Source organism: Massilia sp. 01N417 (genome assembly GCF_056399645.1).
This window is the reverse complement of record NZ_JBFTRS010000006.1, coordinates 55,095-168,045: the sequence shown is the minus strand read 5'-3', so window position 1 is coordinate 168,045 and position 112,951 is coordinate 55,095. Positions and strand designations below refer to the sequence as shown.

The 112,951-nt window shown below is 66.8% G+C and carries 103 protein-coding genes (2 of these 103 only partly in view); 56 read left to right on the top strand and 47 right to left on the bottom strand.

The genetic code is table 11. From position 1 onward, the window contains the following. Positions 1-513, top strand: the 3' end of a protein-coding gene (locus AC1DOQ_RS09050) for an SGNH/GDSL hydrolase family protein (RefSeq protein WP_477362340.1). Its footprint begins 651 nt before the window's first position; 513 of the gene's 1,164 nt are visible here — the last part of the coding sequence; its start codon lies off the left edge, out of view; its stop codon occupies positions 511-513. A gap of 18 nt (positions 514-531) precedes the next feature. Here the strand turns inward: AC1DOQ_RS09050 and AC1DOQ_RS09045 are convergent, their stop codons facing one another. From AC1DOQ_RS09045 to imuA, 4 genes are all read right to left on the bottom strand, one after another. Further along, entirely contained in the window at positions 532-1,164 is a 633-nt protein-coding gene (locus tag AC1DOQ_RS09045) for a phasin family protein (protein ID WP_477362338.1), read from the bottom strand. 257 nt (positions 1,165-1,421) lie between these two features. Further along, positions 1,422-1,772, bottom strand: a complete 351-nt coding sequence (locus AC1DOQ_RS09040) for a hypothetical protein (protein ID WP_477362336.1) — start codon at positions 1,770-1,772, stop codon at positions 1,422-1,424. A 100-nt stretch (positions 1,773-1,872) separates the two neighbouring features. Next, on the bottom strand, positions 1,873-3,375 hold the full coding sequence (locus AC1DOQ_RS09035) for a Y-family DNA polymerase (protein ID WP_477362334.1): 1,503 nt from the start codon (positions 3,373-3,375) through the stop codon (positions 1,873-1,875). Next, on the bottom strand, positions 3,305-4,045 hold the full coding sequence (gene imuA / locus AC1DOQ_RS09030; RefSeq protein WP_477362332.1) for a translesion DNA synthesis-associated protein ImuA: 741 nt from the start codon (positions 4,043-4,045) through the stop codon (positions 3,305-3,307). The genes AC1DOQ_RS09035 and imuA overlap by 71 nt, the downstream gene beginning before the upstream one ends. A 312-nt stretch (positions 4,046-4,357) precedes the next feature. On the opposite strand from imuA, the gene AC1DOQ_RS09025 reads away from it, so the two are divergent. From AC1DOQ_RS09025 to AC1DOQ_RS09000, 6 genes are all read left to right on the top strand, one after another. Then, on the top strand, positions 4,358-6,721 hold the full coding sequence (locus AC1DOQ_RS09025; RefSeq protein ID WP_477362330.1) for a hybrid sensor histidine kinase/response regulator: 2,364 nt from the start codon (positions 4,358-4,360) through the stop codon (positions 6,719-6,721). A 155-nt stretch (positions 6,722-6,876) separates the two neighbouring features. After that, positions 6,877-8,619, top strand: a complete 1,743-nt coding sequence (locus AC1DOQ_RS09020; protein ID WP_477362328.1) for a YfgM family protein — start codon at positions 6,877-6,879, stop codon at positions 8,617-8,619. 108 nt (positions 8,620-8,727) lie between these two features. Further along, entirely contained in the window at positions 8,728-9,258 is a 531-nt protein-coding gene (locus AC1DOQ_RS09015; protein ID WP_477362326.1) for a GNAT family N-acetyltransferase, read from the top strand. Between the two features lie 138 nt (positions 9,259-9,396). Beyond that, positions 9,397-10,128 carry a class I SAM-dependent methyltransferase gene (locus tag AC1DOQ_RS09010; protein ID WP_477362324.1) on the top strand — a complete coding sequence of 244 codons (732 nt, stop codon included), beginning with the start codon at positions 9,397-9,399 and terminating at the stop codon, positions 10,126-10,128. 247 nt (positions 10,129-10,375) lie between these two features. After that, positions 10,376-11,014, top strand: a complete 639-nt coding sequence (locus tag AC1DOQ_RS09005) for a uridine kinase family protein (protein WP_477362322.1) — start codon at positions 10,376-10,378, stop codon at positions 11,012-11,014. Positions 11,015-11,413: 399 nt separating this feature from the next. Continuing rightward, on the top strand, positions 11,414-12,025 hold the full coding sequence (locus AC1DOQ_RS09000; protein WP_477362321.1) for a pyridoxamine 5'-phosphate oxidase family protein: 612 nt from the start codon (positions 11,414-11,416) through the stop codon (positions 12,023-12,025). Between the two features lie 1,016 nt (positions 12,026-13,041). Here the strand turns inward: AC1DOQ_RS09000 and AC1DOQ_RS08995 are convergent. Beyond that, entirely contained in the window at positions 13,042-13,560 is a 519-nt protein-coding gene (locus AC1DOQ_RS08995; protein WP_477362319.1) for a hypothetical protein, read from the bottom strand. Positions 13,561-13,711: 151 nt separating this feature from the next. Further along, a complete protein-coding gene (locus tag AC1DOQ_RS08990; RefSeq protein WP_477362317.1) occupies positions 13,712-16,585 on the bottom strand; it encodes a TonB-dependent receptor in 2,874 nt (957 codons plus the stop codon). Positions 16,586-17,091: 506 nt separating this feature from the next. Here AC1DOQ_RS08990 and AC1DOQ_RS08985 point away from each other — a divergent pair. The 7 genes from AC1DOQ_RS08985 to AC1DOQ_RS08955 all read left to right on the top strand — a co-directional run bounded on the left by AC1DOQ_RS08985 (position 17,092) and on the right by AC1DOQ_RS08955 (position 25,803). After that, the gene (locus AC1DOQ_RS08985) at positions 17,092-18,342 is read left to right on the top strand and encodes a putative Na+/H+ antiporter (RefSeq protein WP_477362315.1); all 1,251 of its coding nucleotides are present in this window, start codon (positions 17,092-17,094) and stop codon (positions 18,340-18,342) included. 29 nt (positions 18,343-18,371) lie between these two features. Beyond that, positions 18,372-18,833 carry a type VII toxin-antitoxin system HepT family RNase toxin gene (hepT, locus tag AC1DOQ_RS08980; RefSeq protein WP_477362313.1) on the top strand — a complete coding sequence of 154 codons (462 nt, stop codon included), beginning with the start codon at positions 18,372-18,374 and terminating at the stop codon, positions 18,831-18,833. Between the two features lie 76 nt (positions 18,834-18,909). After that, complete coding sequence (locus tag AC1DOQ_RS08975; protein ID WP_477362311.1) at positions 18,910-19,494, top strand: DUF2760 domain-containing protein; 585 nt, start codon at positions 18,910-18,912, stop codon at positions 19,492-19,494. 8 nt (positions 19,495-19,502) lie between these two features. Continuing rightward, positions 19,503-21,350, top strand: a complete 1,848-nt coding sequence (locus AC1DOQ_RS08970; protein WP_477362536.1) for an Hsp70 family protein — start codon at positions 19,503-19,505, stop codon at positions 21,348-21,350. 3 nt (positions 21,351-21,353) lie between these two features. Then, a complete protein-coding gene (locus AC1DOQ_RS08965) occupies positions 21,354-24,251 on the top strand; it encodes an Hsp70 family protein (RefSeq protein ID WP_477362309.1) in 2,898 nt (965 codons plus the stop codon). Positions 24,252-24,409: 158 nt separating this feature from the next. Continuing rightward, a complete protein-coding gene (locus tag AC1DOQ_RS08960; protein WP_477362307.1) occupies positions 24,410-25,408 on the top strand; it encodes an aldo/keto reductase in 999 nt (332 codons plus the stop codon). 50 nt (positions 25,409-25,458) lie between these two features. After that, positions 25,459-25,803: a TfoX/Sxy family protein gene (locus AC1DOQ_RS08955; protein WP_477362305.1), complete on the top strand. Its 345-nt coding sequence runs from the start codon at positions 25,459-25,461 to the stop codon at positions 25,801-25,803. Positions 25,804-25,824: 21 nt separating this feature from the next. Here AC1DOQ_RS08955 and AC1DOQ_RS08950 read toward each other — a convergent pair whose 3' ends face one another. Beyond that, on the bottom strand, positions 25,825-27,018 hold the full coding sequence (locus AC1DOQ_RS08950; RefSeq protein WP_477362304.1) for an L-dopachrome tautomerase-related protein: 1,194 nt from the start codon (positions 27,016-27,018) through the stop codon (positions 25,825-25,827). Positions 27,019-27,036: 18 nt separating this feature from the next. Then, the gene (locus AC1DOQ_RS08945; protein ID WP_477362302.1) at positions 27,037-27,831 is read right to left on the bottom strand and encodes an SDR family NAD(P)-dependent oxidoreductase; all 795 of its coding nucleotides are present in this window, start codon (positions 27,829-27,831) and stop codon (positions 27,037-27,039) included. Between the two features lie 99 nt (positions 27,832-27,930). Between AC1DOQ_RS08945 and AC1DOQ_RS08940 the strand changes: the two genes are divergently transcribed. The 14 genes from AC1DOQ_RS08940 to AC1DOQ_RS08875 all read left to right on the top strand — a co-directional run bounded on the left by AC1DOQ_RS08940 (position 27,931) and on the right by AC1DOQ_RS08875 (position 40,727). Beyond that, positions 27,931-28,848: a LysR family transcriptional regulator gene (locus AC1DOQ_RS08940; protein WP_477362534.1), complete on the top strand. Its 918-nt coding sequence runs from the start codon at positions 27,931-27,933 to the stop codon at positions 28,846-28,848. A 72-nt stretch (positions 28,849-28,920) separates the two neighbouring features. Beyond that, positions 28,921-29,775, top strand: a complete 855-nt coding sequence (gene yghU / locus AC1DOQ_RS08935; RefSeq protein ID WP_477362300.1) for a glutathione-dependent disulfide-bond oxidoreductase — start codon at positions 28,921-28,923, stop codon at positions 29,773-29,775. An 85-nt stretch (positions 29,776-29,860) separates the two neighbouring features. Continuing rightward, positions 29,861-30,883: an SDR family oxidoreductase gene (locus tag AC1DOQ_RS08930; protein WP_477362298.1), complete on the top strand. Its 1,023-nt coding sequence runs from the start codon at positions 29,861-29,863 to the stop codon at positions 30,881-30,883. A gap of 114 nt (positions 30,884-30,997) precedes the next feature. Beyond that, positions 30,998-31,687, top strand: a complete 690-nt coding sequence (locus AC1DOQ_RS08925; RefSeq protein WP_477362296.1) for a PRC-barrel domain-containing protein — start codon at positions 30,998-31,000, stop codon at positions 31,685-31,687. 78 nt (positions 31,688-31,765) lie between these two features. Continuing rightward, positions 31,766-34,663 carry a monovalent cation/H+ antiporter subunit A gene (locus AC1DOQ_RS08920; RefSeq protein ID WP_477362294.1) on the top strand — a complete coding sequence of 966 codons (2,898 nt, stop codon included), beginning with the start codon at positions 31,766-31,768 and terminating at the stop codon, positions 34,661-34,663. Beyond that, positions 34,663-35,007, top strand: a complete 345-nt coding sequence (locus AC1DOQ_RS08915; protein WP_477362292.1) for a Na+/H+ antiporter subunit C — start codon at positions 34,663-34,665, stop codon at positions 35,005-35,007. The genes AC1DOQ_RS08920 and AC1DOQ_RS08915 overlap by 1 nt, the downstream gene beginning before the upstream one ends. Continuing rightward, on the top strand, positions 35,004-36,611 hold the full coding sequence (locus AC1DOQ_RS08910) for a monovalent cation/H+ antiporter subunit D (RefSeq protein WP_477362290.1): 1,608 nt from the start codon (positions 35,004-35,006) through the stop codon (positions 36,609-36,611). The genes AC1DOQ_RS08915 and AC1DOQ_RS08910 overlap by 4 nt, the downstream gene beginning before the upstream one ends. Then, on the top strand, positions 36,608-37,135 hold the full coding sequence (locus AC1DOQ_RS08905; RefSeq protein ID WP_477362288.1) for a Na+/H+ antiporter subunit E: 528 nt from the start codon (positions 36,608-36,610) through the stop codon (positions 37,133-37,135). The genes AC1DOQ_RS08910 and AC1DOQ_RS08905 overlap by 4 nt, the downstream gene beginning before the upstream one ends. After that, positions 37,119-37,397: a K+/H+ antiporter subunit F gene (locus tag AC1DOQ_RS08900; RefSeq protein ID WP_442122460.1), complete on the top strand. Its 279-nt coding sequence runs from the start codon at positions 37,119-37,121 to the stop codon at positions 37,395-37,397. The genes AC1DOQ_RS08905 and AC1DOQ_RS08900 overlap by 17 nt, the downstream gene beginning before the upstream one ends. Further along, entirely contained in the window at positions 37,394-37,828 is a 435-nt protein-coding gene (mnhG, locus tag AC1DOQ_RS08895; RefSeq protein ID WP_477362286.1) for a monovalent cation/H(+) antiporter subunit G, read from the top strand. Before AC1DOQ_RS08900 ends, mnhG begins: the two co-directional genes overlap by 4 nt. A gap of 64 nt (positions 37,829-37,892) precedes the next feature. Beyond that, on the top strand, positions 37,893-38,261 hold the full coding sequence (locus AC1DOQ_RS08890) for a nuclear transport factor 2 family protein (protein ID WP_477362284.1): 369 nt from the start codon (positions 37,893-37,895) through the stop codon (positions 38,259-38,261). Between the two features lie 10 nt (positions 38,262-38,271). Beyond that, the gene (locus AC1DOQ_RS08885; protein WP_477362282.1) at positions 38,272-39,150 is read left to right on the top strand and encodes an alpha/beta fold hydrolase; all 879 of its coding nucleotides are present in this window, start codon (positions 38,272-38,274) and stop codon (positions 39,148-39,150) included. Between the two features lie 12 nt (positions 39,151-39,162). After that, positions 39,163-40,044 carry a helix-turn-helix domain-containing protein gene (locus AC1DOQ_RS08880; protein ID WP_477362280.1) on the top strand — a complete coding sequence of 294 codons (882 nt, stop codon included), beginning with the start codon at positions 39,163-39,165 and terminating at the stop codon, positions 40,042-40,044. Positions 40,045-40,196: 152 nt separating this feature from the next. Next, on the top strand, positions 40,197-40,727 hold the full coding sequence (locus AC1DOQ_RS08875; RefSeq protein ID WP_477362278.1) for a DUF6622 family protein: 531 nt from the start codon (positions 40,197-40,199) through the stop codon (positions 40,725-40,727). Here AC1DOQ_RS08875 and AC1DOQ_RS08870 read toward each other — a convergent pair. Beyond that, complete coding sequence (locus tag AC1DOQ_RS08870; RefSeq protein WP_477362276.1) at positions 40,679-41,506, bottom strand: alpha/beta hydrolase; 828 nt, start codon at positions 41,504-41,506, stop codon at positions 40,679-40,681. The genes AC1DOQ_RS08875 and AC1DOQ_RS08870 overlap by 49 nt on opposite strands. A 68-nt stretch (positions 41,507-41,574) precedes the next feature. Here AC1DOQ_RS08870 and AC1DOQ_RS08865 point away from each other — a divergent pair, with 68 nt between their 5' ends. Continuing rightward, positions 41,575-42,315: a CPBP family intramembrane glutamic endopeptidase gene (locus AC1DOQ_RS08865; protein ID WP_477362274.1), complete on the top strand. Its 741-nt coding sequence runs from the start codon at positions 41,575-41,577 to the stop codon at positions 42,313-42,315. A 9-nt stretch (positions 42,316-42,324) separates the two neighbouring features. Here AC1DOQ_RS08865 and hrpA read toward each other — a convergent pair whose 3' ends face one another. After that, positions 42,325-46,653, bottom strand: coding sequence for an ATP-dependent RNA helicase HrpA (gene hrpA, locus AC1DOQ_RS08860; RefSeq protein ID WP_477362272.1), 4,329 nt, complete (start codon positions 46,651-46,653; stop codon positions 42,325-42,327). A gap of 46 nt (positions 46,654-46,699) precedes the next feature. Between hrpA and argA the strand changes: the two genes are divergently transcribed. Continuing rightward, positions 46,700-48,022, top strand: a complete 1,323-nt coding sequence (argA, locus tag AC1DOQ_RS08855; protein WP_477362270.1) for an amino-acid N-acetyltransferase — start codon at positions 46,700-46,702, stop codon at positions 48,020-48,022. Between the two features lie 34 nt (positions 48,023-48,056). Further along, on the top strand, positions 48,057-48,329 hold the full coding sequence (locus AC1DOQ_RS08850; RefSeq protein WP_477362268.1) for an oxidative damage protection protein: 273 nt from the start codon (positions 48,057-48,059) through the stop codon (positions 48,327-48,329). A gap of 88 nt (positions 48,330-48,417) precedes the next feature. On the opposite strand, the gene AC1DOQ_RS08845 is transcribed toward AC1DOQ_RS08850, so the two are convergent. The 4 genes from AC1DOQ_RS08845 to AC1DOQ_RS08830 all read right to left on the bottom strand — a co-directional run bounded on the left by AC1DOQ_RS08845 (position 48,418) and on the right by AC1DOQ_RS08830 (position 51,900). Further along, complete coding sequence (locus AC1DOQ_RS08845) at positions 48,418-49,665, bottom strand: glycosyltransferase family 9 protein (protein WP_477362266.1); 1,248 nt, start codon at positions 49,663-49,665, stop codon at positions 48,418-48,420. Positions 49,666-50,053: 388 nt separating this feature from the next. Continuing rightward, positions 50,054-50,389, bottom strand: coding sequence for a hypothetical protein (locus AC1DOQ_RS08840; protein ID WP_477362264.1), 336 nt, complete (start codon positions 50,387-50,389; stop codon positions 50,054-50,056). Positions 50,390-50,402: 13 nt separating this feature from the next. Next, on the bottom strand, positions 50,403-51,080 hold the full coding sequence (gene rpiA, locus AC1DOQ_RS08835) for a ribose-5-phosphate isomerase RpiA (RefSeq protein WP_477362262.1): 678 nt from the start codon (positions 51,078-51,080) through the stop codon (positions 50,403-50,405). Positions 51,081-51,135: 55 nt separating this feature from the next. Beyond that, a complete protein-coding gene (locus AC1DOQ_RS08830; RefSeq protein ID WP_477362260.1) occupies positions 51,136-51,900 on the bottom strand; it encodes an autoinducer binding domain-containing protein in 765 nt (254 codons plus the stop codon). A 132-nt stretch (positions 51,901-52,032) separates the two neighbouring features. On the opposite strand from AC1DOQ_RS08830, the gene AC1DOQ_RS08825 reads away from it, so the two are divergent. Next, positions 52,033-52,512, top strand: coding sequence for a VOC family protein (locus AC1DOQ_RS08825; protein ID WP_477362258.1), 480 nt, complete (start codon positions 52,033-52,035; stop codon positions 52,510-52,512). Positions 52,513-52,534: 22 nt separating this feature from the next. Continuing rightward, a complete protein-coding gene (locus AC1DOQ_RS08820) occupies positions 52,535-52,657 on the top strand; it encodes a hypothetical protein (protein WP_477362256.1) in 123 nt (40 codons plus the stop codon). On the opposite strand, the gene AC1DOQ_RS08815 is transcribed toward AC1DOQ_RS08820, so the two are convergent. The 4 genes from AC1DOQ_RS08815 to edd all read right to left on the bottom strand — a co-directional run bounded on the left by AC1DOQ_RS08815 (position 52,658) and on the right by edd (position 56,377). Beyond that, on the bottom strand, positions 52,658-53,143 hold the full coding sequence (locus tag AC1DOQ_RS08815; RefSeq protein ID WP_477362254.1) for a hypothetical protein: 486 nt from the start codon (positions 53,141-53,143) through the stop codon (positions 52,658-52,660). It abuts the gene before it with no gap. 104 nt (positions 53,144-53,247) lie between these two features. After that, positions 53,248-53,805, bottom strand: coding sequence for a Rhs element Vgr protein (locus AC1DOQ_RS08810; RefSeq protein ID WP_477362252.1), 558 nt, complete (start codon positions 53,803-53,805; stop codon positions 53,248-53,250). A gap of 7 nt (positions 53,806-53,812) precedes the next feature. After that, complete coding sequence (gene eda / locus AC1DOQ_RS08805; protein WP_477362532.1) at positions 53,813-54,436, bottom strand: bifunctional 4-hydroxy-2-oxoglutarate aldolase/2-dehydro-3-deoxy-phosphogluconate aldolase; 624 nt, start codon at positions 54,434-54,436, stop codon at positions 53,813-53,815. A 24-nt stretch (positions 54,437-54,460) separates the two neighbouring features. Further along, positions 54,461-56,377, bottom strand: a complete 1,917-nt coding sequence (gene edd / locus AC1DOQ_RS08800) for a phosphogluconate dehydratase (RefSeq protein WP_477362250.1) — start codon at positions 56,375-56,377, stop codon at positions 54,461-54,463. 256 nt (positions 56,378-56,633) lie between these two features. On the opposite strand from edd, the gene pgi reads away from it, so the two are divergent. The 9 genes from pgi (at position 56,634) to tal (ending at position 65,103) form a co-directional block, all read left to right on the top strand. Next, a complete protein-coding gene (gene pgi, locus AC1DOQ_RS08795) occupies positions 56,634-58,286 on the top strand; it encodes a glucose-6-phosphate isomerase (protein ID WP_477362248.1) in 1,653 nt (550 codons plus the stop codon). A 19-nt stretch (positions 58,287-58,305) separates the two neighbouring features. After that, entirely contained in the window at positions 58,306-59,202 is an 897-nt protein-coding gene (locus AC1DOQ_RS08790; RefSeq protein ID WP_477362246.1) for an SMP-30/gluconolactonase/LRE family protein, read from the top strand. Positions 59,203-59,369: 167 nt separating this feature from the next. Further along, a complete protein-coding gene (gene zwf, locus AC1DOQ_RS08785) occupies positions 59,370-60,839 on the top strand; it encodes a glucose-6-phosphate dehydrogenase (RefSeq protein ID WP_477362244.1) in 1,470 nt (489 codons plus the stop codon). A gap of 13 nt (positions 60,840-60,852) precedes the next feature. Next, positions 60,853-61,707, top strand: coding sequence for an SIS domain-containing protein (locus tag AC1DOQ_RS08780; protein ID WP_477362242.1), 855 nt, complete (start codon positions 60,853-60,855; stop codon positions 61,705-61,707). Positions 61,708-61,717: 10 nt separating this feature from the next. After that, positions 61,718-62,341, top strand: a complete 624-nt coding sequence (locus tag AC1DOQ_RS08775) for a glutathione S-transferase family protein (RefSeq protein ID WP_477362240.1) — start codon at positions 61,718-61,720, stop codon at positions 62,339-62,341. Positions 62,342-62,375: 34 nt separating this feature from the next. Beyond that, on the top strand, positions 62,376-63,077 hold the full coding sequence (locus tag AC1DOQ_RS08770) for a YjjG family noncanonical pyrimidine nucleotidase (protein ID WP_477362238.1): 702 nt from the start codon (positions 62,376-62,378) through the stop codon (positions 63,075-63,077). A gap of 132 nt (positions 63,078-63,209) precedes the next feature. Then, positions 63,210-63,707, top strand: a complete 498-nt coding sequence (locus AC1DOQ_RS08765; protein ID WP_477362236.1) for a GAF domain-containing protein — start codon at positions 63,210-63,212, stop codon at positions 63,705-63,707. Further along, on the top strand, positions 63,701-64,111 hold the full coding sequence (gene fos, locus AC1DOQ_RS08760) for a fosfomycin resistance glutathione transferase (RefSeq protein WP_477362234.1): 411 nt from the start codon (positions 63,701-63,703) through the stop codon (positions 64,109-64,111). Before AC1DOQ_RS08765 ends, fos begins: the two co-directional genes overlap by 7 nt. Positions 64,112-64,173: 62 nt before the next feature. Beyond that, positions 64,174-65,103, top strand: a complete 930-nt coding sequence (gene tal / locus AC1DOQ_RS08755) for a transaldolase (RefSeq protein ID WP_477362232.1) — start codon at positions 64,174-64,176, stop codon at positions 65,101-65,103. Positions 65,104-65,193: 90 nt separating this feature from the next. Here the strand turns inward: tal and AC1DOQ_RS08750 are convergent, their stop codons facing one another. Beyond that, entirely contained in the window at positions 65,194-66,261 is a 1,068-nt protein-coding gene (locus AC1DOQ_RS08750) for an NAD(P)H-dependent flavin oxidoreductase (protein WP_477362230.1), read from the bottom strand. Then, positions 66,258-67,469, bottom strand: a complete 1,212-nt coding sequence (locus tag AC1DOQ_RS08745) for a YbfB/YjiJ family MFS transporter (RefSeq protein WP_477362229.1) — start codon at positions 67,467-67,469, stop codon at positions 66,258-66,260. The genes AC1DOQ_RS08750 and AC1DOQ_RS08745 overlap by 4 nt, the downstream gene beginning before the upstream one ends. A gap of 64 nt (positions 67,470-67,533) precedes the next feature. On the opposite strand from AC1DOQ_RS08745, the gene AC1DOQ_RS08740 reads away from it, so the two are divergent. Next, a complete protein-coding gene (locus tag AC1DOQ_RS08740) occupies positions 67,534-68,427 on the top strand; it encodes a LysR family transcriptional regulator (RefSeq protein ID WP_477362227.1) in 894 nt (297 codons plus the stop codon). 14 nt (positions 68,428-68,441) lie between these two features. Here AC1DOQ_RS08740 and AC1DOQ_RS08735 read toward each other — a convergent pair whose 3' ends face one another. The 3 genes from AC1DOQ_RS08735 to AC1DOQ_RS08725 form a co-directional block, all read right to left on the bottom strand. Continuing rightward, a complete protein-coding gene (locus AC1DOQ_RS08735; protein ID WP_477362225.1) occupies positions 68,442-68,879 on the bottom strand; it encodes a hypothetical protein in 438 nt (145 codons plus the stop codon). Then, complete coding sequence (locus AC1DOQ_RS08730) at positions 68,876-69,004, bottom strand: hypothetical protein (protein ID WP_477362223.1); 129 nt, start codon at positions 69,002-69,004, stop codon at positions 68,876-68,878. Before AC1DOQ_RS08730 ends, AC1DOQ_RS08735 begins: the two co-directional genes overlap by 4 nt. Before the next feature lie 119 nt (positions 69,005-69,123). After that, the gene (locus AC1DOQ_RS08725) at positions 69,124-69,648 is read right to left on the bottom strand and encodes a TetR family transcriptional regulator (RefSeq protein WP_477362221.1); all 525 of its coding nucleotides are present in this window, start codon (positions 69,646-69,648) and stop codon (positions 69,124-69,126) included. A gap of 257 nt (positions 69,649-69,905) precedes the next feature. Here AC1DOQ_RS08725 and AC1DOQ_RS08720 point away from each other — a divergent pair, with 257 nt between their 5' ends. From AC1DOQ_RS08720 to AC1DOQ_RS08695, 6 genes are all read left to right on the top strand, one after another. After that, the gene (locus tag AC1DOQ_RS08720) at positions 69,906-71,171 is read left to right on the top strand and encodes an efflux RND transporter periplasmic adaptor subunit (RefSeq protein WP_477362219.1); all 1,266 of its coding nucleotides are present in this window, start codon (positions 69,906-69,908) and stop codon (positions 71,169-71,171) included. 27 nt (positions 71,172-71,198) lie between these two features. Continuing rightward, complete coding sequence (locus tag AC1DOQ_RS08715; protein ID WP_477362217.1) at positions 71,199-74,357, top strand: efflux RND transporter permease subunit; 3,159 nt, start codon at positions 71,199-71,201, stop codon at positions 74,355-74,357. An 8-nt stretch (positions 74,358-74,365) separates the two neighbouring features. Further along, on the top strand, positions 74,366-75,787 hold the full coding sequence (locus AC1DOQ_RS08710) for an efflux transporter outer membrane subunit (protein WP_477362215.1): 1,422 nt from the start codon (positions 74,366-74,368) through the stop codon (positions 75,785-75,787). Positions 75,788-75,902: 115 nt separating this feature from the next. Then, positions 75,903-76,877 carry a M28 family peptidase gene (locus tag AC1DOQ_RS08705; protein ID WP_477362213.1) on the top strand — a complete coding sequence of 325 codons (975 nt, stop codon included), beginning with the start codon at positions 75,903-75,905 and terminating at the stop codon, positions 76,875-76,877. Between the two features lie 12 nt (positions 76,878-76,889). Continuing rightward, positions 76,890-77,618, top strand: a complete 729-nt coding sequence (locus tag AC1DOQ_RS08700; protein WP_477362211.1) for a haloacid dehalogenase type II — start codon at positions 76,890-76,892, stop codon at positions 77,616-77,618. 123 nt (positions 77,619-77,741) lie between these two features. After that, positions 77,742-79,370, top strand: a complete 1,629-nt coding sequence (locus AC1DOQ_RS08695) for a methyl-accepting chemotaxis protein (RefSeq protein ID WP_477362209.1) — start codon at positions 77,742-77,744, stop codon at positions 79,368-79,370. 28 nt (positions 79,371-79,398) lie between these two features. Here AC1DOQ_RS08695 and AC1DOQ_RS08690 read toward each other — a convergent pair whose 3' ends face one another. From AC1DOQ_RS08690 to AC1DOQ_RS08675, 4 genes are all read right to left on the bottom strand, one after another. Further along, complete coding sequence (locus AC1DOQ_RS08690) at positions 79,399-81,144, bottom strand: ArnT family glycosyltransferase (RefSeq protein ID WP_477362207.1); 1,746 nt, start codon at positions 81,142-81,144, stop codon at positions 79,399-79,401. A gap of 110 nt (positions 81,145-81,254) precedes the next feature. Beyond that, the gene (locus tag AC1DOQ_RS08685) at positions 81,255-81,833 is read right to left on the bottom strand and encodes a DUF4337 domain-containing protein (RefSeq protein ID WP_477362205.1); all 579 of its coding nucleotides are present in this window, start codon (positions 81,831-81,833) and stop codon (positions 81,255-81,257) included. Positions 81,834-81,841: 8 nt separating this feature from the next. Then, positions 81,842-83,203: a sensor histidine kinase gene (locus AC1DOQ_RS08680; protein ID WP_477362203.1), complete on the bottom strand. Its 1,362-nt coding sequence runs from the start codon at positions 83,201-83,203 to the stop codon at positions 81,842-81,844. Continuing rightward, the gene (locus AC1DOQ_RS08675; protein WP_477362201.1) at positions 83,184-83,885 is read right to left on the bottom strand and encodes a winged helix-turn-helix domain-containing protein; all 702 of its coding nucleotides are present in this window, start codon (positions 83,883-83,885) and stop codon (positions 83,184-83,186) included. Before AC1DOQ_RS08675 ends, AC1DOQ_RS08680 begins: the two co-directional genes overlap by 20 nt. Here AC1DOQ_RS08675 and AC1DOQ_RS08670 point away from each other — a divergent pair. Continuing rightward, complete coding sequence (locus tag AC1DOQ_RS08670) at positions 83,884-84,063, top strand: hypothetical protein (RefSeq protein WP_477362199.1); 180 nt, start codon at positions 83,884-83,886, stop codon at positions 84,061-84,063. The genes AC1DOQ_RS08675 and AC1DOQ_RS08670 overlap by 2 nt on opposite strands. A gap of 21 nt (positions 84,064-84,084) precedes the next feature. Here AC1DOQ_RS08670 and AC1DOQ_RS08665 read toward each other — a convergent pair whose 3' ends face one another. Then, positions 84,085-85,278 (bottom strand): aminotransferase class I/II-fold pyridoxal phosphate-dependent enzyme, encoded by a 1,194-nt coding sequence (locus AC1DOQ_RS08665; protein WP_477362197.1) that lies wholly within the window; start codon positions 85,276-85,278, stop codon positions 84,085-84,087. A 198-nt stretch (positions 85,279-85,476) separates the two neighbouring features. Between AC1DOQ_RS08665 and AC1DOQ_RS08660 the strand changes: the two genes are divergently transcribed. Next, the gene (locus AC1DOQ_RS08660) at positions 85,477-86,799 is read left to right on the top strand and encodes a carbohydrate porin (protein WP_477362195.1); all 1,323 of its coding nucleotides are present in this window, start codon (positions 85,477-85,479) and stop codon (positions 86,797-86,799) included. A gap of 9 nt (positions 86,800-86,808) precedes the next feature. On the opposite strand, the gene hemW is transcribed toward AC1DOQ_RS08660, so the two are convergent. The 5 genes from hemW to AC1DOQ_RS08635 form a co-directional block, all read right to left on the bottom strand. After that, positions 86,809-88,065, bottom strand: coding sequence for a radical SAM family heme chaperone HemW (hemW, locus tag AC1DOQ_RS08655; RefSeq protein ID WP_477362193.1), 1,257 nt, complete (start codon positions 88,063-88,065; stop codon positions 86,809-86,811). Continuing rightward, entirely contained in the window at positions 88,062-88,652 is a 591-nt protein-coding gene (rdgB, locus tag AC1DOQ_RS08650) for an RdgB/HAM1 family non-canonical purine NTP pyrophosphatase (protein ID WP_477362191.1), read from the bottom strand. The genes hemW and rdgB overlap by 4 nt, the downstream gene beginning before the upstream one ends. Before the next feature lie 49 nt (positions 88,653-88,701). Beyond that, a complete protein-coding gene (locus tag AC1DOQ_RS08645; protein ID WP_477362189.1) occupies positions 88,702-90,249 on the bottom strand; it encodes a hybrid sensor histidine kinase/response regulator in 1,548 nt (515 codons plus the stop codon). 3 nt (positions 90,250-90,252) lie between these two features. Then, positions 90,253-91,002 carry an alpha/beta fold hydrolase gene (locus AC1DOQ_RS08640; RefSeq protein ID WP_477362530.1) on the bottom strand — a complete coding sequence of 250 codons (750 nt, stop codon included), beginning with the start codon at positions 91,000-91,002 and terminating at the stop codon, positions 90,253-90,255. Between the two features lie 101 nt (positions 91,003-91,103). Then, a complete protein-coding gene (locus tag AC1DOQ_RS08635) occupies positions 91,104-92,165 on the bottom strand; it encodes a glycoside hydrolase family 43 protein (protein ID WP_477362187.1) in 1,062 nt (353 codons plus the stop codon). Between the two features lie 250 nt (positions 92,166-92,415). Here AC1DOQ_RS08635 and AC1DOQ_RS08630 point away from each other — a divergent pair, with 250 nt between their 5' ends. Next, on the top strand, positions 92,416-93,624 hold the full coding sequence (locus tag AC1DOQ_RS08630) for a cation:proton antiporter (RefSeq protein ID WP_477362185.1): 1,209 nt from the start codon (positions 92,416-92,418) through the stop codon (positions 93,622-93,624). Positions 93,625-93,719: 95 nt separating this feature from the next. On the opposite strand, the gene rph is transcribed toward AC1DOQ_RS08630, so the two are convergent. From rph to AC1DOQ_RS08615, 3 genes are read right to left on the bottom strand one after another with little or no spacing between them, the layout of a single operon-like run. Next, positions 93,720-94,454, bottom strand: coding sequence for a ribonuclease PH (rph, locus tag AC1DOQ_RS08625; protein WP_477362183.1), 735 nt, complete (start codon positions 94,452-94,454; stop codon positions 93,720-93,722). Positions 94,455-94,465: 11 nt separating this feature from the next. After that, entirely contained in the window at positions 94,466-95,392 is a 927-nt protein-coding gene (locus tag AC1DOQ_RS08620; RefSeq protein WP_477362182.1) for a PP2C family protein-serine/threonine phosphatase, read from the bottom strand. A gap of 10 nt (positions 95,393-95,402) precedes the next feature. After that, the gene (locus AC1DOQ_RS08615) at positions 95,403-96,389 is read right to left on the bottom strand and encodes a serine/threonine protein kinase (RefSeq protein ID WP_477362180.1); all 987 of its coding nucleotides are present in this window, start codon (positions 96,387-96,389) and stop codon (positions 95,403-95,405) included. Between the two features lie 223 nt (positions 96,390-96,612). Between AC1DOQ_RS08615 and AC1DOQ_RS08610 the strand changes: the two genes are divergently transcribed. The 4 genes from AC1DOQ_RS08610 (at position 96,613) to AC1DOQ_RS08595 (ending at position 101,124) form a co-directional block, all read left to right on the top strand. Continuing rightward, a complete protein-coding gene (locus AC1DOQ_RS08610) occupies positions 96,613-97,500 on the top strand; it encodes a YicC/YloC family endoribonuclease (protein WP_477362178.1) in 888 nt (295 codons plus the stop codon). A gap of 224 nt (positions 97,501-97,724) precedes the next feature. Beyond that, a complete protein-coding gene (gene gmk, locus AC1DOQ_RS08605) occupies positions 97,725-98,372 on the top strand; it encodes a guanylate kinase (RefSeq protein WP_477362176.1) in 648 nt (215 codons plus the stop codon). A 62-nt stretch (positions 98,373-98,434) separates the two neighbouring features. After that, positions 98,435-98,638 (top strand): DNA-directed RNA polymerase subunit omega, encoded by a 204-nt coding sequence (rpoZ, locus tag AC1DOQ_RS08600; protein ID WP_090441431.1) that lies wholly within the window; start codon positions 98,435-98,437, stop codon positions 98,636-98,638. A gap of 248 nt (positions 98,639-98,886) precedes the next feature. Continuing rightward, a complete protein-coding gene (locus tag AC1DOQ_RS08595; RefSeq protein ID WP_477362174.1) occupies positions 98,887-101,124 on the top strand; it encodes a RelA/SpoT family protein in 2,238 nt (745 codons plus the stop codon). 98 nt (positions 101,125-101,222) lie between these two features. Here the strand turns inward: AC1DOQ_RS08595 and AC1DOQ_RS08590 are convergent, their stop codons facing one another. The 11 genes from AC1DOQ_RS08590 to AC1DOQ_RS08540 form a co-directional block, all read right to left on the bottom strand. Continuing rightward, positions 101,223-101,588: a VOC family protein gene (locus tag AC1DOQ_RS08590; RefSeq protein ID WP_477362172.1), complete on the bottom strand. Its 366-nt coding sequence runs from the start codon at positions 101,586-101,588 to the stop codon at positions 101,223-101,225. Positions 101,589-101,658: 70 nt separating this feature from the next. Then, positions 101,659-102,456, bottom strand: coding sequence for a prohibitin family protein (locus AC1DOQ_RS08585; RefSeq protein WP_477362170.1), 798 nt, complete (start codon positions 102,454-102,456; stop codon positions 101,659-101,661). A 126-nt stretch (positions 102,457-102,582) separates the two neighbouring features. Further along, entirely contained in the window at positions 102,583-105,285 is a 2,703-nt protein-coding gene (locus AC1DOQ_RS08580) for an ATP-binding protein (protein ID WP_477362168.1), read from the bottom strand. 111 nt (positions 105,286-105,396) lie between these two features. Then, complete coding sequence (locus tag AC1DOQ_RS08575) at positions 105,397-106,980, bottom strand: methyl-accepting chemotaxis protein (RefSeq protein WP_477362166.1); 1,584 nt, start codon at positions 106,978-106,980, stop codon at positions 105,397-105,399. Positions 106,981-107,082: 102 nt separating this feature from the next. Next, positions 107,083-107,385 carry a hypothetical protein gene (locus AC1DOQ_RS08570; protein ID WP_477362164.1) on the bottom strand — a complete coding sequence of 101 codons (303 nt, stop codon included), beginning with the start codon at positions 107,383-107,385 and terminating at the stop codon, positions 107,083-107,085. A gap of 9 nt (positions 107,386-107,394) precedes the next feature. Continuing rightward, positions 107,395-108,189 (bottom strand): DUF6597 domain-containing transcriptional factor, encoded by a 795-nt coding sequence (locus tag AC1DOQ_RS08565; protein ID WP_477362162.1) that lies wholly within the window; start codon positions 108,187-108,189, stop codon positions 107,395-107,397. Between the two features lie 33 nt (positions 108,190-108,222). Then, on the bottom strand, positions 108,223-108,774 hold the full coding sequence (locus AC1DOQ_RS08560; RefSeq protein WP_477362160.1) for a hypothetical protein: 552 nt from the start codon (positions 108,772-108,774) through the stop codon (positions 108,223-108,225). A gap of 204 nt (positions 108,775-108,978) precedes the next feature. Then, positions 108,979-109,344 (bottom strand): hypothetical protein, encoded by a 366-nt coding sequence (locus AC1DOQ_RS08555; RefSeq protein ID WP_477362158.1) that lies wholly within the window; start codon positions 109,342-109,344, stop codon positions 108,979-108,981. Further along, entirely contained in the window at positions 109,331-111,178 is a 1,848-nt protein-coding gene (locus AC1DOQ_RS08550) for a carbamoyltransferase family protein (RefSeq protein WP_477362156.1), read from the bottom strand. Before AC1DOQ_RS08550 ends, AC1DOQ_RS08555 begins: the two co-directional genes overlap by 14 nt. Continuing rightward, positions 111,175-112,215, bottom strand: a complete 1,041-nt coding sequence (locus tag AC1DOQ_RS08545; protein WP_477362154.1) for an SGNH/GDSL hydrolase family protein — start codon at positions 112,213-112,215, stop codon at positions 111,175-111,177. Before AC1DOQ_RS08545 ends, AC1DOQ_RS08550 begins: the two co-directional genes overlap by 4 nt. A 157-nt stretch (positions 112,216-112,372) precedes the next feature. After that, positions 112,373-112,951: the 3' portion of a biliverdin-producing heme oxygenase gene (locus AC1DOQ_RS08540; RefSeq protein WP_477362152.1), read on the bottom strand. 36 nt of this gene lie beyond the right edge of the window; the window shows 579 of its 615 coding nt (coding positions 37-615); its start codon lies off the right edge, out of view; it ends in the stop codon at positions 112,373-112,375.

Genomic DNA, 112,951 nt, shown 5'->3' with positions numbered 1-112,951 from the left:
GATCCCTTCGCCGCCCGCGCCATCCGCGAGCTGCCGGCCGATGTCATCAGCCTCAAGATCGGCATCAACCTGGTCAACAAGGACCTGATGCGCCTGCGCGCCTTCGGCCCGGCCATGCACGGCTTCCTCGACACGATCCGCGAAGGTCATCCCGACACGCCGCTGCTGGTCATTTCGCCGATCTTCTGCCCCATCCACGAAACCCTGCCCGGGCCGTCGGTGTACGACATGGATGCGCTGGCCGAAGGCCGCCTGCTGTTCAGGGCGGGCGGCAGCGCCGACGAGGTCCCGCAGGGCAAGCTGACCCTCGGCGTCATCCGCGAACAGCTGCGCGCGATCGTCGGGCAGCGGCGCGCCGGCGATCCGCATCTGCATTACGTCGATGGCCTCGAGCTGTACGGCGCGAACGACAACCTGCGGCTGCCGCTGCCGGACGAACTGCATCCGGATGCGGCCAGCCACCGGCTGATCGGCGAGCGCTTTGCCGGGCTGCTGCCGGACCTGCTGCGCTAGGCCGAAAGGGAGCAGCGATCAGCGCGGCTTGCCGGGATTCCGGTTCCCGGGTTCCCGGGCCTGGTTGCCCTGCATATTGCCCTGGGCACTGACTTTGCCAGCCGCCCCATCGGCCTCCACGCGGACTTCGGCCTCGCCTCCGCCGCTTTGCATATTGCCCTGGAACTGGGCGCCGTCCCTGTCACCGCGCTTGCCTTCGTGCTCGAACGGGTCGCGAAAGTTTTTCGCGGTCTCCTCTTGCTGGCGCATGGTCTTGTTCGTTTCTTCGACGGCTGCACGCGTCACGTCGTCCGCCAGCGCACGGGCGGTGCGCGATGTCTCCTGCACATGCCGTTCGGAGACTTGGGTCAGGTCGACCTGGGTCGCGGAAGCGATCCGGGAAAGATGCTGCTGGTAGACGCGCAGCGTTTCGGTGGCCGGCTGGGCGCGCGCTGCAGCCAACGACATCGCTTCGGTCGGACGCTCGGTCGTCAGCAAATGCTGGCCGGCGTTGGTGGCTTGCTCGAACAGGGATTGGGTCAGCTGCATGTTCAGTTGGCCGATCTGCTGGAAAGAGCGCGACATGGCCTGCGACAGCTCGTTGAAGAATGCGACCTGAGCATCGATGTGCAAGCGGAGGGCGGGATTGACGGATTGCGGGAATGGATACATGGAGTACCTTTAAGAAAAAACATACATGGAGTACGGAACATCCCGGATGGGATGGGCCGATGCGCCTGGGGGATTCATGGACAGGGCAGCACAGACTGCCTGGAAGGATCGCGATCCTTGAAGATCGCGTGCAGAAGACACACTATGCGCTCTTTTCGACGCGTGTGCCGAAAACCTGCAAGAGTATTTTTGTGTATTGGTTGCCGGAAAAAGCAGGCCCCGGCGCGCCTTACGGCGACGGCCGGGAAGCTGCGCTCCTAGCTTTCCTGCCTGCCTTCCGGCCGTACGAGTCCCGGTTCGTGCCTTGCATACTCGAGGGCGGCAGACAGCAGGTCGTAACGGTAGGGACCGTACAGGTAGTGGCCGCGCTCGTACACGATGCCGTGCGCCGCCATGTGCACCCTGTCTTCCGGCGTCGGCCCGTCCCATTGCTTCCAGCGGCGCGGCGTCTCGTCTTCGCGGAAACCGGGCCTGGCCCGGTCCAGTCTTGCATAGTCGAACGCGTCCTCGAGCCGGTCGTAGCTGTACTCCCGGTAGTGATACGTCCGTCCGTCGAAGCAGATGCCGAAGGCGGCCGCGGCAGGTGGCAGAACAGATGATGAGTCCATGATGTCCTCACGGGAAGTCGTCGCGCAGGAAGCCGGCGGAAAGATAACAATACACCCATGGTCTTGCTTCACCTAGCATTTTTGGTCCGGCGCCGCGGACTCATCCGAACAAGCCGTGCAGGAACCAGCGCGGCTCCGACTCGTCCACCCCGATGCGCTCCCGGTAGATCCAGTACAGCGCGTGGTCCTGCCCCTCGGCGATGAAGTAGTCGCGCGTTTCGGGTCCATTCCACCAGCCGGCCTCGATCCGCTCCGGGTTCGAGGCCATGCGCAGCGGCGAGCCGTAGAAGGGCCGGTGTTCGCGCATCAGCAGCGCGATCGGCTTGGCCAGCAGCCAGGTCGGACGCGGCAGGCTCATCACGTCGGGCGGCATCTGCGCATTGCGCGCGCGGTCAGTGACCTTCTGCTGTACCGGCACCCAGACATTCGCCTGCTCCGGACGGTAATCGGCCATCGGCAGCGCCTGCAGCACATTGTCCGCGCCAAGGCGCGCCACCAGCAGTTCCAGCATGCGCATGCGGTCTTCCTCGCTGCCGCCCGGTTCCGGGAACAGGGAGTCGCTCAAGGGCGCCATCGGCTGCAGCTGCTTCGCTTCCAGGCCGAGGCCGATCACCGGCGCCTCCAGCACCAGCTTGGCCAGGCGTTCCTTCAGCAGGCGCACCAAGTGCTCGTCGCGCCAGGCCGGTTCGGCCAGCGCCACCTCGACGCAGGTCGGCGGCCGCGCTTCCCTGCCCCGCTCGTGTTCGAGCCTGAGCACGATGCGCTCGACCGCCAGCTGGCGCGCGCACAGCCAGCCGGTCAGCTGCAACAGCAGGCGGCGGGCGCCCGCCAGCAGCAGTTCGGCATCGTCGATGCGGTCGAACAGTTCGATGCGTGCGGCAAAGGTTTCGGGGGCGGCGATCCACTCGTGCAGTTCCGGACTCAGGCCGTAGGCGGCGTCCAGCAGGTCGAGCAGCGGGCGTCCGCAGCGCCGCTGCAGGCCGGGACGCGGCAGGCGCCGCAACTCGCCCAGGCTGGCGCAGCCGATGCCTTCGAACCAGGCCGCGAAAGGCCGCGCCGGCGGCGCCAGCAGCAGATCCAGCAGGTCGAGGCGGCGCACCAGGGTCGGCATCTTGAGCGTGCGGCGGCTGCTCCCGTGCGCGCCGCCGGCATGCCCGCCGGCCCGCGCCAGCAGCCAGGCGCCGCGCGCGGTCGGGGCGCAGGCGAGCGAGGCCGTGAAGCCCAGCGCACGCACGTCCGCGCGCACGCGCCGGCACAGTGCGCGCACGCCGCCGAACAGGCGCAGGCTGGCGCCGACGTCCATCAGCAAGGTCCCCTCCTCGGCCTCGGCCACCTGCGGGGTGTACTGCAGCATCGCCAGCGCCACCGCATACAGGGCCTCGGCTTCGCGCGGCGGCGAACGTTCGTGGACCCTGGCCTCGGGCATCAGCATCAGCACGCCGCCGCGGCGCATGCCGGGCTGTACGCCGGCGGCGCGCGCCATGCCGGACATCGCCAGTACGCGCTCCTGCTCGAGCACGACGCTGCCGGCGTCAGTGCACCAGCTGGGACTGAAGACCTCGAGCGGTAGCCGGGGCAGTGACAGGCCGATCCACAGGCGCATGACGTTGCGGTTGAGTTTGTACCAGGTGGGAGGAAAGCGGCAGGAACAGCGGCGCATCGCGCTGCGGCCCCCGGCGCTTGACGAAGTCGATCTCGAGGCCGCCGGCCTGGGGCCGCAGCGCCAGGCGCAGCGGCGCGGGCGAGGCATCCTGCCGGGAAGCCAGCGGGCGCATCATGAAGAACAGGGTCTCGCCGCCCTGCGCCGCCAGGTGCAGGCGGCGCAGGCTGTCGCCGCGCACCTGGCTCTGCCGATCGAAGCCCGGCCAGAACAGCAGCGCACCGCAACTGCCGCTGCGCAGCACCTGTTCGGCCGCCCACAGCGCATCGGCCATGCGGCTGGTGCGCAACCAGATCAGCTGCGAAGGCGGCACGCCCAGCGCGGCCAGGGCCAGCGCCTGCGGCGGATGGGGCGGCTGCAGCAGCACGATGCGGCGCGCCGCCACCTCCGCCAGGGCCGGACGCAGCAGGCGCATCTCGCCGATGCCGGGTTGCTGCAGCAGCAGGTCGACCAGGGCGCCGGCCGGCCAGCCGCCGCCCGGCAGCTGCGCCGACAGGGCCGCGTGGCCGGTGTCCACGCAGCGGGTCGATGAACGCGCCAGCTGCGAGGCGCGCCAGAGCGACGGATGCAAGGATTCCGGCGCTGCTGAGGTGGAATCTGAGCAGTTGATCATAGGGTGATGCGAAGAAATACTGTATGTTTATACAGTACTAGTCTCTTCAGGTTTTGGCAAGGTTTATCTTTTGGAACGCGCGTCTGAATTCGAAGTATTTCAAGCACATTGGTTAATAGACATAATCAACCTTTGTCAGTAAACTGAAAAATAGGGTTACATACGCAACGCCTGGGCAAGGCGCCCGGTATGCCAGCCGAGTTTCCACACTAACCCAAGCAAGCCGCGCGAATCGCTCCTACGCCGCCGCCATATTGAGCCATGCCGATGATCGACCCTCCTGACCAAGCGCATTTGCGCGGTGGTGGCGCTATGGGCGCACTGATCCGTTGCCACGACTGGTCGACGACGCCGCTCGGCACACTGGAATCATGGCCTCTGTCCTTGAAGACGGCCGTGAGCCTGATCCTGCGCGCGCAGCAGCCCATGTTCATCAGCTGGGGTCCGAGCTACATCTCTCTCTATAACGACGGCTATATCCCGATCCTCGGCGACAAACATCCCGATGCGCTCGGCCATCCGATGGCCGACGTCTGGAGCGAGATCTGGGACGAACTACGGCCGTTGAACGAGATTGTCATGCGCGGCGAGTCGCTGTCATTCGAGAACAAGCCGTTCCAGCTGGCCGCCCGCGAGACGCAAGGTCCGCACTATTTCAGCTTCACCTACACGCCCTTGCTGGACGACGACGGGCAGGTCGCGGGCATCTTCTGCGTAGCGATCGAAACCACCTCGACGGTGAAACTCGCGGACAACGCACGCGCCGCGAGCGCGGCGCAACAGGCCCTGGCCGAGAGCGAAGAACGCCTGCGTCTGGCCACGGACGCTTCCGAGATCGCGTTCTGGGATGTGAACGTGCCCGAGGGCAGCATGATCTGGCAACCGCGGCTGCGCAGCATGTTCGGCATCACGACCGATGAGCCGCTTTCGCTCGACGACTTCTACGCGGGACTGCATCCGGACGACCGGGCGGAAGTGGCCCGCGCATTCGCAGCGGCATGCGATCCGCAGCAGCGCGCGCTTTACAACGTCGAGTATCGTGCGGTGGGCCGTGACGACGGCCAGGTGCGCTGGATCGCGGCCAAGGGACGCGGACTCTTCGACGACACCGGCCGCTGTGCGCGCGCGAACGGCACGGCCATGGACATCACCAGCCGCAAGACCACCGAGCTGGCGCTGGAGATCGCCCTGGAAGCCAGCCACACCGGCACCTTCCATTGGAACATTCAGGACAACCGGCTCACCTGGGACGACGCGCTCGACCGCCTGTTCGGCCTGCGCCCCGGGGAGGCCGTGCGTAGCCTCGACCAGTTCATCGCGCTGGTTCATCCGGACGACCGCGCCGAGGTGATCCGCCGCTGCGAGCGCTGCCGCGATCGCGGTGACGATTTCGAGATGGAGTTCCGGGTCGTGTACCCGGACGGTTCGATGCACTGGCTGTACGATCGTGGCCGGACTTTTCTCGACGCGACGGGCCGCGCGAAGACGATGACCGGTGCTTGTGTCGACATTACCGAGTACGTACGCGCGCGCGAGGCGCTCAAGCTTGCCGATCGCCAGAAGGACGACTTCCTGGCCACGCTCGCGCACGAGTTGCGCAACCCCCTCGCACCCTTGCGCACCGGGCTGCACCTGCTGCAAAACACCAAAGGCGGCCCGTCGAGCCATACGGAGCAGGTGCTGGGCATCATGCAACGCCAACTCGATCACATGGTGCACTTGATCGACGACCTGCTCGACGTCGCCCGCATCCGGCAGGGCAAGGTCCTGCTGCGGCAGGAACCGCTTTCGCTGCATTCCGTGCTCGAACAAGCGCTGGAGAGCGTGCAACCGCTGCTCCAGGCCCAGGACCATGAGGTGGTTTGGGACGGTGTCAATCCGGCGCTGCGGGTCTCGGGTGACCCGACCCGGCTGGTGCAGGTGATGGGCAACCTGCTTAACAACGCGGCGAAGTACACGCCACGCGGAGGCCGCGTGACGCTACGCGGTAGCGAGGCCACTCAGCCGGACATGCTGCTCATCGAGGTGTCCGACACGGGTATCGGCATCCCGCCGGACATGCTGGAACACGTGTTCGACCGGTTCGCGCAGGTGCACCAGGCCCATGCGCAGGGCGGACTGGGCATCGGCCTGAGCGTCGTCAAGAGCTTGGTCGAGATGCACGGCGGCCGCATCGTCGCCGAGAGCGCCGGCGCGGGCGCCGGCAGCCTGTTCCGCATTTGGTTGCCGCGTGCGGACACGCTGGAGACGGTCGAGGTCGCGGCGTCTTCGGATCCGGGCGCCATCGAGCGGCACAGGGTGCTGATCGTCGACGATAACCGCGACGCCGCCGAGACCATGGCCATGGTCTTGGACATGGGCGGCCACGAGGTACTCCTCGCGTATGACGGACAGACAGCGATAGAGATGGTGAAGCGGCATGACCCTGCGGTGGTGTTCCTCGACATCGGGATGCCGGGCATGAATGGCTACGAGACCGCGGCTGTGTTGCGGGCCTTGCCGGGCGCACAGGCCCGCCTGCTGGTGGCGCTCACCGGCTGGGGCAGCGCGGCCGATCAGGCGCGCAGCCTCGAGGCGGGTTTCGACCACCACCTTACCAAGCCGGTCGACATCGGCAAAGTCCAGCACGTGCTGTCGGCGCGGTTCAGCCACGCAGTTCACGCGTCGGCGCCGTGAGCGAACTGGCCCGGTCGCCCTGCTCCCGGCCGGAAGCAGAACGAGCTTGCTTTTGAGCCGGACTCTCTGGCCTTGCGCAAAAATCCTGAACTGACTGGCTGCGGATAGGTGTAACATAGCTTTTTGGCAACCCCGCCATTTCGGAGGCAGTCGCTATGCGCTCACCCCTCGCCCGTCGCTCCGCTCGCACCAGCGCCATCGTGCGGCGCTGCTCCACCGTGGCTCTCGCGCTGTCCGTGATCGCAGCCTGTTCGACGCTGCAGTGGCGGCCCGACAGCATGGCCACTGCGCCGGTCATCGACGGTTTCGGCGTGGACGGCATGCAGCCCTCCAAGGCCAACGAAGCCGCGCGCCGCCTGTTCACGCAGGGCATGGCCCAGGTCTACGCCTTCAACGAGGCCGAAGCCATCCGCTCCTTCAAGGCCGCGCTGGCGCAAGACCCCGATTGCGCGCTGTGCGCCTGGGGCGTGGCTTATCAGATGGGACCGAACATCAACGATACCGACCGCCACGATCTGCGCGAGGCGCTGCGTTATGTGGACTACGCCGTCAAGCACAGCGCCGGCAGCTCGGAACACGACCGGGCGCTGATCGATGCGCTCGCCGTGCGGTATGGGATGAACTCGGGCACGGACCGCGGCGCCCGCGCCGAAGCCGCGATCCAGGCGGACATCTGCGGGGCGGCCGGGTCGAAACGCGCCGATCCACTCGACATCGTCTATGCCGAGCGCATGCGCCAGCTGGTTGCGCGCTTTCCCGGCGACCCGGATATCCTGTCCATCTACGCCGAAGCCGAGCTGGTGGCCACGCGCGACGACTGGTGGGACCGGCGCACCGGCCAGCCGGCCGGCCGCGTTGGCGAGCTGGCCGGCATGCTCGAACAAGGCCTGGTGCTGCATCCCCGGCACGTCGGCCTGAACCACTACATGATCCACGCGGTCGATGCGGTGCCGGTGGCCCGGCGCGCCGAGGCGGCGGCCGACCGGCTTGGCGCGCTGGCTCCCAAGTCGCCGCACTTGCTGCACATGCCGGCCCACACTTACGCCCACCTGGGCCGCTATGCCGACGCCACCCGCGTCAACCAGGCGGCCGTCGCCGCCGATGCGGCCATGGAACTGGAATTGAAGCGCCAGAATTTTTCGGTCAGCAAGGACTGGCGCGGCCACAATCTGCACTTCCAATGGTATGCAGCGCTGATGGAGGGACGCGGCGACCTGGCGCTGTCCACCGCGCGCGCACTCGCCCTGCGCGCCAAGGGCGACAACACGTATCACGAATACCTGCGCAGCCTGCCGATGCTGACCCTGCTCCGCCTGCAGCGCTGGGACGCATTGCGCCAGGAGCCGCTGCCCTCCGGCGACAAGGGCGTCGCGACCGTGATGGGGCAAATGGCGAGTGGAATCGCCCTGGCGCACGCGGGCCAGCGCAGCGCGGCGCAGGCGGCGCAGGCGCGGCTGGACCCGGCGGCCGACAAGCTTGTCAAGGAACATCCCGGCCAGGCTTATGTGGACAAGCTGATCCGCAGCCTGGCACGCACTGCGCAAGCGCAATTGCGCGCAGAAATTGCCTGGTCCGGCCAGCATGCCGACGAGGCCATGGCTCAGCAGCAATCGGCTGTGACGGCCTCGTCTGACGCCGATGCCACCGAGCCGCCGACGCTGGCCAGCGGTCCGCGTTTGCGCCTGGGCGACATGCAATTGCAGGCGCGGCGCTACGCGGCGGCCGAACAGAGCTTCCGCGCCCACCTGGCAGAACATCCTGGCAACGGCTGGGCCTTGCAAGGCTTGCGCCAGGCGCTGGCGGCGCAGGGCAAGCAGGCCGAAGCACAAGCCACCGAGCGCGAACTGGAACGCAACTGGAAGCAGGCCGACAGCGGCTTACGCTCGGCGGCGCGATGAGTTCCGGGATTAGTCCTCATGCGCAGGCGGTGGCGCGAACCGGTGCGAATCGCACCTTGTAGCCGACAATGGACGGCTTAACTGGCACCAATACATGGAATCTGGCTCATGAATAGCGAGTTCATCACTTCTGTTCCATACCTTCACACGGAACGGCTCATTCTTCGCGAATATCGACGGGAAGACTTTGGCGCATTCGCAGCGCATTTAGCCGACCCTGTAAGCTCGGCCCACCTGGCCTCGGCCGACCCCCATGCCGCATGGCGAATCTTCTGTTCACAAGCAGGACTGTGGCTCATCCATGGCGCCGGATGGTGGGCTGTCGAGGAAAAGGAGACCGGTCGACTCGTCGGGACTGTTGGCGCGTTCTTTCGCGAGGAATCCACCGTGATGGAGCTTGGCTGGAATACCTATCGTGCCTTTTGGGGCCAGGGATTCGCGAACGAAGCGGCGGCGGCAGTCTTGAACCATGCGTTCGACATCCGGCGCGAACCAAAAGTCCGGGCTCTCATCACTTCAGCCAATGAATCATCGCTGCGCGTTGCCAGGCGCCTCGGCCTGACTTATGAAGCAGAAACCGAGATATACGGCAAAGCGGTCGGCGTTTATACGCGGGAGCGGGGAAGTTCGGTTGCATAGGCCTGTGGGATTGCACGGAAAGCTGTTTGTCCGGTCCGCAACCGGCCAGGAGCAGCCTTCGAGCCTTGATATCATGCCCGCAAAATGTTGCCAAGTGATCAGCTACAATGGGATTTTCCAGCGATCCTAGACAAGCACATGGCGACACAAGGCGAGTACGAGTATTTCAAGAATATCGGTGAGGCAGGGATGCTGCATGCAACCCACAAGCCTTGGTCCGACGCCCATTGCGGCCTGTACTTGATGGAACTGGGCGCTATGCTCGGCCTCATGCCGGAGGGAGGACGCTTGCTCGATATGGGCTGCGGCACGGGCTGGACGAGTGTCCTGTTTGCCAAACGTGGCTACGACGTGGTCGGTACCGACTTGGTGCCTGAAGCTATTGAGGCAGGGCGAGAACTCAAGGCAAAGGAAGCACTCGCCAACCTCGACTTTGTAGTTGGCGACTACGAATCACTGACTTTTCTTGAAGAGTTCGACGTAGTTGTATTCTTCGACTGCCTGCATCATGCGGTAGATGAAGCAAGCGCCTTACAGAGCGCTTGGCGCGCGCTTAAGCCAGGTGGCATCTGCATCACATCTGAACCTGGCTGGGGTCACGCTCGCCGTTCAGCCGCAGTCATGGCAGAATTCGACACGACCGAGCGCGATATGCATCCAGCTAAGATAATCCGTGCTGGCAAGAAAGCCGGATTCCGGAAATTCAGCGTGCATCCACACGCCTACTACCTCTATATTACTTTGTACCGCAAGCAGGCCAACAACGTCATAGGCAAACTGTTGCGCATTCCTGGCATGCGTACCTTAGTGGGGATGGCTACCGTGCTGTTCTCGAAGTACCAGGCCGGGATTGTAGTTCTCTCCAAGTAAGCGCAAGCCAGACAATAATCGGTTGGGTCCGGCCTGTCGCCGACCGGTGGGAATCGGGCCAGAAGCGGACATCGCCAACAGGGTAAGTGCAGCGGTAACGGCTCATAGGCAGCAGCGGCCGCAGTAACACAATCAAAGAATGAGCCAGCCTCGCCTTCGCGGCAACCATCGGCCTTTACGGCCTCAAACGTGAAGCAGAATCGGGTAGTCGCTCCAACTAGCGAAATGCGAACCAAATCGAGTGCTGATGAACATTGCTGAAAATCTAGCGCAGCGAATCTTATCGACCGGCGGAGGCAATAGTTCTCCAGCGTTTGCCGCGATATGCGGATGGGCCGATACGGGAAAGTCCACCTTGGCCGCCGAAGTATGCCGTGCGCTTCATAGGCGCAACATTGCAGCGGACTGGATCTCCACCGATGCATTCCTAAAAAACAGGGCGGACCGAAACAGGCTCGGCATTAGCGGATATAACTCGAGATCTCTCGACGCAGATGAGCTTGCTGCAGCGGTTAAGGCAATCGCAGCTGGGCAGGAATATATTTACTACCCCTATGACAACCGGACGGGCGCGAAAGCGTCCAACTCGAGGACTATCTCGCGCCAGTCAATTGTCGTAATCGAAGGCATACACGCCCTTCATGAATGTGTGCGGGATCGATGCGTTCTGCGGGCGTTTATCCATTCGGAGGATGCGACGCTCACGGAGATGCGTGCGAGAGCGAACATGAGCAAGCGCGGCATGAACCGTGTGGACGCTCGGAGCCTCATCGAAAACGAACTCACGGAGTTTCGAGATTACATCTTGCCTAACAAGGCTTATGCGAACGTCATCCTACGTGTGAGCCTGGACTATGATTACGCCCTTGAAGAATTCAATGCTTAACCACACAGGGCCGTTCTTCCTCGCTCCCTTGCTTCGCACATGAACTCTTGTCGGCATACGACGCAGCGCTTAACAATTCGTTCAAGCCGACGCCGCTTCGCTGCGTGGCTTAACTCAGCTGTTAGTTCGTAGGGTGATGTGCGCTTTGGGTCTATTGTGTTGAAAAAATCTGGCGACAACAATTTCGGCTGATTTTCGGAGGCGTCGACACTCCAGCTAAAGGACTATTGCAGCGTATGAACCGTTCTGGACAGTCGAGTTATCGATCTTTCCTTGCCGTTTGGCATGGGACCGTCAACCCGTATGCAAGACTGCACAAATCACCAATCGAATGATATTTGGATTGCTTTGACAACATACCCGTGACAACATCGTCGCTTTCTAGTTGAAGTATTGAGCATGAATTCAGACCTGACTTCCCTTGCAGCCCTACGTGAGCTATATCCGCAACCCGCCGGCCGAGCTGTTCTCAAGCAGCTGACCGAACTGGATTCACACTGCGTCAAGTTCATTTCGCTGTCGCCGTTCTTGGTGCTGGCGACGACGAGCGCGGATGGTAAAGCCGACGCCTCGCCTCGGGGCGGATCGCCAGGGTTTGTCCGTGTCAGAGATTCGTGCACGCTGCTGATCCCGGACGCACCGGGTAACAATCGCCTCGATTCACTGACGAATATTATTGGCACCGGCCGGGCTGGCCTGCTGTTCATGATCCCAGGTATCAATGAAACTCTTCGCGTCAACGGAAAGGCTGCGCTGTCAATCGATGCCGGGGACCTGGCCTTGTGTGCGGATGACCGCGGAACGCCCAAGGCCGTGATAAGGATCGTCGTGGACGAAGCCTACTTACATTGTGCCAAAGCGTTCATGCGTTCGGGATTGTGGAAGCCCGAACAGCAGGTCGCAAGAAGTGCATTGCCGAGCATGGGGCAAATGATATCGGAACAGACCGGCATCACCGGCCCTGTCGAAACGCAGGAAGAGATGGAACGTCGTTACGCTGCCGATCTATAGATCATGCGTTCAGTACCAAGGTCATCGATTTGCCAGTCGCGATAGGCGGATACCGGCCGGTTGCGGACGGCCGTGATACTGCGTGACTTTTCCATCGCCGCAACCTGCTATCCTGAGCCGAACGGCCGGGTCCGGCAAGCGCGAACTATCGACATTGCCTCATGTCTCGGTCTCTCCAAAGATCAGGAGCCGTCATGTATAAGTGCCCACATTGTGGGAATCGATCCATATCGATTGGTACAGCCGCACTCTTCAAGCCACCTTTCGATGGCAGTGCCGTATGCCCTATCTGCGGGACACATTTGCGGCTGAGGTGGACTGTATCCAGGTTTTTACTTCCACTTTATATGTTTACCCGCTCAGTACTTGGCCTGGCTTTCCATGTTCATTTTGATCTCGGATTTGTCGGAGAAATGACGATAGCGGTCATATTGGTTGTCCTCCAATTTCATTTTATGTCATACAAAGAGGTTAGCTTAGATACTAGAAAATAAGGTCCGCAATGGGTCGATTGAGTCATTCAGAAGTGGACCGTAATCGATGGATGGTCAGCCGCGCGCCGCGCACGGACAATAAAAAAAGCCGCCAATCCTTTCGAACCGACGGCCAACCCAGTTTGTGAGCAAGAGTAAATCCAGCTAGAAGATATCACTGCACGATTGCACGGAACATTACAGTACGGTTAAGTTGTCTCGGCGGTCCGCAGCCCCAGATACCGCAACGGGTCGGAAACAGACGTTACCACCAACATCAAAAGTCGCCCCGCGATTCTCTCAGCGCTTCATGGACGCGCATCATCTCGCAGACCGCCTGTGCCACCAGAGCAAGATGGACAAGATTTAATAATGCGCGTGGGTGTCATTCGATAACATGGAGATGTCAGCTAGGCCTGACAGGAACCACTCGGTTTCCTCTCCCACGTTTGCCGGCGGACTTGTCTGCCGGCTTTTTTTGTTCGGCCAGCCATGAGAAAAAGCCCGCATGGCGCGGGCTTCGCTGGAATCGGAACGGCAGCTTTACCGAGTAATCGGCGCGGCAGGCGCCGGGGTGGCAGTGGGGGCCGGAGCGGCGGCGGGAGCCGGGGTGACGGCAGGAGCCGGCGTGGCATCCTGTACCGGGGTCGCACTTGCAGCCGGAGCCGGGGTTTCAACGGAAGCGGAAGCGGGAGCCGGTGCGGCAGGGTCGGCCGATGCCGGTGTCGTGGCCGCAGTCCCCTCCTTGTCCTTCACCGTGTCGGTCTTCGCGACATGCTTGACCTTGCTCTTTGCATGCTTGGCGCTGGTCTTCGCATCCTTGGCATGCGACTTGGCCGCCTTCGCATCGTCATGCGCCGCTTTTACGTCGGCTTGCGCTGCCTGTGCTTCGACAGGCGCCGGCTTGGTGGCGGCTTTCGATGCCTTCAGGTCGGCATTGTTGACCAGTACGGCCTGCTTGGAAGCCGGGGCCGGGGCCGGGGCCGGGGCCGGGGTCGGCGTCTGGGCAAACGCTGCGGTGGCGAACAGGGCGGAGATCACAGCGGCAATGGTTTTTTTCATGATGAAGATCCTCAGCTGTTTAGTGGTCAATGTGCTCGTAAAACGCAGCCCCTGCCCCATGTGTTGACACACTTTACAAACGCTTACGCTGCTGACAGATGCTTACATGCCGTGCAACAGCGCCATCGTCCAGCCCTGTTCGCCACCCCGCTCAGAACTTGTAGTTCAGCCCGACATTCACGAAACGCCCGACCGCTCCCGCCTGGTGCAGCGCCGGGTTGTAGAAGGTCGACGGCGAACTGCCATAGGTCTGGAAGTCCAGCGGCGGCGGGCTGTTGAACAGGTTCAGCACCGAGGCGTGCAGGCTGAGCTTCTGCGACAGGCGGTACTCGCCATAGACGTCGACCGAGGTGAACGCGCGGACCCGGCAGAATTCCGTATTCGGCGTCGCGAACACGAAGGAAATCGCGTCCGCGCAGGTGGCGGCGTTGGTCGACGATGGATCGGTCACGGAGAAGCTGCTGACCCAGTTCACCGTGGTCGACACCGTCAGCGGGCCCTTGTCCCAGCCGATCTTGAGCTGGGCGCGGTCGCGCGGGTTGCCGGTGTCGCCGGAGGTGGCCGACGGGCCGTGAGTGCCGGCCAGCTGGATCGCCTCGGCGCCGGTGGTGCCCTGCTTGTACGAAATCATGTGGGTCGCCGTCAGCTGGGCGCTGAGCTTGCCTCCCGCCAGCGGCCAGTTCATGCGCGCGTCGAGGTCGATGCCGTTGGTCATCGTGTACAGCGCGTTCTCGTAGGGATAGGGCGCGAACAGCGCATTGCCGACCGGCGGCGTGACGGTCGAGAGGCTGCCGTCCGGGTTCACGAAGGGCTGGGCGATCGGCACGCCGCGCACCAGGAAAGGCGTCGCGTCGTAGGCCGGATCATTGATCGCGCTGATGATCTGGTTGTCGATCCGGATGTGGTAGTAGTCCAGCGAAACATTCATGTTGCGGACCGGTTCCAGGATCAGGCCGAAGGTATACGACTTCGATTTTTCCGACTTCAGGCCCTTGCCCGGGGTCTGGACACCAGCGATCGACACATTGCATTGCTGCGGGAAGTTGCCGGGCGTCGTGGTGGGATCGGCGCCGCCCGTGTTGGCGCACAGGACCGGATCCGGCTGGGTATTCGCGAAGAAGTAGTTGCCGGTATTGCCGATCTCGGCCGGATTCGGCGCGCGGAAGCCTTCGGTATAGGTGCCGCGCACCGTCACCTGGCTGAGCGGCGACCATTTGAAGCCCGCCTTGGGCGTGACGGCCTTGTCGATGCCCATCACCTTGTCATAGCGCACCGAGGCATCCAGTTCGAGATTCTTCAGCACCGGCGCCACGATCTCGCCATAGCCGGCAGCAATGTTCTGGGTGCCGATGGCCCAGGCGTTATTGCCGATCTGGGTGCCGTTGGCAACGGTGGGCGGCGCCTGGGCGTCGAGGGCACGGTGCGTATATTCGAGGCCCAGGTTCAGGGCCAGCGCGCCGCCCTTCAGCGGCATCAGTTCGTGGCCGGCGGACACGCGCACGAACTGCAGCTTGCTGGTGGCCTTGGCATGCTGCATCGGGGCGATGAAGTCGCGCTGGGCCTGGGTATTGCCGCTGGCGGCGTCCCCGATCAGGTAGGGATGGACCGGATCGTTGAAGGCCGCCTGCAGGTTGGTGATGTTGAAGCCGTTGTTGATGTCCTGTTTCACCTTGCTCTCGCTGGCGCCGACCGCGGCCGTCAGGTCCCAGCCGGCAAGGCTGCCGGCCAGGTCGGCGCCCAGGCGCCAGGTATCGGACCGCACGCCGGCGCGGCTGCCGCCCAGTTCCGGAAAGTTGTATTGCAGGACCTGGGGCCGTCCGGTGGTGTTGCCGGGATAGGTGGCGGGCACCGTGATCAGGACCGGCGCGCCCGGCGGCGTTGCCTCCGGAGGAATGCCCGGCCCATAGGCCAGCGCCGACAGCCCGGCGAGGCCGCCCGTGGTCGCAAAGCGGTTCACCTGCTCCGCCTCCGAGCGGAAATACGAGCCCTTCAGGTTCAATTGCCAGTCGCTGCCCAGTTTCTGGACATAGGAACCGAGCAGGTTGATGTTCTTGGTGCTCGGTTGCAGCTGCAGGCCGCGGTCGCGGTAGGCGCACTGGCCGGCATTGAACTGGGCGCTGGAGCAGCCCGGCAGGTTGGTGACGGCGCCGGTGTCCGGGTCGATCAGGTAGCCGGTGATACTGGCCGGCAGGAAGCCGTTGTTTGCCGTCGGCACGCCGCGGGTCAGGTTCTTGCCGCCGAATGCCGTCCAGTCGGTATTCGTGAACGCCCGGTTGCGGTTGCTCGCCAGGATCTCGTTCTGGTGGCGGTATTCGAGCGCGATGTACCCGCTGTGGCCGTCGCGGTCGAGGTCGCCCCAGCCGTGGATGCCCGAGGCGTGGGCGGTGACGCCGTCGCCGCGCCAGGCCTGGCCGGCCTCGGCGGTCAGCTCGCTGCCCGTGTATTGCTTCTTCAGGATCACGTTGACCACGCCGGCCACCGCATCCGAACCGTAGATCGAGGAAGCGCCGTCCTTCAGCACCTCGATGCGGTCGATCGCCTCCATCGGGATCTGGCTGATGTCGACGAAGCTGCGCTGGCCGTCGTCCGACAGCGCATAGGGCGCCATGCGCTGGCCGTCGATCAGCACCAGGGTCGCGCCGACGGTCAGGCCGCGCAGGGAGATGCCGGACGCACCAGCCGCGAAGGCGCCGCTGAAGGATTGCGACAGCGTGCCCTGGCCGTTGGCGGTGATGTTGCGCAGCACCTCGGAGACGGAGGTATAGCCCGTCTGCTTGAGTTCCTTGGCGCTGATGATCTGGACCGGGCTGGGTGTTTCGACGTCGGTGCGGCGGATGCGCGAGCCCGTCACTTCCACGCGCTGAACCTGCTGGTTGGCGGCCGGAGTCTTGGTGGTATCGGTCGTGGTCGAGGTGGTGGAATCCTGGGCGATGGCAGCCAGCGGAATGGCCGCCAGGCTGGCCAGGGCAAAACGAACCGCAAGCGTGAGCGGCTTTTGCAGAAAAGCCGAATGCGTTGTAGCCATGGGAATAGGTCTCCGTGGTAGGAATTCATCGAGTACCTGGCTAGCGGCCTTCTTCTTTTTCCCCGGCAGTCAGGCCGATCCATCAAAGCACCGGCGTATTTTGGTGTCAATTGAACGCGAATCAGTTACATCTTTGTGTGGCATTTTTGGTCACAAACCACGCCTTGTCTTTCGTTCCCCCATCGATGGGGCTGCACGGCGTCCGGCATGCTCACTAGACTTTCGCCCTCCCCCACCGCGCAAGCCGCCGGCAACGCCGCGCGGCCTCGAACCGGGCGGTGTACAAGGCCATGCTGGACGAGACCCGGAAGATCAACGAGACCTGCACGCGCGGAAGTTCGATGCCGCCACCATGGCCATCGGCGCCGGCGGGCCGGCAAAACAGGCAAAGTAGGCCGCACGGCCGCCCATTCGGCCCCGGCAGCAAAAAATGAAATAATGGCGGCATTGCCATTTCAATCAAGCTGCACAATGCCCGCTACCGCATGCTTCACCGGAGTGCCACGATGACCACGACCATGCAAACCATCGGCCTGGTCCTGTTCGTCGTGGCCCTGCTGCACACCTTCTCCACCCACATGTTCGAAGTGCTGGCGCACCGCCATCCGCGCCATGCCGGACTGTTCCACCTGCTGGGCGAAGTCGAGGTCGTGTTCGGCTTCTGGGCCTTCGTGCTGATGGCCTTCATGGCCCTGGTCGAGGGCCCTACGGCGGCGGTCGACTATGCCGAGTCGCGCCACTACACCGAGCCGCTGTTCGTGTTCGTCGTGATGGTGGTGGCCGCCTCGCGTCCGGTGCTGGAAGCAGCGCGCGCCCTGCTGCGCATCCTTGCCCGTCTGGCGCCGGTCCGCTCCGAAGTGGCCCAGGCCTGGCTGGCCCTGGCGCTGGTGCCGCTGTGCGGCTCCCTGATCACCGAGCCGGCCGCGATGACCCTGGCCGCCCTGATGCTGGCCCCGGCCGTGTTCCGCCAGGGCATGCCCGAATGGCTCAAGTACGGCGCGCTGGGCGTGCTGTTCGTGAACGTCTCGATCGGCGGCACCCTGACCTCGTACGCGGCGCCGCCGGTGCTGATGGTGGCCGGCACCTGGGGCTGGGACAGCACCTGGATGCTGACCCACATCGGCTGGCGCGCCCTGGTCGCGGTGGCGTTCAACGCCACCGTCATCACCTTCCTGCTGCGCTCCCACCTGCGCCAGCTCGATACCTCCGTCGACGGCGAAACGGCGCCGGTGCCGCCGCTGGTGTCGCTGATCCACCTGGCCTTCCTGGCCGCGGTGGTGCTGCTGGCCCACCATCCGGTGCTGTTCATGGGCCTGTTCCTGCTCTTCCTCGGTTTTACCCAAGCCTATGACCGCTACCAGTCGCCGCTGATCCTGAAGGAAGGCTTGCTGGTCGGCTTTTTCCTGGCGGGTTTGGTGGTGCTGGGCGGCATGCAGCAGTGGTGGCTGCAGCCGGTCGTCTCCAGCCTCGGCCCGACCGCCCTGTTCTTCGGCGCCCTGGGCCTGACGGCCGTCACCGACAACGCCGCCCTGACTTATCTCGGCTCGCTGATCACCGGCCTGTCCGATCACGAAAAATACATGCTGGTGGCCGGCGCGGTGGGCGGCGGCGGCCTGACGGTGATCGCCAACGCCCCGAATCCGGCCGGCGCCGCCCTGTTGCGCCACGGCTTCGCCGACGAGTCGATCGGCGCGGTCTGGCTGTTCCTGGGCGCGCTCGGTCCCACCTGTGCGGCGGCCTTGATGTTCTTGTTGTAACGTAAAGCTTCGGACAACAAGGAAAAGCGATGGACAACGATCTGCTGGTGAGCAAGACGGGCACCATCGAGCGCTGCATCAAGCGTGCCCGCGACGAGTACGAGAAGGACCCGACGACCTTTGTCGGCGACATCACGCGCCAGGACGCCGCCACGCTGAACGTGATCCGCGCCTGGGAAGCGGCGGTGGAGATGGGCGACTACGTGCTCGCCCATTACGGCCTCGGCACGGCGCGGGACGAACGCGAAGTGATCTCGCTGCTGGAACAAGCCGGCTGGATCGATCCCGCCCTGGGCGAGGACCTGAAGCGCACCGGCGAATTCTGCCGCGCCGAATGGGACTACCAGGCGGCGCCGCTGCCGGCCCTGGTCACCATCATCAAGCGCGGACTCGACGATTTCGACGCCTATGCGAGCGCCCTGCTCGGCAGGGCCGCCGGCACGCCGGAACCCGCTGCGCCGCCGCAAACCACGGGCAATCCCGCCATCTGACTCTGCCGCGCCTGGCCATCCATTTTTTGGCTAACTGGTATCATGCGCGCTTTCATGGACCGGACAACACAAGAACATGAGCCAACCGACCAACCTGCCCTCCTTCTGGAGCCGGCTTTCCCTCGCCTTCGGCGCCTTCTTCAAGACCCTGGGCGACGCCGAATTCGCCGCGCGCGTGCGCGATGACCAGATCGGCCCGATCGCCGCACCGGCGCCCGCGGCTGCACCCGCCCCTGCGCCTGCGCCCGCACCGGCACCGGCCGCCGCACCGCTGCGCGTGGCCACGCCCGACGCCGCCCTGCAACTGCTGTCCCTGCTGCAGCGCGAGGCGCGCCTGATCGACTTCGCCAACGAGAACATCACCGTCTACAGCGACGCCGACATCGGCGCCGCCGCCCGCGTCGTGCACGAAGGCTGCGCCCGCGTGCTGCGCGAGCACTTCACGATCGAACCGGTGCGCAGCGAGCTGGAAGGCGCGCGCGTCACCCTGCCGGAAGGCTTCGATGCCGCCAGCGTGCGCCTGACCGGCAACGTGGTCGGCAAGGCGCCGTTCACCGGCACCCTGAGCCACCGCGGCTGGCGCGCCGCCAAGGTGACCCTGCCGCAACTGGCCGACAAGCACGACGCGAATATCCTGGCGCCGGCGGAGGTGGAACTGTGAGTGCCAACATGGAAACCGCGCGCTATGCCATCGGCATCGACCTCGGCACCACCCACAGTGCCCTGTCCTGGGTCGACCTGCAGGCCAGCGACGGCGAAAAGGCCGACCAGGGCGTGCTGCCGATCCCGCAGCTGAGCGGCCCCGGCACCGTCGAGGCGCTGCCGCTGCTGCCCTCCTTCATGTACCTGCCGCACCCGGACGAACTGGCGCCGGGCGAGCTGGCCCTGCCCTGGACCAATGGCCAGGCCGCGCCCGTGGTCGGTGAAATGGCCCGCAGTCGCGGCGCCGGCACCCCGATCCGCCTGGTGTCCTCGGCCAAGAGCTGGCTGAGCCACCCGGGCGTGGACCGCCGCGCCGCCATCCTGCCGACCGATGCGCCGGAAGAAGTCGAGCGCGTGTCGCCGCTGACGGCATCGACCCGCTACCTGGAACACATCCGCAATGCCTGGAATGCCGCGCATCCGGAAGCGCCCTTCGACCAGCAGGCCGTCACCGTGACGATCCCGGCTTCCTTCGACCCGGGCGCACGCGAGCTGACCGCGGAAGCCGCACGCCATGCCGGCTACGGCAGCCCGACCCTGCTGGAAGAGCCGCAGGCGGCCCTGTACAGCTGGATCGAAGGCAGCGGCGGCCGCTGGCGCAAGCAGGTGAAAGCCGGCGACATCGTGCTGGTGGTTGACGTCGGCGGCGGCACCAGCGACTTCTCGCTGATCGCCATCCTCGAGCGCGACGGCAACCTGGAACCGCACCGCGTCGCGGTCGGCGACCACATCCTGCTGGGCGGCGACAATATGGACCTGGCACTGGCGCACCTGGTCGCCCGTAAATTGCAGGCCAACGGCACCCAGCTCGACGCCTGGCAGATGCGCGCCCTCACCTACGCCTGCCGCGGCGCCAAGGAACACCTGCTGGCCGACGCGAATGCCACCACCTGGCCGATCGTGGTGCCGAGCCGCGGCTCGAAGCTGATCGGCGGTTCGATCCGCACCGAACTCACGCGCGACGAAGTCACCACCTTCATCACCGACGGCTTCTTCCCGAAAGTCGAAGCCTCGGCCCGTCCGGCCACCCGCGCGCGCGCCGGCCTGACCCAGATCGGCCTGCCGTATGCGCAGGACGCCGCGGTGACCCGCCACCTGGCCGCCTTCCTGGCCCGCCAGGCCGGCGCCACCGCGGAGCTGGAAGGCTTCAATGGACAGGTCAACCCGGAACACAGCTTCCTGCACCCGACCGCGGTGCTGTTCAACGGCGGCGTGTTCAAATCCGAGATCCTGTCCCGGCGCGTGATGGACACCATCAACGACTGGCTGTACATGGAAGGCGCGGAACCGGCGCGCATGCTGGAAGGCGCCGACCTCGACCTCGCGGTTGCCCGCGGCGCGGCCTACTACGGCTATGCGCGGCGCGGCGGCGGCGTGCGCATCCGCGGCGGCACGGCCCGTTCCTACTATGTGGGCGTGGAATCCTCGATGCCGGCCATCCCCGGCATGGAGCCGCCGATCACGGCGCTGTGCGTGGCGCCCTTCGGCATGGAAGAAGGCAGCGAGCTGGAGCTGCCGGGCCAGGAATTCGGCCTAGTGGTGGGCGAGCCGGTGCACTTCCGCTTCTTCGGTTCGACCGTGCGCCGCCAGGACCGCATCGGCGAGGTGCTCGAGTTCTGGGGCCCGGACGAGCTGCAGGAGCTGAACGAGATCCAGGCCGAACTGCCGGCCGAAGGCCGTACGCCGGGCGACGTCGCCCAGGTCAAGCTGCACGCGCTGGCCACCGAGGCCGGCACGCTGGAGCTGATCGCGGTTTCGCGCGAAGGCCAGCGCTGGAAGGTCGAGTTCGACGTCCGCGCCACCGAGCAGCAGTAAAAGGTGAGCGTGAACGGCGCCGTGGGCACATCGGCGGCAGCGCCGGCCTGGCTGGTCGGCATCGACCTGGGGACCACCAACACGGTGCTGGCCTATGCGGCACCTGGAACGCAGCAGGTCGACACCTTTGCCATCGACCAGTTGGTGGCGCCGGGCGAAGTCGCCGCGGCGCCGCTGCTGGCATCAAGCCGCTACCACCCGGCCGCGGGCGAACTGCCGGCCGGCGCCCTGCAACTGCCCTGGCAGGCTGCCGACCCGGCCGGGGTGCCGGATGCCGTGGTCGGCCGGCTTGCCCGCCTGCTGGGTGCACACACCCCAGGTCGGTTAGTTGCATCTGCCAAGAGCTGGCTGTCCCACCCCGGCGTCGACCGCACCGCGCCCATCCTGCCCTGGGGCGCGCCGGACGAAGTGCCCAAGGTTTCCCCTCTGGCGGCCAGCGCAAGCTACCTCGCCTATCTGCGCGCGGCCTGGAATACGCGCCATCCCCGGCAGCCGCTGGAAAACCAGGACCTGGTGCTGACCGTGCCCGCCTCTTTCGACGAAGGCGCGCGCGCGCTCACGCTGGAAGCGGCGCGCCTGGCCGGCCTGCCCTCCCTGCGCCTGCTGGAAGAGCCGCAGGCCGCCCTGTACGACTGGCTGCACCGCCACCGCGACACCCTGGCCGCCGAACTGGCGGACACGCGCCTGGTGCTGGTGGCCGACGTCGGCGGCGGCACCACCGACTTCAGCCTGGTCAAGGTGGCGCTGGACGACGGCGTCCCCAGGCTGACCCGGATCGGCGTCGGCAACCACCTGATCCTGGGTGGGGACAATATGGACCTCGCCCTCGCCCACCTGATCGAATCGAGGCTGGCGGCGCAGGACGGCCAGCAAGGCCAGCCGGCGCGCCTGTCCGCCGCCCGCCTGGCCCAGCTGACCGAGCGCTGCCGCGCGGCCAAGGAACAGCTGCTGGCCCCCGATGCGCCGGACCAGGTGAGCGTGACCCTGCTGGGCGCCGGTTCGCGCCTGATCGGCGCCAGCCGCAGCGCCCCGCTCACGCGCGGAGACATCGAGCGCATCGTGCTGGACGGCTTCTTCCCGCTCAACGAGAACCGCGAAGGCGCGCAGCGCGCACGCGCCGGCATCGTCGAATTCGGCCTGCCCTATGCCAGCGACGCGGCCATCACGCGCCACCTGGCCGACTTCCTGCGCCAGCACGCCAGGGCGGCGCGCGAAGCCCTCGGCACCGGCGACGACGGCAGCCTGCCGATACCGGACACGCTGCTGCTGAACGGCGGCGTATTCCGCGGCGCCGCACTCGCACAACGGCTGGCCGACACCTTGTCCGCCTGGCGCGGCGCCAGCATCCGCGTGCTGCACAACGCCGACCCCGACGTCGCCGTGGCGCGCGGCGCGGTCGCCTATTCGCTGGCGCGCCAGGGCCTGGCCCCGGGCATTGAAAGCGGTTCGGCGCGCAGCTATTTCCTGCTGCTGGAAGACTTGCAAACCCGTGCCCAGGCCGGCGGCGCATTGAAAGCCGTCTGCCTGCTGCCGCGCGGCGAAAAGCCCGGCGTCGAAGTGCGCCTGATCGAGCGCAGCTTCGGCCTGCGCCTGGGACGGCCGGTGCGTTTCCACCTGGTGTCGGCGATCGCCGATCCGCAAGGCAGCCGGCCGCAGCCGGGCGAGCTGCTCGAACTGGATCCGCTCGACGTCGTGCGCCTGCCGGCCATCGCCACCGTGCTGCGCGCCAGGGACGCGGGCGCGAAGACGGAGATGCCGGTCCAGCTGGCGGCTTCGCTGTCCGAGGTCGGCACGCTGGAAGTGCATTGCGTGGCCGAGGACGGCAGCGGCCAGCGCTGGAAGCTCGAGTTCCAGCTGCGCGGCCAGGAAGACGAGGCCCGGGACGCCGGCGCGGACGGCGAGCTGCCGCCGCGGCTCGATGAAGCCATCCAGCGCCTCGACCGCATCTTCGGCGCCCGCAACCAGCAGGTCGAGAGCCGCGAAGTGCGCCAGCTGCGCGGCAGCCTCGAACACCTGCTGGGCGGCCGCGAACGCTGGGAGACGCCGCTGCTGCGCCGCCTGTTCGACGCCCTGATGGAGCGCGCGAAGGGCCGTCGCAGATCGAGCGAACACGAACGGGTCTGGCTGAACCTGGCCGGCTGGTGCCTGCGCCCCGGCTTCGGCCATCCGCTCGACGAATGGCGCATCGAGCAGCTGTGGGCCCTGTTCGAGACCGGCGTCCAGTATCACAAGGACAGCCAGGTGCGCGCCGAGTGGTGGACCTTGTGGCGCCGCGTCGCCGGAGGCTTGTCGACCGAAGCGCAGCTGCGACTGCTCGACGACTTCGCCTTCAACCTGCAGGCCGAGCCGGCGGACCGCGCCAGGCGTCCCGTCACCCTGGTCGACGGCAGCGAGGACGACATGCTGCGCCTGGGCGCCTCGCTCGAACGCATCCCCTCCGCCTACAAGGTCGAGATCGGCGACTGGATGCTGGGGAGAATCATGGCGATTCCGGCGGTGCCGAAGCCGGATGCCAAAACCGCCGCCACCTATGCGCGCTATCTCTGGGCCCTGGCCAGGGTCGGCGCGCGCCAGTCGCTGCAATCCAGCGCCCACGAAGTCGCGACCATCGAAGCGGCCGAGCGCTGGCTGGAGATCCTGCTGCAGCTCGACTGGAAACGCATCGAACCGGCCGGCTTCGCCGCCGCCCACATCGCGCGCAGGACCGGCGACCGCTCGCGCGACATTGGAGGGGAACTGAGCGGCGAGGCCTTGCGCCAGCAGGTGCTGCACAAGCTGGCCGCCAGCGGCGCGCCGGCCAGCTGGGCGGCGATGGTACGCGAGGTCGTGGAGCTCGACCAGGCCAGCACCACCCGCATGTTCGGCGATGCGCTGCCGCCCGGACTGAAGCTGCTGCGCTGAGCCAAGCAACCAGTCCGTGTCGCCGGTCGGCCCGGTGGTTCGGGATCCCTTGACCATCCTGGCGTGGCGGCGCAGGCGCGCATAGTCCGGTTCTTCAACCGTGCGCCCTACCCCACGGTGTAGCATGTTCCGCAACCGAGCATGAGAAAGGATCCACCGTGAGCCAGCGCTACCAACCGATCACGCGCCTGGGCCTGGGCGGCACCGGGCTGGGCGACATGTACCATACCACCAGCGACGCAGCCGGCATCGCCACCGTCGATGCCGCCTGGGAAGCAGGCATCCGCTACTTCGACACCGCGCCCCACTACGGCGCCGGCCTGTCCGAGCACCGCTTCGGCCAGGCCCTGCGCAAGCGGCCCCGCCATGAGTACACGCTGTCGACCAAGGTCGGGCGCCTGCTGGCGCCGCACATGCCCGGCGAAATCGAAGCGCCCTTCGTCGGCGCCCTGCCCTTCAAGCGCGTGATCGACTACACGGCCGACGGCGTGCGCCGTTCGGTCGAAGACAGCCTGCAGCGCCTGGCCCTCGGCCATATCGACATCGCCTACGTGCACGACCTCTCGCCCGACATGTTCGGGAAAGAATTCGAGCATTACTACCGGATCGCCGCCGGCAAGGGCGGCGCCTTCGAAGGCATGGTCAGGCTGCGCGAGGAAGGCGTCATCAAGGCCTGGGGCCTGGGCGTGAACACGGTCGATCCCTGCCTGCGCGCGCTGCGCGATTCCGATCCGGACATCTTCCTGCTGGCCGGCCGCTACACGCTGATGGAAACCACGCCGCTGCAAGAGCTGTTCCCGCTGTGCGCCAAGCGTGGCGCCCACGTGGTGCTGGGCGGCCCGTTCAACTCCGGCTTCCTGGCCGGCGGCGAGCATTACGACTACCAGCCGGCCAAGCCCGAGCAGCATGCGCACCGCGAACGCCTGCGCCAGGTGGCCAGTCGCCACCACGTCGACCTGCCGGCGGCGGCGCTGCAGTTCGGCGCCGCCCATCCGGTGGTGGCGGCGACCATTCCCGGCGCCAGCAGCCCGGAGCACCTGCGGCGCAATGCCACCCTGATGCACATCGAGATTCCGGCCGCGTTCTGGGAAGCGCTGCGGGCCGAGGGACTGGTGCCGCCCGAGGCGCCGCTGCCGCCGCGGAAAGCGATGGGCTAGCATCGAACATCTGCTACCCTCCATGGTTATCGACATCCTGGAGGGTACACATGGCAACTGAGCTGAGCTTCGTCGAATACGTTCTCGAAACCGTCAGGCTGGGCAGCCGCATGACGTACCGGAAGCTGTTCGGCGAATACGCGCTCTACCTGGACGAGAAGGTCGTCGCCTTCGCCTGCGACAACAGCCTCTTCATCAAGCCTTCGCAGGCCGTGGCGAGCCTCGCGCCGGACCTGCCGCAAGGGCCGCCCTATCCGGGCGCGAAGGACTATCCGGTCGCCGACGAGCTGCTCGACGATCCGGACCTGCTGCGCCGCCTGATCGAGGAAACGGCGGCGCTGATGCCGCTGCCGAAGCCGAAGAAAAAGCCGGCCAGGACGGCGGTCGCCGGCTGATCGGGTTCCCTTATTTGCGGCTCACTTGCGGCTCACGCGCCACAGCTCGTAGCGCTCCTCGCCCGGCTTGACCTGGCCGGCGAAATGCCGGTTCAGGTTGCTGGAGGTGAAGACCAGCCTGCCGTCGGGACCGATCGCCGGCGTGTCCGGCCAGTGCACGCCCTCGTCCGCGGCCAGCAGCCGCATCGATTTGGTGCGCGGCTCGTATTCGACGATGCCGTTGCGGCTCACGTCCGTGATGTACAGCCGGCCCTCGGCGTCGGTGACGATGCCGTCGGTATTGCCGCCGACCTCGCCCAGGTCGCGTACCGCCCTGGCCAGCGCGGCCTTGCCGGCGCGCGGGTCGCGCAGCAGGGCGGTCGGCATGGCGTAGGCATGGGTGCCGGTGGTGACGGTCCAGTACAGGGTCTGTCCGTCCGGCGACAGCGCGATGCCGTTCACGCCCAGCAGCAGGGGCTTGCCGGGCCATACCTCCTCGCCGTGCGACATCACCTTCACGCCGGGCTGCGGCATCAGGCTCGCATGCCGGTCGAGGACGCGGCGCGTGCGGCCGGTGCCGAAGTCGACGACGATCAGGCCGGCCTGGTTGGCCGGCGCGCTGCGCAGGCCGCTGTCCGAGACGTAGGCGATCCTGCGCGCCTCATCGACCACGATGTCGTTCAGGAAGCTGCCCTTGCGGTCCGCCACCGCGTCCAGCGTAATGGTCTTGACGAGCTTCCCGGTGCGCAGCTCGAACACCATGATCTTCTGCCCGCCCTTGGGTGCGCTCGCCTCGCCGGCGACGAAGCCCTGGTCGAGCGTCCACAGCCAGCCGTTGCGTTTGTCGACGTAAAAGCCGAGCACGTTGCGCAGGTGGCTGTCGGGCGCCCCGGATACCGCATTCGCCGCGGCCGAGGGGAAGGCCGTCAGCCGCGCCGGCCCGGTGGAGGCGCTCGTATCCAGGATGCTCAGGGTGGCCGGGCTGTCGGCCGATACCAGGCGCGGCGTGCTGACGAAGGCGCGTCCGTGTGCGTCGAAATGGATGCCGGCGATGGGAGCGCCGACCGAACCGGCGAAGGAAGCGGGGTCGCGGCCGCCCGCGGCGGCATCCCAGCTCACGCCGGCGTAGCTGCGCCAGCGCTCGAGTGCGGGCCGGTCGGCCGCGCTTGCGGCGCCGGACAGGAACAGGGTGGTGGCCGCGGCATAGGCGGCCAGGAAAAAGCGATGCGTTTTCATGATGACGATTCCAGCGAATTAGAGGATGGAACGGAAGCTGCCGCCTTCGACGCGCACGGCGGCGCCATTCGTTGCGGCGCCGAGCGGGCTGGCCAGCAGGGCCACCATGGCGGCGACCTCGTCGGCCTCGATCATGCGTGCGATCAGGGAGCTCGGGCGATAGGTATCGAAGAAGTGGGTTTCGATCTCGGCATCGCTCATGCCGGGACGCGGCGCGGTCTGGCGCAGGTACTCGACGATGCCGTCCGAGCGGGTGGCCGCGGGCAGCACGCTGTTCACGGTCACGCCGCTGCCGCGCGTGAGTTCGGCCAGGCCGCGCGACACCGCCAGCTGGGCCGACTTGCTGACGCCGTAATGGATCATGTCCGGCGGCGTGAAGGCGCCCACTTCACTCGAGATGAAGATCACCCTGCCCCAATTCTTTTCCAGCAGGCGCGGGAAGTAGTGCCGCGCCAGGCGCACGCCCGACATCAGGTTCAGGTCGAGCATGCGCTCCCAGTCCACGTCGCGGATCTCGGCGAAGGGTTTGGCTTCGTAATAACCGAGGTTGTTGACCAGGATGTCGGTGTCCGGCAGGGCGGCAGTCAATGCCAGCGCGCCCTCGGCGGTAGCGAGATCGGCCACCAGGGTCGTGACCGTGGCGCCGGGCGCGGCGGCACCGATCTGCGCCGCGGCGGCATCGAGCTTGTCCTGGCTACGTCCGGTTATGCTGACCCTCACCCCTTCCTTTGCCAGCGTGCGGGCGATGGCCAGGCCGATACCGGCGGTCGCTCCCGTCACGAGAGCGGTCTTGCCATTCAATTGCAGATCCATGTGTTTCTCCAATGCTGTGTTCAGGCCAGCCACTTTATTCCCGCCTGAAGGCGAGATAAACTAGACCAAAAGCAAAGCATTTGTTCTCAGGAGGATAAAATCAGCCGCCAATTCGATTACCTGGACGACCTCGAAGCCTTTCTCGCGGTGGCCGACCACGGCTCGTTCACGGCCGGCGCCGTGGCCCTGTCGACCACGGCCTCGGTGCTGAGCCGTGCCGTGACGCGGCTGGAACACCGGCTCGGCGGGCAACTGCTGCGCCGCTCGACCCGCAAGGTGACCTTGACCGAGGCCGGCCGCCAATACCTGGAGCAGGCGCGCGCCGCCTTCACGCTGCTGGGCGACGCCGAGCGCGAGATCCAGGGCCAGGCCGACGCCATGACGGGCCGGGTGCGCATGAGCGTACCGACCACCTGGGGCCACCACCGCCTGCCGGCGCTGCTGGCCCGCTTCACGCGCGCCTATCCGCAGGTGCGGGTCGAGCTGAACATCACGAACCGCAGCGTGGACCTGGTCGCCGAAGGCTTCGACCTGGCGATCCGGCTCGGCCACCTGCCGGACAGCGGCCTGGTGGCGCGCAAGCTGGCGGACGAGCCGCTATGCCTGGTAGCCTCGCCGGACTACCTGCGCCGCGCGGGGACGCCCCAGACCCTGGACGCGCTGCAAGGACACGCCTGCCTGCCCTTCATCCTGCCGCGCACCGGCCGCATCGCGCCATGGGTGTTCAGGGATGGCGGCCGGGACATCGAGTGGACGGCGCCGTCCACCATCGCGGTGTCGGACGACGTGCTGGGCGTGGTGTCGCTGGCGGTGGCGGGCATCGGCATCGCCCAGAGCTATGACTTCATCGTGGCCCCGCACCTGGAGAGCGGACGCCTGGTGGAACTGCTGCCCCGGCTGCGCGGCCGCTCGCGTCCCTTCTCGGTCGTGTACGCGCCGCACCGGCGCCAGTCCGCCGCCACCCGCGCCCTGATCACCATCCTGACGGGCGCGGACGGCGCCGGTCCCGCACCGTAGCCATCGTCGGCAAACTCGCCCGATTTGCGGCATCATCGTCCTCCTCGATAGCACGCAAACAAGGAGAAATCGATGACCAGCAGCTCGAACCCCTTCTCGACCTACGTCCCGCCACGGGTCTGGTCGCCCGCCACACCATCGGGCGGCGCCTTCGCCAACATCAACCGCCCGATCGCCGGCGCCACCCATGAGCAGGAGCTGCCGGTCGGCAAGCATCCGCTGCAGCTGTATTCGCTGGGTACGCCGAACGGCCAGAAGGTCACGATCATGCTCGAGGAGCTGCTGGCCGCCGGCCACACCGGCGCCGAATACGACGCCTGGCTCATCAAGATCAACGAGGGCGCCCAGTTCGGCAGCGGCTTCGTCGGGATCAACCCGAACTCGAAGATCCCGGCCCTGGTCGACCGCAGCGGCGACAAACCGGTGCGCGTGTTCGAATCCGGCTCGATCCTGGTCTACCTGGCGGAAAAATTCGACGCCTTCCTGCCGAAGGAATTGCCGGCCCGCGCCGAAACCTTCAACTGGCTGATGTGGCAGATGGGCTCCGCGCCTTTCGTGGGCGGCGGCTTCGGCCACTTCTATGCCTATGCGCCGGAAAAGCTGGAGTACCCGATCAACCGCTATGCGATGGAAACCAAGCGCCAGCTCGACGTCCTCGACCGCCTGCTGGCCGAGCGCCGCTTCGTCGCCGGCGACGAGTACACGATTGCCGACATGGCGATCTGGCCCTGGTATGGCGGCATGGTGATGGGCGAGCTGTACGAGGCGGCAGAATTCCTGTCCGTGCACAACTACCAGCAGGTGCGGCGCTGGGCCGACGAGGTCGCCGCGCGTCCGGCCGTGATCCGTGGCCGCAAGGTCAACCGCATGCGCGGCAAGCCCGAGGAACAGGTGGCCGAGCGCCACGACGCTGCCGATCTCGACTGATTTCTTGCCCGGCGTCTATCGGACGCGCCTCGAGGCCGTTTGCGGCTAGTATCTGTTCAGTTTCCAGCCGCATGGACGAACCCTCATGGACGATTCCGACCGCAAGGACGGGCGCGGGGTCCAGCCCTCGCGCCGCCGCTTCGTAGGCACCATGGCCGCCGGCCTGGCCGCGGCGCCCGCACTGGCCCAGGCCCAGGCCCAGCCCGGCGCCCAGCCGGCGCCGGCCGCTCCCCGTTCCCTGACGCCACCGCCCTATCCCGGTCCGCCCTTCCCGCGCCAGAAGCAGGACTGGCCCGGCCTGGCCGGCAAGATGACGCCGCGTCCCGACCATGGCGAAACCACTTACCGCGGCAGCGGCCGCCTGGCGGGACGGCGGGCCCTCGTCACCGGCGGCGATTCCGGCATCGGCCGCGCGGTGGCGATCGCCTTCGCGCGCGAGGGTGCGGACGTGGCGATCGGCTACCTGCCGGCCGAGGAAGCCGATGCGCGCGAAGTCGTCGCCCTGATCCGCCAGGCCGGCCGCAACGCCGTCGCGCTGCCGGGGGACATCCGCGATGAAGCCTTCTGCAAGAAAATGGTCGAGCAGGCCGTGCGCCAGCTGGGCGGGCTCGACATCCTGGTCAACAATGCGGCGCGCCAGCAGTCGATCGACTCCATCCTCGAGCTCACCACGATGGAGCTGGACTGGCATTTCAAGACCAATCTGTACGCCCTGTTCTGGATCACCAAGGCGGCGGTGCCGCACCTGCCGCCGGGCGCCAGCATCATCACCACGGCGTCGGTGCAGGCCTACGACCCTTCGCCCAACCTGCTGGCCTATTCGCAGACCAAGGCGGCCCAGGTGGCCTTCACGAAATCGCTGGCCAAGCAGCTGGCGGACAAGGGCATCCGCGTGAACGCGGTGGCGCCCGGACCGGTGTGGACGCCGCTGCAGGTGAGCGGCGGCCAGACCCAGGGCAACCTGGAGAAGTTCGGCGGCGACTCGCCGATGAAGCGTCCGGCCCAGCCGGCCGAACTGGCGCCGGCCTATGTCGCGCTGGCGGCCGCCGACGCCAGCTACACCACCGGCCAGGTATATGGGGTGGCCGGCGGTGCGGGAAATCCCTGACTGCCCGAGGAGAGCAGCCGGCACAATTGATCGTCATCAAACGCGCGGGGTACGCGACTTTTACCCTGACCGGGTTGCACACGACACCAACCCAATACCAGGAGGAGAACCGTCATGAGCTATGCAGACCGCGACAAGTACGGCATGTACAAGGGCACCGGCCACGCCGGTCCCGGCCCCGCCCTGATGGGGGCGGACACCCTGCTCGGCGATGGCGTCGTTAACGGCGCCAACGAGGATCTGGGCGACATCAAGGAGATCATGCTCGACATGAAAACCGGCCAGGTCGCCTACGCCGTGCTGGCCTTCGGCGGCTTCCTCGGCATGGGCGAGAAACTGTTCGCCGTGCCCTGGCAGGCCCTGCACCTGGACACCGTCAACCACCGCTTCGTACTCGACGTCGAGCAGGAGCGCCTGAAAACCGCCCCCGGCTTCGACAAGGATGCCTGGCCCGACATGGCTGACGTACAATGGGCCAGCCAGGTCCACAGCTTCTACGGCACCGATCCGGACCGCGGCGGCGCGCCGAGCATGGGCCCTGACGTGGCAATGCGCGGCATGCCGGGCGGCGCCGGCTCGGTGTCCGGCATGGGCGCGGGCATGGGCGGCCTGGGCGCCGGCCATGCGGGCGGCGCCGGCACCGGTGCGGGTACCAGCACGGGTGCCGGCGTGGCCTCGGGCGTGGGCGGCGGCGCGGGCGCCGGCGACCTCGGTTCGGGCAGCGGCATCAGCACCGATCCGCGCGCCGGCAACCTGGGCAAGGACGACGACCTGAGCCATATCCGCGGCAGCAATATCGGCTGAGGCCCTTAGTCAGGAGCCACTTTTGCGAAACGGAATGCGAGACGACTTCAACCATCACAACGTGCCGGGCCAGCGCTGATGCCGATGTGGCCGCTGTCCCTCCTGGTCCTGCTTCCGTTCATCGGCGCCTTCGTGGCCGTGTGCATGCCGCAAGGCTCGCGCACGCGCCCGGCGGCAGTGGCCGGGCTGGCGACCCTGGCCGCGCTGCTGCTGGCCATTTCCCGGTTCGGGCAAGTCCGCACCGGCGAGGTCCTGCGCGCGCGCGCCGCCTGGCTGCCGGAGGCCGGCCTCGACCTCGTCTGGCGGATGGACGGGCTGGCCTGGCTGTTCAGCGTGATCGTGCTGGGCGTCGGCCTGCTGGTGCTGGTCTATGCGCGCTACTACATGTCGCGCAGCGATCCGCTGGGCCGCTTCTTCGCCTACATGCTGGCCTTCATGGGCTCGATGCTGGGCGTGGTCTTGTCCGGCAACATCATCCAGCTGGTCGTGTTCTGGGAGCTGACCAGCCTGACGTCCTTCCTCCTGATCGGCTACTGGCACCAGCGTAACGATGCGCGGCGCGGCGCCCGCATGGCCTTCACGGTCACCACGGCGGGCGGTCTGTGCCTGCTGGCCGGCATGCTGACTCTCGGCCATATGGCCGGCAGCTACGAGCTCGACGTGGTGCTGAAGGCGGCCGACCGGATCCAGGCGCACAGTCTCTACCCGACGGCGCTGGTGCTGATCGCGCTCGGCGCGCTGACCAAGAGCGCGCAATTCCCCTTCCACTTCTGGCTGCCGCATGCGATGGCCGCGCCGACCCCGGTCTCGGCCTACCTGCATTCCGCGACCATGGTCAAGGCCGGCGTGTTCCTGCTGATGCGCCTGTGGCCGGTGCTCTCGGGCACCCAGGAATGGACCTGGATCGTCGGCGGCGCCGGCGTCTGCACCCTGCTGCTGGGGGCCTTCTACGCCATCTTCCAGCACGACATGAAGGGCCTGCTGGCGTATTCGACCATCAGCCACCTGGGCCTCATCACGGTCCTGCTGGGCATCGGCACGCAACTGTCGGTGGTGGCGGCCATCTTCCACACCATGAACCATGCGGTGTTCAAGGCTTCGCTGTTCATGGCGGTCGGCATCATCGACCACGAGACCGGCACCCGCGACATGCGCATCCTGCGCGGGCTCGGGAAGGTCATGCCGTTCACGGCGGCGCTGGCCGTGGTCGCCAGCGCCGCCATGGCCGGGGTGCCGCTGCTGAACGGCTTCCTGTCGAAGGAGATGTTCTTTGCCGAGGCGGCGCTGGCCGGCGGCACCGAGGACTGGTCGATGGCGGTGGCGGCCACCTTGATGGGAATCTTCAGCGTCGCCTACTCGCTGCGCTTCATCGGCGTGTTCTTCGGCCCGCTCGCGCATGACATCCCGAACCACCCGGCCCACCAGATCCACGAGCCGCCGCGCTGGATGCGCTTCCCGGTCGAGTGCCTGGTCCTGCTGTGCATCGCCGTCGGCGTGCTGCCGGAGCGCACGGTCGGCGCCGTGCTGGCGGTGGCCACCCGCGCGGTGCTGGGGCCGAACATGCCGGAATACGACCTCGCCATCTGGCACGGCGTCAACCTGCCGCTGCTGATGAGCTTTGTCGCGCTGGCCGGAGGCTGCGTGTTCTACGTCTTCCTGCGGCGCCGCGCCAACCTGCGCCAGCGCACCGACGTGCCGGTGCTGCACCGCCTGAAGGGTGCGCAAGCCTACGAGAACATCATGCAGTGGCTCAGCCTTGCGGCGGCCTGGCTGATCCGCTGGACCGCCACCCGCCGCCTGCAGCCGCAGTTCCGGGTCATCGTGTTCATGCTGGTGGCCGTACCGCTGCTGCTGGCCCGGCCGCTGCCGGCCTGGAACCCGCCGGAACTGGGCGACTTCGACCCGCGCTTCTCCCTGCTGTGGCTGATCGGCGCCGCCTGCGCGGTGGCGGCGGCCTGGAAGGCCAAGTACCACCGGCTGGCGGCGCTGATCATGGTCGGCGGCACCGGCATCGCCACCAGCATCAGCTTCCTGTGGCTGTCGGCGCCGGACCTGGCGCTGACCCAGCTGATGGTGGAAACCGTGACCACGGTGCTGATCCTGCTCGGGCTGCGCTGGCTGCCGCTGCGCCGGGCGCCGCCCGGTCTGCTGGCGCTGCCGCCGGCCTCCACCCAGTTCCGCCGCGCGCGCGACCTGCTGCTGGCGCTGGCCGGCGGCCTCGGACTGGCGGCACTCAGCCACCTCGTGCTGACCCGCCCCACGGGCCGCAGCATCAGCGATTTCTACGTGCTGCGCGCGCTGCCGGAAGGCGGCGGGGCGAACGTGGTGAACGTGCTGCTGGTCGACTTCCGCGGTTTCGACACGATGGGCGAGATCACCGTGCTGGGCGCGGTGGCGCTGACCGTGTACGCGCTGCTGCGGCGCTTCCGGCCGGCGTCCGAGAGCGTGGCAATCCCGCTGCAGCAGGCCAACGACGCCGATCCGGCGGTGCGCCAGCCGCCGGCGCTGCAGGCCGCCAGCGGCTACCTGATGGTCCCCGCCGTCTACATGCGCATGCTGCTGCCGGTGATGGCTACCATCGCCGCCTATTTTTTCATGCGCGGCCATAACCTGCCGGGCGGCGGCTTCGTCGCCGGCCTGATCTTCGCCACCGCCCTGATCCTGCAGTACATGGTGGCCGGCACCGAATGGGTCGAGGCCCACCTGCGCCTGCGTCCGCACCGCTGGATCGCCTGGGGCCTGGGCATGGCCTGCGGCACCGGCCTGGGCGCCTGGCTGCTCGGCTACCCCTTCCTGACCAGCCATACGGCCCACCTGGTGCTGCCGCTGCTGGGCGAGACCCACGTGCCGAGCGCCTTCGTGTTCGACCTCGGCGTGTTCCTGGTGGTGGTGGGTTCGACCATGCTGATCCTGGTGGCGCTGGCCCACCAGTCGCTGCGCAGCCACCGGCTTCCGCCCGCCAAGGAGATCCAGTAATGGAAGCCGTCATCTCGCTGGCCATCGGCATCGTCTTCGGCGCGGGCATCTGGCTAGTGCTGCGGCCGCGCAGCTTCCAGGTGCTGTGCGGGCTGATGCTGATGTCCTATGCCGTCAACCTGTTCATCTTCGTCATGGGCCGGCTGTGGATCGACCGGCCGCCGCTGACACCCGCGGGCAGCACGCCCGATCCGGCCGCGCTGGCCGACCCGCTGCCCCAGGCCCTGGTGCTGACCGCGATCGTGATCGGCTTCGCCACCACCGCGCTCTACCTGGTGGTGATGATCGGTTCGCGCGGCCTGACCGGCACCGACCACGTCGACGGCAGGGAGCCCGAGCAATGAGGGCGCTGGACCACCTGCTGCTGGTGCCGATCCTGCTGCCGCTGCTGTGCGGCGCGGTGCTGACGCCGCTGACCCAGGGCTGGCACCGGCTCAAGTTCGCGCTCGGCTACGCTTCGGTGCTGGGCATGCTGGCGACCGCGCTGACGCTGGCCGCAATGGCCGACGGCGGCTACTGGCAGGGCGGTATCGGCGTCTACCTGGCCGCCAACTGGGCGGCGCCCTTCGGGATCGCGCTGGTGGCCGACCGCCTGGCGGCGCTGATGCTGCTCCTCACCGCGCTGCTGGGCCTGGCCGCCCTGCACTTCGCCAGGCAGCGCTGGGGCCGGATCGGGGTGCACTTCCATACGCTGTTCCAGTTCCTGCTCATGGGGATCAACGGCGCCTTCCTGACGCACGACCTGTTCAATCTCTTCGTGTTCTTCGAGGTGATGCTGGCGGCTTCCTACGGCCTGGTGCTGCACGGGTATAACGCCGAACGGCTGCGCGCCAGCATGCAGTACATCGCCGTCAACCTGGCCGCCTCGCTGCTGTTCCTGCTCGGCGCGGCGCTGATCTATGCCGCCGCCGGCACCCTGAACATGGCCGACCTGGCCGCCCGCGTCGCCGCCATGGCGCCCGCGGATCGCGGCCTGCTCGAACTCGGGGCCACCGTGCTGGCGCTGGCCTTCCTGATCAAGAGCGCGATGTGGCCGCTCGGCTTCTGGCTGCCGACCACCTACGCCGCCGCCTCGCCCCCGGTGGCGGCGATGCTGGTGCTGATGACCAAGGTCGGCGCCTACGCCATCCTGCGCCTGTGGCTGCTGCTGTTCCCGGCCAACGATGGTTCGGCGGCCGGCTTCGGCTACGATGCCCTGCTGTGGGGCGGCATGGCCACCATCGTGTTCGGCGCCGCCGGCATGCTGTCCACGGACAGCGCCGGCCGCCTGGCCGGCTATGGCGCCATCGTCTCGTCGGGGACGCTGCTGGCGGTGATCGGTTACGGCCAGGCCTCGCTGGTGGCGACCGGGCTGTATTACCTGGCCGGCTCGACGCTCGCGATCGCCGCCTTCCTGCTGCTGATCGAACTGATCGAACGGATCCGCACCCCGCGCGCGGCGATGCTGGCATTGACGATGGAAGTCTGGGCGGTCGAGGACAAGCCGGACGAGCCGGAGGGACGCGGCGTGCCGGCCGCGATGGCCTTCCTCGGCCTCTCCTTCGCCGCCTGCGCGCTGGTGATCTCCGGCCTGCCGCCGCTGTCCGGCTTCGTCGCCAAGTTCAGCCTCTTCCATGCGCTGCTGAATCCACCGGACGGCCCCATTCCCGCCGCCGGCTGGGCGCTGATGACCCTGATCCTCGCGGCCGGCCTGGTGGCGGTGCTCTCGATGATGCGCTTCGGCGTGCGCACCTTCTGGGCCAGCAGGGTCGATGCGCCGCCCAGGCTGCAGCGCTCGGAAGTCCTGCCGGTGCTCTTCCTGCTCGGGCTGACGGTCTTCATGACGGTCGAAGCCGGGCCGATCTTCGGCTACCTGGGCCGCACCAGCGAAGGCATCCACCGGCCGGCGGATTACATCGCCCGGGTGCTGGGCCAGCCGCCGGTAGCGTCCGCGGTGGAGGCGAAATGACGCGCTGGCTGCCCTTCCCCTTCGTCTCGCTGGCGCTGTGCATCCTGTGGCTGCTGCTGAACCAGACCGTGCATCCGGCCCACCTGCTGCTGGGCGCCGCCGTCGGCATCGCCGCGCCGCTCCTGAGCCGCAAGCTGCAGCCGCTCGGCTACCCGCGCCTGCGCACGGCGGCGCAGTGGCGATCCCTGGTGCGCCTGCTGTCCATGGCTTCGGTGGAGGTGGTGCGCTCCTGCTTCGCGGTATGCCGGATCATCCTGTTCGCCGACTACACGCGGGTCAATTCGCAGTTCATCCGGGTGCCGCTGACCTTGCGCGATCCCTACGGCCTGGCGGCGCTGTCCTGCCTGATCAACATGACGCCCGGTACGGTCTGGGTCGAGATCCTGCCCGAACGCTACGAGCTCTCGCTGCACGTGTTCGACCTGCAGGACACGCAATGGTGGATAGACACCATCAAGACCCGTTACGAACAACCCCTGATCGACATCTTTGAAACGGAGGCTTCCCGTGGCGACCCTGTTTGAACTGGCGGTCGGCTATGCGCTCGTGTGCGTGCTGGCGGCCATGCTGCTGTGTACCGTGCGCCTGCTGGCCGGCCCCTCGGCCCACGACCGCGCGCTGGCGCTCGACACCCTGTGGATGTGCGGGATGCTGCTGGCGCTGGTGCTCGGCATCCGCTACGGCTCCCAGGTGTACTTCGAAGCGGCGATGCTGATCGCGCTGCTGGGCTTCGTCTCGACCGTCGCCCTGGCCAAGTTCCTGATGCGCGGGGAGATCATCGAGTGAACGGCCTGGAACAAACCCCGTCCTGGGCGCTGGCGGGCGCCGCGCTGCTGCTGGTCCTGGGCGCCAGCATCATCCTGATCGGCGCCCTCGGCCTGCTGCGCCTGCGCACCTTCTACCAGCGCATCCACGGCCCGGCGATCACGATCACGCTCGGCGCCGGCTCCGTGCTGCTGGCGTCGATGCTGTACTTCACGGCCGCGCAATCGCGCCTGGTGGTGCATGAACTGATCATCGCCGCCTTCCTCCTGATGACGGCGCCGGTGGCCTCGATGATGCTGATGCGCGCCGCCGTCTACCGCGACCTGCGCGCGCGCCGGCCGGACTCCGGCGTGGAGGCCGGCAAGGTGTATGCCGTCGCCCCCGCCCGGCAACTGGCCGCCCCGCCCCCGCCGCCGTCCCCGGACGCGGGGCCGCCATTACCTGGGAGGTAATCGCCACCCGGCGCGCTGCCGGGCACACTGGTCTCCATCAACCACCCACCACAAGGAGATCGACATGAACCACGCAGCCACCCAGGCCACCATCATCGCCGACCGCTACCTCGCTGTCTGGAACGAACGCGACGACATCACCCGCCGCGCCCGCGTCGCCCAGCTGTTCGCGGCCGACGCCACCTATGCCGACCCGATGATGCACGGCAGCGGCATCGACGGCATCGACAACATGATCGCCACCGCCCAGCGCCAATTCCCCGGCCTGCGTTTCAGCCTGCACGGCACGCCGGACGGCCACAACAACGTGGTGCGTTTCTCGTGGACGCTGGCCGCCGACGGCGCCGCACCGGTGGCCAGGGGCAGCGACGTCGCCTACATCGACGGGCGCGGCCGCCTGCTCAAGGTCACCGGCTTCCTCGACGCCGCCTGAGGAGACGACCATGGGCACCCATGCCGCTACTCACCCCCAGGTCGCCGGCCCCAACACCATCGCCACCGCGGACGGGGTCCGGCTGTTCTACCGCGACTGGCCCGGCAGCCATGCGCAGGCCAGGGCCGTCCTCTTCGTCGGCGGCTGGTCGATGCCCTCGACGTCCTGGGGCTACCAGATGATGGCCCTGCAAGGCCGCGGCCTGCGCTGCATCGCCTTCGACCGCCGCGGCCACGGCCGCTCCGGCGACCCGGGCGGCGGCTACGATTTCGACACCCTGGCCGGCGACATCGCCGCCGTGATCGACGCCCTCGACCTGCGCGACGTGGTGCTGGTCGGCCACTCGATGGGCTGCAACGAGATCGTGCGCTACCTGAATCGCTTCGGCAGCGCGCGCGTCGAACGCGTCGCCCTGCTGGGACCGATGACACCGGGCGTGACGCTCTCGCCGTCCAATCCCGGCGGGGTCGACCCGACCCTGCTCGCGCAGTTCCGCAGCCGGCAGCTGCTGCGCGACTACCCGCTGTGGATCGAGGAGAACATCGGGCCTTTCGTGCCGGGTGCGAACCCCACCACCAGGGCCTGGCTGGCCGCGATGGCCCTCGATAATTCGCTGCAGGCCCTGCATGACTGCCACGCCGCGGTGCAGGGCGCCGACATGGTCGACGAGCTGCGCGCCATCGACGTGCCGGTACTGATCATTGCGGGGGATTGCGACGTCTCGGCACCGCTCGAGCTGACCGCGCGCCGCAGCGCAGCGCTGATCCCGGACGTGCGCCTGCGGGTGATCGAGGGCGCGGCCCACGGCATGTTCGTGACCCATGTCGAGCGGGTGAACGCCGACCTGCTTGAGTTCATTTCCGAGCCCGGTTACATTGGGCGCGACTGAACAGGAGCGATGATGAGCACAGCAAGCACAGTGAGCGCAGCGGCCGCAGGCATCGAAGACGCCGGCACCGGAGCGGAGTCGAAATACTTCAGCGACTTCGCGTCCGCGCTGCGCTACTGGCGCACCCGGCGCGGCGTCAGCCAGCTGCGGCTGTCGACCGACAGCGGGGTCTCGCAGCGCCACCTGAGCTTCCTGGAGAGCGGCCGCTCCCAGCCCAGCCGCGACCTGATCCTGAAGCTCGGCATCGCGCTCGACGTTCCGCTCCGGCAGCGCAACGCGATGCTGCTGGCCGCCGGTTTCGCGCCGGCCTACCAGGAACGCAGCCTGTCCGACCCCGAACTGGCCAGCGTGATGCAGGCGCTCGAATTCATGCTGCGCCAGCAGGCGCCCTTCCCGGCGCTGGTGGTCGACCGCCTGTGGAACCTGGTGATGTTCAACGAGCCCGCCGCCGGCATGATGAAGTGGCTGCTCGGCATGCCGGAGGAAGCGGTCATCCCGCGCGACGGTTCGATCAATGTGCTGCGCCTGATGCTGAGCCCCGACGGCCTGCGCCGCCACCTGCTCAACTGGGAAGCCGTGTGCGCCGACAGCCTGCTGTGGATCCAGCGCGAAGCCATGGCCGACGGCCCGGGCAGCGAAGCCACCGCCCTGCTGGCCGAACTCTCCATCCTGCCCGGCATGCCCTCGGCCGGCCACCTGCCCAACCTGGAACGCCGCGCCCTGCCCTTCCTGCCCCTGCAGATCGCGCGCGACGGCATCCGCCTGAACCTGTTCACCACCATCACCACGCTCGGCACGCCGCATGACGTCACGGTGCACGAGCTGCGGCTGGAGTCCTTCTTTCCGGCGGATGCGGAGACGGCGGCCTGGTTCAGGGAGCGTTTCGGCGGCTAGACAGGCCACGGCGGCCGTGCAACTGGCGCCGCCCGGCTGCATTTCGCGCCGGTCCGCCGCAATTCGTCGCATGCCGTTCCGCTGCCTTCGCGGCTGGGGCAAAGTGCTCTCATCCGATGCACTTTACCCCAACCAAGCCGAAGGAGCCCATCATGCTGCAGCAGATCCTGATCCACACCCCCGTCTACGTCTGGGCCATCCTGGCCGTGCTGGTCTGGCGCGGCACCGCCGCCCTGCGCGACCGCGAGATGAAGGTCCGCAGCCTGTTCATCATCCCGGCCGTGATGCTGGTGCTGTCGCTGCAGGACGTCGGCAGCAAGTTCGGCTCGAGCGGCCTGGCCTACGCCGCCTGGGCCGCCGCCGCGGCAGCCACCGCGCTGCTGGTGTGGAAATCCGGCCGTGGCCGCACCGCCCCCGGCTCGGCGCCCGGCAGCGTGACCGTGCGCGGCAGCTGGGTGCCGCTGGCGATGATGATGGCGATCTTCTTCACCAAGTACGCGGCCTCGGTGCTGCTGGCGGTGCTGCCGCATGCGCGCCAGGATGCGCTGGTCGCGGCCGGCGTGTGCGCCCTGTTCGGCATCTTCAACGGCTGCTTCCTGGGACGCCTGGCGCGCGATGTCGCCGCCGTGCGCGGTCAGCGCGGCTTGAGCACCGCCCGGAATGCCGTCAACGCGGCCGGATGATAGACGGTGGCATGCGTCTCGCCGGGCCAGGCCTCATAACTGAAGCCGAGGCCCGGCGCCTTTTCCAGGCTGGCCGTCAGCGCGGGGTCCATGTCGGGCAGGGCATCGGCGCTGGCCGCGATGTACAGGGTCTTCTTCACCGCGCCGGACGGCGGCTGCGTGCTCAGGCGCTGGGCCAGCCGGCGGCCGTTCCACCACAGGCTGGGGTCGATGGCGATATAGGTGTCGAACAGGTCCGGCTCCAATGCCAGGGTCTCGACCACGAACAGCCCGGCCAGCGATTCGCCGACGATGGCCCGCTCCCGCGTGACGCGGTAGCGCTTTTCCACTTCCGGCATCAGCTCGGTGCGGATGAAGTTGCGGTAGGCCTGGGAGCCGCCGACCTGGGGTGCGATGCTGCGGTCCTTCGCGACCTCGGTCGGACCGGTAAGGTCGCGACGGCGCTGGGTGTTCTCGATGCCGACCAGGAGAAACGGCCGCACGGTGCCGTTGCCGGCACCGACCTGCAGCAGGCCGGCCACGTGCAGGAAGTCTTCCAGCATGCCGCCGTCCGGCATGTACAGCACCGGCAGCGGCGTGCCGGCGGGGATCCCGGCCGGGACGTAGACGTTGATGCGCCGGGTCTCGCCGAGCGCGGCGGACTGGATGGTCCAGGTGTCGCCGATCGACAGCGGCGCGGCTGCGGATGCGACGACCGGCGCCGCCGCCGCCGCGGTGCTCCAGCAGCCGATCGACAGGGAGGCCGCGAAGGCGGCGGAAGTGATACGTGACATCGGCATGGGCATTCTTTCTTGTGGTTGTGACAAAGCGTGGATTTGTTCGACACCCGCGGCTGGTATTGTCCAGCATGGCCAACAGTATCCACCTTTTTCCCTTGCCCGACCTGCTTCTGACGCTGTACCTGCTGCTCGTCTTCCCTCTTCAGCGCCTGTGGCGCAGCCTGCATCCGGCCCCGCGCAAGCCGCCGCTGCCTCCCCTGCGCACATACTGGAAACAGGCCCGCTTCGTGCTGGTGCTGCTTGCCGCACTGGTGGCGGTCATGTGGAGCGGCGGGCATTCGGCGGCCGACCTCGGGCTGGCCTTCCCGCTGACGTCGGCTGCGGCCTGGGGCCTGGCCATCGCCTGCGGCGTGCTGCTGGCGCTGCACCTGGCCGGCAAACGGATGGAGAACAGGATGACGCCGGCGCAGCGCACCGCGCAGGAAGCACGGCTGCAGCACCTGCCCTTCGCGATGCCGCGCACGGCGCTCGAGAGCGCGGCCTATCTGGCCACCTCCGTCCTCATGACCGCAGCCTGGGAGATCCTGTTCCGAGGCTACCTGCTGCTCGTGGTCCCGCCGCTCACCGGCCTGCCGGTGGCGATCGCGCTGGCCGCCATCGCCTACGGCGCGGCGCATGGCTACAAGAATCCGCGCCAGTTCGCCGGCTCGATCGCTGCCTCCTTCGCCTTCGCGATCGGCTATGCGCTCACCAGCAGCCTGTGGTGGCTGATCGTGCTGCACGCGGCCGCGCCGGTCACGATGCTGTTCACCGTGAAAAAAATCCAGGCACGGGCGGCGCAGGCCGCGGCATCCGCGCCGGCGGCATAGCCGCGCGGATTAGCGCAGCATCGACTCCCACACCTTCTGCAGGCGCTTGCTGGACACCGGCATCGGCGTCCTCAGCTCCTGCGCGAACAGCGAGACGCGCAGCTCTTCCAGCATCCAGCGGAAGTCCGTCATGCGCGGATCGAGGTTCTTCAGCGGCTGGTTCTTGATGGTGCGCTGGAACTGGCTCGCCGCCGTCTGCCACTCCGCCATCAGCTGGGCGTCGCGCGCCGTATTGGTGCGCAGCTTTTCGAGACGCACGTTCATCGCCTTCAGGTAGCGCGGGAAGTGGGCCAGCTGGCTGTACTCGGTGTCGGCGATGAAGCGCTTGTGCACCAGTTCCTTCAATTGCGATTGCATGTCGGCGGCCACCGCCTGCGGCAGGTTCTGCAGGCGCTTGGGCATGCCGTGGAACTCGGCCAGCACCTGTCCCACCAGGCGCGCGATCTCGTTGATCAGGAGGCCGATGCGCCCCTTGCCCTCGTCCTTCCGCTTGTTGAAGGACGCCGCATCGTGCGGCAGCGGATCCTGCAGGCAGGCGATGTCGATGGCCTTGTTGACGATCTGCTCGCGCAGGTCGTCGGACGAACCGACCGACATGAACTGCATGCCCATCTGCTGCAGGCCGGGGATGTTCTTCTCGGCGAACTTGAGCTGGTCCTTGAACTGCAGCGCGAACAGGCGGCGCAGGCCGATACGGTGGGTGCGCGCGGCCACGTTGGGGTCGTCGAAGACTTCCAGGTCGCAATGCGTGCCCTTGTCGACCAGGGCCGGGAAGCCGATCAGGGTCAGCTTGCCCTGGTTGATCTCCAGGAGTTCCGGCAGCTCGCCGAAGGTCCACCCGGTGATGTTGGTGGTGGCCGACGCAGGTGTGCCGGCCGGCGCCGCTGCCGCTTCCTTGCCTTTCGCCGCCGGCGCATTCGCGGCGGGAGCCGGAGCAGAAGCCGCGCCGGACGCCGAGCCGGATGCCGCAGCGGGCTTGCCGAACGCCGCCTGCGCCTTCGCCTGGCCGCTGGCCACGGCCGCCGGCGTGGATTCCGCCATGCGCTGGAAGCTCTGGCGCGCCTGGCTGCCCAGTTCCGCCTGGAGCGTGGCCAGGTTGCGCCCCATGTCGAGCTGGCGCCCATGCTCGTCGACCACCTTGAAATTCATGAACAGGTGGGCCGGCAGGGTCTCCAGCTTGAAGTCGGTGGTCAGCACGCGCGCACTGGTGTGCTGGTGGATGTCGGCGATCAGGGCGTCGATCAGGTCGCCGCGACCGAAGCGCACCGGGTCCTGGTTGCGCTCGAAGAAGCCGGCCGCGTAGTCCGGCAGCGGCACGCAGTGGCGGCGCAGCTTCTGCGGCAGGGACTTCAGCAGCAGCTGCACTTTTTCCTTCAGCATGCCCGGCACCAGCCAGCCCGGCCGCGCCGAGGGGATCTGGTTCAGCGCGAACAGCGGCACGGTCAAGGTGACGCCGTCGCGCGGGCTGCCCGGCTCGAAGTGGTAGCTCAGCGACATCTCGATGCCGGTGACATTCATCGTCTTCGGGAACAGCTCGGTGGTGACGCCGGCCGCCTCGTGGCGCATCAGCTCCTCCTTGTTCAGGAACAGCAGCTTGGGGTTGTCGCGCGAGGCGTCTTTGTACCACTTCTCGAAGCCTGCTCCGTTGACGATGTCGCCCGGGATCTCCTTGTCGTAGAAGGCCGCGATCAGCTGGTCGTCGACCAGCACGTCGAGGCGCCGCGACTTGTGCTCGAGGTTCTCGATTTCGCGGATCAGCTTCTGGTTGTGGGCGAAGAAGGGCGCGCGGGTGTCGTAGTCGCCCCCCACCAGCGCGTCGCGGATCAGGATCTCGCGCGATTCGGCCGGATTGATGTTGGCGTAGTTGATGCGGCGCTGGCTGTAGACGACGATCCCGTACAGGGTCGCACGCTCGCTGGCCGTCACCTGGGCGCTGCGCTTTTCCCAGCGCGGCTCGCCCCAGGATTTTTTCAACAGGTGGCCGCCGATCTTCTCGACCCACTCGGGCTGGATCTGGGCCAGGGTGCGCGCATACAGGCGCGTGGTCTCGACCAGTTCGGCCGCCATCACCCACTTGCCCGCCTTCTTGCCGAGGTAGGAACCGGGCCAGATGTGGAACTTGATGCCGCGCGCGCCGAGATAGTGACCACCGGAAGGCGTTCCGCCTTCCTCTTCCATCTTGTAGCCGATGTTACCGAGCAGGCCGGTCAGCAGCGCCAGGTGCAGCTGCTCGTAGGTGGCCGGGGCTTCGCTCAGGCGCCAGCCCTGCTCCCTGACGATGGTGAGCAGCTGCGAGTGCACGTCGCGCCACTCGCGCAGGCGCAGCTGCGAGAGGAAGTTCTCGCGGCAGGTTTCCATCAGCTGGCGGTTCGATTTCTTGTGTTCGATGGCCTGCTCGAACCAGCGCCAGATCTTGATATAGCTGAGGAATTCGCTCTTCTCGTCGGCAAATTTTTTATGCTTCTCATCGGCCTGCTGCTGGTATTCCATCGGCCGGTCGCGCGGGTCCTGCACCGACAGCGCAGACGCGATGATCAGCATCTCGGTCAGGCAGTCGTTGTCGACGGCGGCCAGGATCATGCGGCCCACGCGCGGGTCGAGCGGCAGCTTGGCCAGCTTGCGTCCCATGGGCGTGAGCTCGTTGGCATCGTCGACCGCGCCCAGTTCCTGCAGCAGCTGGTAGCCGTCGGCGATCGCGCGGCCCTGCGGCGGTTCGACGAAGGGGAAGGTTTCGACGTCCGTCAGGTGCAGCGACTTCATGCGCAGGATGACGGCCGCCAGCGAGGAACGCAGGATCTCCGGGTCCGTGAATTTCGGACGCTGCAGGAAATCGTCTTCCTCGTACAGGCGGATGCAGACGCCGTCGGCCACGCGGCCGCAGCGGCCGGCGCGCTGGTTGGCCGCCGACTGCGCGATCGCCTCGACCTGCAGCTGCTCGACCTTGTTGCGGTAGCTGTAGCGTTTTACACGCGCCAGGCCGGAATCGACGACGTAGCGGATGCCGGGCACGGTCAGCGAGGTCTCGGCCACGTTGGTCGCCAGCACGATGCGGCGCGCGTTGGTGGTCTTGAAGACGCGGTCCTGCTCCTCGCTGGACAAGCGGGCGAACAGCGGCAGGATCTCGACGTGCGGCGGATGCTGCTTGCGCAGCGCCTCGGCGCAGTCGCGGATCTCGCGCTCGCCGGGCAGGAACACCAGCACGTCGCCCTGTCCCAGGCGGCAGAGCTCATCGACGCCGTCGACCACGGCGTCGATCAGGTCGCGCTTGTCGCGCGCGGCCTGGGCCTTCGACACCGACTTGCCCGAATCGGAGGCGCCTGCGGGAGCGGACACCGGGTCGCGGTCGACCGGGCGGTAGCGCACCTCGACCTTGTACAGGCGGCCGGAGACTTCGATGACCGGCACCGGCTTGCTCTCGCTGCCGAAGTGGCGCGCGAAGCGCTCGGCGTCGATGGTCGCCGAGGTGATGATCACCTTCAGGTCCGGGCGGCGCGGCAGGATCTCCTTCAGGTAGCCCAGCAGGAAGTCGATGTTCAGGCTGCGTTCGTGGGCCTCGTCGATGATGATGGTGTCGTAGGCCTTGAGCAGCGGGTCGGTCTGGGTCTCGGCCAGCAGGATACCGTCGGTCATCAGCTTGACCCAGGCGCCCGGCTGCAGAGTGTCGTTGAAGCGCACCTTGTAGCCCACGTGCTCGCCCAGCGGCGTGCCCAGCTCAAAGGCGATGCGCTTGGCGGTGCTGGAAGCCGCGATACGGCGCGGCTGGGTGTGGCCGATCATGCCCTTCTCGCCGCGGCCCAGTTCCAGGCAGATCTTGGGCAGCTGGGTGGTCTTGCCGGAGCCGGTTTCGCCGGAGACGATGATGACCTGGTGCTTCTGCAGGGCTTCGGCGATCTCGCGGCGGCGGCCGGAAACCGGCAGGTCTTCGGGGAAGGTGATGACCGGGAGCGGGGTGCGCAGCGGCGGCTTGCGTTCGCCGCGCGGCTGCTCGCCGCGGCCCTCTTCACGCTGGCGGCGCTCGCCGTCGCCGGCCTTGCGCTGCTGGCCACGTTCGCCGCCCTGCGGCGTGGCTGCGGGCGCACGCGCCTTCGCCTGCGCGAGCGCATTCGCCAGCGCACCATCGCGTCCGCCCCGCTGGCCTCCACCTTGCCGGCCATCGCCACCACGGCGCTCGCCGGCCTCGCGGTGCACGCGTTCCGGCTTGGCCTGCAGGTCCGGTGTCTTCGTCAGCGGCGCGCGTGTGTCGGCGCGGCCCGCGTCCTGGCGGGACGGGCTTGGATTGCGGTCGGTGGAAGCGGCGCGCGCCGGGCTCGGCGAAGGCTTGTTAGTCTGTTCTGACATTGATTTTTACAAGGTATTTGGTGCGCAAGTCGCGCAGCCAATTATAATGCGGCAAATGGAAAACCCTACCCAATTCGTCCAGTGGCTGCGCTCGGTCGCGCCGTATATTCACGCGTTCGGCGGCAAGACTTTCGTCGTCGCCTTCCCAGGTGAGCTGGTCGCCGCCGGCGCCCTGCCCGTGCTGGCCCAGGATCTGTCCCTGCTGGTCGGCCTCGGCATCCGCGTCGTGCTGGTGCACGGCTCGCGGCCCCAGGTCGCCGAGCAGCTCGCCCTGCGTAACGTCGAGGGACGCTTCCACAACGGCGTGCGCATCACCGACGGCGCGGCGATGGAATGCGCGAAGGAAGCGGCCGGCGAACTGCGCCTGGATATCGAGGCTGCCTTCAGCCAGGGTTTGCCGAACACGCCGATGTCGAATGCCCACATCAGCATCGTCTCCGGCAACTTCGTGACCGCGCGTCCGCTGGGCGTGATCGACGGCATCGACTTCGAACTGACCGGCGTCACCCGCAAGATCGCGGCCGAGAAGATCCACCCCATCCTGCAGACCGAAGACAATATCGTGCTGCTGTCGCCGCTCGGTTTCTCGCCGACCGGCGAGGTGTTCAACCTGACCATGGAAGACGTGGCCTCGCAGGCGGCGATCGCCCTGCATGCCGAAAAGCTCATCTTCATCACGGAGACGCCGATGATGCTTGACGCCGCCGGCGCCGAGATCCGCGAACTGTCGTCGCACCAGGCCGAAGCCGTGCTGCAGGCGGGTTTCCTGCCGAACGACGCCTCGTTCTACCTGCAGCACGCGATCAAGGCCTGCCACAGCGGCGTCGACCGCTCCCACATCGTGCCCTACCAGCTGGACGGCTCGGCCCTGCTCGAACTGTTCACCCACGACGGCGTGGGCACCATGATCAGCCACGAGAACCTGGAAAGCCTGCGCCAGGCCACAATTGAGGACGTCGGCGGAATTATCAAGCTCATCGAACCGCTGGAAGCCGACGGCACCCTGGTCAAGCGTCCGCGCGAGCTGATCGAACGCGAGATCGACCATTTCTCCGTCATCGAGCACGACGGCGTGATCTTCGGCTGCGCCGCGCTCTACCCCTTCCCCGGCGAGAAGATGGGCGAGATGGCCTGCCTGACCGTGAGCCCGGACGCCCAGACCCAGGGCGACGGCGAACGCATCCTGAAGAACATCGAAAACCGCGCCAGGGCCGCCGGCCTGACCAAGCTGTTCGTGCTGACCACCCGCACCGCGCACTGGTTCAAGAAGCGCGGCTTCGTGCCGGCCACCGTGGACGACCTGCCGAAGGACCGCGCCCACATGTATAACTGGCAGCGCCGGTCGCAGATTTTCATCAAGACCTTATAATTGTCGCTTTCCGAATCGAACCAGGAGCAAGAACATGGCGCGCACCGTCCACTGCATCAAACTGAACAAGGAAGCCGAAGGCCTGGACTTCCCGCCCTACCCGGGCGAACTGGGCAAGCGGATCTATGAAAGCGTGTCGAAGGAAGCGTGGCAGGGCTGGCTCAAGCACCAGACCATGCTGATCAACGAAAACCGCCTGAACATGGCCGACGCCCGCGCCCGCAAATACCTGGCGACCCAGATGGAGCGCCATTTCTTTGGCGAAGGTGCCGACCAGGCAGCCGGTTACGTGCCGCCGACGGCCTGATCGTCCGCATCGCAGCAAAGCAAAACGGCGCCAGATCTGGCGCCGTTGTCGTTTTCACTTTCTTCGCAGCGATCCCCTCTGAGCGGGGTCAAGCCTTGAGCACCGCCATCACATCCTGCACGCCTATCCTGTCGACCCAGTCGCCGCGCTGGGGCGCGGTGATCACGGTGCTGTTGCCCCGGTCGATCGGCGCCCATTCCGGATTGTTTTGCCGCATCAGGGCGATCACCGGCACGTGGACGGCATTCGCCAGGTGCATCACGGCCGTTTCCACCGAGATGACCAGTTCGCACAGGCTCAATACGGCCGGCAACTGGAAAAAATTGTCTTCCGCACTGAACAGCCAGGTCCGCTCCAGCCCGGCCGCCGCGAACAGCTCGCGGGCCCGCTCCAGCTCCTCGGGCACCACGTTGACGACGAAGCCGGCGTCGCGCCAGTCCGTCTCGCAGCGCATGGTTCGGATCAGTCCGATGACCCGTTCGAGCGGCCAGCTGCGTTCCACCGACTTGGAAAACGCGTTGACGAAGACCACGCGGGACGGCTGACCGTCGACGCCCATGAAGCCCCAGTCCGCGAACTGCCCGCGCGCATAGGCGACCCACTTGTCCGCCACCTGGAGCACCGGAAAGCGCGCGGACGGCGGAATCTCCATGCCGAATAGCTGGGTGAACCAGCCGGCGTAGATGTCGCTGATGTGCTGGCCGGCATGGGAAGCCGCCGTGTAGGCCGGGATGAAGGCGTCCAGCTTGCGGTAGACGAGGCGCTTGGGCAGGTCGTAGGGCCGCACCCGTTTCTTCTGCCCGACCACGAAGCCGTGCGGGCTGATGCTGCGCGCCAGGCTGGCGTACTTGTGGCGCTCCAGCACGGCGAGCGAGACCACGACCGGATAGTCTTCCCGGCGCGCCGCTTCCAGCGATTCGCGGTAGAGCCGGGGGCTGTAGGTTTCGTCGTAGACCTTGTGGATGTACGGGCATTCGGCCAGCCAGTCGTACAAGGCATATTTGCGGAGATGCTCCCATTCCGAAGAACGGGAGGTGCGGCGGCGCTCGTCGACCCACAGGTGGATCTTCAGGTGGGGATGGGCCTGGGCGAAGGCCTGGAAGCAGCCCTGCAGGTAAGTGAAGTCGCCGAGGGCCAGGTGGGCGATGAACAGGATCTTGTCGGCTTTCCCCAGCAGTGCGGGAGAGACCAGCGGGGCCTGCACGGCCGGGAGGAAAGGACGGGCAGCATCGAATCCCGATGGGTGCGGCGCAACATGGGGTCCGGCAAAAGCGGGCTTGGCGCCATGCTTGCGCCAGGCATCGAGCCCGATGGCTTGTTCACCTGCTGGTTTCATATTCCGACCTTGCACTAAAAACGATACGGAAATTCTATGGGGAATCAGCTGTGCGAAATGCTAATGAACTGTAAGAATTCGTAAAGTTATGTCAAGACGATAGCATGCTGCACTGCAGAAGTATGCATGCGCACGATTGGATGAACGAAAAGCAGACAAAGGCGGCGAACGCGCGACGGCGCCCGCACGAACAGCATCATGCCCGCCAACAGGGCTGCCGCCGTGACCATCTCGGGACTGCACCAGTTGCCGTACAAGATGCCGCCGCTGAGCAGCACCAGCCCCAGGGCCGCGAAGGCGCGCCCGCCTTGTCGGGCCTCGGCATCAGCAGGCCAGCAGGATCAGCGCCAGCTGGACGGCGAAGGCCAGGCGCGGCGAACCACGCGCGTCACAACTGGCGGCACTGGCGCATTTCGCAGCGCGCCATGAACACCTTGCCGCTATCGCATTGCATGCGGTAGACCTCGACCGGGCCCGGCTCGGTGACCAGGCCGGCGCCCTGCCCGCCCGTGCAGGCCTGCTGCCTGGCCAGCTTCTCGACGGTGTTCGACGAGACGCCCAGGCGGAACGGCAGCTTCTGGATCGGCGTGCCGTCCGCGTCGACCGGCCCGGCAGGCCTGGCCGGCGCCGGCGCCGCCGCGGACACGGGAGGCATCGGCTGGTGGAACATCGAGCAGCCGCCCAGCAGCGCGGCAAGGAAGATCATGCAAGGCAGACGCTTCATGCCGCGCTCCGGATCAGAAGCTCAGGGTCTTGACGCCTTCCGCCATGCCCAGCAGGCAGACGTTGGCGCCGCGCTGGGCAAACAGGCCGACGGCGATCACGCCGACGATCTGGTTGATTTCCGTTTCCAGCGCCACCGGATCGGTGATCGACAGGCCGGCCACGTCGATGATGTGGCCGCCGTTGTCGGTGACGAAGGCTTCATCGCTGCCCGGCTTGGTGCGCAGCTTCGGCTGGCCGCCGAGGGCCGCCAGCTTGCGCATCACGGCCGCGCGCGCCATCGGCACGACTTCGACCGGCAGCGGGAACGTGCCCAGGGTCTGGACCAGCTTGGAACCGTCGGCGATGCACACGAAGCTCTTCGAAACGGACGCGACGATCTTCTCGCGCGTCAGGGCCGCGCCGCCGCCCTTGATCATGGCGCCGGAAGCGTCGATCTCGTCGGCGCCGTCGACGTAGACGGAGATCGACTCGACGTCGTTCAGGTCACGCACCTCGATGCCGTGGCTGCGCAGGCGGGCGGCGGTGGCTTCCGAAGACGCGACCGCGCCCTTGATGCGGTGCTTGATCTTGCCGAGTTCGTCGATGAAGAAATTGGCGGTCGAGCCGGTGCCGACGCCGATGATTTCGCCGTCGACCACATAGTCGATGGCGGCGCGGGCTACCGCCTGCTTGAGTTCGTCCTGAGTCATGATGATGTTGTTGGCAGGTGAGAAATGCCGCCATTCTACCGGATGCGGGCAGACCTCAGATCAGTCGCAGCATCGCCGCCTTCAGCACACCCGCCGTCTTGTTGGCCGCGCCCAGCTTGCGCAACGCGTTATCGATGTGGAAGATCACCGTGCGCTCCGAGATCGCCAGGATCTCCGCGGACTCCGAAGCCGTCTTGCCGTCCGCCGCCCAGCGCAGCACCTCGACCTCGCGCTCGGTCAGCCTGATCGAGGCCGCGCCGTCCGGCCGGGCGGCCAGGATGTTCGACAGCGCAGCATGCGCCGCCTGGGCCAGCCAGTGCATCTTGTGCGAGTTCGCCTGGTATTCGCTGTGCGCGATGGGCTCGCCCGAACGGGCAAGCGTCAAGAGGCTGGCGACACCCTTGAGGTCGTGCGTCGGCTGGGCCCAGCCGATCTGCAGTCCGTGGGCGCGCGCATCTTCCCACAGCGCGCGGCTGGATGCGAACAGCGCCTCCGACCACAGCAGGGACCGGGTCGAGCTCATGCCGTGGGCCACGGTGGGATCGTCCTTCATGTACTGCTCGGACTGGTATCGCAGCTGCCAGGCTTGCGGATAATTGTTGACCATGATGGTGCGCGGGTTCGAGAACGGCAGCGGCAGGCGCATGCCGAACGCGCAGTAGTCGAAGCCGAGCTCCCCGGCCGCCTTTACCAGCAGCTCCAGCAAGGCGGCCTCGGTGCGCGCTTCCGCCAGGCCCTGCAGCCAATCCTGATGTCCATCCATGCCGAACTGCTGCGCCACCCTGCTCTCCAGGTAAGGGAACCGTGATACCTCGAACACGCCGGCCTGCAAGAACTTACAGTGCCTTGCCGGACAGAAGACTGCTAGACTGGCGTGCCATGAATTGTTGCCAACAATAACACAAGAAGCACCCTACCCAGCCGGCATTTTTTCACCCCTGAGGAGACGAGGATGATCAGCAAGAACACGATTTGCCTGTGGTTCGACAAGGACGCACTGGAAGCGGCGCAGTTCTATGCCGCCACCTTTCCGGACAGCGCGGTTACGGCGGTCCACCACGCGCCGGGCGACTACCCCGCCGGCAAACAGGGCAATGTGCTGACGGTCGAGTTCACGGTGGCCGGCATCCCCTGCCTCGGCCTGAACGGCGGTCCGGGCCACCCGCACACCGACGCCTTCTCCTTCCAGATCGCGACCGACGACCAGGAAGAAACCGATCGCCTGTGGAATGCCATCGTCGGCAACGGCGGCCAGGAAATCGCCTGCGGCTGGTGCAGGGACAGATGGGGCCTGTCGTGGCAGATCACGCCGCGCGTGCTGTCCGAAGCCATCGTCGATCCCGACCCGGCGGCGGCCAAGCGGGCCTTCGAAGCGATGATGGGCATGGTGAAGATCGATGTCGCAGCCATCGAGGCGGCGCGGCGCGGCTGAGCTAGCCCGATCGCCGAGATCCATGATGGACCAGTTCAGGCCGACCTACGAACTGTGGACCGTGCGCCGCGAATCCTGGCTGCCGCCTTTTCCGCTCGCCAGGCATTACGAACACGACCGCCCGGACGGGCGTACCGAAGGCTAGTCACTGCTCCGGCGGCAGGCAGCCGAACAGGCGCTTGCCGGGCCGCTCGCCATCCCAGATCTGGTGCACGACGGCGCTGCCGTCGCGCTGCTTCGCCAGGCAGAAGCGCGCCTCGTAGGCCTGGGCGGCGGCGCGGACCTTGCCGGGCCTGGCGTCGATGCGCAGGTAATAGACCTTGCCCGGCTCCAGCGCGACCGCCCTGGTGCGCGGCAGGGACGCGACCTGCCCGCCGTAAGGCACGCACATCGAGAAACGGAGGGGGAAGGTGCGCTCGGGCGGCATGGCCATCTTCCACAGCAGGCGCTGGCCGTCCGTGACGGTGACGGAGTGGAAGTCCGGGGTCCCTTCGCGGTCTTCGCGCGGGCTGATGGTAAAGCACGGACCGCCGCGCGGGCCCTCGCGCACCTCGGCCGCGCCGATGCGGGCAGCGGCATCCGCAGCCGGCACGAGGAAACACAGCACGCATAGAAGGAGTGGAAATCGCATGACGGTCTCGCCTGGGAACGAACGTACGCGGGAAAGCCTACGTTGGCGGGCTTGGCTGGGGGTTGATTGGGCGCAATTGGAGCTTGCTTGGGCCGGTGGCGGCGCTACGAACCTGGATCCCCTTCTTCGCGGGGACGACGTATGAACCTGCGTGCACGGCCTTTAGGAAGATTGTCGCGGCCCCTAGGATTGGACAGGAATCCGGCCAGCACATGTTCGTACAAGCCCAGCTGATGCGCATGCCTGCGCTGGCGCACGATGCGCGGCAGTTGCAGGAATTTCAGTGCGAAGTAATCGGCCAGCAGCTCGCCCTGGGCTTCCATATTGTAGTCGCCCAGGCTGGCGCCTTCGCGCAGTTCGTAGTGGTAGGAAAGGCCCAGGCGGATCGCGCCGCGCAGGCGGACCGGGTAGCCCATCTGGTGCTGCCAAACATGCACCATCTCGTGCATGAACCAGTGGATGACGGTGGGATTGCCCAGGCTGTAGTCGGGCAGGAAGCAGGAACGGTGGAAGTAGATGCTGCCGTTGGGGGACATCGCACAGTTCTTCGGCTGCAGCGGCAGGTAGCGGCGGTCGTGGACACGCACGCGGCTGTAGTCGATGGCGCCGCCGAACAGCAGCGACGCCATCGCGATCTCGCCCGGGGTCAACCCGCGCGCCATGCAAGCCTTAAGCGGCGCGCAGGCTCGACGCGGACCTGGCCAGGTCGGTGATCAGGTCCCAGTCGCCGGCCTTCATCGCGTCCGCGGGGGTCAGCCAGGAGCCGCCCACGCAGGCCACGTTCTTCAGCGCCAGGAACTGCGGCGCGGTCTCGATCGAGATGCCGCCGGTCGGGCAGAAGGTCACGTCCGGCAGCGGGCCGGCGATCGCCTTCAGCATGCCGACGCCGCCTGCCGGCACCGCCGGGAACAGCTTCAGCTGCTTGAAGCCGGCTTCGCGCGCCACCATCACTTCGGACGGGGTCATGCAGCCCGGCAGCAGCGGCAGGCCACTCTTCTTCGCTGCCTCGATCAGGGCCGGAGTCAGGCCCGGCGACACGCCGAACCTTGCCCCGGCATCGCGCGAGGCGGCGAATTCCTCCGGCTGGGTCAGGGTGCCGACGCCGACGATCGCGCCTTCGACCTGGGCCATGGCGCGGATCGCCTCCAGGCCATGCCTGGTGCGCAGGGTCACCTCGAGCACGCGGATGCCGCCGGCGACCAGCGCCTTGGCGAGGGGAACGGCGTGGTCCGGATCGTCGATCGCGATCACCGGGATCACGACGGCCGATTTCATGATGTCGAGCAGGCTCATATCAGTACTCATCGTTGCGCTCTCTTACTTGGATTTACGGAACAGGAAGTCTTCGTCGGAACCCGGCATGATCTCACCGCTGTCGGTGCCTTCGTGCAGGGGAACGGTGGTGTCGATCGGCGACGGCAGCGGGAAGTGGGCGGCGCCCTCCTCGGCTGCGGTGACGGATTTGCGGAATACCTCGAACAGCTCGCGGCCCATGCCGATGTGGCTCCTGCTCAGGTCTGCCGTGGCCATCTTGCGCGATGCCCACACGTCGGCCGGCACCAGCGCCTCCAGCGTGCCCGCGGTCGCGTCGACACGGATGATATCACCATCGCGCACCAGCCCCAGCGGGCCGCCGGCCAGGATTTCCGGCGACACGTGGATCGCCGCCGGCACCTTGCCGGACGCGCCCGACATGCGGCCGTCGGTGACCATCGCCACGTGGTAGCCGGCATCCTGCAGGTTCGACAGCGCCGGGGTCAGCGCATGCAGTTCCGGCATGCCGTTGGCGCGCGGGCCCTGGAAGCGGATCACGGCGACGAAGTCGGTGTTCAGATGGCCGGCCTTGTACGCGTGCATGAAGTCTTCCTGCGAATCGAAGGTCTTGGCCGGCGCCTCGACGATGTGATGTTCCTTCTTGACGGCCGAGACCTTCATGACGGCGCGGCCCAGGTTGCCCTGCACCAGGATCAGGCCGCCATCGGGGCTGAACGGGTTGGTGTGCTTGCGCAGCACGGCCTCGTCGCCGCTCTGTTCCGGCAGGTCTTTCCAGACCACCTGGTCGCCGTCCAGGAACGGCTCCTTGCAGTGGGCGCGCAGGCCGCGGCCGAGGATGGTGTTGACGTCGTCATGGGCGAGGCCGGCATCCAGCAGTTCGCGGATCACGAAGGTCGGGCCGCCGGCGGCCTGGAAGTGGTTCACGTCGGCGTCGCCGTTCGGGTAGACGCGCGCCAGCAGCGGCACCACCTTCGACAGCTCGTCGAAATCGTTCCAGTCGACCACGATGCCGGCTGCGCGCGCGATCGCGATCAGGTGCATGGTGTGGTTGGTCGAGCCGCCGGTCGCGTGCAGCGCGGCGATCGCGTTGACGATGCTCTTCTCGTCGACGATGTGGCCGATCGGCATATATTCGCCGCCCTGCTGGGAGATCTTGACGGCGCGCTGGGCAGCGGCGCGGGTCAGCGCATCGCGCAGCGGGGTGCCCGGGGTGATGAAGGCGGCGCCCGGCAGGTGCAGGCCCATCATCTCCATCAGCATCTGGTTGCTGTTGGCGGTGCCGTAGAAGGTGCAGGTGCCGGCGCCGTGGTAGGCCGCGGACTCGCCTTCCAGCAGCTCTTCGCGGGTGGCCTGGCCTTTCGCATAGCGCTGGCGGATCGCCGCCTTTTCCTTGTTCGAGATACCGGTGGTCATCGGACCGCCCGGCACGAAGATGCCCGGGATGTGGCCGAAGTGCAGCGCGCCGATCAGCAGGCCCGGCACGATCTTGTCGCAGATGCCCAGGTAGAGGCTGGCGTCGAACATATTGTGCGACAGCGCGATGGCGGTCGACATCGCGATGGTGTCGCGCGAGAACAGCGACAGCTCCATGCCCGGCTGGCCTTGCGTGATGCCGTCGCACATGGCGGGCACGCCGCCGGCGAACTGGGCCACCGCGCCGACGTCGCGCACCGCGTCCTTGATCACTTTCGGGAAGTACTCGAAGGGCTGGTGGGCCGACAGCATGTCGTTGTACGAGGAAACGATGGCCACCGACGGCTGCTTCTGCTCGCGCAGCTTGAGCTTGTCGCTGGCCGGGAATGCCGCAAAGCCGTGCGCCAGGTTCGTGCACGCCAGCGTCCCGCGCTGGACGCCTTTGACGCGTGCCGCGTCCAGGTGCGCCAGGTAAGCCTGGCGCGAGGGCCGGCTACGCTGGATGATGCGTTGGGTCACCTTCTCTACTACGGGATGCACCGCCATGATCGTTCCTTATGAATTGGATTTCTGAAATTTTACTACAAAATACGAAGGGGCGCATGCCAGCGCCCCGTTTTCGCATGACGTATCGGGATGTGCAAACATTGATCGCGGGCACGGTGTGCCCGCCCTACGGTAGGGTGGGCACACCGTGCCCACGCATCCCTGAACATAATTTGTAGTGATTTTACGCCCGCTTCCTGTATGATTCGATAATCTGCATAAAATGTCATCATACCGTCCGTCGCCACCACTACCTATGCGCCAACCTCTTCTCACTAGCACCGCCAGCTACCAGTCGCTCCGTAACCATGCTTCCCAGGCCCGGGAATGGCAGATGCGCGAGCTGTTCGCACAAGATCCGCAGCGCTTCGAACGCCTCTCCTGCGAGGCCGCCGGGCTGTTTCTAGACTATTCAAAAAACCGCCTGGACGGGCGCACGCTTGAACTGCTGGCGCAACTCGCGCGCGAGCGCGGCGTCGAGCGTTTGCGCGACGCCATGTTTGCCGGCGAGAAGATCAACTTGACGGAAAACCGCGCCGTCCTCCACACCGCCCTGCGCGCACCGCGCAACAAGCCTTTCACGCTGGACGGCCAGGACGTGACCGGCGACGTGCATGCCGTGCTGGACCATATCCGGACCTTCAGCGACAGCGTGCGCAACGGTTCGTGGAAGGGCTACACCGGCAAGGAAATCACCGACGTCGTCAACATCGGCATCGGCGGCTCCGACCTCGGCCCGAAGATGGTCTGCCTGGCGCTGCGCCAGTTCGCCCATCCGCGCCTGACCATGCACTTCGTCTCCAACGTCGACGGCCACGACATGGACGCCGCGCTGTCGCGCGTGAATCCGGAAACCACGCTCTTCATCATCGCCTCGAAGACCTTCACCACGGCCGAGACCATGATGAACGCGAACACGGCCCGCGCCTGGTTCCTGCAGAACGCGCCGGCTCAGTCAGCTGAACAAGCGCTCGCCAAGCACTTCGTCGCGGTATCGACCAACGTCGAAGCCATCAAGACCTTCGGCATCGACCCGGCCAACATGTTCCCGTTCTGGGACTGGGTCGGCGGCCGCTACTCGGTGTGGTCGGCGATCGGCCTGCCGGTCGCGCTGTGCGTGGGCTTCGGCTACTTCAGCGATTTCCTGGCCGGCGCGCACGCCATGGACGAGCACTTCCGCACCGCCCCGATCGAGCAGAACCTGCCGATGATCCTGGCCCTGGTCGGCTTCTGGAACCGCGAATTCCTCGACTGCGCCTCGGTCTCGATCGCCCCCTACCACCAGGACCTGAACCGCTTCCCGGCCTACCTGCAGCAGCTCGACATGGAAAGCAACGGCAAGCGCGTCACGCGCGCCGGCGACACCATCACCGACTACGAGACCGGTCCGGTGATCTGGGGCGACGTCGGCACCAACGGCCAGCACGCCTACTTCCAGCTGCTGCACCAGGGCACGGACGTGACACCGATCGATTTCATCGCCGCCCTGCGTCCGGCCCATGAATTCCACAACCACCACGCGGCCCTGCTGGCCAACTGCTTCGCGCAATCGGAAGCCTTCATGAAGGGCAAGACCGCGGACGAGGTACGCGCCGACCTCGCCGGCCAGCCGGCGGAAGAAATCGAACGCCTGGTCCCGCACAAGACCTTCCCGGGCAACCGCCCCAGCAACACCATCCTGATGGATTACCTGAACCCGGCCACCTTGGGCGCCCTGATCGCGCTGTACGAGCACAAGGTCTTCGTGCAGGGCGCGCTGTGGGACGTCAACAGCTACGATCAGTGGGGCGTCGAGCTGGGCAAGGTGCTGGCCAAGAAGATCGAGGCGGAGCTGAACGGAGAATCGCAGCCGGCCGGGCACGATAGCTCGACCAATGGCCTGATCGCGCGCGCCAAGGCCGCCATCTGAGTCTCAGGAAGGAGTCCTCATGAAAACCGAACATTTCCTGGTAGTGCACGACGAGGCGATGAAGACCGGCGAATGCCCGATCTGGCATGCGGTCGAATCGGCGCTGTACTGGGTCGACATTCCCGCTCTGACCGTGCACCGCCTGCATCCGGCCAGCGGCAAGTATTCGGCGTGGAAGATGGACAGCGAACCGTCGGCGCTGGCGATCGACATCGACAACAACCTGGTGATCTCGACCCGCAACGGTTTCGTCTACCTGAATACCAGCAGCGGCGAAGTCGACGACATCGCGCCCGCGCCCTACGATACGAAGGTCATGCGCTTCAACGACGGCCGCGTGGACCCGGCCGGGCGCTTCTGGGTCGGCACCATCTACGAACCGCGCGACCAGCCGAAGGCCGAGATGTACGTGCTGGAAAGGGGCAAGCTGCGCCTGGCCTGGAGCGGCGGCATGACCAATTCGAACGGCCTGGCCTGGTCCCTGGACGGCAAGACCATGTTCCACGCCGATACCACCAGCCACCGCATCGACTGCTACGACTACGACCTCGCCAGCGGTACCGCGTCGAACCGCCGCAACCTGGTCACTTTCGAGGCGGACAAGACTTCGGGCACCTATGGCGGCCGTCCCGACGGCGCCGCGCTCGACAGCGAAGGCAATTACTGGATCGCGATGTACGAAGGCGGCCGCATCCTGAAGCTGTCGCCCACCGGCGAGCTGCTGCAGCAGGTGGATTTGCCGGTGAAGTGCCCGACCGCGGTGTGCTTCGGCGGCCCGGACCTGCGCACCCTGTACGTGACCAGTGCTTGCGGCGGCCGTCCGGCGGAGGAGCTGGCGGCGATGCCGAATAGCGGCAAGGTGCTGGCGTTCCGTGTCGATGTGGCCGGGCTCGAGATGCCGGAATACCGCGGCTGATGTCGCGTGGGCACGGTGTGCCCACCCTAGGCGCCGACCCTTGAATGGATGTGGCACCATATTTTTTCGGATCGCTCGATGACGTAGTAAATTTTCTTGCGCGATCAATATTCGTGTAGTAAATTTACAACTCAAGCTTATCCCTCCTCCTTTCGATCAGATACTCCATGGCTCTTTCCGATTTCGATCTCGTTTTCTTCGGCGGCAGCGGCGACCTCGCGATGCGCAAACTCCTGCCCGCGATGTATGCCCGCGACGTCGCCAACGACCTTCCCTCGAGCGCGCGCATCATCTGCGTGGGCCGCGAAGAGATGACGCAGGAAGGCTTCCTGCAGATGGTCGAGACGAATTCGAAACCGCACATCAAGGAAAGCGTCGACGAAGCCGCCTGGAAGAAATTCCTGGACCGCATCACCTGGGTATCCGTCGATGCCGTCAACCTGAAGAGCTACGCCGGCCTGGCCGAGGCATTGCGCAAGGACGAGTCCCTGACCCGCGTCTACTACCTGGCCACCCCGCCCTCGCTGTTCGCCAGGATCTGCGACAACCTGGCCGCCAGCGGCCTGGCGACGCCGAACTCGCGCGTGGTGCTGGAAAAGCCGCTGGGCCGCGACCTGGAGTCGGCCAAGCAGATCAACCTGGACGTCGGCAAGGTCTTCGCCGAATCGCAGATCTACCGGATCGACCACTACCTGGGCAAGGAAACCGTGCAGAACCTGCTGGCCCTGCGCTTCGGTAACGTCCTGTTCGAGCCGCTGTGGCGCCGCGAGTGGATCTCGGACGTGCAGATCACCATCGCCGAGAAGATCGGCGTCGGCAACCGCCTCGGCTACTACGACAATTCCGGCGCCCTGCGCGACATGCTGCAGAACCACCTGCTGCAGCTGCTGTGCATCGTCGCCATGGAACCGCCGACCTCGATCGCGCCGGACGCCGTGCGCGATTCCAAGCTGCAGGTGCTGCGCTCGCTGAAGCGCTTCACCCCGACCACGCTGACGCAGAACATCGTGCGCGGCCAGTACCGCGCCGGCTACGTCGACGGCCAGCCGGTGCCGGGCTACCGCGACGAGCCGGGCGCGCCCAAGCAGTCGAAGACCGAGACCTTCGTCGCCATGAAGGCCGAGATCGATACCTGGCGCTGGGCCGGCGTGCCCTTCTACCTGCGCACCGGCAAGCGCATGGCCGACCGCCTGGCCGAGATCGTCGTGCGCTTCAAGCCGATTCCGCACTCGATCTTCAACCAGCCGACCTCCAGCTTCCAGCCGAACAGCCTGGTGATCCGCCTGCAGCCGGACGAGGGCCTGTCGCTGAACCTGATGTCCAAGACCCCGGGCGACGGCATGCGCCTGAAGCAGGCCGAGCTCGAACTCGATTTCCGCGAGCAGTTCAAGGCGCCGCGCATGGAAGCCTACGAACGGCTGCTGCTGGATGTACTGCGCGGCCAGCTGACCCTGTTCATGCGCGGCGACGAGCTGGAAGCGGCCTGGGAATGGGTCGAGCCCATCCTCGATTACTGGGAGCAGGACGACACTTCGCCGGTACCCTACTCCTCCGGCACCTGGGGCCCGGCCGCGTCCAGCGCCCTGATCGGCCGCGACGGCCTGCAGTGGCGCGAAGAAGCGCTGCCGGAAGATTAAGGACGCCGACCCCGTGCTGCTCGATTCCATCCGCACCCAGCTCGACTCGCTGTCGAAATCCGAACGCAAGGTGGCGCTCGCCGTGCTGGCCTCGCCCAGCGCCACCGTCAGCCAGAACATCACCGCGCTGGCGCGCGCCGCCCAGGTGTCGGAGCCGACCGTGGTGCGCTTCTGCCGCACCCTCGGCTACGACGGCTGGCACGAGTTCAAGCTGAAGCTGGCGCAAGGCCTGGCGCTGGCCCTGCCCGGCGCCACCGAGCAGCCGGCCCAGGACGACCTCGCCGCCGACCTGGTCAACAAGATCTGCAGCCGCTCGATCAACACCCTGCTCGACCTGCGCAACAACCTCAAGCCGGAGCTGATCCAGAAGGCGCTGGACGTCCTGTCGCGCGCCAACAAGATCGAGTTCTACGGCCAGGGCACCTCCGGCTTCGTGGCCGCCGACGCCCAGCACAAGTTCTTCCGCTCCGGCGTGCCGACCATCGCCTACACGGATCCGGCCATCCACTCGATCGCCGCGGCCCTGCTGCGCGAAGGCGACGTGGTGGTGGCGATCTCCCAGCGCGGCAACAACCCCGCACTCACCCGTTCGGCGAAACTGGCGCGCCGCGGCGGCGCCGAGGTGATCGTGCTGGCGCCCTCCGGCACGCCGCTGGCGGACATGGCCAGCCTCTTGATCCCGATCGACCTGGTGTTCGCGACCGACCCCTACACGCCGATTTCGGCGCGCCTGGCCTACCTGGTCGTGATCGACGTGCTGGCGGTCGGCCTGGCCCTGCAGCGCGGCCCGGAATTCAGGAAGAAGATGCAGAATGCGCAGAAGGCGCTGCAGGAATTCGACATGCAGTTCGATTCCTTCATCGGTTGATAGCGGCGCCGTGATTACCGTCTGGGGCAATGCCGATTCGATCAATGTGCAGAAGGTCCTCTGGTGCTGCGAGGAGCTGGCGCTCGACTATCGCCGCATCGACGCCGGCCGCCACTTCGGCGTGGTCGGCACGCCGGCCTTCCGCAGCCTGAATCCGAACGGCCTGGTGCCTACCATCGACGACGACGGCTTCGTGGTCTGGGAATCCAACACCATCGTCAGGTATCTCGCGGGTCGCTATGCGCAGGACGGCCTGTTGCCGCTCGATCCCCGCGCGCGTGCCGACGCCGAGCGCTGGATGGACTGGACGAATTCGACCTTGTGGCCGGCCCTGCTGCCCCTGTTCCGCGCCTTCATGCGCACGCCCGCGGCCGACCGCGATCCGGCACGGATCGAGGAGCAGCGTATCGCCGCCCTGTCCGCGATGCGCATTCTCGACGGCCATCTGGGCGGACAGGATTACGTCGGCGGCGCCACGTTCACGGTGGGCGATATCGCCGCCGGCTGCGCGGCCTGGCGCTGGTTCGCGCTGCCGATCGAACGCGAGCCCCTGCCCGGCCTGCAGGCATGGTTCGACCGCCTTGCGGCGCGCCCCGCCTTCGGCAAGCTGGTCATGACGCCGCTGACCACCTGAGACAGAGTTCGCATGCTCGGCTAATATATAGCCGATGAAACATACGCTCTTCCTGTTCGACCTCGACGACACCCTGCTCGACTTCAAGGCATCCGAACAACTGTCCTTCGTGCGCACCATGCAGGCGCTCGGCCTGAAAGACGGCATCGAAGCCCTGTTCCCGCGTTACCAGGCGATCAATATCGCGCTGTGGAAGGAATTCGAGCTGGGAACCGTCTCGAAGGATTTCCTGAAAGTCGAACGCTTCCGCCGCACCTTCGCGCAGAACGCCCTCGACCTCGATCCGGCCGCCGCCAGCCACCTCTATCTCGAGTCGCTGTCGGACACGGTCGTCCTCATCGACGGCGCCAGGCAGGTCTGCGAAACCTTGTCGGCCATCGGCGAAGTCGGCATCATCACCAATGGCGTCGAGCACATCCAGACCCGCCGCATCGCCAGCTCGGGTCTGAAGGACCACATCTCCTTCGTCTCGACCTCCGAGGCTTGCGGCTACGCCAAGCCGGACAGCCGCTTCTTCGACTACGCGGCAAAGATGGCGCGCGCTTTTGCGAAGCATGAAACCGTCATCGTCGGCGACCGGCTGGACGCCGACATCCTCGGCGCCAACCGCTTCGGCATCGACAGCTGCTGGTTCAATCCGGGCAGGCTGGGCAATGCGGGCGAAGCCGTACCGACCTGCGAGGTCGACAGCCTGCATGCCATCGTGCCGGCCCTGCGCCAGATTCAGAAGTCGTAGCCCGGCCCGTGGTCAAAGGAACATCGCTTTCGAGCTTGCGATGGCTGTAGGCGACGCGCCGGTTCGGCCCGGCAGTATTGCCATGCTGGCGGTAAAATATCGCTTTCCGATCAGTTCCTTCGAACTCACGCCATGCACATCAATCCCGAACGCAGCACCCGCCCCGACTATGACCTGCTGGTACGCCAGGTCGCCAGCGTCCTCGAAGGCGAGCGCGACCTCACCGCCAATGCCTCGCAGTTTTCGGCGCTGGTCTACGACACCCTTGCCGACCTGAACTGGGCCGGCTTCTATTTCACCGTGCCGAGCAAGAAGGGTGAAGGCCAGGACCTGCTGGTCGGCCCTTTCCAGGGCAAGCCGGCCTGCGCCCGCATCCCCTTCGGCCGCGGCGTCTGCGGCACCACCGCCGTGCAGCGCGAAACCATCGTGGTGCCGGACGTGCACGCCTTCCCCGGCCACATCGCCTGCGATTCGGCCTCGGCCTCGGAAATCGTGATTCCGGTCATCAAGAACGGCAAGCTGGTCGGCGTGTTCGATATCGACAGCCCGAAGCTGGAGCGTTTCTCGGACGAGGACAAGGCCGGCCTGGAGCGCATGGTCGCGGCCTTCCTGGACGCCACCGATTGCTGAGCGGACTGAATCACCTGACCCTGGCCGTTGCCGACCTGGAACGCAGTTTCGCCTTTTACAAGGACCTGCTCGGCTTCAGGCCTGCCGCGATCTGGAACACGGGCGCCTACCTGAGCCTGGGCGGGCTGTGGCTGTGCCTGTCGCTCGACGGCAAGCGCGCCGCCCCCGCTGAGCCGGACTATACGCACTACGCCTTCGATATCGCCCAGGGCGATTTCGCCGCCTTCCGTGCGCGCCTGCTCGAGGCCGGCGTAGTCGAATGGCGAACAAACAAGAGCGAAGGCGACTCCTTTTATTTCCTGGATCCGGACGGCCACCGGCTCGAGGCCCACGTCGGCAATCTGGCCAGCCGCCTGGCCCGGTGCCGTGCGGCGCCATATGCCGGTATGCGTTTTTTCGAATAAATCACCGGCTGCCGGTACGGTACAATCACGGAATCCGTATCTCACATCACTTGCCACGCACCATGAACCAACTCGAACAGCTCAAGCAGTACACCACCGTGGTGGCCGACACCGGCGACTTCCAGTCGATCAAGGCCTACGCGCCGCAAGACGCAACCACCAATCCCTCGCTGATCCTGAAGGCGGTCCAGAAGCCGGAATACCGTCCGCTGCTGGAAAAAGCCGTCGCCGACGCCAACGGCGCTTCGGTCGAAGAGATCGTCGACCGCCTGCTGATCGCCTTCGGCGTCGAGATCCTCAAGTTCGTGCCGGGCCGCGTCTCGACCGAGATCGACGCCGCGCTGTCCTTCGATACCGAAGCGACCGTGGCCAAGGGCCGCGAACTGATCGCCCTGTACGAAGCCGCCGGCATCAAGCGCGAGCGCGTGCTGATCAAGATCGCCTCGACCTGGGAAGGCATCCGCGCCGCCGAGATCCTGGAAAAGGACGGCATCCGCTGCAACCTGACCCTGCTGTTCTCGCTGTGCCAGGCCGTGGCCTGCGCCGAAGCGGGCGTGCAGCTGATCTCGCCGTTCGTCGGCCGCATCTACGACTGGTACAAGAAATCGACCGGCACCGACTACCAGGGCGCCGACGATCCGGGCGTGCAGTCGGTCAAGCGCATCTACCAGTACTACCGCAAGTTCGGCTACAAGACCGAAGTGATGGGCGCGAGCTTCCGCAACACCTCGCAGATCCTGGAACTGGCCGGCTGCGACCTGCTGACCATCTCGCCGGACCTGCTGCAGAAGCTGTCCGACGCCGACGCGACCGTCGAGCGCAAGCTGGTGGCCGACCAATCGGCAAACATCGAGAAGATCGCGATGGACGAGAAGACCTTCCGCTTCATGCTGAACGAAGACGCGATGGGCACCGAGAAGCTGGCCGAGGGTATCCGTGCCTTCGTGGCGGATTCGGTCAAGCTGAAGAAGATGATCGAGGAGCTGCGCTAACACGTCATCCTCCCCGCCTTCGCGGGGAGGATGGCTATCGATGCGCGAGCACGACGATCGAACGGCGGCATGCATGCCGCCGTTTTCCGTTTACATCGCCATCTCGGCAGCAAGCTGCTGCAGCATCTCCGCCGCCGGCATCTCGCGCGCCAGCGGCGCTCCCTGCCCTGCCCACTGCGCCGCAAACTCGTGGTTGCCGGCCTTGGCCGCCGCGGCGTGCAGCTGCTTGGCCGCATCGTAGGCGACCGGATACGCGGCCGCCGGCGGGCTGCCGGCGGCGTCGCCGTGGGCGATCAGGCGGTTGAGCATGCCGCGCGCCGGGCGTCCGGAAATGGCCGCGGTCATGCGCGTGGCCTCGGCCCGTTCGCTCTTCAGGTTGGCGCGGTAGGCGGCACTGGCCGAGGATTCCGGCGACAGGATGAAGGCGGTCCCCAGCTGCGCCGCCACCGCGCCCAGGTCCAGCGCGGCCCTGATGCCGGCGCCGTCCATGATGCCGCCGGCGGCGACGATCGGCAGGCCGGTCTTCCTGACCAGCAGGCGCACCAGCACCGAGGTGCTCAGGCCTTCGTCGCTTTGTTCCGGATCGAACATCCCGCGGTGGCCGCCGGCCTCGATGCCCTGGGCCACGATCGCCTTCACGCCCGCCCGCTCGATGATCCCGGCTTCGCGCAAATTCGTGGCGGTGGCCATCGTGAACACGCCCGCCTCGTGAAAGGCGGCCAGCCGTTCGGCGGACGGCAGGCCGAAATGGAAACTCACGACCGCCGGACGCAGCTCGAGCAGCATGCGGAACATGTCTTCGTCTTCGTTGAAGGATTTGTAGATCTCGTCGAGCGAAGAAGGCGCCGCGATGCCCGCATCGGCGAACAGGGGCGCGAGGTGGCCGAGCCAGGCCGCTTCGCGCTCCGCGTCGCGGCGCGCCGGCACATGGCAGAACACGTTCGCGTTGAAGGAGCGGCTGGTCAGGGCGCGCGTCTCTTCCAGCATCTGGCGCGCCTGGGCGGCATTGCTCGCCCCGAGTCCCAGCGATCCCAGGCCGCCGGCGTTGGACACGGCCGCCGCCATGCTCGGCGTCGACACGCCGGCCATCGGCGCCTGGATGATTGGATACTGGAGCGCAAGGCGCTCAAGGAATTGCTGGCTCCGGTTCGGATTCATGGTTTCTCCCTTCGATGTGCAATGTGCGAGTTCGTTTTCCACAGCCAGGCCGCGCTGCCCAGCAATCCCAGCGCCGACAGCGCCAGCGCCATGTGCAGGGCCGCGGCCTCGGTAGCCGTCAGGCGGGCGATGCCCGCGCTGACCAGCGGCCCCGCCAGCTGGCCGACTGCGAAGCCTGCCGTCATCCGGCCCAGCACGCGCGTGGCCTGTCCTTCGGCGCGCGCCCGCGCTTCCTGCATGCCGACCATGGTGATGACCATGAAGGTGCCGCCCACCAGCAGCGCCGCCAGGGTCACGCTGGCCAGCGAAGTCCACACGGCCGGCAGCAGCACGCCGACCGCCATCAGCAGGTGGGCGCTCGCCCACACGCCCAGGCGCGGCGCCTTCGCCAGGCGCCAGGACACCAGCACCGTGGAGATGGCCGCCGCCGTGCCGAACACCGGCCAGGCCAGGCCGAACACGGCGGGGTCGTCGACCAGTTGCCGCGCCAGCGCCGGCAGATAAGTGGCGGGCAGGATGTAGCCGAAGCCGAACAGGGTATAGCAAACGACCAGGCCGAAGGTGGCTTGCGGCGCGGCGGGCCCGATGGAAGCGGCGGCGGCGGCCGGCGGCGGTGGCGTCGGCAGGCTGCGGCTCAGCACCAGCGGCAGGGCCGACGCCAGCGCGCCCAGCGCCGCCAGGCCGATCCACAGTTGCGGCGAAGGCAGCGCGCTCCCCAGCAGCAGGCAGAACAGGCCGGCGGCGGCGATGCCGATGCCGACACCGGAAAACTGGACGCCGGCCAGGTCCGGACGCCCGATCGCCGCCAGCCAGCCGAGGCCCCAGGCGCTGGTCGCGACCAGGGTCCAGGCGCTCATCACGCCCGCCAGGAAGCGCAGCACGGCCCACCAGAAACCGGAGGCGGTCCAGCCGACCGCCGCCGTGATCAGCACGGTGCCGGCCAGTCCGAGGGCGAGCAGCAGCGCCGGCTTGATGCGCAGGCGCGAGGCCGCCAGCGCACCGGCCAGGTAGCCCAGGTAGTTGGCGGCGGCGAGCATGGCGCCGGCGTGGCTGTCGAGCAGCCCGTCCCTCACCATCAGCGGAAACAGGGGCGTGAAGGCGAAGCGGCCGATGCCCATGGCCACCGCCAGCGAGATCATGGCCGCGGCGCAGACGGCGGCGGCAACGCGGCCGCTCCTGGCGGCAAGGGGAAGTGTCGTGCTATCCATGCCTGTATTAAAGCGCAAGCCGGGCGCGCTGACTAATGAATAAAAATGGACTATCATTCTCTTTATGAGAACGATCGACCTCGAAGCCCTGCTCATTTTCCGTACCGTCGTCTGCGAGGGCGGCGTGAACCGGGCCGCGGAAAAGCTGCACCGCGTGCCGTCCAACGTCACCACCCGCATCCGGCAACTGGAAGACTACCTCGGCGTGCGCCTGTTCCGCCGCGACGGCCGCTCGCTCAGCCTGACCGCCGAAGGCAAGACGCTGCTGAACTACGCGACCCGCCTGCTGCGCCTGGCCGACGAGGCCGTCGACGAGCTGCGCAGCGGCAAGCCGCAGGGCGTGTTCCGCCTCGGCTCGCTGGAAAGCACGGCCGGCAGCCGCCTGGCGCCCATCCTCTCGCGCTTCCACGAAGAACATCCGGGCGTGGTGGTGGAGCTCGTCACCGGCACCACCGGCGCCCTGCTCAAGGCGGTGAGGAACTTCGAGATCGAAGCGGCCTTCGTGTCCGAGCCCTTCACGGCGCCCGAGCTGGAAGCCTTGCCGGTGTTCCGCGAAAAGCTGGTGCTGATCACGCCGCTTGCCACGGGTCCGGTGCGCGATGCGAAGGACCTCGGCCGCCTGACCATGATCGCCTTTACCCACGGCTGCTCCTACCGGCGGCGCCTCGACGAATGGCTGGGCAGCGAAAACGTGACGGTCGAACGGGTGCTCGAATTCGGTTCCTACCAGGGCATGATCGCCTGCGTGGCGGCCGGCACCGGCTTTGCCGTCGTGCCGCGGAGCGTGCTCGGCGCGCTGCAGGCCGCGGACAAGGTGCGACAGCACGCGCTGCCGGCGCGCATCGCGGAGAACCGGACCCACCTGGTGTGGCGCGGCGAGGCCTCGCTGGCGCTGGAAGGCTTGATTGCAATGCTGCGCGCAGGATCCCCTGAAGAAGTGCCGGCCGATGTGCATTGACCTTCCGAACGAATTCATTTCTTGCGGTGAAAGCGCCGCGAACTCACCGGTTTGCCGTTCTCGTATTCGATGACTTCGATGTGCTGGGTATCGTAGATCAGCGGATAACGGATCCTCACATCTTCGCCGGCACGGCCGCAGGTGCTGCTGCGCAGGGTCAGCAGATAAGTCGGGATGCTGCCCGGGAAGCCGGCCAGGAATCTGGTGCCGCTCCCATCGAGGTACACCGTGCCGGGCCTTTCCTTTTTCAGCACGAATTCCTGCTCGCAGGGCGGGACCGATTTATTTAGTCCGCTCCAGCGCAGGCGATCGTCCTTGACGCTCAGGACGGTATAGGTGGCTTGTGACGCCGGCCGATCGTCCAGCAGCCAGCGGCCGGCGAACGGCAGCGGCTGGGCCAGGAGCGAAGGGGCGCAGCCGAGGCCGAGCAGGAATGCCAGCAACAATCTCATGAGCTAGCGCGCCAGTGCGACAGCCTCGACCAGATGAAACGGACGCCGTAATACGGCAGCGCGCCGACGGCGGCGAAGACCAGCGCGGCGATCATCGGCAGGATGGCGCCCGGGAACACGCTCATCCTCATCCCGAAACCGGGCACGCATTCGGCGCGATACACCGGATGGCACAGGGCGATGGGCGGCGCTCGATGCGGCCCAGCAGCAACCAGGCGAGGACCGGCAGTGTCGGCAAGCCCCATCAGGCCCGCCCCGCCCGCAAGCCCGCCATATACGGATCGATCACGCTCTTCCCCAACTCGAGCAAATCGAAACTCTGGGGCGCGAACATCCAGTTGCGGACCAGCCCGTCGATCATGGTCCACATCGCCAGCGCCAGCATGCGCGGCTCGACCTTGCAGGAGATCAGGCCCTGGTCGGCGGCCAGCTTGATGCGGCGTTCGACGCGCGCCATCCACTGGTTCAGGCTATGCTGGCGGCGGCAGCGCACCACATCCAGCTCGTCGACGAATTCTACCTTCAGCATGGCGATCTCGAACACGCGGCGGGCCACCGGGTCCTCGACCGTGCGGCGCAGCACGGCCAGCATGTACTCGCGCAAGTCGGCCATCGGATCGCTCGAATCGGCCTCGTCCAGCACCTGCAGCTCCGCCTCCAGCGGCAGGATCGCGCGTTCCATCATCGCGTTGAACAAGGCGCCCTTGTCGTCGAAGTGCCAATAAATGGCCCCGCGCGTCACACCGGCAGCGGTTGCGATATGCTGCAAGGTGGTTCTCGAAACACCCTGTTCAACGAACAATTTCTCTGCAGCATCAAGAATGCTGTCACGCGTGGCAGCGGCCTCTTCTTTGGTTCTGCGGGCCATTGGCGCCTATCTCCATTATTTGGTGGTCAAGAAACATTAAACATACACTCGTGATAGTATATCCCCGTTTACCTAAAAGCCAGTGACGAATCGTTGTGCGGTGCAGGAGTAGTGCCGCAGGACGGTTTTGTCCTTTTTTTAACAGAAGGAAGCACTTAATGCGTTCTGCCCAACCATCTACCCTGAATCTGACCAGGATTGCCGCGTGCACCCTGACCGCCCTGGCGCTGCTGTCGGGCTGCGGCCACAAGGATGCCGCCCAAGCCGGTGCCGGCGCCCCCGGCGGCAAGATGCCGGCGCCGCAAGTCGGCGTCATCACGACCAAGTTCCAGCAGGTCGCCCTCCAAACCGAACTGCCGGCCCGCGTCGAAGCGATCCGCGTGGCCGAGGTGCGTGCCCGCGTCAACGGCGTCGTCCTGAAGCGCCTGTTCACCGAGGGCAGCATGGTAAAGCAGGGCCAGTCCCTGTTCCAGATCGATCCGGAACCCTACCAGGCACAGCTCAACAGCGCCCAGGCCTCGCTCGGCCGCGCCCAGGCCAACCTGACCTCGGCCTCGGCCACCGTCGAGCGCTACAAGCCGCTGGTGGAAGCCAATGCGGTCAGCAAGCAGGAGTTCACCAATGCCGTCGCCGCCGCCAAGCAGGCCGAGGCCGACGTCAACGCCGCCAAGGCGCAGGTGAAGATCGCCCAGATCAACTATGGCTATGCGAACGTCTACGCGCCGATCTCGGGCCGCATCGGCCGCGCCCTCGTGACCGAAGGCGCGCTGGTATCAAGCACCGAAGCGACCCAGATGGCGCTGATCCAGCAGACCGACAGCGTCTACCTGAACATCACCCAGTCCGCCGCCGAACTGCAGCGCCTGCGCAAGAGCGCCGGCAACCGCGGCATCGACTCGGCGATCCCGGTGTCGGTGATCCTCGACGACGGTAGCGAACTGGGCCGCAAAGGCAAGCTGCTGTTCTCGGACGTGACCGTGGACCCGACCAGCGGCCAGGTTACCCTGCGCGCCCAGGTCGCCAACCCGGACAACGCCCTGCTGCCGGGCCAGTACGTGCGCGTGCGCCTGGCCCAGGCCGAGCTGCCGTCGGGCATCCTGGTGCCGCAGCAGGCCGTGACCCGCGGCGGCCAGACCGGCGACACCGTGATGGTGATCGGCGCCGACAACAAGCCGACCCCGCGCACCGTCAAGATCGCCTCGCAGGAAGGCGCCGACTGGGTCGTCACCGACGGCTTGAAGGAAGGCGAGAAAGTGATGGTCGACGGCTTCCAGAAGCTGCAGATGCTGCCGCCGGGCACCCCGGTCCAGCCGGTGGCATGGACTCCGCAAAACAGTAACAGCGCCCCGGCCAGCCGTACGGCCGATACGCCGAAGGCCGGTTCGCCGGCCGCCGGCGCCGGCACGGGCAATACCCGCCAGTAAGAGCAACAATAGAAACAGGACTTCCCAATGGCTCGTTTTTTTATTGACCGCCCAATTTTCGCCTGGGTGATCGCGCTGTTCATCATGGTGCTTGGCGGCGTCGCCATCAAGCAGCTGCCGATCGCGCAATACCCGACCGTGGCGCCGCCGTCGATCGTCGTCAGCGTCGCCTACCCGGGCGCTTCCGCACAAACCCTCGAGGACTCGGTCATCTCCGTGATCGAGCGCGAGATGAACGGTTCGCCCGGCATGGTCTACATGGAGTCGACCAGCCAGGCCAACGGCACCGGCTCCATCACGATCTCCTTCGAGACCGGTACCGATCCCGACCTGGCCCAGGTCGACGTCCAGAACCGCCTGTCGCGCGCGACCCCGCGCCTGCCGGCGGCCGTGACCCAGCAGGGCGTGCGCGTCGACAAGGCCCGCTCGAACTTCCTGCTGTTCACGATCCTCTCCTCGGACGACCCGAACTGGGACCCGATCGCGCTGGGCGACTACGCCTCGCGTAACGTGCTGCCCGAGATCCAGCGTATCAAGGGCGTGGGCCAGGCCCAGCTGTTCGGTACCGAGAAGGCGATGCGCATCTGGATCGACCCGGCCAAGCTGGTCGGCTTCAAGCTGTCCGCCTCCGACGTCAACAACGCGATCCGCGCCCAGAACGCCCAGGTGGCGTCCGGCACCATCGGCGACCTGCCGCTGGCCGTCGGCCAGCAGATCACCGCGACCGTGGTCGTGACCGGCCAGCTGTCGACCGTCGAACAGTTCGGCAACATCGTGCTGCGCGCGAATCCGGACGGCTCCACCGTGCGCCTGAAGGACGTGGCCCGCATCGAGATCGGCGGCCAGGCGTATTCGACCTCGGCACGCCTGAACGGCAAGCCGTCCAGCGGTATCGGCGTGCAGCTGTCGCCGACCGGTAACGCGCTCGAGACCGCCAACCTGATCAAGGCCCGCATGGCCGAGCTGCAGAAGTACTTCCCGCATGGCATGAAGTACGCGATTCCTTACGATTCCACCAAGTTCATCCAGATTTCGATCAGCCAGGTCATCGAGACCCTGATCGAGGCCGTGATCCTGGTGTTCATCGTGATGTACGTGTTCCTGCAGAACATCCGCTACACCCTGATCCCGACCATCGTGGTGCCGGTCGCCCTGCTCGGCTCCTTCGCCACCCTGCTGGCGCTGGGCTTCTCGATCAACGTGCTGACCATGTTCGGCATGGTGCTGGTGATCGGTATCGTGGTCGACGACGCCATCGTGGTGGTGGAGAACGTCGAGCGCATCATGTCCGAGGAAGGCTTGCCGCCGCTGCAGGCGACCCGCAAGGCCATGGGCCAGATCTCGGGCGCCATCATCGGCGTGACCGTGGTGCTGATCTCGGTGTTCGTGCCGCTGGCCTTCTTCGCCGGCGCGGTCGGCAACATCTACCGCCAGTTCTCGGCGGTGATGGTGTCCTCGATCGCGTTCTCGGCCTTCCTGGCGCTGTCGCTGACCCCGGCGCTGTGCGCCCACCTGCTCAAGCCGGTCGAAGCCGGCCACCACATGGAGAAGCGCGGCTTCTTCGGCTGGTTCAACCGCACCTTCAGCACCGGCGCCAAGCGCTATGAAGGTTTCGTCGGCAAGATCCTGCGCCGCACCGGCCGCGCACTGGTCGCCTTCGTGCTGCTGCTGGGCCTGGTTGGCCTGGTGTTCACCAAGATGCCGAACTCCTTCCTGCCGAACGAAGACCAGGGCTACATCATCGCCAACATCCAGCTGCCGCCGGGCGCCACCGCCGAGCGTACCGACGCCGTGCTGAAGGCCGCCGAAGCCTATGTGCTGAAGCAGCCGGAAGTCGCCGACATGGTGTCCGTGACCGGCTTCTCGTTCTCGGGCCAGGGCCAGAACATGGGTCTCGCCTTCATCCCGCTGAAGTCCTGGGACGAGCGCAAGGCGCCGGGTTCGGACGCACAGAGCCTGGCGGGCCGCATCACGGGCCACCTGATGTCGCTGCGCGATTCCTTCATCTTCGTGGTGAGCCCGCCGCCGATCCCGGAACTGGGCCGCGGCGCCGGCTTCTCCTTCCGTCTCCAGGACCGCGGCGGCCTCGGCCACGCAGCCCTGCTGCAGGCGCGTAACCAGCTGCTGGGCATGGCGATGCAATCCCCGGTCCTGACCGGCATCCGTCCGGAAGGCCTGGAAGATGCGCCGCAGCTGCAGCTGGAGATCGACCGCGACAAGGCGAACGCCCTGGGCGTGACCTTCGACGCGATCAACACCGCGATCTCGACCTCGCTGGGTTCGAGCTACGTGAACGACTTCCCTAACGCCGGCCGCCTGCAACGCGTGGTGGTGCAAGCCGACGCCAAGGACCGCATGCAGCCGGAAGACCTGCTGCGCCTGAACGCCCTGAACACCAAGGGCCAGCCGGTGCCGCTGTCGGCCTTCGCCTCCACCAAGTGGATCAACGGTCCGCAGCAGACCACCCGCTACAACGGCTATCCGGCGATGAGCATCACCGGCGAACCGAAGCCGGGCTATTCGTCGGGCGACGCGCTGCAGGAAATGCAGAACCTGGCGGCCAAGCTGCCGGCGGGCTTCGCCTACGAATGGACCGGCCAGTCGCGCGAGGAAATCCTGTCCGGCTCGACCGTGTTCGTCCTGATCGGCTTCTCGCTGCTGGCGGTGTTCCTGGCCCTGGCGGCACTGTATGAGAGCTGGTCGATCCCGGTCTCGGTGCTGCTGGTGGTGCCGCTGGGCGTGCTCGGCTCGCTGCTGGCCGCGACCATGCGCGGCATGCCGAACGACGTCTACTTCAAGGTCGGCCTGATCACCGTGATCGGCCTGGCGGCGAAGAACGCGATCCTGATCATCGAGTTCGCGAAGGACCTGCAGGCGCAGGGCAAGTCGCCGATCGAAGCGGCGATCGAAGCGGCCCACCTGCGCTTCCGTCCGATCATCATGACCTCGCTGGCCTTCATCCTCGGCGTGCTGCCGCTGGTGATCGCCAGCGGCGCCGGCGCGGCTTCGCAGCGCGCCATCGGTACCGGCGTGATGGGCGGCATGATCACCGCGACCGCGCTCGGCGTGTTCTTCGTGCCGGTGTTCTTCGTGGTCGTCCGCAGCATCTTCAAGGGCAGCAAGCGCCAGCAGGAGATCTACGAGCACCACGCCGAAGCCGCAGGTATTGCGAAAGAAGAAATATGAACGGAACCATGAAAAAAGTCCTGACTCCCCTGGCCCTGGCCATGCTGATGACCGGTTGCGTGAACCTGGCGCCCAAGTACGAGCGTCCGGCCGCGCCGGTGGCCGGCGCCTTCCCGACCGTGGAAGGCACCGTCCACAGCGGCAACCCAGTGGCGGCTGAAGCGCCGGCCAACATCGCCTGGCAGCGCTTCTTCGCCGACGCCCGCCTGCAGCAGCTGATCCAGATGGCGCTGGCGAACAACCGCGACCTGCGCGTCTCGATCCTGAACATCGAGCAGGCGCGCGCCGCCTTCCAGATCCAGCGCGCGGCGCGCTTCCCGCAGGTGAATGCGGGCCTGACCGCCAACCGCGCCTCGACGGCCGGCGACGCGCCCCTGACCAGCGTCTACCAGGCCGGCCTGTCGGTGTCCGCCTTCGAGCTCGACCTGTTCGGCCGCGTGCGCAACCTGAGCGACGCGGCGCTGGCGCAGTACCTGGCGACCGAGGAAGCGCGCAAGACGGCGCAGATCAGCCTGATCGCCACGGTGGCCAACACCTACCTGGCCCTGCTGGCCGACAAGGAACTGCTGGACCTGACCCAGCAGACCCTCAAGACGCGCGAGGAATCGCTGCGCCTCTCCCAGCTGCGCTTCGACAACGGTGTGATCTCCAAGCTCGACCTGCAGCAGGCGGTCTCGCTGGTCGAGCAGGCCCGCACCGTGCTGGCCCAGCAGCAGCGCCTGATCGCGCAGGACACGAATGCGCTGACCCTGCTGGTCGGCCAGCCGATCCCGGACAACCTGCCGGCCGGCCCCACCCTGGCGGCGACCAACCTGCCGGACCTGCCGGCGGGCCTGCCGTCCGACCTGCTGATCTCGCGGCCGGACATCCGCTCGGCCGAGCAGCAGCTGATCGCGGCGAACGCCGACATCGGCGCGGCGCGCGCGAATTACTTCCCGCGCATCTCGCTGACCGGAAGCGCCGGCAGCGCCAGCTCGGAGCTGTCGGGCCTGTTCAAGGGCGGCTCCTTCGGCTGGAGCTTCGCGCCGCAGGCGATCCTGCCGCTGTTCGATTTCGGCGCCCGCCGCGCCGGCGTCGAGAGCGCCGTTGCCGGCCGCGACATCGCCGTGGCCCGCTACGAGAAGTCGATCCAGACCGCCTTCCGCGAAGTGTCGGACGCCCTCGCCGGCCAGGCCACCTTCAGCGAGCAGCTGCGCGCCCAGCAGGCGGTGGCGGCGGCGGAAAGCGACCGCTTCAACCTGTCGGACCTGCGCTACCGCAACGGCACCGCCAGCTACCTCGACCTGCTGGATGCCCAGCGTTCGCTGTTCACCGCCCAGCAACAGGCGATCGAAGCGAACCTGGCCCGCCTGCAGAACCAGGTCACGCTGTACCGGGTGCTGGGCGGCGGCTGGACCGAGCCGGCGGGGAACACGACCGCGGCACGCTGAGCGGGCGCCCGAGTTACCGCGCGTAATTGAAAGCGCCCTACCGGGGCCGGCTTGTGATTTCGGTATCATGAAATCGCAGGCCGGCCCCGGTCTCTTTTTGCGGCGTCTTCATGTCATGCGAATCTTTCTGCGCGCACACTGGAAAGCCCTGGTCGCCATCGTCCTGCTGGTAGTGCTGGCGCTGTTCACCGTGAGCCCCGGCGCCGCGGTGCCGCAGATCTCGCTGGCCTCGCGCCTGCGCGCCCACGTGGCCGCCATCGATGCCGGCGAACGCGGCACGGCGATTCCAGCCAGGCGCGAACGGGCCGCGCGCTACATCGAGGACGTGCTGCGCGACGCCGGCTACGCGATCCGGCGGCAGCGCTACCAGGCCGGCGGCACGCAGGCGCCCCGCCTGGTGCGCAATATCGAGGTCTCGGTATCGAATCTCGCGCCCGGCGCCAGGCCGGCGCGCATCTTCATCGTCGGTGCGCGCTGCGACCCGGCGCCGGGCGACGACGACGGCAGCGGCGCCGCGGCGGTGCTGGAGCTTGCGCGCCTGCTGAAGGACCTGCGGCCCAGCCAGGGCACCGAAGTGAAGTTCGTGTTCTTCATCGACGAAGAGCCGTCCTGGTCCAGGGATGGGAAACTGGGCAGCGCGCAGCGGCTCGAGGACGCGCCTGCGCCGCACGGCGCCGGCTGGTATGCGCTGCGGCGCCACGGCCGCAAACTCCCGCCCGGCGCGAAGGACGATGCGGCACGTCCGGAGGCCGGCAGCTTCATCGCCTACGTCGGCACGCTCGAATCCTCGCGCCGGGTGCAGGATGCCCTGTCCGCCTTCCGCGCGATTTCCGAACCGTCCTCCCACGGCCTGGCCGCACCGGCCTATGTGCAGGGCGTGACCCTGTCCGGCCGCTCGTCCTATGGGCACCCCGGGTATCCCGCCGTCATGGTCACGGACACCGCCTTCCTGCGCTACCCCTACTACAAGATGGACGCCGGCGACCAGGCCGGGGACACGCCGGACGGGCTCGACTACGCCGCCACGGCGCGCGTACTGACGGGCCTGGCGCGCACCATCGTGGCGCTGGCGGCCGGCGCCCAGGGCTGAGCGGGAGCGGGCATGAACTGCAGGCTGCAGCAGGTCGGCTTCCTCGGCTTCGACGTGTTCGGCACGGTGGTCGACTGGCGCTCGGGAGTGGCGCGCGCCGCCGCGCCCTTCCTCGAGCGCTACGACATCGCACTCGATCCCTTCGACTTTGCCAACGCCTGGCGCGCGCTGTACCAGCCGTCGATGGAGACCGTGCGTTCGGGCCAGCGGCCCTGGGTCCGCCTCGACGTCCTGCAGCGCGAAAACCTGGAACGGCTGCTCGCCGGCCATGGCGTGGCGGTCGACGATATTCCGGAACGGGACCTGGCGGAGCTGACCCGCGCCTGGGACCGGCTCGACCCGTGGCCGGATGCCGTCGACGGCCTCGCGCGCCTGAAGCGCCGCTTCGCCATCGCGCCGATCTCGAACGGCCATATCGCCGGCATGCTGCAACTGGCCCGCTTCGGCGGCCTGCCCTGGGACGCCATCCTGGGCGCGGAGATTTCCCGCAGCTACAAGCCGCAGCCCGCCACCTACCTGGCATCGCTGGAGGCCGCCGGCTTCGGGCCCGGCCAGGCGGCGCTGGTGGCCGCCCACAACGGCGACCTGCGGGCCGCGCGGGCCCTGGGAATGCACACCGTGTTCGTGCGCCGGCCGCACGAGTACGGCCCGGACCAGGACCAGGATCTGCGCGCCGAGGAAGACTGGGATGTGGTTGCCGATTCGTTTACCGAGGTGGCGGACATTCTCGGCTGCGCCTGAAGATATTGAACAAATACTGGAGCGCTGCAAATTTGCGACAGATTGTGCCCGTCTATCGAAAGGATTTCCATACCGCAAGTAAATATCGCATACTTTCCCTACAAAAATAACCACGGGAGACACATGAAGTACTTGCTACGCCATACGCGCATCGGCACCCGCCTCGCCGTCGCCTTTGCCCTGATCCTGGTGCTCGCCACCATCGCCACCGCTTCCGCCCTGCTGACCGCCCGCGCCAACGCCGAGGCCACCGAAAGGATGCTGGCCGTGCCGCTGGCCAAGGAACGCATGGTGTCCGACTGGAACGTGAACACCTATTCCGCGATCGTGCGCACCTCGCTGATCGCGCGCAGTACCGACAACAGCCTCAGCACCGTCTTCGCCAAGGACATCGCCGACAGCGTCACCCGCAGCACCGAGATCATCAAGAAGGTCGAACCTTTGCTCGACTCGCCGGAAGAAAAAGCCAAGCTGCAGGAAGTGCAAGCCCTGCGCGCCAAATACCAGGCCGCCAAGGTCGAGGTGATGAATGCCAAGAAGGCCGGCGATTCCGCCACCGCCGAGCGCCGCTACGACGAGGGCTTCGCTCCCGCCGCCCAGGCCTACTCCGGCGCGCTGCAGGAACTGCTGTCGATCCAGCGCCGCACCATCGACACGATGACCCGCGACAGCCGCGCCACCTATGAGGAGCATTCCCGCCTGGTGCTGCTATTGAACGGCCTGATGATCGTGCTGGGCGCATTCGCCGCGGTGGCGATCACGCGCAGCATCGTCCGTCCGCTGTCGCGCGCCGTGCAGGCGGCCGAAACCGTGGCGGGTGGCGACCTCACCGGGTCCTACGACCACGGCCGCCGCGACGAGATCGGCGCCCTGATGCGCGCGATGCAATCCATGAGCGACGGCCTGGCCAAGGTCGTGGCCGAGGTGCAGGCCGGCTCGCGGACGATCGCCGCCGGCTCCACCGAAATCGCCAGCGGCAACCTCGACCTGTCGGCACGTACCGAACAGCAGGCCAGCTCGCTGGAAGAAACCGCGGCCTCGATGGAAGAACTCACTTCCACCGTGCGCCACAACGCGGACAACGCCACCCAGGCCAACCAGATGGCGCAGGCAGCCTCGCAGGTGGCCGCGCGCGGCGGCGAGATCGTCGGCCAGGTGGTCGATACCATGGGCGCCATCGACGGCGCCTCGCGCAAGATCGTCGACATCATCGGCGTCATCGACGGCATCGCCTTCCAGACGAACATCCTGGCGCTGAACGCGGCGGTCGAGGCGGCGCGCGCCGGCGAACAGGGCCGCGGCTTCGCCGTCGTGGCGTCCGAAGTGCGCAACCTGGCCCAGCGTTCGGCCACCGCGGCGCGCGAGATCAAGGCCCTGATCGGCGACTCGGTCGCCCAGGTGAACAACGGCACGACGCTGGTGCAGCAGGCCGGCGCCACGATCGAGGAAGTGGTCGCCAGCGTGGCGCGCGTGGCCGACATCATGGCCGAGATCACCGCCGCCAGCCGCGAGCAGAGCGCCGGCATCGACCAGATCAACGCGGCGATCACCCAGATGGACCAGGCCACCCAGCAGAACGCGGCCCTAGTCGAGGAAGCCGCCGCCGCCGCGTCCAGCATGCAGGAGCAGTCGGTACGCCTCGAGCAGCTGATGCGCCGCTTCCGCCTGGCGGAGACGGCCGGTGGACGCCAGCCCGGCGGCCGTCCGGCGCCCCCGGCGTCCCGCCTTGCCGCACCGGCCGCCGCCGCTTGAGGCCGCCGCCGCTTGAGCCCTGCGCCGGCTAAGGCCGGCGCCGGTACAAGCGGAATCGTTCGCGGTCGTCGGCCGGCCGCGTCCCTTCCCATATCGCAACCCACCGCCGGGCGTCGACCCGGTGCGGCGCCTCGCCGCGCCAGTCTTCCACCAGCAGCAGGCGGCAATCGGCAGCCTGCTTCAACGCCACTCTTTGCGTGACCACGCCGGTGTAATAGCTCAGCATCGCCCGCTCGCTCTCCCCGAGTCCGGGACTGGCGACGCACTCCGCATCCGGCGCCAGGAAGGGGCGCATCGAGGTGAAGACCTCGCGGTAGGACTTGACCTGGTCGACCCAGGGGGAGAACAGGCCGGCCGCCAGCAGCCAGCAGAGGGCAAGGCCGACCGCCCATGTCTGCAGTGCGGCCTGGCGGGGCGCGCGCCAGAACATCAGCGCCAGCGCCACCGCGCTCGCCAGCGCGCAGGCGCCGACGACGGCGGCATCGGGATGCCGGTCCGGCACCGGCGCCAGCTGGGCATACAGGCCGTGCAGCTGCAGCGGATCGGCGGAAAACATCACATAGGCCCAGGTCAGCCACAGCAAGGCGGCAACGGCGCCGAAAACCAGCCGGGCGGCGCAGCGCCAGGCGCGTTCCAGGCGCGCGCCCGGCGACACCGCGCTGGACGCACCGAGCAGCGACAGCGGGATCAGCAAGGGCAAGGCATAGCCGCCGCGTGCGGAAGCCGACAGGACCAGCACGCCCAGGATCACGCCCGCCATGACCAGGTTGGCCTGCAGCAGTTCGTTGGTGCGCAGGGCGCGCCGTTCGCGCCACAGGCTCAGCAGGGCGAGCGGCAGCGCCGGCAGCGTCACCCACCACAGATTCCTCGACCAGAAGCCGCTGTCGTGGGCGGCGCCCAGCTCGGGAACGGCAAAGCCGACGAAGCGCCCGATGTTGTTGACCCAGAACCAGTCGGCAAACAGTGCCGGCGAACGGGCATACAGGATGGCGGGCCAGATCACGAGCCAGGGCAGCGCCGCGGCCAGGGCCGCCACCCCGGTATGCAGGTAGGCGCGCCGGCGCCAGCGGCTGAAGCAGAGCGGCAGCAGGAGCGCGCTCAGGCCGAACACGCCGGGCGCCAGCAGCCCTTTCGCCAGGAAGCCGATGCCGACGCCGGTGCCGATTTCCAGCCCGCTCGCGACGGGCGACTGGCGCCATCGCGGCAGCCCGGCAAGGCCGAGCGCCACGCCAGCCAGCAAGGCCAGGTCGGTCAGCATCAGGTGGGCGTAGGCTTCCAGTCCCACGCAGGCCAGCAGCACGAAGACGGCGGTGCGTCCGAACTCGCGCCCGCGCCAGCGGCGCCCGCAGCGCGCGACCGCGCCGCAGGCGAGCAGGACGAAGGCCCCGGCCGCCAGGCGTGCGCCGTCGCACATCGGGAGGATGCCGGCAAAGGCCCGGGCGAGCGCCGCGGCAAGCCAGTAGAACAGCGGCGGCTTTTCGAGGAAGGTTTCGCCGGCCATGGTCGGCACCACCAGGTCGCCGGTGGCCGACATGCTGCGCACGATTTCCGCGATATAGGTTTCGTCCTGCTTCCACGGCTCGTGGCCCAGCAGGCCCGGCAAGGCATACAGGAGGACGAAACAGGCGAAGGCCCAGCCCGAGCCGGCCAGCACGAAGCGGCTGCGCCCGAACCCGGCCGCGGACGGCGCCGGGCCCGCCTGCCGCCGGCCTGTCTCGGCGGCGCCGCGAGCCGGCGGCCCTTCACGTGCAATCAGGGAAGACTCGTGATCCATCGATGACCCAGTGCGTAAAGACTGCAGGAGATTCTAGTCCCGCATGCAGTACGCATGGGTTACAAATCAGTCATCTTTGAAGCAGCTCATACATCGTCAAGAAATGAGCGTCAAGAAACGAGAAATGCGGAGGCCGCCGCGCCGAAGCCGGCCACCGCCGCCAGCCCGACGCCCCACAGCAGCCAGCGCCGCCGCGTCAGCACCGTGATGGCCGCCAGCGCCACGGCGATCTGCACGCAGCTCAGCGCCAGCGCCAGGCGCTCGTGCGGCCGCAGCTTGGCGTCGGATTCCGCCGCCAGCCTGCGCGATTCCTCCTGCAGCTTCTCCGCCGTGCGCTGGACCTGGATGCGCGCCCGGTCTTCCTTGTCGCGCTCGTCGACGAAGCGCTGGCGCTGCGCCGGCTCGGTGGCCAGCGCCGCGGCGACATCGGCGATGTGCGCCTTGGTCGACTTGGCCTGGTAATAGGCCCACTGGTCGCTGGCCTGGGCCTGTTTCAGGATGCTCTCGTTCTTCAGGAACATCGCCTCGGTCTGCGCGTTCCCGCTCTGGTAGTTGATGAGCGCGCCCACCGTCGACAGGATCGCCGTCATCAGCGCGACCTTCTGCGCCAGGCCGTCGCGCTCGCGCTCGGCGGCTTCTTCCAGCGCGTGCTCGTGCGGGCTGGGTACGTCGTAATCGTCGTCGTCCATCTCGTCTCCTAATGATGGAATACCAGGCTGGCTTCCAGTCCCGGCCCGGCATTGCGCAGGCGCAGGCCGGCGCCGTGCAGCTGGGCGATCGCGGTCACGATCGACAGGCCGAGACCGTTGCCCGGCAGGTGGCGGCTCTGGTCGACGCGGTAGAAGCGTTCGCACAGCTTGCCGATATCGGCTTCCGGTACGCCGGGGCCGTAATCGCGTACCGAGACGACGACCTCTTCCTGCCCGCCCTGCACGCCGATGTCGACCCAGGCGCCGTCGGGGGCGTACTTGATGGCATTGTCGATCAGGCTGGCCAGCGCCGTCGCCAGCAGGTCGCGGTCGCCTCGCACGCTCAGTGCCTCCGGACCGGTATAGCGCAGCAGCATGCCGCGCTCGTCGGCGGAGACTTCGTACAGCTCGGCCATGTCGCGTGCGATGGCGGCGATGTCCACCGGATCGAAGGAGCTGGTCCGGACCCCGCTCTCGGCGGCCGCGATCTGCAGCAGCTTGTCGAACAGGCCGATCACGTTGTCGATCTCCTCGATCGCCAGGCGGGCGTCGCCGATCATCGCCTGCGGATCGGCGGTGGCGCCAAGCGCGCGTTCCAGGCGGCTGCGCACCCGGCTCAACGGCGTGCGCAAGTCGTGGGCGATCGAGTTCGACACATGGCGCACGCCTTCCATCAGCGATTCGATGCGGTCGAGCATCTGGTTGATGTCGGTGCCGAGACGCGCGAACTCGTCCTTGCCCTGCACTTCGATGCGGCTCGACAGTTCGCCGGCGGCGATGCGGGCGGCGGTGCGCCGGATGCGTCCGATCCGGGACTCGATCAGGCGCCGGAACAGCAGGGCGCCGGCGAACGCCAGCAGCAGCGAGACCGAGGAGCTGATCAGGAGTGCGCGCTCGACCACCTCGCGGATGGCGTCGAGTTCGCTGAGGTCGCGCCCGACCACCAGTCGCAAGTTGCCGCCGAGCGGCATGGACAGGAGGCGCGCCGACACCACGCCTTTCTTGCGCTTCATCTGGTCGAATACCAGCTGGCCCTGCGGCGGCTTGCCGTCCCAGGGCGGCAGGTTGCCGGCCAGCCGATGGCCGCCGGCGTCGAGCAGGCCGACCAGTTCGGTGTCGCTGTCGATGCGGTCGTGCAGCTGCAGGTCGATCTGGCGCACCAGTTCCTCGTCGCCGCCCTCGTTCCAGACCGAGGCCAGGCGCAGCGCGATGGCCTGGATCTTGTTGTCCATCGAGCGTTCGAACACGCCCACGGTGCCGAAGTAGAAGACGGTCGACAGTACGGCCACCGACAGCGCGACCAGCAGGCCATAACCGACCGCCAGCCGCGCGACGATCGAGCCGCGCAGGCTAAGCCGCAGCCGGACCATAGCCGGAGGCGCTCAGCACATAGCCGGCCCCGCGCACCGTATGGATGAGCGGCGGCTCGAAATCCTTGTCGATCTTGCCGCGCAGGCGGCTGATCTGCACGTCGATCACATTGGTCTGCGGATCGAAGTGATAGTCCCACACCCCTTCCAGCAGCATGGTGCGGGTGACGATATGGCCTTCGTGGCGCATCAGGTATTCCAGCAGGCGGAACTCGCGCGGCTGCAGCAGGATCGATACCCCGCGCCGCGTGACGCGGTTGGTGCGCAGGTCGAGAACCAGGTCGGCCACCTGCAGCTGGCTCACCTCGTGCGACCAGCTGGCGCGGCGCGTCAGGTTGGCGACCCGCGCCAGCAGTTCCGACATGACGAAGGGCTTGGCCAGGTAGTCGTCGCTGCCGGCGCGCAAGCCGCGCACACGCTCGTCCACGCTGTTCAGGGCGCTCAGGATCAGTACCGGGGTGGTGTCGCCGCGCCCGCGCAACTCCTCGAGGATGCCGACGCCGTCGACCTGGCCGGGCAGCATGCGGTCCAGCACCACGATGTCCCAGCGCCGCGCGCGCAGCTCGCGGCTGCCGTCGGTGCCATTGTCGAGCGTGACCACGGTGTAGCCGGCGGACTCGAGGCCGGTGCGCAGGTAGCTGCGGGTTTCGGCGTCGTCTTCGATGACAAGACAATGTGGCATGGCAGTAGAAAAAATGGGTGGCGGCGGCATGCCGATTGCAACCGACAGTATAGGCGAGCCTCGGATTGCCCGGCATTACCGATCGGTAAGCTGGGCGTTCCTGCAACAGCGAGGCTTCGCCGGCAAGGAAGCGCTGGCCGCGGCGGCGGCGCAACCGGCCGAGGAGCCGGTCACTTGAGGAGGGAAATTTGCGGACAGGTCAGGCGCTCAGGCCCGCCATCACGGACACCACGTGGTCGATCTGCTCGCGCGTATGCGCCGCATTCAGCATGAAGCGCAGGCGCGCCTGGCCCACCGGCACCGCCGGGAACTGGATCGCGTCGACGTGCATGCCCTCGGCCCGCAGCTCGCGCGCGAAATGCTGGCAGCGCGCGGCGTCGCCGATCAGCACCGGCACGATCGGCGTGGCGGTCGAGGTCATCTCGTAGCCGAGCGGGCGCATGCGCTCGACGAAGTAGCGCTGGTTGTCCCACAGGCGCGCGCGGCGCTCCGGCTCTTCCTGCAGGATGTCGAGCGCGGCCAGCAGGGCATTGGCCTGGTCCGGCGGCGGCGGGCAGGTGAAGCCGTAGGCGGAACTCGTCAGGCGCAGCACGTCGGCCATCTCGCGCTCGAGGGCGACGAAGCCGCCGATCGCGCCGAGCGCCTTGCTCAGGGTGCCCATCTGCATGATGGTCGGGCTGTAGCAGCCGAAGTGTTCGGAGGTGCCGCCGCCGTTCGCGCCCAGCACGCCGGTGGCGTGGGCATCGTCGATGTACAGGATGGCGCCGTAGCGCTCGGCCAGCTGGGTCAGTTCGGGCAGCGGCGCGATCGTGCCTTCCATGCTGAACACGCCGTCGCTGACGATGATCGGGCTGCAGCCGTCGGCCGCCTTGAGCAGCGATTCCAGGTGGTCCATGTCCGCATGGCGGTAGGTATGGCGCACGGCGCCCGACATCAGGATGCCTTCGCGGATGCTGATGTGGTTGTACTCGTCCGTGAAATAGGCGTACTTGCGGCGCGTCTTGGCGCGGTAGCCGTGCAGGCGCGCCAGCATGCCGGCCTTGGTCAGCGTCGACAGCACGCCGATATTGGTCATGTAGCCGGTCACGAACAGCACGGCGTCGGTCTTGTGCTTGAGGGCGCCGAGCCGGCGCTCCAGCTCGCGGTACACCGGCAGGTCGCCGCCCAGCAGGCGCGACTCGCAGTTGCCGACGCCGTAGCGCTCGAGGCCGGCCTTGGCGGCATCGACCAGGCGCGGATGGTTGGCCAGGGCCAGGTAGTTGTTGGTGCTGAAGGAGACGGCCGCTTCGCCGTTGACGCGGAATACGGGGTCGGGCAGCGTGTCGTGCACCGCCGATTCGTGATGGATGGCGTGGCTTTGCAGCCACTCGGCGATATCGCTCAGGTCGTGCATGGTGATCGTGTGGCGGTGTGAAGAAGGATGGCGGGGCCCAAGGCCCTCGTGCGGATGGGATGCAGTATAGGTGCGGCTGAACAGTGAAACTATTACGGTTCGGTAATGTCGTTGTAAGCACGCACGGATGACGAATCCGTCATGACGCCGCCATCGTCGGCGGCTATCATGCGAGCGCTGTCACGAAGTGAGATACCGATGTTCCGTCCTACCCAACAAGATGCCGCCGCCTGGCTGCTGCTGGCGGCGCTGGCCCCGGCGGGCGCACGCGCCGACGAACTGCCGCAGGAAGAAACCTGGAACGCCCACGCCCAGGCCACCTATGTCTGGCAGCTCAAGCCTTCCTTCCCGGCCGCCTACAGCGGGCCGAACAGCCTGTCGCCGCAGCGCGAGACCGGCTATTCCTTCAGCGCCACCGCCGCCTTCGGCCTGCGTCCCTGGACCGGGGGCGAGCTCTACCTCGACCCGGAACTGGTGCAGGGCAAGGCATTTTCCGGCCTGCACGGCCTGGGCGGCATGAGCAACGGCGAGCAGCAGAAGACCAGCGGCCCGAACCCGACGCTGTACCGCGCGCGCCTGTTCCTGCGCCAGACCTGGAACCTGGGCGGCGAACGGCAGGCGGTGGAATCGGACATGAACCAGCTGGCGGGTGCGGTCGACAGCCGGCGTCTGGCGCTCACGGCCGGCAACCTGGCCGTCAGCGACATCTTCGACAACAACGCCTATGCCCACGACGCCCGCAGCCAGTTCATGAACTGGGCCCTGCTGGCGCACGGCGCCTGGGACTTCGCGGCCGACGCCCGCGGCTACAGCTGGGGCGCGGCCCTCGAATACCATGACGGCCCCTGGGCGGTACGCGCCGGGCGCTTCATGATGCCGGCCGAATCGAACGGCCTGCCGCTCGACAAGCGCATCTTCCGCCACTACGGCGACCAGCTCGAAGTCGAACGCGCCACTTCCCTGCTGGGCCAGCCCGGCAAGCTGCGCGTGCTGGCTTTCCGCGACCGCGCGCGCATGGGCGGTTTTCGCGACGCGCTGGCGGCGGCCGGCGGCGATATTCCGGATGTGGCCCAGGTGCGCCGCGAACGCAGCAAGATCGGATTCGGGGTCAGCGCCGAACAGGCGCTCGGCGAGAATGCCGGCCTGTTCGCACGCGCCAGCTGGAACGACGGACGCTCGGAGACCTATGCCTTCGCCGAGATCGAGCGTTCCGTCTCCGCCGGCGTCACGCTGCAGGGCGCGGCCTGGGGCCGGGCCGGCGACAGCCTCGGCCTGGCCGTGGTGAGGAACGGCCTGTCGGCGGCGCATCGCGCCTACCTGGCGGCCGGCGGCGTCGGCGCCTTCATCGGCGACGGCCGCATCGACTACCGCCCGGAATCGATCGCCGAGGCTTACTACAAGATGCCGCTCGCGAAGGGCGCAGAGCTGACGCTGGACTTCCAGCACATCGCCAACCCCGGCTACAACCGGGCGCGCGGGCCGGTCGACGTCGGCTCGCTGCGCCTGCACTTCTCCTATTGAGACCGGCGCCTAGTCGGCCAGGAACATCTCCTGCAGGTCGTTGAGGAAGCGCTGTCCCAGCTCGGTCGGCTTGATCAGCTTGAAGTCGCGGTAGATCAGGCCTTTCGCCTCGGCTTCGTTGAGGGCCTTCTCGATCATGGTGATGGACAGGCCGGTGCGCTCGCCGAACAGGTTCGGATCGAAGCCGCCGGTCAGGCGCAGCGCGTTGAGCATGAACTCGAAGCCCATGTCGGCGCGTCCGATCTCGTGCTCCTCGCTCACCGCATTGCCCTTTTGCGCCGCCTCGATGAAGGAAGCCGGCTGCTTGTAGCGCACCTGGCGCAGCACGCGGTGCGGGAAGGACAGCTTGGAGTGGGCGCCGGCGCCGATGCCGAGGTAGTCGCCGAAGCTCCAGTAATTCAGGTTGTGGCGCGCCCGGTGTCCCGGCTTTGCATAGGCCGAGACCTCGTAGTGCTCGTACCCTGCCCCCGCCATCTTCGCGAGGATCATGTCCTGGATGTCGGCGCTCTCGTCGTCGCTGGGCAGCTGCGGCGGATACTTGGCGAACACCGTGTTCGGCTCCATCGTCAGGTGGTACAGCGACAGGTGGGGCGGCGCGAAGCTCAATGCGGTATCGATGTCGCGCTGCGCCTCTTCCAATGTCTGGCCGGGCAGCGCAAACATCAGGTCGAGGTTGAAGTTGTCGAAGTTGGCCTGCGCGATCTCGACCGCGCGCCGGGCTTCGTTCTCGTCGTGGATGCGGCCCAGGGCCTGCAGGTGCCTGCCGTTGAAGCTCTGGATGCCGATCGACAGGCGGTTGATGCCGCTGGCGCGGTAGGCCTTGAACTTCTCGGCCTCGAAGGTGCCGGGATTCGCTTCCATCGTGATCTCGGCATTGATCTCCAGCGGCAGCAGGGTGCGCAGGTCGGACAGCAGGCGGTCCAGCGCGGCCGCCGACATCAGGCTGGGCGTGCCGCCGCCGATGAACACGGTGTGGATCTTGCGGCCCCAGATCAGCGGCAGCGACTGTTCGAGGTCGGCGCGCAGCGCGTCCAGGTATTCCTGCTCCGGGATCGGGCCCTTCGACTCGTGCGAGTTGAAGTCGCAATAGGGGCATTTGCGCACGCACCAGGGCCAGTGGATGTACAGCGACAGCGGCGGCAGCGCCGCCAGGTTCAGGGAACCGGGCTGCAGGTATTGCAGGGCGGCGGTGGCCGGGGAACGCATGTCGTTCGAACTGCGGGTACCGGCCGGGACGCCGTTGCCGACGGGTTTAATCGGGATCATTTCAGTTTCAGCTTGTCGACCAGGGCGCGGATCGCCTGGCCGCGGTGGGAAATCGCGTTCTTCTCGAACGGCTCCAGCTCGGCGGTGGTCTTGCCCAGTTCCGGGATCAGGAAATAAGGGTCGTAGCCGAAGCCGTTGGCGCCGCGCGGCGCATCCACGATCCGGCCGCGCCAGATGCCGTCGGCGATCACCGGCTGCGGGTCGTCGGCGTGGCGCACGTAGACCAGCACACAGTAGTAATAGGCGGACTTGTCGGCGTGGCTTGCGAGGTCCTGGATCAGCTTCTCGTTGTTGCGGGCGTCCGACTTCGGCTCGCCGGCATAGCGCGCCGAATACACGCCGGGCGCGCCGCCGAGGGCGTTCACGCACACGCCGGAATCGTCGGCCAGCGCCGGCAGGCCGGTCAGGCGCGATGCGTGGCGGGCCTTCTGCAGGGCGTTCTCGACGAAGGTGCCGAAGGGCTCTTCGGCTTCGGGAACCTTGAATTCGCCCTGCGGATGCAGTTCGAAGCCGATCGGGGCCAGCAGCTGGGCAAATTCCTTGAGCTTGCCTGCATTATTCGAGGCAAGGATGAGGCGTTGGGTCATGGTCTTGTTGGAAAGCGCGGGGAAGCCGTTATTTTAGCGCTGTGGAGGCTCAGGCGCTGCCGGCACCTTGCAACAGCGGTTTCAGCAGCTCGATGTCGATCGGCTTGGTCAGGTGATGGTCGAAACCGGCTTCGAAAGCCCGCTCGCGGTCTTTCTGTTGTCCCCAGCCTGTGGTGGCAATGAGGGTCCTGGCGGCGCCCCCCGGCAATTGACGCAAGCGCCGCGCCAGTTCATATCCGTTCATGTCGGGCAAGCCGATGTCGAGCAGGGCCAGCGCGGGATCGACGTTGCCGATCAGTTCCAGCGCCTGCGCCCCCGAATGTGCCACCACGACGTCGCAGGCAAACATTTCCAGCGCCATCGACAGCATCTCGGCCGCGTCCTGGTTGTCGTCGACCACCAGGACGCGCATCCTTGCGGGAACGAAGACCACCGGCGCCGGCTCGGCCGGACACACGGCGTCGACCGCCAGCGGCAAGGTCACGATGAAGGTGCTTCCCCGCCCTTCGCCGGCGCTTTCGGCCCGAATGCCGCCGCCGTGCAGCTCGATGATGCCGCGCACCAGCGCCAGCCCGATGCCGAGGCCTCCCTTGGCCCGTTCCAGCGCCGGCTCGAGCTGCGAGAACATGTCGAAGACGGTGGCAAGCGCCGTCGGCGGAATCCCGATACCGTTGTCGCAGACCCGGATCTCGGCCAGCCCGGGAAGGCAGCGCAGGTGCAGTTCGATGCGGCCGCCGTCCGGCGTGTACTTGGCGGCATTGGTCAGCAGGTTGACGACCACCTGGGCAAGGCGGGTCGCGTCGCCGTCCACCACGACCGGCGCGTCCTCGACGAACAGGCACAAGGTGTGCCGCGCCGCCTTCATCGTCTCCGCCAGGTCGTGGGTGGCGCTGCGCACCAGCGCCGACAACTCGACCGGTGCGCAGCGCAACTGCATGCGCCCCTGGGTGATGCGCGATACTTCCATCAGGTCGTCGACCAGCCGTGTCAGATGGCGCAGCTGCCGGTCGAACACCTGCAGTAGCCGATCGTCGGCAACCTGGCCAAACCTGAGCTTGAACACGTCGAGCGCGCTGCGCATCGGCGCCAGCGGGTTGCGCAGCTCATGCGACAGGGTCGCCAGGAATTCGTCCTTGCGGCGGTCCGTGGCGGACAGTTGCGCGTTCAGGTTCTTCAGTTCGGCTTCAGCGGCTTCCGCGGTCTTTCGTGCCAATAGCAGTTCGCGCTCATAGGCGCGGCGGTCGGAGGCCTTGAACAAGGCCCAGTGATCGACGATCCGGTCGCCTTCCTGCTGCCGTACGATATTGATCAGCATGGGCAGGCGCTCCTGGCGCCGGTTGCGCAGGTCGACCTGGATCTCGGCGACCGATCCCTGCACCTGGAGGATGGGCTGGCAATGCGTGTTGAAGAACAGGCGCGCGCCTACCGGCAGCAACTCGCGTAAGCGAATCTTCCCGACAAGCTCTTCCTCCTCGTAGCCGAGCCAGGTACAGGCAGTACCGTTGGCCCTGAGTATCAAGCCGTCGGCGGTGGTCAGCAGCAAGGCGCAGGCTGCATGATCGAAGAGGGACTCGCCACCGAAGGAAGGATCAGCCACGGCTCAGCGCAAGGCCTGTGTCAGGAAGTTGTCGATGGCGCGCGAACTCTCGGTCGGCGCGCTCATGTGCGGGCAATGGCCGACATTCTCGATGATGTGCAAGGTGCTGTTCGGCAGGTTCCGGTTCAGGAACTCGCCGACCGAGAGGGGCGCCACCATGTCGTCGCTGCATTGCAGTATCAGCGCCGGCACCGTGGACAGGGGAACGTCTTTCCGGTGGTCGGACAGGAAGGTCACGCGCGCGAAGTGCTTGGCGATGTCGGGGTCGTTGCGGCAGAAGCTGTTGGTCAGCTCGGCTCGCAGTTCGGGCCGGTCCGGCGCGCCCATGATCGCCGGCGCCAGGCTGCTCGACCAGCCGAGATAGTTTGCTTCCATTGTTTCCAGCAACTCGTCGATGTCTTCGCGCCTGAAACCGCCGACATAGTCGCCATCGTCGATATAGCAGGGCGAAGGTCCGACCATGATCTGGGCACTGAACTTGTGCGGCGCCTTGATCGTGGCGAGCATGCCGATCATCGTGCTGACGGAATGCCCGACGAAGACCACGGGGCCGGTGGCGAACTCGTCGACGATTTCCAGCAGATCGTCGGCATAGCCGTGCAGGGTGCCGTATTTATCGCGGTGATAGGCCGTCAGGTCGGAGCCGCCGCTGCCGACCAGGTCGAAGGAAATCGTACGAAAACGTTCTTCGTAGGCCGGGGCGAGGAAGCGCCACATGGTTTGGTCGCAGCCGAATCCATGGGCGAATACCATGGTCGCCGGACCATTACCGGAGACACGCACGTTGTTACGAAGCTGCACCTGCGACATTGTTTATTTTCCTCTCGAAAAATTTAACAATGAGCATTATAGCCTCAATCAATACAGCGTGGCGCCACCCCTTCGTTGCTCATGACCACCGGCCGGATCGTGCCGTCCTCATTGAAGATCATCCGGTCGATGGCCATCTCGCGGTGATGGCCGTCGTCGTCGCCCAGCGGCCGGCGGTGATAGACGATATACCAGTCGTCGGTGCCCGGCACGTTCACCACCGAGTGGTGCCCCGCGCCGCGGGCGATCTTGCCGTCCTGCGCCAGGATCGTGCCGACGCGCTTGAACGGCCCGACGGGTGAGGAACCCATCGCATAGGCGACGCGGTAGTCCGGTCCGGTCCAGCCGCCTTCCGACCACATCAGGTAGTACACACCCTTGCGCTTGACCATGAAGGAGCCTTCGACGTAGTCGGGGTCGGGCGTGATCTCCTTGTAGGTCGTGCCGTCCGGGAAAGGCAGCACGCTCAGCAGGTCCGGCGCCAGCCTGACCACGTTGGCGTGCTTCCAGCCGCCGTAATACATGTAGATCTGGCCGTCGTCGTCCCTGAACACCATCTGGTCGATCGGCTGGGCGCCGTTGACGATCTCGCCGATCAGCGGCTTCCCGAGGGCATCCCTGAACGGTCCCTCGGGGCGGTCGCTGACGGCCACGCCGATGCCGCCGGGCTGACCATTGCTCTTGATGTCGTTGGCACCGAAGAACAGGTAATACTTGCCCTTGTGCTCGATCGCCGACGGCGCCCAGACCGCGTAGGCGGCCCAGACGACGTTCTCGACATCGAGCACGTGGCGATGTTTCGTCCAGTGCACCAGGTCCGGGGAAGAAAAGGCGTCGAGGAAGGTCTGCTTCAGGTAGGGCTCCCAGATCAGGTCCTTCTGCGCGCGCATCTTCTCCTGCGCGGCCGTGAAGCGGGTGGACCGGTCCGGCTTGCCGTAGTCGTCGGAATACGTGGGGTAGATCCAGTACCGGCCCTTGAAGATGCGGATTTCCGGATCGGCGTACCAGCCGGGGACGATCGGGTTGGTTGCCTGTGCGAGGCTGCCGACGGCGGCCATCAGCAGCGAGATCGCGGCGTGACTCAGGAGACGTGGATTCTTTTTCATCACTCTCATCAATGTCGGTTCAAGTGGTCATTCCCAAAATTATTATCGCCGACGACAAGGCGAATGTTCCGAAAGCGCCGCTCGTCCACCTCTGTTTCGTGGTTTCGCGATAAACGATGCGGCCGGCGTACCTATCAAAACAGAGAGGCCGTATGGGAACGCTCCCATTTTCACCGCAGATCGCTTTGCATCGTGTTAATTGTTCGCTAGCATCCCGTCATTACATGATTAGGTCATCCCGAGGAGACCCATGAGCACCACCGAAATCTTCCTGCTCGCGATGCTGCTGATCTTCGTCGCGCCCTACCTGGTCTGGCGTCTCTTCAGGACCGACTACTTTGCGCCGCTGGTGATCGTCCAGATCATCATGGGCATCGTGCTGGGACCGGGGGTGGTCGGCGCCCTCTTCCCCGAATACCACCGCTTCGTCTTCAATCCCGACGTCGTGAAGACCCTGAACGGCATCGCGCAATGGGGGGTGATGCTGTTCGTGATGCTGGCCGGCGTGGAACTCGACCTCAAGAAGGTCTGGCAGCACCGCCGCGAAAGCATGACCACGGCCGGGCTGTCGCTCGGCATGCCGCTGCTGTTCGGCTGCGGCGCCGCCCTCCTGCTGGTCCATTACGAGGGCTGGATGGGACCGAAGGCCGCGACCTGGCAGTTCATGCTGGGCACCGGCATGGGTTGCGCCGTGACCGCGCTGCCGGTGCTGGTGCTGCTGATGGAGAAGCTCGACATCCTGCGCCAGCCGATGGGCCAGCGCATCCTGCGCTACGCCAGCCTCGACGACGTCGCCATCTGGGGCGTGCTGGCGCTGATCATGCTCGACTGGGAACGCGTGGGCCGCCAGCTCGGCTTCCTGGTCGCCTTCGCCGTGTTGACCGTGCTGTTCCGCCGCCTGATGCTGCGCCTGCCGCGCAGCGACCGCTGGTACGTCGCCCTGATCTGGCTGATCGCCTGCTCCTTCGGCGCCGACTGGGCCGGGCTGCACTTCATGGTCGGCGCCTTCCTGGCCGGCGTGGTGATGGACGCCGAGTGGTTCGGCCAGGACCAGCTCGACGCCCTGTTCAAGAATGTGCTGCTGGTGCTGATGCCGGTATTCTTCCTCAGCACCGGCCTGCGCACCAAGTGGGACCTGGGCGGCTACCAGGTGTTCTTCGTCGGCGGCCTGCTGCTGCTGGCGTCGGTGGGCGGCAAGCTGGCCGGCGCCCGCATCGCCGGCAAGGTCCTCAAGTGGAAGGATGGCGAGGCCTCGATCATCGGCTGGCTGCTGCAAACCAAGGGCCTGATCGAGATCATCTTCGCCAATATCCTGCTCGACAAGCAGATCATCACCAGCGAAACCTTCACGGCCTTGCTGCTGATGGCGGTCGGCAGTACCATGCTGACGATACCCGTGGTGCACCCGAAGCTGAGCCGGGCGCAGAACCGCGGATTGGTCAACCAGGCGAGCTCCTGACTTTATAGACCCCCTGGCAGGAACGGGACTCACGAAACTTCGACATCGACAGCATGCGGCCGCCGGCGCTGAAGTTCCTCTGATTTTCCTTCGGATTACGCCGCCAGCCCCAGCGCCCGCTTCTGCACGGTCACCAGTTCGCGGATGCCCAGCTCGGCCAGGTCGAGCAGGCGGTTCATGCCGGCGCGCGAGAAGGCCGCGCCTTCGGCCGTGCCCTGCACTTCGACGAAATGGCCGAGATCGGTCATCACCACGTTCATGTCGGTATCGCAGTCCGAATCCTCGATGTAGTCGAGGTCGAGCACCGGCATGCCTTTGTAGACGCCCACCGACACCGCCGCCACGAACTGCTTGACCGGCACCGCGCCGAGCAGGCCCTGGCCGACCAGCGTGTTGAAGGCATCGTAGGCCGCCACCATCGCGCCCGTGATCGATGCCGTGCGGGTGCCGCCGTCGGCCTGGATCACGTCGCAGTCCAGGTGCAGGGTGCGCTCGCCGAAGGCTTCCAGGTCGAACGCGGCGCGCAGCGAGCGGCCGATCAGGCGCTGGATCTCCTGGGTGCGGCCGGACTGCTTGCCGCGCGCCGCCTCGCGGTCCATGCGGGTGTGGGTCGAGCGCGGCAGCATGCCGTATTCCGCCGTCATCCAGCCCTGCCCTTTCCCCTTCAGGAAGCCGGGTACCTTGTCTTCGATGCTGGCGGTGCAGATCACCTTGGTGTCGCCGCATTCGATCAGCACCGAGCCCTCGGCATGCTTGGTGTACTGGCGGGTCAGGCGGATGGTGCGCAGCTGGTCGACGGCACGGTTGCTGGGGCGGGAAGTGAAGCTCATTGGAGTCCTTGTCATTTGAGTAGCTGGGATGATTTCTCTATCGCGTCGCGGATCTCGGCGATGGCCTTTTCGATGTCCTCGTCGTCGAAGTCGTCGGCCATGCCGGCGGCGGGATGCTCGGCCAGGCGGGTCGTGACCTCGCCTTCCGGCAGCATCAGGGTCGAGACCATGCTGTCGTCGCCGGCGGACGGCGCATCGTGCGCGCCCTGCCACTGGATGGCGAGGGCGGTGGTGTTGTCGGCGCGCTGGCCGGCGATCGCGGTGGCCATGCCGATCATGTCCGGCACCGCCTGCACGATCGTGTGGGTCGAGAGCTGGTGCACGATCTCGGTGTCGGGCAGCACGCCCCACAGGCCGTCAGAGCAGAGCAGCAGGACGTCGCCCGGCTCCAGACTGGCCTGGCGCGACAGCTCGACCCGGGGCGGCGCCGACGCCCCCAGGCAGCTGTACAGCTTGTTGCGGTCCGGGTGGGTGTTGCGCTCGGTGGGGTCGGCCAGGCCCTTGGCGATCAGGTGTTCGATGTGCGAATGGTCGCGCGTGCGCGCCAGGATCTGGCCGCGCCGCAGCCAGTACAGGCGCGAGTCGCCGCAGTGGGCCCACACGGCGCAGTTGTGCTGGACCAGGCAGGCGACGATGGTGGTGCGCGGATTGTCCGGCATCGCGTGTTCGCGGGCGTAGCGCTGGATCGCTTCATGGGCCTGCATGAAGGCCTCTTCGAGGAAGCGCTCCGGCTTCTTCACCCACGGCGTGGCCACGTTGCGGAATAGGGTCGACATGGTCTGCAGGGCGATGGTCGCGGCGACCTCGCCGCGCTGGTGCCCGCCCATGCCGTCGGCCAGCACCAGCAGCAGGGCCTCGCGGGTGTAGCTGTAGCCCATGCGGTCCTGGTTGACCTTGCGGCCGCCGATATGGCTCTGCTGGTAGACGGAAAACTGCATCGGGTTCCTTTCAGGTCTGGCCGCGGAAGCGGTTGACGAAGCCGCGCCAGCCGGACAGCGGCGCTTCCTGTGCCGCGGCCGCGGCCGGCGGCGGTGCCGGTGCCGCGTGCGCCGGCGCGCCGGTTTGCAGCGCCTTCTGCACCGCGAACACGCTCTGCGGGCGCGCCAGCGGGTCCATCGCCAGGCAGGCCCTCACCATCGCCACCAGTTCGGCCGAATAGGTCCCGCCGGTCTTGTCGATGCGGGCCGCCATCTCGTCCGCGCCCCGGCGCTGGTCGGCCGGCTGCGGCGGCGCCCCGGCCATGCAGGCATAGATCGCGGCGCCGATGCTGTAGATGTCGGTCCAGGGCCCGAGCGTGGCGCCTTTCGCATACAGCTCGGGGGCGGCGAAGCCCGGCGTGTACATCGGCGCCAGGGTCGGTACGTCGGTGTTGATGGTCTGGCGCGCGGCGCCGAAGTCCAGCAGCAGCGGGGTGCCGTCGGTACGCAGGTAGATGTTGGCGGGCTTCAGGTCGAGGTGCAGCAGCTTGTTCGCATGGACCTCGCGCAGGCCGCCGCAGACGCCCTTGAAGGCCTGGCGGATGAAGCCCTCGCTGGCCCGCTGCCCCCTCGCCAGCAGGCGCGAGATCTGCTCCTGCAGCGAATGGCCGGACTCATAGGCCATTACCATGTAGACCGTGTCGTTGGCGCGGAAGAAGTTCAGCACCCGCACCACGTTCGGATGGACGATCTTCGCCAGCGCCCTGCCCTCTTCGAAGAAGCACTTCAGGCCGATCCGGAAGACCGGCAGGTTGGCCTTCGAGATGCTCGGGGCCAGCTCGCCGGGCTGGCGCAACGCCAGGGCGCTGGGCAGGTATTCCTTGATCGCGACCGCATTGCCGTCGCCGTCATATGCAAGATAAACAATACTGAACCCGCCGGACGCAATTTTCTTTACAATGCGATATCCGCCAATTTCCAGCCCGTCGGGCAGGGGAGCGTTATTTTGTGCAGCCATTTGGGAAAGTATTCCTTGCGTAACACGGCGATTGTGTGGATAAATCACCGCTTTGTAAAGAATAAACGGGCCGCGTAGAGCGCCTAAGAAAATCTTCAGGGCAAGGCGCTTCGTCGAAGACAGTACGCTAGTACGGCGAGACGATGCAACGCCGCCATGAAGGTTTTGTTAGGCGCTCTTCAGGGCCTCTGATTATCCGGGGACTCCATTGAGCATTTCTAGCATGACAGGTTATGCGGTCGCCACCAGCGAAGGCGCTGCGGGTACCCTCACGATCGAGATCAAGAGCGTCAATTCGCGCTTCCTCGACCTCCAGTTCCGCATCAACGACGAGCTCCGTGCGCTCGAACCGGACCTGCGCGCGGCGATCATGGCTGCGATCACGCGCGGCAAGGTTGAAGTCCGCCTCTCGTTCGGCCGCAAGGCGACGAGCGGCTCCCAGGTGCTGAACCACGAACTGCTGGCCGACCTCGCGCGGCTGCAGGGCGAGGTCACGCGCCATTTCGTGTCCGCTCCCCCGATGACGGTGGCCGAGCTGCTGCGCTGGCCGGGCGTGATCGAGGAAGCCCAGGTGGGCCAGGAGTCGCTGCAGGCGGACGTCGCCGAGCTCACCAAAAAAGTGGTGGCCAGCTTCGTCGACAGCCGCCAGCGCGAAGGCGCGGCCCTGGAAGCGATGCTGCTGTCGCGCATCGAATCGATGGAAGCCATCGTCAAGCGCATCACGCCGCTGATCCCCCAGGTGATCTCGCAGTTCCAGCAGAAAGCGGTCGAACGCATGCAGGACGCGCTGGGCCTGGCCGGCCACGGCAATCCCCAGGTGCTGACGCGACAGGAAGTCTTCGAGAGAATTCGCCAGGAAGTCACTTTGTACGGCATCCGCATCGACGTCTCCGAGGAGCTGTCGCGCCTGACCGCACACCTGAACGAAACCCGCCACATCCTGAAGAAAGGCGGCCAGGTCGGCAAGCGCCTGGACTTCATGATGCAGGAACTGAACCGCGAAGCGAACACGCTGGGCGCCAAGGCGTCGGTCAAGGAACTGGCGGATGCGTCGATGGAACTCAAGCTGCTGATCGAGCAGATGCGGGAGCAGGTGCAAAATCTTGAATAATCGCGGGTCAGAGCCCGAATTTCACGGGTGGGCTCTGACCCCGACTGACTAAACGGGGCAGAGCCCGAATTTCCGGGTGGGCTCCGACCCCGACTGACTATATGCCGGGATGATTTGCCTGGCGCACGTGGGCACGGGGTGCCCACCCTACATCGATTCGTAGGGTGGGCACGCCGTGCCCACGGACATTATGAATATCGAATACACGTAACAAAGGAACAACCATGCACACCAACGCCTTCTCCGGCAGCCTCTTCATTGTCGCGGCCCCGTCGGGCGCCGGCAAGTCGACCCTGGTCAATGCGCTGCTGGCGCAGGAACCCGGCATCAAGCTGTCGATCTCGACCACCACGCGTCCGCCGCGCCCGGGCGAGCAGGATGGCGTCCATTACCAGTTCACCACCGCCGAGGATTTCGTCGCCCGCTCCGAGCGCGGCGAGTTCCTGGAGTGGGCCGAAGTACACGGCAATTACTACGGCACCAGCCGCCTGATGGTGGAACAGGAGATGAAGAACGGCACCGACATCCTGCTGGAAATCGACTGGCAGGGCGCGCGCCAGGTGAAGAAGCTGTTCCCGGATGCGGCCGGCATCTTCATCCTGCCGCCGTCGATCGCGGCGCTGGAAGAGCGGCTGCACAAGCGCGGCACCGACGAACCGCACATCATTACGCGACGCTTGCTGGCTGCGGGAGGCGAGATCGCTCACGCTCCCGAGTTCGAGTATGCTATCATCAACGAAGAGTTCAACGTCGCCCTGTCCGAGCTGCAGGCGATTGTCAAAGCGACACGAGCACGATTCGCCCAGCAGGCGGCCCGCAATGCTTCGCTGTTCGCGCAGTTAGGAATCCACGCGCATCAACCGCAAAGTTAAACCCTTCGGGGTCATTGGCTGACGCCAATCGACCTCGACCGATTATCATTTTGGAGTAGACCATGGCCCGCATCACCATCGAAGATTGCCTGAAAAACGTCCCGAACCGTTTCCAGCTGACCCTGGCCGCCACCTACCGCGCCCGCCAGCTGCTGCAGGGCCATACCCCGAAGGTCGAGGCCAAGGACAAGCCGACCGTCATCGCCCTGCGTGAAATCGCCGCCGGCAAGGTCGGCCTGGAAATGCTGAAAAAGGTTCCTATGTAAATTATTGGGGTCAGAGCCCGGTTTTCACGCTTGGGCTCTGACCCCAACTGATTTTAGGGGTCGGATTTTAGGGGTCAGAGCCCGGTTTTCACGCCTGGGCTCTGACCCCAACTGATTTTGGAGCCGGAATCAGTGAGTCGAGAATAAGAGCGTCTTATGTCGGGGTCAGAGCCCAACCGCATGAACCGGGCTCTCACCCCGACTTATTCTGATATGCTGTTCTCCACAGCGGCCGATTTTCTTCGAGTATGACTTTGTCTCCACCGGATTCCATCCACTCAGGCACTACCAAAGGCCGGCCCAGCCGGCCTGCAAAGCCACAGGAAGCCGAACCGGCGCCTGCTCCTGGCGTCGCGTCGATCAGCCACCTGGCCAGCAAGCTGGCCGAATACCTCACGCCCGCCGAACTCAAGAAGGTCAAGGAAGCCTACCGCTTCTCCGACGAGATGCACCTCGGCCAGGTGCGCAAGTCGGGCGAACCCTATATCTCCCATCCGATCGCCGTCGCCGAGATCTGCGCCGACTGGAAGCTCGACGCCCAGGCCATCATGGCCGCGCTGCTGCACGACGTGATCGAGGACCAGGACGTCAAGAAGGAAGAGCTGCTCGAGCGCTTCGGCCCGCAGGTGGCGAACCTGGTCGACGGCCTGTCCAAGCTGGAGAAGATCGAATTCCAGAGCGTGGTCGAGGCCCAGGCCGAGAACTTCCGCAAGATGCTGCTGGCCATGGCATCCGACGTGCGGGTCATCCTGATCAAGCTGGCCGACCGCCTGCACAATATGCGCACCCTGGGCGTGATGGCGCCCGCGAAGAAGCGCCGCATCGCCGGCGAGACCATGGAAGTCTACGTGCCGATCGCGCACCGGCTCGGCCTGAACGACATCTACCGCGAACTGCAGGACCTGTCGTTCTCGCACCTGTACCCGCTGCGCTACCGCACCCTGTCGAAGGCGATCAAGGCCGCGCGCGGCAACCGCCGCGAAGTGGTCAAGAAGATCCTCGACGCCGTCAAGAACCAGCTCGCCGCCGCCGGCATCCATGCCGAAGTCTATGGCCGCGAGAAGACCCTGTTCGGCATCTACAAGAAGATGCGCAACAAGCACCTGTCGTTCTCGCAGGTGCTGGACGTGTACGGCTTCCGCGTGGTCGTCGACACCGTGCCGAACTGTTATGTGGCGCTCGGCACCCTGCATGCCCTGTACAAGCCGATGCCCGGCAAGTTCAAGGACTACATCGCGATCCGCAAGATCAACGGCTACCAGTCGCTGCATACCACCCTGATCGGCCCCTACGGCACCCCGGTCGAATTCCAGATCCGCACCCAGGAAATGCACCGCACCGCGGAAAGCGGCGTGGCGGCGCACTGGCTGTACAAGACCGGCGACCAGAACATGTCGGATCTGCAGCAGCGTACCCACGCCTGGCTGCAGTCGCTGCTCGACATCCAGCAGCAGACCGGCGACTCGGCCGAGTTCCTCGAGCACGTCAAGGTCGACCTGTTCCCGGATTCGGTGTACGTGTTCACGCCGAAGTCGAAGATCATCGCCCTGCCCCGCGGCGCAACCCCGCTCGACTTCGCCTACTCGATCCACACCGGCATCGGCGACCACACCGTGTCCGTCAAGATCAACCACGAGCCGGCCCAGCTGCGCACCGAGCTGCACAATGGCGACATCGTCGAGATCGAGACCGACCCCGATTCGCGCCCGAGCCCGACCTGGCTGTCTTTCGTCCGCACCGGCAAGGCGCGCTCGGCGATCCGCCACTACCTGCGCACCATCAACCTGAACGAATCGGTGGAGCTGGGCCAGGAACTGCTGTCGCAGGCACTGGGCCAGCTGGGCATCCGCGGCGAGCTCCAGCAAACGACGATCGAGAAGCTGCTGTCCGAATCCTCGGCCAAGTCGATGGAGGAGCTGTACGCCGACATCGGCATCGGCAAGCGCATGCCGGCGCTGGTGGCGCGCCACATCTTCGGCCTGATGGACAACCCGGTCGACACGGTGCCTACCCAGCCGAGCAACTCGCCGGAACTGGATCCGGTCACGATCTACGGCAGCGAAGGCGTGTCGGTGCAGCTGGCGCCCTGCTGCCTGCCGATCCCGGGCGACCAGATCATCGGCCAGCTGCGCCGCGACCAGGGCCTGGTGGTCCATACCGGCGACTGCTCGCAGGCCAAGCGCCTGCGCAACAAGGAGCCGGACCGCTGGATCGCGGTCCAGTGGGGCACGGAGCTGAACCGCCGCTTCGACTGCCGCATCCGCCTGCTGATCAACAACGAGAAGGGCATCCTCGCCCGGGTCGCCGCCGAGATCGGCGAGTCCGACGCCAACATCACCTATGTGGGCATGGACGAGGACGACGAACACATGATGACCCAGCTGCGCTTCACCATCCAGGTGAAGGACCGTGTGCACCTGGCCCACCTGATCCGCAACCTGCGGCGCGTGGCCGGCGTGAACCGGGTCGAGCGCGAGCGGACCTGAGCATCCGCGTAGGCTCGGAGAGTACCTAGGGTGGGCACTCCGTGCCCACGCGAACGTTTGCGTAATGCCGGCTTCCGCGTGGGCACAGTGTGCCCACCCTACCGAACGTCTGCCACCTTGAATATGGGGTTGTAGATCAGGCCCAGCACATTGCCGAACGGGTCCTTCAGCTCGCCCACCTTGATCCCCTCCCCGACTTCCTGGATGGCTTCGTGCACGGTCGCGCCCAGCCCGACGATGCGCGCGAACTCGGCTTCGATATCGTCCACGCCCCAGTACGCCACCGAGCCCGCCGTGCCCGGCGTCCCGTCCGGCACCAGGCCGAGTTCGAAGCCGCCGATGGCGAAGCCGACGTAGAAAGGCTGGTCGAAATAAGGCGCGCTGCCGAAGACTTCGGTGAACCATGCCTTGGCCTTGCCGAGGTCGGACACCGGGTACTTCACGGTACGTAATCCCTTGATCATATTCGTCTCCTGGATGGCAAAGCGGCATCATGCCCGACGCCGCCCGCCGTGTATTGGAAAAATGGAAGCTTTACTTGGCCGGGCTCACATTGATGAAGGGGATCGCACCGCCGGCCACGTTGGGCAGCTTGCCGTCCCATTTCTCGATGGCCTGGCGCTGGTTCTCCATCTCGCGCAGGCGGATCAGCTCCGGCGTCACCTGCTGGCGCTGCACGGCCAGCGATTCGGCCTCGGCCCTGGCCTGGGCCACGCGCTGCTTGGCTTCGACCTCGATGCGCTGCAGGTCGCGTTCCGCCTTCAGCTTGAGCTGCTCGGCCGTGGTCTTGGCTTCGATCGCCTCGTTGAAGGAGCGCGAGAAGTTGAAGTTCACGATCGAGAACTCGTCCACCACGATGCCGTGGCGCGCCAGGCGTTCGCGCAGCTGGGTCACGATCTGGTCGCGCACATCGGTGCGCTTGGCGATCAGCTCCTCGGCCGTGAAGCGCGCGGTGACGGCCTTCACGGCTTCCTGCACCGACGGGATGATGATGCGCGTGCCCGGCTCGTTGCCGAGGTCGCGGAACACCGTCACGGCGGCTTCCGGCTTGACGTGGTAGTTCAGCGCCACGCGGGTGTGCACGGTCTGCAGGTCGCGCGAGGCGGCATCGCCGTCGCCCTCGCCCTTCTGGATCGAGACGTTGACCAGGTTGAGCTTCTGCGCCAGCGGCACGCGGAAGTGGATGCCCTCGCTCAGTACCTCGCTGCTCGGGCTGCCGAAGGTCGTCATCACCCCCCGGTGACCCGCCGGCACGGTGCCGAAGGGCGCCAGCGCCACCAGCAGGACCAGCACGATCACAATCCCTACGGCCTTCAACGGAAAGCTTCGCATTTCGATGTTCCTTTCTGAATTGTTCTGACGAACTATTTATGAACTGCCAACAAAGTGTATAGCGGCAGAAGCAATAAGAACATCAGGAAATTCGGATGTCGAGGTTCAGGAAATTCGAAGCCGGCTTCAAGTTCGCGCGCGGTTTGTCTTCACGGAAGCACGCTGCAGGATCGCCGCCAGGCGTTCCAGGTCGACCGGCTTGATCAGGTGTTCGTCGAAGCCGGCCAGCAGCGATTCCGTGCGGTCTTCCTTGCGGCCGCGTCCCGTCAGGGCGATCAGGTAGGGCCTGGGATGGATGCGCGCAAGCCGGCGCGCGACCTCGAGTCCATCGACATGCGGCATGCCGAGGTCGAGAACCAGGATGTCCGCCGGCCTCTCGCCGAACATCTGCAAAGCCTGCTCGCCGTCGTAGGCCACCGCCACCTCCGCGCCGCGGGCACGCAGCAGCATGGCCAGGGATTCGGCGGCATCGACGTTATCGTCGGCCACGAGGACGCTGGCCTCCAGCTTCGCCGCCGGTTCGCACCCGGCGGCCGGCAGGGGCGCATCCCGCCGGCCGCCGGCCAGCGGCAGGCACAGGGTGAAGGTGGAGCCGCGGTCCTTGCCCTCGCTTGCCGCGGTGAGCGTGCCGCCATGCAGCTCGGCCAGGCCGCGCGCGAGCGACAGGCCGATGCCCAATCCTCCCTGCGCCAGGTGACGCGCGCTGCCCACCTGGACGAAGGCTTCGAACACCTGGGAAAGCATGTCCGGCTCGATGCCGATGCCATTGTCGCTGACGGCGAACACGCAGTGGGCGTCCGATTTCTCGAGCCGCACCTCGATCCGGCCGCCCGCGGACGTGTACTTTGCCGCGTTGTTCAACAGGTTCGACATCAGCTGTGCGATCCGGACCGGATCGGCAAGCACCCACACGGGCTCGTCCGGCAAGGCGATCTCGACACGATGGCGCCCGGCCTCGATGAGCGGCATGCTGACCTGGAGCGCTTCGTGCACCAGGCCGGTCAGGTCGATGGTCTCCTTCCGCAATTGAATCTTGCCGCGGCCGATACGCGATACATCGAGCAGATCGTCGAGCAGGCGGCCCATGCGGGCGCTCTGGCGGCCGATCATCGCCGCGAGCCATTCGACGCGCTCCCGGTCGGCATGCTGGCTCACGAGCAGCGAGGCCGCGTTGGCGATCGGCGCCAGCGGGTTGCGCAATTCATGGGCGAGCGTGGCGATGAAGACGTCCTTGCGCGCATCCGCCTCGGTCAACTGCGCCATCGCCTGCTTGCGTTCCGTGATATCGAGCGCGAGAGAGAAGATCGCATCGATCCTGCCCTGCTCGTCGCGCAGCGCCGAATTATGCCATTCGCATTGCACGATCGTGCCGTCGCGCCGGATATTCCGGTTTTCACTCTTGATGTAGGCGGCCTCGTCGGTGACAAGCGCAGCCATGATGCCGTCGACGATGTGGAGGTCGCCCGGATGGATGAGCTGGAGGGCATCGATCGGTTTGCCGATCACCTCGGGCGCCGGCCAGCCGAACAGCTCCTCGGCGCGCTTGCTCCAGCGGCGCACGATACGGTCGCCGCCCCATTCGATGGCGGCCAGCGGCGTGTTTTCCAACAGGGCGTGCAGGCGCTCGAGATATTCCCACTGCGCCCGTTCGGCCTCGATCCGCTCGGTCACGTCGTTCACGACCACCACCCTCGCGGCCAGGCTTCCGTCGCTGGTGTGGATGGGCGCACCGCTGACCGAGAAGACCCGGCGGTCTCCCGCGGCCACGCGTTCCACGATCTCGTCTTCGAAGGCGCCCTGTCCGGCCGCGCGGTCGGCCTGCGCCACGACCATGTCCATGATCCCGGACTGGCCGCCGTCGATCAGCGCCTTGCCGCGTGCGTTGACGACGGCCTGGCGCTCATCGCCATCGAAGACGAACACCCCCTCGGGCAGCTGGTGCAGGACGGCCGCCAGCAATTCGTTGGATTTTTCGCGCGCCCGCGCTTCGATCATGTCGTCGAAGGCCGCTCGCAGGCGCGCGTGGATGCTGAGGTTTTCGGCGCCGAGTACGCCGAGCAGGAACAGGGAGCCCAGCAGGCTGCCCAGCCTGCCGACATAGAGGCCGAGATCGAAGGACTGGTTGTCGAAGGAGGCCGCCAGCGCGATATCGCACACCCAGGTCAGCATGACCACGCTCAGCCACAGGTCGAGCAGGGTGCGCGGCCGCTTTTGCAGCACCGCGCCGAGGCCCAGTATCGACAACGCCAGCACGATTCCGATGCCGGCAAAATAGGCCCCGCCGGCACCGCGGTTCGCGGCAAGGGAAGCGACGAACGGGTCCGGCCCGATGGCGAATCCGATGACGACGATGAGCAGGGTGCATGACAACAGGACGACCTGGCGGCGTGACGGTTCGCCGTTCGCGAAAGCGTAGCCGAGCACGCAGGCCGAGAATATCCCATGCCATGCGAGGTAGAGCCAGTCGTTCGCCTGCCGGCTGCTGATCGACTGGAACAGGCTGATGAACTCGGGGAACAGCAGCGTGTAGGCGCAGGCGGCCACCGAGGAGAACAGGTAGCCGAAGGCGAGGATGGCCAGGGCCGGCGAGCGGCGCAGCTGCAACTGGCCGATCAGCATCAGGCCGGTGAGCAGGCCGGTGATGGCCAGCCCGGCGCCCTGGATCTCGACGATCCCCAGGGCCGGGCTGACCGGCGCATCGGCAACGCCGAGTACGGCGACGTAGGCGGCGGCGCCGGCGAGCAGGGTCAGGAGGACGAAGCGCGACTGGCTCCGGCTTGGGGCGCGGCTGGCAAGCTCGATCAGTTCCGGATGGGTGCGGAAGGACACGTGTGTTCCAATGTGGTTGACGGCACGTTGAGTAGAGGCCGGTTGCGCCGGTCCTGCAATCCTACAGCAGTTTCTGCAAAGCCCAGCTATCGCCCGCAGGCCAGGCACCCGCTAGGCGGCCAACAGCATGGCGCCGCGCCGCGGTGCCTGATGGTGCTCGAGCTGGAACACCGCCACCGCCTCCATCAGCGACCTGGCCTGGTCCTGCAGCGAGGACGAGGCCGCGGCCGCTTCCTCGACCAGGGCGGCATTCTGCTGCGTCACCTGGTCCATCTGCAGCACGGCGCGGTTGATCTGCTCGATGCCCTCGCTCTGCTCCTGGCTGGCGCTCATGATCTCCGACATGATGCTGGTCACGCGCGCCACGCTCGCCACCACCTCGTTCATGGTGGCGCCGGCCTTGTCGACCAGTTCGGTGCCGGAATCGACATTCGCCACCGAGGCCGTGATCAGTTCCTTGATCTCCCTGGCGGCGGCGGCCGAGCGCTGGGCCAGGTTGCGCACTTCGCCGGCGACGACCGCGAAGCCGCGGCCCTGCTCGCCGGCGCGCGCCGCCTCGACGGCCGCGTTCAGCGCCAGGATATTCGTCTGGAAGGCGATCCCGTCGATCACGCCGATGATGTCGACGATGCGCCTGGACGAATCGCTGATGGTGCCCATGGTGTCCACCACCTGTGCCACCAGCTGGCCGCCGCGCAGCGCCACTTCGGAGGCCGACGCCACCAGCTGGTTTGCCTGGCGCGCGTTGTCGGCATTATGGCGCACCGTCGACGTCAGTTCTTCCAGCGAGGACGCCGTCTCCTCGAGGCTGCTGGCCTGCTCCTCGGTGCGTCCCGACAGGTGCAGGTTGCCGGAGGCGATCTCGCTGCTGGCGCCGGCGATGAAGCTGCTGCTGTCGCGCACGCTGCGCACGGTGCGGGCCAGCTGGTCCTGCATCTTCGCGAGGCCCGCCAGCAGCTTGCCCATCTCGTCCTCGCGCTCGATGCTCACGCTGGTGGCCAGGTCGCCTTCGGCCATCGCATGGAAGTGCCGTAGCGCCTGGTCCAGCGGGCCCATGATGGCGCGCACCAGCGACACCGACGAGACCGCGATCAGCAGGGCGCCGATCACGATGCCGGCAATCGACGCATACATGACCTTGTCGGCCAGTTGCACCCCGCTTTCGTAATGGCTCTTCGCTTCCCTGATCTGGTACTGGTCCAGCTTGCCGGCAGCGTCATTGAAATCGTTGTAGAGGTCGAGGAGCCGGTTGTTCAGGGCATCGATCGCCGCGGCATCCCGCTTTTTCACCGCGTCCGCCAGCGCCAGCAAGCCGTCCCTGACGTAGACGTCGCGCTTGGCGGCGACGTCGCGCGCCAGGGCGTTTTCCTCCGCATCCTGCGGCAGGGCCATGTAGGCGGACCAGGACTTGCCGGACTCGGCCAGGAAAGACGCGACGCGCTCCAGCGTCTTGCCGACTTCCGGATCTTCGGGATGCAGGGCGGCGCGGTCGATGGCGAAACGGGCGCGGGACAGGAAATTCTTCGAATCGTTGACCGAGATGCTCGACACCAGCTGGTTCGAATACACGTCTTCCAGCGAGGCCTCGAGGGAACGCATGCCGAATACGCCCAGCAGGCCGAATGCCAGGATGATCAGTCCGAGCAGGACCATGGTCGCGATGAGACGGGTACGGATCGTAAGTTTCTTGAGCATGTTAAGCACCGATACGAAGTGAAGGTTACCGACTTCACTATACCGTTTCTCAACGGAAAAACTTGTTAATCCAGGTAAATATTGTGATTTTTGGAGAGATTTTCACATTCCGAGGCTGCTGCGCAACCAATCCCGTCCACGCGCATCCAGCGCCTTGTCGATGACCTCGGCCGGCAGGCTGTATACCGTGGCCCAGGTGGCGCGGCCGTCCGCCGCATTCGATGGAAAACTCGTGGTCTCGATCGGCCAGTGGTATTTGCGTTTCAGGGAACGGACGATGGCGGCAAGCGTCACGCGGCCGCGCAAGGGCTCGGCGCCGGCCTGGTCGGCATTGGACAGCAGGACCGCGAGGACTTGGCCGCGCGCCGTGCGCGGGCCGGGAAAAGTGGGGATTTTCTTGGGCATGCCGGCATTCTAGCCGGCCCGGCCCGCCAGCGGCCGCGCGAAGTCCTGCGGCGTCTCCCCGGCAAACTGCCGGAACTCGTGGATCAGGTGCGACTGGTCGTAGTAGCCGCACTCCACCGCCAGCCCAGCCCAGTCGATGGCGCCCGCGCTGCCGCCCGCGCAGTTGCCTGCTTCGGCGCGCAGGACGGCGCCGGCGCGCCGGAAGCGGCACACCATGGCGAAGGTCTTGGCGTTCAGGCCGACCCGTTCGCGGAACTGCAGCGCAAGGTGCTGGCGCGAGACACCCAGCCGGCCCGCCAGCTCCTCGATGCGCACGGCGCCGCCGGCACGCTCGATCTGCCCGACGGCCGTGCGTACCAGGCGGCCCTCACGATGCCGGGCAGCGCCCAGGCGCGCGAGCAGCGCACGCTCGATGACCGCCAGGCGCTGTTCAGCGCTTGATACGCGATCCCACAAGGCTTCCGCCAGCGCTTCCGCCTCATGGCGCGGCCACAGCTCGGACAAGGCCGGATGCCCGTCCTGCAGGGCGTGCAGCGGCAAGTCGAAAAAGGCGCGCGCGGCGCCCGGCAGGAAGCGCACCGCCACCGTCAGCACCGGCTGCGTCACCTCGACCCGGTGCGGACCCGACATCATTCCGGCGACGAAGCCGAGCGGCGCGCCGTCCTGCCACAGGATGTCGATGCAATTGTCCGGCAGCACGCGATGGCGCAGCGGCGCGCCGCCCGGCGCCGCGTGGCTGGTCCACAGGCAGGCGACGTGGCCTGCGAGAAGCGGATGGGGCGGGTATTCGCGGTACAGGTGCATGCCCCGAGTATAGTGCGGCTTATCAGGAAAATACTACAGGTGAAAAGTGCAGCGGAACCCGATGTAGGGCCGCTGCGCTCCCGGGTTCTCGTCGACGACCGTGAAGAGCCCTGCCCCTTCCTGCGACGACCAGGCGCCGCCCCGCGCCAGCGCCCGCCCCCACCAGCAGCGTCCCGCCTTCGGCCACCAGCCCAGCCCGCGCTCCCAGCGCCTCCCGGGCGCCCCCGACACGGTGGGCGAGGCTTCGGCGAAACCGCGCGCCACGATGCCATCCAGGTTGCCCTGCACGTCGTCGAACACCCAGCTGAAGGCATTGCCCGCGGCATCGTGGATGCGCTCGCCCGTCGACAGGACGTGCCAGCGCCGCTCGCGCGCATCGGGGGAGCGCACGCAAGGCGGCTGGGCGCAGCCGAAGCCGGCCAGGTGCAGGCCGCGGTACAACTCGCCTGCCCCGGCCTCGCCGCCGCTCCAGTTCGCGCCCTGGCGCGCCAGGTCATGCGCGATGGCCAGGGCCTGCAGTTCGGTCAGCAGGCCAAGCTTCGCCTGCGCACAGGCGCGGCGCGCCGCGTGATAACTGACATTCACCCACGGCGGCGCATCCTCGTGCAGCAGCACCTGCCCGCCGGGCCCGCGCGCCGCCAGCCAGCGCGCGACGGCGAAGGCCGGCACCGTGATGCCGCATGGGAGGACGGTCTCCGGCACCACGACGAAGCCAGGCGGGCATGCGAGACCGGTCGCCACCGCGGCGACTTCCGCATCGGCGTTCTTCATGTTCGGCCACCATGCCCGCTAGAACATCTGGTAGATATAGGGCGACAGCTCGGCCTGGGGCCGCGCCTGCACGTAGAGGGCGTGCAGCGCCGCCGCCGTCTCGGCCGCCAGCGGCGCCTGCGCCGCCAGAGCCGGCCGGCCCGCCGCCAGCCAGCAGGCCGCCAGGCGCTGCCCGAACTCGCCGGCATCGAGACAGGACGCGGACAGGAAATCCTCACGCGCCATCGCCGGCCGGCCGCGCTGGAGGTAATAGCTGGGCAGTTGCGGATCCGGCCCCATCGGGAATGGCGCCTGCCCGCCGGCCGGCGGCGCGGCGCCCGCGGTCAGGGCGTCGAACAGGGCTGCCGTGGCCGCGCCGAGTGCCGCATCGTCAATCGAGCTCATAGGTCTTTCTCCAGTCTTCGTCGTCGGGCAGAGGCGCCTGTTCCGAACGCCACAGCAGCACGTCTTCCAGCACCAGCAGGTCCATTTCGGTACGCATGAAGCAGCGGTATGCATCCTGCGGACTGCACACGATCGGTTCGCCGCGCACATTGAACGAGGTGTTCACCAGCAGCGGGCAGCCGGTCAGGCGCTCGAAGGCTTCGATCAGGGCGCGGAATTCCGGATGGCTGTCCCGGTCGACGGTCTGGATCCGCGCCGAATAGTCGACGTGGGTGATGGCCGGCACGTCGCTGCGCGGCTGGTTGATCAGCGCCATCATGTCGTCGTCGCCACCCTCGAAGGCGGAGGTATCCATCGGCCTGCGCCGGTCCTCGCGCACCGGCGCCACCATCAGCATGTAGGGGCTGTCGCCGTCGTAGTCGAAATAATCGGCGCACTTTTCTCGCAGGACGGCCGGCGCGAACGGGCGGAACGACTCGCGGTACTTGATCTTCAGGTTCATCGTGGCCTGGGTGCGCGGGTTGCGCGGATCGCCCAGGATCGAGCGTGCGCCCAGCGAGCGCGGGCCGAATTCCATCCGCCCCGACAGCCAGCCGACGATCTTGCCGGCGGCCAGCGCCTGGGCCACCAGCCCCAGCCTTTCGTCGCGGTCCGCGATGCGGTGACAGCGGTAGCCCTTGCGGTCGAGGAAGGCGAGGACCTCCGCGCTCGAATAGCGCGGCCCCAGGTAGCTGCCGCGCTGGGCGTCGCCGGCCCCGGCCGGACGCGCGCGCGGCGCCTCGAAGTAGCCGTGGTGCGCCATCAGCGCCGCGCCGAGGGCGCCGCCGGCATCGCCCGCCGCCGGCTGGATCCAGATGCGGTCGAACAGCCCGGCCTTCGCCAGCTTGCCGTTGGCGACGCAGTTGAGCGCCACGCCGCCGGCCAGCACCAGCTGCTTTTCGCCGGTGAGGCGGCGCAGGTGGCGCGCGGTCCTGAGGACGATGTCCTCGGTCACCTGCTGGATGCTGGCCGCCAGGTCCATCTCGCGCCGCGTGATCTGCGACTCGGGCGCGCGCGCCGGACCGTCGAACAGCTCGGCGAAGCGCGGCCCGGCCATCGCCATGCCGTCGATATAGCCGAACCAGCCCATGTCGAGCCGGTAGGAACCGTCCGGGCGGATGTCGATCAGGTGGTCGCGGATGCGGTCGGCGTACTTCGGACGGCCGTAGGGCGCCAGGCCCATCAGCTTGTATTCGCCGGAATTGACCTTGAAGCCGCAGAAGCTGGTGAAGGCGCTGTACAGCAGGCCCAGCGAGTGCGGGTAGTCGATCTCGGCGAACAGTTCGAGCCTGCGCCCATGTCCCAGGCCGAGGCTGGTGGTGGCCCATTCGCCGACGCCGTCGATGGTCAGCACCGCGGCGCTGTCGAAGGGCGAAGGATAGAAGGCACTGGCGGCATGCGCCATGTGATGTTCGGTGAACAGCACCCGCCCCTCCCGTCCGAGCGTGCCGAGCGTGCGCTGCACGTGCTCGTTGACCCAGATCTTGTCGCCCAGCAGGTTGCCGGCGGCCTGGGCGAACAGCCTGCGTCCGTCCGGCCCGCCCGCGCGGGCGTTCTGCACCACACGGTCGAAGCTCAGCAGCGGATTGTCGTAGAACACGATCGCATCGAGATCGGCGGCATCGACGAAGCCTTCCTCGAGGCAGTAGTTGATGGCATTGACGGGAAACGAAGGGTCGTGCTTCCGGCGCGTGAAGCGCTCTTCCTGCGCGGCCGCGACGATCTCGCCGTCGCGCACCAGCGCCGCCGCCGCGTCGTGGTAATAGCCGGCAATGCCCAGGATGGTCCTGTTCATGCGAACTCCCGCGGCCCGGCTGCCGGCAAAGGGCTCGGCCCCTGCGCCAGCATGCCGGCCAGGACGGGTTCGAGCGAGCGCGCCAGCGCTTCGTGTCCGGCCGGCGTGAAGTGGATGTCCTTTTCCCAGCGCAGGCGGCGCCTTTCGTCCGGGGGAATGCGCAGCAGCCCGGGCAGGGGATCGTGTAGCGCACAGCCCAGCTCGGCCGCCAGTTCGGCGAAGCGGGCTTGGTAAGGCGCTGCGTCGCAGGTCTGGTCGAGGTGCTGCGGGAGGGGAATCGGCAGCAGCAGCACCGGCTTGCCGAGTGCACCGATCCACTGCGCGAGGATGGCCCGCATCAGCAGCCAGGCCGGGCTCGACGGCGAATCGTAATGCGGCAGGGGCTGGTACTGGGTAATCTTCTGCACCACGTCGCGCACGCCGAGAGCCGTGACCATCTTGCGCAGCGCCATGAAGCGTCCGCCCTGGTCGACCGCGGCGGCCTGCTCGGGGCTCAGTTCGGCTTCCTCATAGGGTTCGCGGCGCGGCGGCACCTGGCAAAGCCGCAGCTCGCCGTCTTCGAGCTGGAAATAGGGTTTGGCGTAAATGCGCTCGCGGCCGTGCTCGTCGTGGTGGGGCCGGAAACGGGCATTGACCCGCCGGATGTTTTCGACGAATACCGCAATCACGACGAGGTCGTGTTCGATTTCCCGGGCGAATTCACGCCAGATCAGATATTGCTGGTCGGTACCCGTGGAAGACAGGCCGAAATTGAATACGTCGACCGGGCCGGCCTCGCTGGCGGATAAATATGTTTCCAGCAATTCCGTATAGCGCAGGCGGTTCGGCACGGCATCGCCGGCCGTGAAGGAATCGCCGAAAACGAGCACGCGCCGATGTCCTGGCCTGCGTTCCTGCACAAACTCTTTATCGGCGCGGAAGCCTAGTCCGTTGACCTGCATCAGGTAACCGCCGCCTTCGTGCGGGATACGAACCCGCAGACCGGGAATGTAGCGATAGCCGATGACTGGATGGTATTCGTAAAACTGTCTCATCATTTCCCCTGTTTGGACCACGGAAATGATGATGATTTATTGGCTTATGAGGCTTTTAACCGGACTCAAGACCCCAGGAGGTATTTACTAGATTCTTAATTGAATTATTTGACTCAAGAAATAATACGAATAAGAAATCAATTGCGAAACCATTCGCGGATCAGGAATCGCGGCGGCCATCCAGCACGAGAATGCTGTCGAACGCCGCGCAAGCCCCGGCGCAGGCCTCCAGGATCTCTTCCGGACTGCGCACCTGCTCGCGCAGCGCCTGCATGAAGCTGCGCCAGCGCGGGCCGGGCCCTGCCTCGCTTCCCTTCAGGTAGCGCAGCGGATGCGGGGCCAGGCGCCGGTGCAGGCGCTGGTAGAGGACGGCGCCGCCCAGCTGCGAGCCTTCGATCACGTAGCACACGCCCCAGCGCCAGGCGGGGCTGGCGGCGGCCGGCCACGCCAACCCTGCCGGCGCCGGCAGTGGCGCGGCCGGCAGTGGCGCGGCCGGCATGCCGCGCTCGGCCAGGTCCTGCTCGATCAGCGCCAGCCGGTGGGCCTGGTCGAATTGCGGCCCGCATTGCGGTCCATCCGCGAAGCCCGTCAGCCAGGCCTGCAGCGGCGCCAGCCAGGCGCGCAGCATGGCCAGATGGGAAGCGTAGTCGCCGAGGGAGGCATCGTCGGCGCCGATCGGCAGCCCGCTGTCGAGCGCCTGGTGGCGGCTCGCGGTGGCCGAGCGCAGCGCGGCAAGGGG

Excerpts from the sequence above, each read along its gene's own strand:
- AC1DOQ_RS08610 (WP_477362178.1), top strand. The coding sequence starts at position 96,613 with ATGACAGGTTATGCGGTCGCCACCAGCGAAGGCGCTGCGGGTACCCTC.
- AC1DOQ_RS08635 (WP_477362187.1), bottom strand. The coding sequence starts at position 92,165 with ATGAAAAAGAATCCACGTCTCCTGAGTCACGCCGCGATCTCGCTGCTG.
- AC1DOQ_RS08870 (WP_477362276.1), bottom strand. The coding sequence starts at position 41,506 with ATGCCGATGTCACGTATCACTTCCGCCGCCTTCGCGGCCTCCCTGTCG.
- AC1DOQ_RS08920 (WP_477362294.1), top strand. The coding sequence starts at position 31,766 with ATGCCGATGTGGCCGCTGTCCCTCCTGGTCCTGCTTCCGTTCATCGGC.
- tal (WP_477362232.1), top strand. The coding sequence starts at position 64,174 with ATGAACCAACTCGAACAGCTCAAGCAGTACACCACCGTGGTGGCCGAC.
- AC1DOQ_RS08565 (WP_477362162.1), bottom strand. The coding sequence starts at position 108,189 with ATGCACCTGTACCGCGAATACCCGCCCCATCCGCTTCTCGCAGGCCAC.
- hrpA (WP_477362272.1), bottom strand. The coding sequence starts at position 46,653 with ATGTCAGAACAGACTAACAAGCCTTCGCCGAGCCCGGCGCGCGCCGCT.
- AC1DOQ_RS08765 (WP_477362236.1), top strand. The coding sequence starts at position 63,210 with ATGCACATCAATCCCGAACGCAGCACCCGCCCCGACTATGACCTGCTG.
- AC1DOQ_RS08745 (WP_477362229.1), bottom strand. The coding sequence starts at position 67,469 with ATGGATAGCACGACACTTCCCCTTGCCGCCAGGAGCGGCCGCGTTGCC.
- rpiA (WP_477362262.1), bottom strand. The coding sequence starts at position 51,080 with ATGACTCAGGACGAACTCAAGCAGGCGGTAGCCCGCGCCGCCATCGAC.
- AC1DOQ_RS08910 (WP_477362290.1), top strand. The coding sequence starts at position 35,004 with ATGAGGGCGCTGGACCACCTGCTGCTGGTGCCGATCCTGCTGCCGCTG.
- AC1DOQ_RS08845 (WP_477362266.1), bottom strand. The coding sequence starts at position 49,665 with ATGAAACCAGCAGGTGAACAAGCCATCGGGCTCGATGCCTGGCGCAAG.
- AC1DOQ_RS08810 (WP_477362252.1), bottom strand. The coding sequence starts at position 53,805 with ATGGCGCGCGGGTTGACCCCGGGCGAGATCGCGATGGCGTCGCTGCTG.
- AC1DOQ_RS08875 (WP_477362278.1), top strand. The coding sequence starts at position 40,197 with ATGCTGCAGCAGATCCTGATCCACACCCCCGTCTACGTCTGGGCCATC.
- AC1DOQ_RS08675 (WP_477362201.1), bottom strand. The coding sequence starts at position 83,885 with ATGCCACATTGTCTTGTCATCGAAGACGACGCCGAAACCCGCAGCTAC.
- rdgB (WP_477362191.1), bottom strand. The coding sequence starts at position 88,652 with ATGACCCAACGCCTCATCCTTGCCTCGAATAATGCAGGCAAGCTCAAG.
- AC1DOQ_RS08945 (WP_477362302.1), bottom strand. The coding sequence starts at position 27,831 with ATGGATCTGCAATTGAATGGCAAGACCGCTCTCGTGACGGGAGCGACC.
- AC1DOQ_RS08740 (WP_477362227.1), top strand. The coding sequence starts at position 67,534 with ATGAGAACGATCGACCTCGAAGCCCTGCTCATTTTCCGTACCGTCGTC.
- AC1DOQ_RS08825 (WP_477362258.1), top strand. The coding sequence starts at position 52,033 with ATGATCAGCAAGAACACGATTTGCCTGTGGTTCGACAAGGACGCACTG.
- AC1DOQ_RS08730 (WP_477362223.1), bottom strand. The coding sequence starts at position 69,004 with ATGAGCGTGTTCCCGGGCGCCATCCTGCCGATGATCGCCGCGCTGGTC.
- AC1DOQ_RS08685 (WP_477362205.1), bottom strand. The coding sequence starts at position 81,833 with ATGGACGACGACGATTACGACGTACCCAGCCCGCACGAGCACGCGCTG.
- hemW (WP_477362193.1), bottom strand. The coding sequence starts at position 88,065 with ATGATCCCGATTAAACCCGTCGGCAACGGCGTCCCGGCCGGTACCCGC.
- rpoZ (WP_090441431.1), top strand. The coding sequence starts at position 98,435 with ATGGCCCGCATCACCATCGAAGATTGCCTGAAAAACGTCCCGAACCGT.
- AC1DOQ_RS08630 (WP_477362185.1), top strand. The coding sequence starts at position 92,416 with ATGAGCACCACCGAAATCTTCCTGCTCGCGATGCTGCTGATCTTCGTC.
- AC1DOQ_RS09040 (WP_477362336.1), bottom strand. The coding sequence starts at position 1,772 with ATGGACTCATCATCTGTTCTGCCACCTGCCGCGGCCGCCTTCGGCATC.
- AC1DOQ_RS08880 (WP_477362280.1), top strand. The coding sequence starts at position 39,163 with ATGAGCACAGCAAGCACAGTGAGCGCAGCGGCCGCAGGCATCGAAGAC.
- eda (WP_477362532.1), bottom strand. The coding sequence starts at position 54,436 with ATGAGCCTGCTCGACATCATGAAATCGGCCGTCGTGATCCCGGTGATC.
- AC1DOQ_RS08640 (WP_477362530.1), bottom strand. The coding sequence starts at position 91,002 with ATGGTATTCGCCCATGGATTCGGCTGCGACCAAACCATGTGGCGCTTC.
- AC1DOQ_RS08670 (WP_477362199.1), top strand. The coding sequence starts at position 83,884 with ATGGCAGTAGAAAAAATGGGTGGCGGCGGCATGCCGATTGCAACCGAC.
- AC1DOQ_RS09010 (WP_477362324.1), top strand. The coding sequence starts at position 9,397 with ATGGCGACACAAGGCGAGTACGAGTATTTCAAGAATATCGGTGAGGCA.
- AC1DOQ_RS08790 (WP_477362246.1), top strand. The coding sequence starts at position 58,306 with ATGAAAACCGAACATTTCCTGGTAGTGCACGACGAGGCGATGAAGACC.
- AC1DOQ_RS08865 (WP_477362274.1), top strand. The coding sequence starts at position 41,575 with ATGGCCAACAGTATCCACCTTTTTCCCTTGCCCGACCTGCTTCTGACG.
- AC1DOQ_RS08915 (WP_477362292.1), top strand. The coding sequence starts at position 34,663 with ATGGAAGCCGTCATCTCGCTGGCCATCGGCATCGTCTTCGGCGCGGGC.
- AC1DOQ_RS08995 (WP_477362319.1), bottom strand. The coding sequence starts at position 13,560 with ATGAAAAAAACCATTGCCGCTGTGATCTCCGCCCTGTTCGCCACCGCA.
- AC1DOQ_RS08620 (WP_477362182.1), bottom strand. The coding sequence starts at position 95,392 with ATGCAGTTTTCCGTCTACCAGCAGAGCCATATCGGCGGCCGCAAGGTC.
- AC1DOQ_RS08975 (WP_477362311.1), top strand. The coding sequence starts at position 18,910 with ATGAGCCAACCGACCAACCTGCCCTCCTTCTGGAGCCGGCTTTCCCTC.
- AC1DOQ_RS09020 (WP_477362328.1), top strand. The coding sequence starts at position 6,877 with ATGCGCTCACCCCTCGCCCGTCGCTCCGCTCGCACCAGCGCCATCGTG.
- AC1DOQ_RS08925 (WP_477362296.1), top strand. The coding sequence starts at position 30,998 with ATGAGCTATGCAGACCGCGACAAGTACGGCATGTACAAGGGCACCGGC.
- gmk (WP_477362176.1), top strand. The coding sequence starts at position 97,725 with ATGCACACCAACGCCTTCTCCGGCAGCCTCTTCATTGTCGCGGCCCCG.
- AC1DOQ_RS08985 (WP_477362315.1), top strand. The coding sequence starts at position 17,092 with ATGACCACGACCATGCAAACCATCGGCCTGGTCCTGTTCGTCGTGGCC.
- AC1DOQ_RS08885 (WP_477362282.1), top strand. The coding sequence starts at position 38,272 with ATGGGCACCCATGCCGCTACTCACCCCCAGGTCGCCGGCCCCAACACC.
- AC1DOQ_RS09000 (WP_477362321.1), top strand. The coding sequence starts at position 11,414 with ATGAATTCAGACCTGACTTCCCTTGCAGCCCTACGTGAGCTATATCCG.
- AC1DOQ_RS08815 (WP_477362254.1), bottom strand. The coding sequence starts at position 53,143 with ATGCGATTTCCACTCCTTCTATGCGTGCTGTGTTTCCTCGTGCCGGCT.
- zwf (WP_477362244.1), top strand. The coding sequence starts at position 59,370 with ATGGCTCTTTCCGATTTCGATCTCGTTTTCTTCGGCGGCAGCGGCGAC.
- AC1DOQ_RS09015 (WP_477362326.1), top strand. The coding sequence starts at position 8,728 with ATGAATAGCGAGTTCATCACTTCTGTTCCATACCTTCACACGGAACGG.
- AC1DOQ_RS08570 (WP_477362164.1), bottom strand. The coding sequence starts at position 107,385 with ATGCCCAAGAAAATCCCCACTTTTCCCGGCCCGCGCACGGCGCGCGGC.
- AC1DOQ_RS08840 (WP_477362264.1), bottom strand. The coding sequence starts at position 50,389 with ATGAAGCGTCTGCCTTGCATGATCTTCCTTGCCGCGCTGCTGGGCGGC.
- AC1DOQ_RS08695 (WP_477362209.1), top strand. The coding sequence starts at position 77,742 with ATGAAGTACTTGCTACGCCATACGCGCATCGGCACCCGCCTCGCCGTC.
- hepT (WP_477362313.1), top strand. The coding sequence starts at position 18,372 with ATGGACAACGATCTGCTGGTGAGCAAGACGGGCACCATCGAGCGCTGC.
- AC1DOQ_RS08770 (WP_477362238.1), top strand. The coding sequence starts at position 62,376 with ATGAAACATACGCTCTTCCTGTTCGACCTCGACGACACCCTGCTCGAC.
- AC1DOQ_RS08575 (WP_477362166.1), bottom strand. The coding sequence starts at position 106,980 with ATGCTCAAGAAACTTACGATCCGTACCCGTCTCATCGCGACCATGGTC.
- imuA (WP_477362332.1), bottom strand. The coding sequence starts at position 4,045 with ATGATCAACTGCTCAGATTCCACCTCAGCAGCGCCGGAATCCTTGCAT.
- pgi (WP_477362248.1), top strand. The coding sequence starts at position 56,634 with ATGCGCCAACCTCTTCTCACTAGCACCGCCAGCTACCAGTCGCTCCGT.
- AC1DOQ_RS08680 (WP_477362203.1), bottom strand. The coding sequence starts at position 83,203 with ATGGTCCGGCTGCGGCTTAGCCTGCGCGGCTCGATCGTCGCGCGGCTG.
- AC1DOQ_RS08545 (WP_477362154.1), bottom strand. The coding sequence starts at position 112,215 with ATGATGAGACAGTTTTACGAATACCATCCAGTCATCGGCTATCGCTAC.
- AC1DOQ_RS08930 (WP_477362298.1), top strand. The coding sequence starts at position 29,861 with ATGGACGATTCCGACCGCAAGGACGGGCGCGGGGTCCAGCCCTCGCGC.
- AC1DOQ_RS09025 (WP_477362330.1), top strand. The coding sequence starts at position 4,358 with ATGGGCGCACTGATCCGTTGCCACGACTGGTCGACGACGCCGCTCGGC.
- AC1DOQ_RS08660 (WP_477362195.1), top strand. The coding sequence starts at position 85,477 with ATGTTCCGTCCTACCCAACAAGATGCCGCCGCCTGGCTGCTGCTGGCG.
- AC1DOQ_RS08905 (WP_477362288.1), top strand. The coding sequence starts at position 36,608 with ATGACGCGCTGGCTGCCCTTCCCCTTCGTCTCGCTGGCGCTGTGCATC.
- AC1DOQ_RS08710 (WP_477362215.1), top strand. The coding sequence starts at position 74,366 with ATGAAAAAAGTCCTGACTCCCCTGGCCCTGGCCATGCTGATGACCGGT.
- edd (WP_477362250.1), bottom strand. The coding sequence starts at position 56,377 with ATGGCGGTGCATCCCGTAGTAGAGAAGGTGACCCAACGCATCATCCAG.
- AC1DOQ_RS08890 (WP_477362284.1), top strand. The coding sequence starts at position 37,893 with ATGAACCACGCAGCCACCCAGGCCACCATCATCGCCGACCGCTACCTC.
- AC1DOQ_RS08970 (WP_477362536.1), top strand. The coding sequence starts at position 19,503 with ATGGAAACCGCGCGCTATGCCATCGGCATCGACCTCGGCACCACCCAC.
- AC1DOQ_RS08955 (WP_477362305.1), top strand. The coding sequence starts at position 25,459 with ATGGCAACTGAGCTGAGCTTCGTCGAATACGTTCTCGAAACCGTCAGG.
- AC1DOQ_RS08735 (WP_477362225.1), bottom strand. The coding sequence starts at position 68,879 with ATGAGATTGTTGCTGGCATTCCTGCTCGGCCTCGGCTGCGCCCCTTCG.
- AC1DOQ_RS09045 (WP_477362338.1), bottom strand. The coding sequence starts at position 1,164 with ATGTATCCATTCCCGCAATCCGTCAATCCCGCCCTCCGCTTGCACATC.
- AC1DOQ_RS08665 (WP_477362197.1), bottom strand. The coding sequence starts at position 85,278 with ATGCACGACCTGAGCGATATCGCCGAGTGGCTGCAAAGCCACGCCATC.
- AC1DOQ_RS08750 (WP_477362230.1), bottom strand. The coding sequence starts at position 66,261 with ATGAATCCGAACCGGAGCCAGCAATTCCTTGAGCGCCTTGCGCTCCAG.
- AC1DOQ_RS08585 (WP_477362170.1), bottom strand. The coding sequence starts at position 102,456 with ATGCGAAGCTTTCCGTTGAAGGCCGTAGGGATTGTGATCGTGCTGGTC.
- AC1DOQ_RS08950 (WP_477362304.1), bottom strand. The coding sequence starts at position 27,018 with ATGAAAACGCATCGCTTTTTCCTGGCCGCCTATGCCGCGGCCACCACC.
- AC1DOQ_RS08690 (WP_477362207.1), bottom strand. The coding sequence starts at position 81,144 with ATGGATCACGAGTCTTCCCTGATTGCACGTGAAGGGCCGCCGGCTCGC.
- AC1DOQ_RS08715 (WP_477362217.1), top strand. The coding sequence starts at position 71,199 with ATGGCTCGTTTTTTTATTGACCGCCCAATTTTCGCCTGGGTGATCGCG.
- AC1DOQ_RS08555 (WP_477362158.1), bottom strand. The coding sequence starts at position 109,344 with ATGAGCTCGATTGACGATGCGGCACTCGGCGCGGCCACGGCAGCCCTG.
- AC1DOQ_RS08615 (WP_477362180.1), bottom strand. The coding sequence starts at position 96,389 with ATGGCTGCACAAAATAACGCTCCCCTGCCCGACGGGCTGGAAATTGGC.
- AC1DOQ_RS08700 (WP_477362211.1), top strand. The coding sequence starts at position 76,890 with ATGAACTGCAGGCTGCAGCAGGTCGGCTTCCTCGGCTTCGACGTGTTC.
- AC1DOQ_RS08705 (WP_477362213.1), top strand. The coding sequence starts at position 75,903 with ATGCGAATCTTTCTGCGCGCACACTGGAAAGCCCTGGTCGCCATCGTC.
- AC1DOQ_RS09035 (WP_477362334.1), bottom strand. The coding sequence starts at position 3,375 with ATGCGCCTGTGGATCGGCCTGTCACTGCCCCGGCTACCGCTCGAGGTC.
- AC1DOQ_RS08990 (WP_477362317.1), bottom strand. The coding sequence starts at position 16,585 with ATGGCTACAACGCATTCGGCTTTTCTGCAAAAGCCGCTCACGCTTGCG.
- AC1DOQ_RS08590 (WP_477362172.1), bottom strand. The coding sequence starts at position 101,588 with ATGATCAAGGGATTACGTACCGTGAAGTACCCGGTGTCCGACCTCGGC.
- AC1DOQ_RS08720 (WP_477362219.1), top strand. The coding sequence starts at position 69,906 with ATGCGTTCTGCCCAACCATCTACCCTGAATCTGACCAGGATTGCCGCG.
- yghU (WP_477362300.1), top strand. The coding sequence starts at position 28,921 with ATGACCAGCAGCTCGAACCCCTTCTCGACCTACGTCCCGCCACGGGTC.
- AC1DOQ_RS08550 (WP_477362156.1), bottom strand. The coding sequence starts at position 111,178 with ATGAACAGGACCATCCTGGGCATTGCCGGCTATTACCACGACGCGGCG.
- AC1DOQ_RS08595 (WP_477362174.1), top strand. The coding sequence starts at position 98,887 with ATGACTTTGTCTCCACCGGATTCCATCCACTCAGGCACTACCAAAGGC.
- argA (WP_477362270.1), top strand. The coding sequence starts at position 46,700 with ATGCGGCAAATGGAAAACCCTACCCAATTCGTCCAGTGGCTGCGCTCG.
- AC1DOQ_RS08850 (WP_477362268.1), top strand. The coding sequence starts at position 48,057 with ATGGCGCGCACCGTCCACTGCATCAAACTGAACAAGGAAGCCGAAGGC.
- rph (WP_477362183.1), bottom strand. The coding sequence starts at position 94,454 with ATGAGCTTCACTTCCCGCCCCAGCAACCGTGCCGTCGACCAGCTGCGC.
- AC1DOQ_RS09005 (WP_477362322.1), top strand. The coding sequence starts at position 10,376 with ATGAACATTGCTGAAAATCTAGCGCAGCGAATCTTATCGACCGGCGGA.
- AC1DOQ_RS08820 (WP_477362256.1), top strand. The coding sequence starts at position 52,535 with ATGATGGACCAGTTCAGGCCGACCTACGAACTGTGGACCGTGCGCCGC.